This is a genomic window from Hydrogenophaga sp. FG152 (assembly GCF_057809615.1).
Genome location: NZ_JBMDKH010000013.1, coordinates 55,501 through 165,729, shown reverse-complemented (window position 1 = coordinate 165,729; position 110,229 = coordinate 55,501). Strand labels below are relative to the sequence as shown.

At 67.8% G+C, this 110,229-nt stretch carries 107 protein-coding genes and 1 riboswitch (2 of these 108 cut by a window edge); of the genes, 43 read left to right on the top strand and 64 right to left on the bottom strand.

From position 1 onward, the window contains the following. The 4 genes in view from ACODTB_RS16710 to ACODTB_RS16695 are tightly spaced (at most 33 nt apart) and all read right to left on the bottom strand, a layout consistent with a single transcriptional unit that may run on beyond the window. Positions 1 to 744 carry the 5' portion of an acyl-CoA dehydrogenase family protein gene (locus ACODTB_RS16710; RefSeq protein WP_291121164.1) on the bottom strand. Its footprint begins 513 nt before the window's first position, so only the first 744 of its 1,257 coding nucleotides appear in the window; the start codon lies at positions 742 to 744; its stop codon lies off the left edge, out of view. 33 nt (positions 745 to 777) lie between these two features. Then, positions 778 to 2,019 (bottom strand): serine hydrolase domain-containing protein, encoded by a 1,242-nt coding sequence (locus tag ACODTB_RS16705; RefSeq protein ID WP_488929493.1) that lies wholly within the window; start codon positions 2,017 to 2,019, stop codon positions 778 to 780. A 21-nt stretch (positions 2,020 to 2,040) separates the two neighbouring features. Further along, complete coding sequence (locus ACODTB_RS16700) at positions 2,041 to 2,835, bottom strand: alpha/beta fold hydrolase (protein WP_291121159.1); 795 nt, start codon at positions 2,833 to 2,835, stop codon at positions 2,041 to 2,043. Continuing rightward, on the bottom strand, positions 2,832 to 3,884 hold the full coding sequence (locus ACODTB_RS16695) for a 2,5-dihydroxypyridine 5,6-dioxygenase NicX family protein (protein ID WP_291121157.1): 1,053 nt from the start codon (positions 3,882 to 3,884) through the stop codon (positions 2,832 to 2,834). The genes ACODTB_RS16700 and ACODTB_RS16695 overlap by 4 nt, the downstream gene beginning before the upstream one ends. Positions 3,885 to 3,970: 86 nt before the next feature. On the opposite strand from ACODTB_RS16695, the gene ACODTB_RS16690 reads away from it, so the two are divergent. The 5 genes from ACODTB_RS16690 to ACODTB_RS16670 all read left to right on the top strand — a co-directional run bounded on the left by ACODTB_RS16690 (position 3,971) and on the right by ACODTB_RS16670 (position 11,082). Continuing rightward, positions 3,971 to 4,492, top strand: a complete 522-nt coding sequence (locus tag ACODTB_RS16690; RefSeq protein ID WP_291121155.1) for a flavin reductase family protein — start codon at positions 3,971 to 3,973, stop codon at positions 4,490 to 4,492. 11 nt (positions 4,493 to 4,503) lie between these two features. Beyond that, positions 4,504 to 5,094, top strand: a complete 591-nt coding sequence (locus tag ACODTB_RS16685; protein ID WP_488929492.1) for a MarR family winged helix-turn-helix transcriptional regulator — start codon at positions 4,504 to 4,506, stop codon at positions 5,092 to 5,094. 57 nt (positions 5,095 to 5,151) lie between these two features. Further along, the gene (locus tag ACODTB_RS16680) at positions 5,152 to 6,057 is read left to right on the top strand and encodes a DMT family transporter (RefSeq protein ID WP_291121990.1); all 906 of its coding nucleotides are present in this window, start codon (positions 5,152 to 5,154) and stop codon (positions 6,055 to 6,057) included. 128 nt (positions 6,058 to 6,185) lie between these two features. After that, entirely contained in the window at positions 6,186 to 10,559 is a 4,374-nt protein-coding gene (locus ACODTB_RS16675; RefSeq protein ID WP_488929491.1) for a hypothetical protein, read from the top strand. Positions 10,560 to 10,659: 100 nt separating this feature from the next. Continuing rightward, positions 10,660 to 11,082: a hypothetical protein gene (locus ACODTB_RS16670; protein ID WP_291121986.1), complete on the top strand. Its 423-nt coding sequence runs from the start codon at positions 10,660 to 10,662 to the stop codon at positions 11,080 to 11,082. A gap of 7 nt (positions 11,083 to 11,089) precedes the next feature. Here the strand turns inward: ACODTB_RS16670 and ACODTB_RS16665 are convergent, their stop codons facing one another. After that, on the bottom strand, positions 11,090 to 12,007 hold the full coding sequence (locus ACODTB_RS16665) for a LysR family transcriptional regulator (protein WP_291121984.1): 918 nt from the start codon (positions 12,005 to 12,007) through the stop codon (positions 11,090 to 11,092). A gap of 101 nt (positions 12,008 to 12,108) precedes the next feature. Between ACODTB_RS16665 and ACODTB_RS16660 the strand changes: the two genes are divergently transcribed. Then, positions 12,109 to 12,753, top strand: coding sequence for an NAD(P)-dependent oxidoreductase (locus tag ACODTB_RS16660; protein WP_291121983.1), 645 nt, complete (start codon positions 12,109 to 12,111; stop codon positions 12,751 to 12,753). A 289-nt stretch (positions 12,754 to 13,042) separates the two neighbouring features. Here the strand turns inward: ACODTB_RS16660 and ACODTB_RS16655 are convergent, their stop codons facing one another. Beyond that, on the bottom strand, positions 13,043 to 15,121 hold the full coding sequence (locus ACODTB_RS16655; protein WP_291119268.1) for an acetoacetate--CoA ligase: 2,079 nt from the start codon (positions 15,119 to 15,121) through the stop codon (positions 13,043 to 13,045). 127 nt (positions 15,122 to 15,248) lie between these two features. On the opposite strand from ACODTB_RS16655, the gene ACODTB_RS16650 reads away from it, so the two are divergent. The 8 genes from ACODTB_RS16650 to fahA all read left to right on the top strand — a co-directional run bounded on the left by ACODTB_RS16650 (position 15,249) and on the right by fahA (position 22,611). After that, positions 15,249 to 16,289 (top strand): SMP-30/gluconolactonase/LRE family protein, encoded by a 1,041-nt coding sequence (locus tag ACODTB_RS16650; RefSeq protein WP_291119265.1) that lies wholly within the window; start codon positions 15,249 to 15,251, stop codon positions 16,287 to 16,289. A gap of 83 nt (positions 16,290 to 16,372) precedes the next feature. Continuing rightward, positions 16,373 to 17,083, top strand: coding sequence for a TetR/AcrR family transcriptional regulator (locus ACODTB_RS16645; RefSeq protein WP_488929490.1), 711 nt, complete (start codon positions 16,373 to 16,375; stop codon positions 17,081 to 17,083). Beyond that, positions 17,080 to 18,021 carry an ABC transporter substrate-binding protein gene (locus ACODTB_RS16640; protein ID WP_291119259.1) on the top strand — a complete coding sequence of 314 codons (942 nt, stop codon included), beginning with the start codon at positions 17,080 to 17,082 and terminating at the stop codon, positions 18,019 to 18,021. The genes ACODTB_RS16645 and ACODTB_RS16640 overlap by 4 nt, the downstream gene beginning before the upstream one ends. Before the next feature lie 35 nt (positions 18,022 to 18,056). Beyond that, a complete protein-coding gene (locus ACODTB_RS16635; RefSeq protein ID WP_291119256.1) occupies positions 18,057 to 18,824 on the top strand; it encodes an ABC transporter ATP-binding protein in 768 nt (255 codons plus the stop codon). A 3-nt stretch (positions 18,825 to 18,827) separates the two neighbouring features. Then, a complete protein-coding gene (locus tag ACODTB_RS16630; RefSeq protein WP_291119246.1) occupies positions 18,828 to 19,577 on the top strand; it encodes an ABC transporter permease in 750 nt (249 codons plus the stop codon). Beyond that, positions 19,574 to 20,350 (top strand): ABC transporter permease, encoded by a 777-nt coding sequence (locus ACODTB_RS16625; protein WP_291119243.1) that lies wholly within the window; start codon positions 19,574 to 19,576, stop codon positions 20,348 to 20,350. The genes ACODTB_RS16630 and ACODTB_RS16625 overlap by 4 nt, the downstream gene beginning before the upstream one ends. 29 nt (positions 20,351 to 20,379) lie before the next feature. Then, positions 20,380 to 21,186: a cyclase family protein gene (locus ACODTB_RS16620; RefSeq protein WP_291119240.1), complete on the top strand. Its 807-nt coding sequence runs from the start codon at positions 20,380 to 20,382 to the stop codon at positions 21,184 to 21,186. 102 nt (positions 21,187 to 21,288) lie between these two features. Then, complete coding sequence (fahA, locus tag ACODTB_RS16615) at positions 21,289 to 22,611, top strand: fumarylacetoacetase (RefSeq protein ID WP_291119237.1); 1,323 nt, start codon at positions 21,289 to 21,291, stop codon at positions 22,609 to 22,611. Between the two features lie 33 nt (positions 22,612 to 22,644). Here fahA and ACODTB_RS16610 read toward each other — a convergent pair whose 3' ends face one another. Next, positions 22,645 to 23,334, bottom strand: coding sequence for a TerC family protein (locus ACODTB_RS16610; RefSeq protein ID WP_291119234.1), 690 nt, complete (start codon positions 23,332 to 23,334; stop codon positions 22,645 to 22,647). Positions 23,335 to 23,543: 209 nt separating this feature from the next. On the opposite strand from ACODTB_RS16610, the gene ACODTB_RS16605 reads away from it, so the two are divergent. After that, a complete protein-coding gene (locus ACODTB_RS16605; RefSeq protein WP_488929489.1) occupies positions 23,544 to 24,845 on the top strand; it encodes a solute carrier family 23 protein in 1,302 nt (433 codons plus the stop codon). Positions 24,846 to 24,851: 6 nt separating this feature from the next. Here the strand turns inward: ACODTB_RS16605 and ACODTB_RS16600 are convergent, their stop codons facing one another. Next, the gene (locus ACODTB_RS16600; protein WP_291119231.1) at positions 24,852 to 26,132 is read right to left on the bottom strand and encodes an AsmA-like C-terminal region-containing protein; all 1,281 of its coding nucleotides are present in this window, start codon (positions 26,130 to 26,132) and stop codon (positions 24,852 to 24,854) included. A gap of 123 nt (positions 26,133 to 26,255) precedes the next feature. Between ACODTB_RS16600 and ACODTB_RS16595 the strand changes: the two genes are divergently transcribed. Beyond that, positions 26,256 to 26,678 carry a hotdog fold thioesterase gene (locus tag ACODTB_RS16595; protein WP_291119229.1) on the top strand — a complete coding sequence of 141 codons (423 nt, stop codon included), beginning with the start codon at positions 26,256 to 26,258 and terminating at the stop codon, positions 26,676 to 26,678. 12 nt (positions 26,679 to 26,690) lie between these two features. Here ACODTB_RS16595 and ACODTB_RS16590 read toward each other — a convergent pair whose 3' ends face one another. Continuing rightward, positions 26,691 to 27,053, bottom strand: a complete 363-nt coding sequence (locus ACODTB_RS16590) for a hypothetical protein (RefSeq protein ID WP_291119226.1) — start codon at positions 27,051 to 27,053, stop codon at positions 26,691 to 26,693. Continuing rightward, positions 27,050 to 27,616, bottom strand: a complete 567-nt coding sequence (locus tag ACODTB_RS16585; protein ID WP_291119221.1) for a cob(I)yrinic acid a,c-diamide adenosyltransferase — start codon at positions 27,614 to 27,616, stop codon at positions 27,050 to 27,052. Before ACODTB_RS16585 ends, ACODTB_RS16590 begins: the two co-directional genes overlap by 4 nt. A 200-nt stretch (positions 27,617 to 27,816) precedes the next feature. Between ACODTB_RS16585 and ACODTB_RS16580 the strand changes: the two genes are divergently transcribed. Together ACODTB_RS16580 and ACODTB_RS16575 are read left to right on the top strand one after the other, a co-directional pair. Further along, on the top strand, positions 27,817 to 28,044 hold the full coding sequence (locus tag ACODTB_RS16580) for a hypothetical protein (RefSeq protein ID WP_291119216.1): 228 nt from the start codon (positions 27,817 to 27,819) through the stop codon (positions 28,042 to 28,044). Positions 28,045 to 28,130: 86 nt separating this feature from the next. Beyond that, positions 28,131 to 29,555, top strand: coding sequence for an FAD-binding oxidoreductase (locus ACODTB_RS16575; protein ID WP_291119213.1), 1,425 nt, complete (start codon positions 28,131 to 28,133; stop codon positions 29,553 to 29,555). 103 nt (positions 29,556 to 29,658) lie between these two features. Here the strand turns inward: ACODTB_RS16575 and ACODTB_RS16570 are convergent, their stop codons facing one another. The 11 genes from ACODTB_RS16570 to mnmG all read right to left on the bottom strand — a co-directional run bounded on the left by ACODTB_RS16570 (position 29,659) and on the right by mnmG (position 41,421). Continuing rightward, positions 29,659 to 30,216 carry a hypothetical protein gene (locus ACODTB_RS16570; RefSeq protein WP_291119211.1) on the bottom strand — a complete coding sequence of 186 codons (558 nt, stop codon included), beginning with the start codon at positions 30,214 to 30,216 and terminating at the stop codon, positions 29,659 to 29,661. Positions 30,217 to 30,441: 225 nt separating this feature from the next. Further along, positions 30,442 to 32,286 (bottom strand): sensor histidine kinase, encoded by a 1,845-nt coding sequence (locus ACODTB_RS16565; protein ID WP_291119208.1) that lies wholly within the window; start codon positions 32,284 to 32,286, stop codon positions 30,442 to 30,444. A gap of 10 nt (positions 32,287 to 32,296) precedes the next feature. Further along, entirely contained in the window at positions 32,297 to 32,959 is a 663-nt protein-coding gene (locus ACODTB_RS16560) for a response regulator transcription factor (RefSeq protein WP_291119205.1), read from the bottom strand. A 254-nt stretch (positions 32,960 to 33,213) separates the two neighbouring features. Further along, entirely contained in the window at positions 33,214 to 34,023 is an 810-nt protein-coding gene (locus tag ACODTB_RS16555) for a YbaY family lipoprotein (protein ID WP_488929488.1), read from the bottom strand. Positions 34,024 to 34,116: 93 nt separating this feature from the next. After that, positions 34,117 to 35,673 carry a methyl-accepting chemotaxis protein gene (locus tag ACODTB_RS16550; protein WP_291119199.1) on the bottom strand — a complete coding sequence of 519 codons (1,557 nt, stop codon included), beginning with the start codon at positions 35,671 to 35,673 and terminating at the stop codon, positions 34,117 to 34,119. A 157-nt stretch (positions 35,674 to 35,830) separates the two neighbouring features. Further along, positions 35,831 to 36,757 (bottom strand): ParB/RepB/Spo0J family partition protein, encoded by a 927-nt coding sequence (locus ACODTB_RS16545; protein WP_291119197.1) that lies wholly within the window; start codon positions 36,755 to 36,757, stop codon positions 35,831 to 35,833. Positions 36,758 to 36,777: 20 nt separating this feature from the next. Continuing rightward, positions 36,778 to 37,317 (bottom strand): RBBP9/YdeN family alpha/beta hydrolase, encoded by a 540-nt coding sequence (locus ACODTB_RS16540; RefSeq protein WP_291119193.1) that lies wholly within the window; start codon positions 37,315 to 37,317, stop codon positions 36,778 to 36,780. Between the two features lie 16 nt (positions 37,318 to 37,333). Then, positions 37,334 to 38,104 (bottom strand): ParA family protein, encoded by a 771-nt coding sequence (locus tag ACODTB_RS16535; protein WP_291119191.1) that lies wholly within the window; start codon positions 38,102 to 38,104, stop codon positions 37,334 to 37,336. Positions 38,105 to 38,115: 11 nt separating this feature from the next. Next, a complete protein-coding gene (locus tag ACODTB_RS16530) occupies positions 38,116 to 38,730 on the bottom strand; it encodes a LysE family transporter (RefSeq protein ID WP_291119189.1) in 615 nt (204 codons plus the stop codon). A gap of 61 nt (positions 38,731 to 38,791) precedes the next feature. Further along, the gene (gene rsmG, locus ACODTB_RS16525; protein ID WP_291119182.1) at positions 38,792 to 39,457 is read right to left on the bottom strand and encodes a 16S rRNA (guanine(527)-N(7))-methyltransferase RsmG; all 666 of its coding nucleotides are present in this window, start codon (positions 39,455 to 39,457) and stop codon (positions 38,792 to 38,794) included. After that, on the bottom strand, positions 39,454 to 41,421 hold the full coding sequence (gene mnmG, locus ACODTB_RS16520; protein WP_291119175.1) for a tRNA uridine-5-carboxymethylaminomethyl(34) synthesis enzyme MnmG: 1,968 nt from the start codon (positions 41,419 to 41,421) through the stop codon (positions 39,454 to 39,456). The genes rsmG and mnmG overlap by 4 nt, the downstream gene beginning before the upstream one ends. A 137-nt stretch (positions 41,422 to 41,558) precedes the next feature. Between mnmG and ACODTB_RS16515 the strand changes: the two genes are divergently transcribed. Beyond that, the gene (locus ACODTB_RS16515; protein WP_291119171.1) at positions 41,559 to 42,146 is read left to right on the top strand and encodes an NADPH-dependent FMN reductase; all 588 of its coding nucleotides are present in this window, start codon (positions 41,559 to 41,561) and stop codon (positions 42,144 to 42,146) included. A gap of 10 nt (positions 42,147 to 42,156) precedes the next feature. Here the strand turns inward: ACODTB_RS16515 and ACODTB_RS16510 are convergent, their stop codons facing one another. The 3 genes from ACODTB_RS16510 to mprF all read right to left on the bottom strand — a co-directional run bounded on the left by ACODTB_RS16510 (position 42,157) and on the right by mprF (position 47,307). Further along, positions 42,157 to 43,185: a hypothetical protein gene (locus ACODTB_RS16510; protein ID WP_291119169.1), complete on the bottom strand. Its 1,029-nt coding sequence runs from the start codon at positions 43,183 to 43,185 to the stop codon at positions 42,157 to 42,159. A 142-nt stretch (positions 43,186 to 43,327) separates the two neighbouring features. Next, entirely contained in the window at positions 43,328 to 44,719 is a 1,392-nt protein-coding gene (locus ACODTB_RS16505) for an AcvB/VirJ family lysyl-phosphatidylglycerol hydrolase (protein ID WP_291119166.1), read from the bottom strand. Next, positions 44,716 to 47,307, bottom strand: coding sequence for a bifunctional lysylphosphatidylglycerol flippase/synthetase MprF (gene mprF, locus ACODTB_RS16500; RefSeq protein WP_488929487.1), 2,592 nt, complete (start codon positions 47,305 to 47,307; stop codon positions 44,716 to 44,718). Before mprF ends, ACODTB_RS16505 begins: the two co-directional genes overlap by 4 nt. 180 nt (positions 47,308 to 47,487) lie before the next feature. On the opposite strand from mprF, the gene ACODTB_RS16495 reads away from it, so the two are divergent. The 6 genes from ACODTB_RS16495 (at position 47,488) to ACODTB_RS16470 (ending at position 53,123) form a co-directional block, all read left to right on the top strand. After that, entirely contained in the window at positions 47,488 to 48,774 is a 1,287-nt protein-coding gene (locus tag ACODTB_RS16495; RefSeq protein ID WP_291116495.1) for a hypothetical protein, read from the top strand. 39 nt (positions 48,775 to 48,813) lie between these two features. Then, the gene (locus ACODTB_RS16490; protein WP_291116500.1) at positions 48,814 to 49,080 is read left to right on the top strand and encodes a YkgJ family cysteine cluster protein; all 267 of its coding nucleotides are present in this window, start codon (positions 48,814 to 48,816) and stop codon (positions 49,078 to 49,080) included. A gap of 172 nt (positions 49,081 to 49,252) precedes the next feature. Continuing rightward, positions 49,253 to 49,702, top strand: a complete 450-nt coding sequence (locus ACODTB_RS16485; protein WP_291116492.1) for a CesT family type III secretion system chaperone — start codon at positions 49,253 to 49,255, stop codon at positions 49,700 to 49,702. Next, positions 49,695 to 51,512 carry an OTU domain-containing protein gene (locus ACODTB_RS16480; RefSeq protein ID WP_291116488.1) on the top strand — a complete coding sequence of 606 codons (1,818 nt, stop codon included), beginning with the start codon at positions 49,695 to 49,697 and terminating at the stop codon, positions 51,510 to 51,512. Before ACODTB_RS16485 ends, ACODTB_RS16480 begins: the two co-directional genes overlap by 8 nt. 95 nt (positions 51,513 to 51,607) lie before the next feature. Next, on the top strand, positions 51,608 to 52,378 hold the full coding sequence (locus tag ACODTB_RS16475; RefSeq protein ID WP_291116485.1) for a class II aldolase/adducin family protein: 771 nt from the start codon (positions 51,608 to 51,610) through the stop codon (positions 52,376 to 52,378). Positions 52,379 to 52,790: 412 nt separating this feature from the next. Next, positions 52,791 to 53,123, top strand: coding sequence for a hypothetical protein (locus ACODTB_RS16470; RefSeq protein WP_488929486.1), 333 nt, complete (start codon positions 52,791 to 52,793; stop codon positions 53,121 to 53,123). On the opposite strand, the gene ACODTB_RS16465 is transcribed toward ACODTB_RS16470, so the two are convergent. The 15 genes from ACODTB_RS16465 to ACODTB_RS16395 all read right to left on the bottom strand — a co-directional run bounded on the left by ACODTB_RS16465 (position 53,107) and on the right by ACODTB_RS16395 (position 68,708). Next, positions 53,107 to 53,862 carry a BUD32 family EKC/KEOPS complex subunit gene (locus tag ACODTB_RS16465; protein ID WP_291116479.1) on the bottom strand — a complete coding sequence of 252 codons (756 nt, stop codon included), beginning with the start codon at positions 53,860 to 53,862 and terminating at the stop codon, positions 53,107 to 53,109. The two genes, ACODTB_RS16470 and ACODTB_RS16465, sit on opposite strands and share 17 nt — an antisense overlap. A 34-nt stretch (positions 53,863 to 53,896) precedes the next feature. Next, a complete protein-coding gene (gene glnT, locus ACODTB_RS16460) occupies positions 53,897 to 55,231 on the bottom strand; it encodes a type III glutamate--ammonia ligase (RefSeq protein ID WP_366833419.1) in 1,335 nt (444 codons plus the stop codon). Positions 55,232 to 55,236: 5 nt separating this feature from the next. Beyond that, positions 55,237 to 56,547 carry a 4-aminobutyrate--2-oxoglutarate transaminase gene (gene gabT, locus ACODTB_RS16455; RefSeq protein ID WP_291116473.1) on the bottom strand — a complete coding sequence of 437 codons (1,311 nt, stop codon included), beginning with the start codon at positions 56,545 to 56,547 and terminating at the stop codon, positions 55,237 to 55,239. Between the two features lie 11 nt (positions 56,548 to 56,558). Next, positions 56,559 to 58,028, bottom strand: coding sequence for an aldehyde dehydrogenase (locus ACODTB_RS16450; protein WP_291116470.1), 1,470 nt, complete (start codon positions 58,026 to 58,028; stop codon positions 56,559 to 56,561). Between the two features lie 123 nt (positions 58,029 to 58,151). Beyond that, entirely contained in the window at positions 58,152 to 58,805 is a 654-nt protein-coding gene (locus ACODTB_RS16445; protein WP_291116467.1) for a hypothetical protein, read from the bottom strand. Positions 58,806 to 58,833: 28 nt separating this feature from the next. Beyond that, on the bottom strand, positions 58,834 to 59,295 hold the full coding sequence (locus tag ACODTB_RS16440; RefSeq protein WP_291116464.1) for a type III secretion system chaperone family protein: 462 nt from the start codon (positions 59,293 to 59,295) through the stop codon (positions 58,834 to 58,836). An 88-nt stretch (positions 59,296 to 59,383) separates the two neighbouring features. Next, complete coding sequence (locus ACODTB_RS16435) at positions 59,384 to 60,001, bottom strand: hypothetical protein (protein ID WP_291116461.1); 618 nt, start codon at positions 59,999 to 60,001, stop codon at positions 59,384 to 59,386. A 7-nt stretch (positions 60,002 to 60,008) separates the two neighbouring features. Further along, positions 60,009 to 60,428, bottom strand: a complete 420-nt coding sequence (locus tag ACODTB_RS16430) for a type III secretion system chaperone family protein (protein WP_291116458.1) — start codon at positions 60,426 to 60,428, stop codon at positions 60,009 to 60,011. A gap of 116 nt (positions 60,429 to 60,544) precedes the next feature. Continuing rightward, complete coding sequence (locus ACODTB_RS16425) at positions 60,545 to 61,381, bottom strand: ABC transporter permease (RefSeq protein ID WP_291116454.1); 837 nt, start codon at positions 61,379 to 61,381, stop codon at positions 60,545 to 60,547. Positions 61,382 to 61,392: 11 nt separating this feature from the next. After that, complete coding sequence (locus ACODTB_RS16420; RefSeq protein ID WP_291116451.1) at positions 61,393 to 62,301, bottom strand: ABC transporter permease; 909 nt, start codon at positions 62,299 to 62,301, stop codon at positions 61,393 to 61,395. A 135-nt stretch (positions 62,302 to 62,436) separates the two neighbouring features. Next, positions 62,437 to 63,531 carry an ABC transporter ATP-binding protein gene (locus ACODTB_RS16415; protein ID WP_291116448.1) on the bottom strand — a complete coding sequence of 365 codons (1,095 nt, stop codon included), beginning with the start codon at positions 63,529 to 63,531 and terminating at the stop codon, positions 62,437 to 62,439. Between the two features lie 98 nt (positions 63,532 to 63,629). Then, positions 63,630 to 64,799, bottom strand: coding sequence for an extracellular solute-binding protein (locus ACODTB_RS16410; protein WP_291116446.1), 1,170 nt, complete (start codon positions 64,797 to 64,799; stop codon positions 63,630 to 63,632). Between the two features lie 146 nt (positions 64,800 to 64,945). After that, positions 64,946 to 66,385: an aspartate aminotransferase family protein gene (locus tag ACODTB_RS16405; protein ID WP_488929485.1), complete on the bottom strand. Its 1,440-nt coding sequence runs from the start codon at positions 66,383 to 66,385 to the stop codon at positions 64,946 to 64,948. A gap of 21 nt (positions 66,386 to 66,406) precedes the next feature. Next, positions 66,407 to 67,774, bottom strand: a complete 1,368-nt coding sequence (locus tag ACODTB_RS16400) for a glutamine synthetase family protein (protein WP_291116441.1) — start codon at positions 67,772 to 67,774, stop codon at positions 66,407 to 66,409. A 142-nt stretch (positions 67,775 to 67,916) separates the two neighbouring features. Beyond that, positions 67,917 to 68,708, bottom strand: a complete 792-nt coding sequence (locus tag ACODTB_RS16395) for a gamma-glutamyl-gamma-aminobutyrate hydrolase family protein (RefSeq protein ID WP_291116438.1) — start codon at positions 68,706 to 68,708, stop codon at positions 67,917 to 67,919. 201 nt (positions 68,709 to 68,909) lie between these two features. On the opposite strand from ACODTB_RS16395, the gene pdxR reads away from it, so the two are divergent. Beyond that, a complete protein-coding gene (pdxR, locus tag ACODTB_RS16390; protein ID WP_291116435.1) occupies positions 68,910 to 70,406 on the top strand; it encodes a MocR-like pyridoxine biosynthesis transcription factor PdxR in 1,497 nt (498 codons plus the stop codon). 1 nt (position 70,407) lies between these two features. On the opposite strand, the gene ACODTB_RS16385 is transcribed toward pdxR, so the two are convergent. Continuing rightward, the gene (locus ACODTB_RS16385; protein ID WP_488929484.1) at positions 70,408 to 71,709 is read right to left on the bottom strand and encodes an NAD(P)/FAD-dependent oxidoreductase; all 1,302 of its coding nucleotides are present in this window, start codon (positions 71,707 to 71,709) and stop codon (positions 70,408 to 70,410) included. Continuing rightward, complete coding sequence (gene speB, locus ACODTB_RS16380; protein WP_291116429.1) at positions 71,709 to 72,641, bottom strand: agmatinase; 933 nt, start codon at positions 72,639 to 72,641, stop codon at positions 71,709 to 71,711. Before speB ends, ACODTB_RS16385 begins: the two co-directional genes overlap by 1 nt. A 148-nt stretch (positions 72,642 to 72,789) precedes the next feature. Between speB and ACODTB_RS16375 the strand changes: the two genes are divergently transcribed. The 3 genes from ACODTB_RS16375 to gstA all read left to right on the top strand — a co-directional run bounded on the left by ACODTB_RS16375 (position 72,790) and on the right by gstA (position 75,901). Next, on the top strand, positions 72,790 to 73,476 hold the full coding sequence (locus ACODTB_RS16375; protein WP_291116426.1) for a response regulator transcription factor: 687 nt from the start codon (positions 72,790 to 72,792) through the stop codon (positions 73,474 to 73,476). After that, a complete protein-coding gene (locus ACODTB_RS16370) occupies positions 73,473 to 75,227 on the top strand; it encodes an ATP-binding response regulator (RefSeq protein WP_291116423.1) in 1,755 nt (584 codons plus the stop codon). The genes ACODTB_RS16375 and ACODTB_RS16370 overlap by 4 nt, the downstream gene beginning before the upstream one ends. A 68-nt stretch (positions 75,228 to 75,295) precedes the next feature. Next, complete coding sequence (gstA, locus tag ACODTB_RS16365; protein WP_291116420.1) at positions 75,296 to 75,901, top strand: glutathione transferase GstA; 606 nt, start codon at positions 75,296 to 75,298, stop codon at positions 75,899 to 75,901. Positions 75,902 to 75,999: 98 nt separating this feature from the next. Here gstA and ACODTB_RS16360 read toward each other — a convergent pair whose 3' ends face one another. Continuing rightward, positions 76,000 to 77,220, bottom strand: a complete 1,221-nt coding sequence (locus ACODTB_RS16360) for a YbfB/YjiJ family MFS transporter (protein WP_488929483.1) — start codon at positions 77,218 to 77,220, stop codon at positions 76,000 to 76,002. A 118-nt stretch (positions 77,221 to 77,338) separates the two neighbouring features. Between ACODTB_RS16360 and ACODTB_RS16355 the strand changes: the two genes are divergently transcribed. Beyond that, a complete protein-coding gene (locus ACODTB_RS16355; protein ID WP_291116414.1) occupies positions 77,339 to 78,691 on the top strand; it encodes a transaminase in 1,353 nt (450 codons plus the stop codon). Here ACODTB_RS16355 and ACODTB_RS16350 read toward each other — a convergent pair. Continuing rightward, a complete protein-coding gene (locus ACODTB_RS16350) occupies positions 78,688 to 79,290 on the bottom strand; it encodes a hemerythrin domain-containing protein (RefSeq protein WP_291116411.1) in 603 nt (200 codons plus the stop codon). The genes ACODTB_RS16355 and ACODTB_RS16350 overlap by 4 nt on opposite strands. 87 nt (positions 79,291 to 79,377) lie before the next feature. Continuing rightward, the gene (locus tag ACODTB_RS16345; protein ID WP_291116408.1) at positions 79,378 to 81,702 is read right to left on the bottom strand and encodes a heavy metal translocating P-type ATPase; all 2,325 of its coding nucleotides are present in this window, start codon (positions 81,700 to 81,702) and stop codon (positions 79,378 to 79,380) included. A gap of 141 nt (positions 81,703 to 81,843) precedes the next feature. Between ACODTB_RS16345 and ACODTB_RS16340 the strand changes: the two genes are divergently transcribed. From ACODTB_RS16340 to minE, 6 genes are all read left to right on the top strand, one after another. Beyond that, positions 81,844 to 82,041, top strand: a complete 198-nt coding sequence (locus ACODTB_RS16340; protein ID WP_291116405.1) for a cation transporter — start codon at positions 81,844 to 81,846, stop codon at positions 82,039 to 82,041. Between the two features lie 4 nt (positions 82,042 to 82,045). Then, on the top strand, positions 82,046 to 82,600 hold the full coding sequence (gene cueR, locus ACODTB_RS16335; protein WP_366833409.1) for a Cu(I)-responsive transcriptional regulator: 555 nt from the start codon (positions 82,046 to 82,048) through the stop codon (positions 82,598 to 82,600). A 64-nt stretch (positions 82,601 to 82,664) separates the two neighbouring features. Next, on the top strand, positions 82,665 to 83,270 hold the full coding sequence (locus tag ACODTB_RS16330; RefSeq protein ID WP_291116403.1) for a Spy/CpxP family protein refolding chaperone: 606 nt from the start codon (positions 82,665 to 82,667) through the stop codon (positions 83,268 to 83,270). A 410-nt stretch (positions 83,271 to 83,680) separates the two neighbouring features. Next, on the top strand, positions 83,681 to 84,448 hold the full coding sequence (gene minC / locus ACODTB_RS16325; protein ID WP_291116400.1) for a septum site-determining protein MinC: 768 nt from the start codon (positions 83,681 to 83,683) through the stop codon (positions 84,446 to 84,448). A gap of 35 nt (positions 84,449 to 84,483) precedes the next feature. Further along, entirely contained in the window at positions 84,484 to 85,299 is an 816-nt protein-coding gene (gene minD / locus ACODTB_RS16320) for a septum site-determining protein MinD (protein WP_291116397.1), read from the top strand. A 3-nt stretch (positions 85,300 to 85,302) separates the two neighbouring features. Continuing rightward, positions 85,303 to 85,563: a cell division topological specificity factor MinE gene (minE, locus tag ACODTB_RS16315; protein ID WP_204735402.1), complete on the top strand. Its 261-nt coding sequence runs from the start codon at positions 85,303 to 85,305 to the stop codon at positions 85,561 to 85,563. 293 nt (positions 85,564 to 85,856) lie between these two features. On the opposite strand, the gene ACODTB_RS16310 is transcribed toward minE, so the two are convergent. The 11 genes from ACODTB_RS16310 to ACODTB_RS16260 form a co-directional block, all read right to left on the bottom strand. Continuing rightward, positions 85,857 to 88,145 (bottom strand): penicillin-binding protein 1A, encoded by a 2,289-nt coding sequence (locus ACODTB_RS16310; RefSeq protein WP_291116392.1) that lies wholly within the window; start codon positions 88,143 to 88,145, stop codon positions 85,857 to 85,859. Between the two features lie 128 nt (positions 88,146 to 88,273). Beyond that, positions 88,274 to 88,363: riboswitch (glycine riboswitch) on the bottom strand. 29 nt (positions 88,364 to 88,392) lie between these two features. Further along, positions 88,393 to 89,184, bottom strand: coding sequence for a type I methionyl aminopeptidase (map, locus tag ACODTB_RS16305; protein ID WP_291116390.1), 792 nt, complete (start codon positions 89,182 to 89,184; stop codon positions 88,393 to 88,395). After that, the gene (locus ACODTB_RS16300; RefSeq protein ID WP_291116387.1) at positions 89,184 to 89,438 is read right to left on the bottom strand and encodes a ParD-like family protein; all 255 of its coding nucleotides are present in this window, start codon (positions 89,436 to 89,438) and stop codon (positions 89,184 to 89,186) included. Before ACODTB_RS16300 ends, map begins: the two co-directional genes overlap by 1 nt. Positions 89,439 to 89,494: 56 nt before the next feature. Further along, positions 89,495 to 90,097 carry a hypothetical protein gene (locus ACODTB_RS16295; RefSeq protein ID WP_291116383.1) on the bottom strand — a complete coding sequence of 201 codons (603 nt, stop codon included), beginning with the start codon at positions 90,095 to 90,097 and terminating at the stop codon, positions 89,495 to 89,497. Positions 90,098 to 90,180: 83 nt separating this feature from the next. Then, the gene (locus ACODTB_RS16290; protein ID WP_291116380.1) at positions 90,181 to 91,365 is read right to left on the bottom strand and encodes a calcium:cation antiporter; all 1,185 of its coding nucleotides are present in this window, start codon (positions 91,363 to 91,365) and stop codon (positions 90,181 to 90,183) included. A gap of 167 nt (positions 91,366 to 91,532) precedes the next feature. Continuing rightward, the gene (locus tag ACODTB_RS16285) at positions 91,533 to 91,841 is read right to left on the bottom strand and encodes a hypothetical protein (protein WP_291116377.1); all 309 of its coding nucleotides are present in this window, start codon (positions 91,839 to 91,841) and stop codon (positions 91,533 to 91,535) included. Positions 91,842 to 91,972: 131 nt separating this feature from the next. Continuing rightward, positions 91,973 to 93,766: an ATP-binding response regulator gene (locus ACODTB_RS16280; protein ID WP_291116374.1), complete on the bottom strand. Its 1,794-nt coding sequence runs from the start codon at positions 93,764 to 93,766 to the stop codon at positions 91,973 to 91,975. Positions 93,767 to 93,773: 7 nt separating this feature from the next. Then, positions 93,774 to 94,370, bottom strand: a complete 597-nt coding sequence (locus ACODTB_RS16275) for a response regulator (protein ID WP_291116371.1) — start codon at positions 94,368 to 94,370, stop codon at positions 93,774 to 93,776. Positions 94,371 to 94,462: 92 nt separating this feature from the next. Next, positions 94,463 to 94,855, bottom strand: coding sequence for a GFA family protein (locus tag ACODTB_RS16270; RefSeq protein WP_291116368.1), 393 nt, complete (start codon positions 94,853 to 94,855; stop codon positions 94,463 to 94,465). A 78-nt stretch (positions 94,856 to 94,933) separates the two neighbouring features. Next, positions 94,934 to 95,839 carry a spore coat protein U domain-containing protein gene (locus ACODTB_RS16265; protein ID WP_291116365.1) on the bottom strand — a complete coding sequence of 302 codons (906 nt, stop codon included), beginning with the start codon at positions 95,837 to 95,839 and terminating at the stop codon, positions 94,934 to 94,936. Then, positions 95,836 to 96,714 carry a fimbria/pilus outer membrane usher protein gene (locus ACODTB_RS16260; protein ID WP_488929482.1) on the bottom strand — a complete coding sequence of 293 codons (879 nt, stop codon included), beginning with the start codon at positions 96,712 to 96,714 and terminating at the stop codon, positions 95,836 to 95,838. The genes ACODTB_RS16265 and ACODTB_RS16260 overlap by 4 nt, the downstream gene beginning before the upstream one ends. A gap of 194 nt (positions 96,715 to 96,908) precedes the next feature. Here ACODTB_RS16260 and ACODTB_RS16255 point away from each other — a divergent pair, with 194 nt between their 5' ends. The 4 genes from ACODTB_RS16255 (at position 96,909) to infA (ending at position 100,476) form a co-directional block, all read left to right on the top strand. Beyond that, entirely contained in the window at positions 96,909 to 99,281 is a 2,373-nt protein-coding gene (locus ACODTB_RS16255) for a hypothetical protein (RefSeq protein ID WP_488929481.1), read from the top strand. Between the two features lie 19 nt (positions 99,282 to 99,300). Then, positions 99,301 to 99,570 (top strand): response regulator, encoded by a 270-nt coding sequence (locus tag ACODTB_RS16250; RefSeq protein WP_291116348.1) that lies wholly within the window; start codon positions 99,301 to 99,303, stop codon positions 99,568 to 99,570. A gap of 404 nt (positions 99,571 to 99,974) precedes the next feature. Further along, positions 99,975 to 100,193: a hypothetical protein gene (locus ACODTB_RS16245; RefSeq protein WP_444687778.1), complete on the top strand. Its 219-nt coding sequence runs from the start codon at positions 99,975 to 99,977 to the stop codon at positions 100,191 to 100,193. A gap of 28 nt (positions 100,194 to 100,221) precedes the next feature. Next, complete coding sequence (gene infA / locus ACODTB_RS16240; RefSeq protein WP_056265133.1) at positions 100,222 to 100,476, top strand: translation initiation factor IF-1; 255 nt, start codon at positions 100,222 to 100,224, stop codon at positions 100,474 to 100,476. 13 nt (positions 100,477 to 100,489) lie between these two features. Here the strand turns inward: infA and ACODTB_RS16235 are convergent, their stop codons facing one another. Next, on the bottom strand, positions 100,490 to 101,518 hold the full coding sequence (locus tag ACODTB_RS16235) for a patatin-like phospholipase family protein (protein WP_291111640.1): 1,029 nt from the start codon (positions 101,516 to 101,518) through the stop codon (positions 100,490 to 100,492). A 5-nt stretch (positions 101,519 to 101,523) separates the two neighbouring features. Then, positions 101,524 to 102,621: a 3-deoxy-7-phosphoheptulonate synthase gene (locus ACODTB_RS16230; protein ID WP_291111642.1), complete on the bottom strand. Its 1,098-nt coding sequence runs from the start codon at positions 102,619 to 102,621 to the stop codon at positions 101,524 to 101,526. Positions 102,622 to 102,792: 171 nt separating this feature from the next. Here ACODTB_RS16230 and ACODTB_RS16225 point away from each other — a divergent pair, with 171 nt between their 5' ends. Beyond that, positions 102,793 to 103,290, top strand: coding sequence for a hypothetical protein (locus ACODTB_RS16225; protein ID WP_291111644.1), 498 nt, complete (start codon positions 102,793 to 102,795; stop codon positions 103,288 to 103,290). Here the strand turns inward: ACODTB_RS16225 and ACODTB_RS16220 are convergent. The 3 genes from ACODTB_RS16220 to ACODTB_RS16210 all read right to left on the bottom strand — a co-directional run bounded on the left by ACODTB_RS16220 (position 103,271) and on the right by ACODTB_RS16210 (position 104,964). Continuing rightward, entirely contained in the window at positions 103,271 to 103,915 is a 645-nt protein-coding gene (locus tag ACODTB_RS16220) for a 3'-5' exonuclease (protein ID WP_291111646.1), read from the bottom strand. The genes ACODTB_RS16225 and ACODTB_RS16220 overlap by 20 nt on opposite strands. Before the next feature lie 86 nt (positions 103,916 to 104,001). Continuing rightward, a complete protein-coding gene (locus ACODTB_RS16215) occupies positions 104,002 to 104,367 on the bottom strand; it encodes a DUF4148 domain-containing protein (RefSeq protein WP_291111648.1) in 366 nt (121 codons plus the stop codon). A 120-nt stretch (positions 104,368 to 104,487) separates the two neighbouring features. Beyond that, the gene (locus ACODTB_RS16210) at positions 104,488 to 104,964 is read right to left on the bottom strand and encodes a MarR family winged helix-turn-helix transcriptional regulator (protein ID WP_291111650.1); all 477 of its coding nucleotides are present in this window, start codon (positions 104,962 to 104,964) and stop codon (positions 104,488 to 104,490) included. 112 nt (positions 104,965 to 105,076) lie between these two features. Between ACODTB_RS16210 and ACODTB_RS16205 the strand changes: the two genes are divergently transcribed. Beyond that, positions 105,077 to 106,801, top strand: coding sequence for a tannase/feruloyl esterase family alpha/beta hydrolase (locus ACODTB_RS16205; RefSeq protein WP_291111652.1), 1,725 nt, complete (start codon positions 105,077 to 105,079; stop codon positions 106,799 to 106,801). A gap of 4 nt (positions 106,802 to 106,805) precedes the next feature. On the opposite strand, the gene ACODTB_RS16200 is transcribed toward ACODTB_RS16205, so the two are convergent. The 4 genes from ACODTB_RS16200 to ACODTB_RS16185 all read right to left on the bottom strand — a co-directional run bounded on the left by ACODTB_RS16200 (position 106,806) and on the right by ACODTB_RS16185 (position 110,069). Next, the gene (locus tag ACODTB_RS16200; protein ID WP_291111654.1) at positions 106,806 to 107,225 is read right to left on the bottom strand and encodes a PaaI family thioesterase; all 420 of its coding nucleotides are present in this window, start codon (positions 107,223 to 107,225) and stop codon (positions 106,806 to 106,808) included. 38 nt (positions 107,226 to 107,263) lie between these two features. Then, a complete protein-coding gene (locus tag ACODTB_RS16195; RefSeq protein ID WP_291111656.1) occupies positions 107,264 to 108,649 on the bottom strand; it encodes an MATE family efflux transporter in 1,386 nt (461 codons plus the stop codon). 13 nt (positions 108,650 to 108,662) lie between these two features. Continuing rightward, positions 108,663 to 109,370 (bottom strand): SDR family oxidoreductase, encoded by a 708-nt coding sequence (locus ACODTB_RS16190; RefSeq protein ID WP_291111658.1) that lies wholly within the window; start codon positions 109,368 to 109,370, stop codon positions 108,663 to 108,665. 99 nt (positions 109,371 to 109,469) lie between these two features. Further along, positions 109,470 to 110,069, bottom strand: a complete 600-nt coding sequence (locus tag ACODTB_RS16185; RefSeq protein WP_291111660.1) for a TetR/AcrR family transcriptional regulator — start codon at positions 110,067 to 110,069, stop codon at positions 109,470 to 109,472. 139 nt (positions 110,070 to 110,208) lie between these two features. On the opposite strand from ACODTB_RS16185, the gene ACODTB_RS16180 reads away from it, so the two are divergent. Next, positions 110,209 to 110,229, top strand: the 5' end (the start) of a protein-coding gene (locus tag ACODTB_RS16180) for a LysR family transcriptional regulator (protein WP_291111662.1). It continues 939 nt past the right edge of the window; 21 of the gene's 960 nt are visible here — the first part of the coding sequence; the start codon lies at positions 110,209 to 110,211; the stop codon falls past the right edge of the window.

Here is a 110,229-nt window from a genome sequence, read left to right as displayed (position 1 = left end):
GCTCACGAACACGTCCTTGAACGCGAGGTTGCGGCTGACGGTGCCGCGCATGCCCAGTGGGTCCCATTCGCCGCTGATGGAAAAACCCGCGCTGGTGGCGGGCACGCTGATGTAGAGCGTGTCGCGCGCGTCAGGGTGGTCGTCGCCCTTGTCTTCGGTGCAGAGGATGCCGTAGTAGTCGGCCGCGCCCGAGAGGCTGGCGAAGATCTTGCGGCCGTTGACCAGCCAGCCGCCCTCGACCTTCTTCGCGGTGGTGCCGAAGGGCGCGCGGCCGGCGGCGGCGGCGCTGCCTTCGCTGAAAGGCTGCGCATACACGGCGCCCTCGTTCACGATGCGCTGGAAGTGCAGCTCGCGCCGCGCCAGGTGTTCGGCGCGCTGCGCCTCGGTCATGGCGATGCCGTCGGCCAGCACGCCGGTCCACATGGTGCTGCAGATGTGCATGTTCCAGGTGAGCGCGGTGGCGCCGCAGAAGCGGCCGATCTCGGCCGCCACCATCATGTAGGTGGCGTAGTCGGCGCCCAGGCCGCCGTGCGCGGTGGGCACGCACAGCCGGAGGAAGCCTGCCTCGCGCAGGTCGTCGTAGTTGGCGAACGGGAAACTGGCCTCGCGGTCCCATTGCGGCGCGCGCGCGGCGAAGCGGTCGCGGCCCAGCGCGTGGGCGCGCTGCAGGAGCTCGCGCTGCAGCGGGGTGAAGGGCAGGTCGCCCACGGCGGGGGTGAAGCTCAGGGAGGGGAAGGCGTCCATGGGTGTGTCCCTTGAAAACGAGGGGAAGAAAGATCAGTCGATGCGCCCGCCCAGCGAGGCCAGCACGCCGCGCCAGAGCGCGTCGGTTTCGGCCCGGGCGTTGTCGTCCCCGCCACCGCCCGGATGCTCCCAGGCCGAGGTGACGACCATCACGAGGCCGCTGGCGGGTTGCACGAACAGGTGCTGCCCGTGCACGCCGCGCATGAGGAAGGTGCGCTCCTTGAAGGGCAGCAGCCAGAACTGGTAGCCGTAGCCGTAATATGGGATGGTGCGGCCGGGCCGCAGCGCATGGCTCTGCCGGTACTCGTCGGTGGCGTCCATCAGGTAATCGCGCGGCACCACCTGGTGCTCACCCACGCGGCCGTTGTCGGCCAGCAGCACGCCCAGGCGGCCCCAATCGCGCAGCGAGGCGCTGAAGAAGGCGAAGGCGCCTTCCTGCCCGTCGCCGCCGGTGCGCCAGAACGCCTCGTGCTCGGCGCCCATGGGCTGCCACAGCCAGGCCTGGGTCAGCGCGGCCAGGCCCTGGCCGGTGGCGCCGCGCAACACGTAACCCAGCACCTCGGTCTCGCTGCTGGCATAGGCGAAATGCTCGCCGGGCGGCGCGTTGCGCTGCGTGATGGTCTGCAACACCTCCATGGCCCCGCGGGGCGACTGCATGAAGGCCACGGCCAGGCGCGTCACGTCGTCGTTGCCGTCGTAGCGCTCGCTGAACTGCAGGCCCGAGGTCATGGTGAGCAGGTGCCGCAGGCGCGTGGCGCCGTAGGGCGTGCCCGCCAGCGCGGGGGCGTACTTCTCCGCCGGGTCGTCCAGCGAGGCGATGAGGCCCTTGGCCTGGGCGATGCCCACCAGCAGCGAGGTCACGCTCTTGGCCATGGAGAAGGACAGGAAGCGCGCGCCGGGTTCGCGGCCGTAGCGGTAGCGCTCCGCCACGATCTGCCCGTCCTTGATGATGAGCAGGCCGGTGGCGCGCTGGTGCTCCAGGTAGTCGTCCAGCGAGTAGCTGTGCTCACGGTGGCGGTAGTGCACGGCCGGCGGTGCGGCCATGGCGGGCAGCGGCCGCGCATGCGATGCCGGCGCCACCCGGGCCACGTGCACGCCCGGCACGCGGTCCAGCGCCGACCAGGACCCGACGCGGTAGGGGTTGTTGCCCCAGGTGGTGGCGTTGCCCACCGGATACCCCTGGGCCTTGCCCAGCAGCGCCTCGTCGGGCTCGGCCCCGGCCCCCAGCGCGGCCAGCACCAGAGCGGTGGCCAGCGCAAGGTGGATTCGCCGCATGGACCGCCTTGGACGCGCCGCTCAGTGCAGCGCGCGCGTCTGCGCCAGGAAGTCGAGCAGCAGCGCGTCGAAGTCGTCGGGCGCCTCCAGGTTCATCAGGTGGCCGATGCCTTTGAGTTCGGCGTAGCGCGCGTCGGGAATGGCCTCGGCCATTTGTTTCATCACCGCGGGCGCGGCCACGCGGTCGAACTCGCCGCCGATCAGCAGCGTGGGCACGCGAATGTCGCCCAGGGCGGCCTGTCGGTCGAAGGTGACCAGGCAGTCCAGCGCGCGGCGGTAGGTGGCGGCCGGCACGCCAGCCATGCAGTGCTCGGCCAGGCGCAGGCCCTCGGGCAGGGAGCCGGGGCCGACCATCTGCGGCACCAGCCGCTGCGCCACCTCCGCCATGCTCTGGCCCGCGTCCAGCGGTGCGGTGCGCTGCGCAATGAACTGCTGCGCCCAGGCGTCGGCGCTGCGGCCGTCGGTGCGCTTGCCGAAGGCGGCCGAGGTGCCGCAGAGCACCAGCCGGCTCACACGCTCGGGCCGGCGCGCCACCACCTCCTGCGCCACCATGCCGCCCATGCTGTGGCCCAGCAGCACCACGTGTTCGCATTGCAGCGCGTCGACGAGGTCGATGCAGCTCTGCGCCAGGCCCTTGAAGGTGTAGGGCTCGATGGGCGCGCTGTGGCCGTAGCCCGGCATGTCCCAGGCCACCGCGCGGTAACCGGCGGCGGCCAGCGTTTCCACCTGCGGCGCGAACGCCACGTGGCCGCCACCGATGCCGTGCAGCATCAGCACGGTGGGCCCGCTGCCCAGGGTCGTGAAGCGCGGAATCATGCGGCCACCACCCGGCCAGCCTCGACCACCACGCTGCCATCGAGCGCCACCGTGCAGCCGCGCAGAGGGAAGTCGAAGTGGCCGCGCGTGTGGCGCCCGGCCACTTCGTTGGCGCCGGTGCTGTAGAGGAAGTTGCCTGCGAAGGCGCGCAGCTCGGTGCCGTTGAAGTCGCGCTTGTCGTAGAGCGCCATGCTGTCCCAGCGCGCGGCTTCGTTGAGGCCGTACCCGATATGGCTCACCGCGTAGGCTTCCTTCTCGTTCCAGGCCGCGTAGTGGCTGCGCAGCAGCTCGGCGTCCACACCGCTGCCCTCGATGCGCGTCACGTGGTCGTTCTCGATCGTGAGCACGATGGCGCGCTCGATGTAGCGCTTGAAGGTGAGGTTCACGTCGCCCTCGGCCAGCACCAGCGTGCCGTTGACGCTGCCGGCCGCCGGAAAGGCCAGCACCATGCCCCCGGGCCAATGCGTGAGCGTGCCGGCGCGCGTGGTGCTGCCCCAGTTGCCGCCCACCACCGCGCCCTGCAGCGAGATGGTGAGGTCGGTGCCGGCGGCGGAGCTCACGCGCAAGGCCTTGGCGCCGCGCACCCGTTTCACATGGTCCTTCACACGCGCCTCGGTCGCGTCGTCGGGCAGCAGCCGCACCAGCGCCTCGGGGTGTTCGTTGCTCACGTACACAACGCGCGGCTGGATGAGGCCATTGCCTTTCAGGATGGCGGGCAGCTCGGGCGCGTGCATCAGGCCCTCGACCGTGCAGTCCACCACCAGCGTGCTGCCCGACAGCGCGGCGATCACCGGCGCCAGTTGCTGCAGGGCTGGGCTGGCGCCGGTGGAGCGCGAGACCGGCTCGCCGGTGCTGAACACCGAGGGCAGCGTGAGCGTGAAGCTGCGCGCCCCCAGGCGGGCCGCCGCGAGCCGCGCCAGTTCCATCAGCACGGGCCGGCTCTGGGTTTCGCCGAGAATGGCCACCGTATCGCCGGTTTGCACCGCGCAGCGGCGCAGCACGGTTTCGAAGGCATCGATCCAGGCGGGTTCGGTCCGCTCCTGCAGCATGGGCTTTCCTTGTCTTGGGCCGGACCGCGTCAGGGTCTTGCAGCCGGCGTTGCCATTATTCATGAATTTTCATATAAATTCCAACCATGTCCCCAGCCCGCTCCGCCGGCCAACAGGCCCGGCCCCCTGACTTTTCGGCGCACGAGTTCCGCGCCTCGCTGGGCATGTTCGCCACCGGGGTGACCATCGTGACCGCGCGCACCGACGGAGGCGATCTCGTGGGCCTGACGGCCAACTCCTTCAACTCGGTCTCGCTGTCGCCGCCGCTGGTGCTCTGGAGCCTGGCGCGCGCGGCGGGCTCCATGGCCGCGTTCTCGAATGGCCGGCACTACGCGATCAACGTGCTGGCGGCCGACCAGCAGGCGCTGGCCGAGCGCTTCGCCGCGCGCGACACCGACCGCTGGGCCGGCGTGGGTTTCACCAGCGGGGCCAGCGGCGCGCCGCTGCTCGATGGCGCCGCCGCGAGCTTCGAGTGCTTCAACCGCAGCCAGTACGCCGAAGGCGACCACGTGATCTTCGTGGGCGAGGTGGAGCGCTGCCGACATCGGCCCGAGGCCTCGCCGCTGCTCTTTCACGGCGGGCGCTTCTACACCGAACACCCCTTGTGAACACCCGCTCCGTGAACGAACACGTTCCGCCGCCGGGCCGCCCCAAGGCGGAACAGCCCCCCCGGGGGGCAGCGACCCGCGCAGCGGTGGAGCGTGGGGGCCCGCATGCGCCGCCGGGCCGCCCCAAGGCGGAACAACCCCCTCGGGGGGCAGCGACCCGCGCAGCGGTGGAGCGTGGGGGTGCACGCTTCACGGACGACTACCTGGGCTACCTGCTCGGGCAGGCCAACCATGCGCTGTTCAAGGACTTCGATGCCGTGGTGCGCGACGCCGGCCTGAGCAGCATCGAATGGCGCGCATTGGCCACGCTCACCGGCCGTCCACCCATGCCGGTGGGCCAGCTGGCGTTCGAGGTGTTGAGCCAGCAACCCACGGTGACCAAACTCGTGCAGCGCCTGGCCGCCCAGGGTTGGGTGGCGCTGCGCGACGACCCGGACGACCAGCGCCGCACGCTGGTGAACATCACCCCCGCGGGGCAGAAGAAGGTGGCGCCGCTGATCGCGCGGGCGCGCGAGCACGAAGCGGCGGTGCTCGGCACCCTGAGCGCGGCCGAGGTGCGCCGGCTCAAGGACCAGCTGCGCCGGCTCGCGCAGCCCGGCTGACCCCACACGAAGCCCACGCGACAGCCGGGACATCGGCGCGCGCCGACAATCGCCGGCATGACTTCACCGGCTGACCGCAAGACCCACCTCGACTCCCTCGCCATCACCCTGCTCGTGGTGTGCTGCGCCTTCTGGGGTTTCCAGCAGATCCTGATCAAGGACACCGTGGCCGAGGTGCCGCCGCTGTGGCAGGCCTCGCTGCGTTTCTGGGGCGCGGCCGTGCTCATCTGGGCCTGGTGCCAGGCGCGTGGTGTGCCGCTGTTCGCGCGCGACGGCACGCTCAAGGCCGGCCTGCTGGCGGGTTCGCTGTTCGCCGGCGAGTTCGCCTTCATCTACCTCGGGCTGCTGCACACCAGCGCTTCGCGCCTGACCGTGTTCCTCTACACCAGTCCCTTCGTGGTGGCGTTGCTGCTGCCGCGCGTGGTGCCAGGCGAGCGGCTGCGGCGCATCCAGTGGGTGGGCCTGGTGATCGCCTTCGCTGCCGTGGCGCTGGCTTTCAGCGAAGGTTTCATGCACGGCTCGCCGGTGGCCGGCGCGTGGCTGGGCGATGCGATGGCGCTGGCCGCGGGCACGCTCTGGGGCCTAACCACGCTCACCATCCGCGCCACGAAGCTCTCGGGCGCGAGCGCGGAGAAAACCCTGTTCTACCAGGTGGCGGTGACGGCGGTGGTCGCGCCTTTCATCTCGCTCGCGCTGGGCGAGGTGTGGTCGCTCGACTACTCGGCGCGCGCCTGGGGTTCGCTGGGCATCCAGACCGTGGTCGGCGCCTTCGCGAGCTACCTCACCTGGATGTGGCTGCTGCGGCACTACCCCGCCACGCAGATGTCCACCTTCACCTTTCTCACCCCGGTGTTCGCACTGGTGTTCGGCGTGGTGCTGCTCAACGAGCCGCTCACGCCCCAGCTGGTGGTGGCGCTGGCGGGCGTGGCGCTGGGCATCGTGCTGGTGAGCCGGCGCGGCTGAGCACGCCTGCGCATTCGCGCGGTGGGAACCCGGGAAATCCCGGGGCGGTTTGACCGAACCCGGCCAGTGACCTTCCTCACTACCTAGTTTCAGCGCCTTCATTGCTGAAACGGAACCGGGGGGTCATTTTGAGCATCAATCTGTCATCAACCGATAACCGCGTGTTTCCCGCCATGGGCGACGACGGTGCGGAGCCATCCGATGAGGAGTCGCTGCTTCTGGTCGGCGATGCCGTTTTGTGCACCGAACCCGACGCCCGATTCGACGACGTCCGCAGTGAGCATCGCTCCGTGAACAACTCCTTGTCCACGGCGATCTCCCCCTTCAGTCAGACCTCCCGCTTTCTCTTTCCGTCCCCCTTCTCCCTTGAGAGAAGCAAGACCAACGAGCCGTCACCCGAAATCCAACGGCAGGTGGCGGCCATTCTGCAGGATTTCGACGCCGGCCCGCCAGAACCCGCCCCCACCGACCTCCTGTCCGCCCAGCACGTCTACCCGGTGTGGTGCGTCCTGTTGTTCGCGACCGTCGGACCCGGCTACGGCACAAGCATCGACTTCCAGACCGGCGCCGAGCACCCGAACGCCGGGCTTCACTACCTGCCGGCGATGATCGCCGGCCTGGGCCAGGCGGGCGACTCCAAGATCACCTGGGACGGTGTCCGCGGCGGATTGGTGAGCCATCGGCAGGAGCTGGAGGACTGCCACGTCTACCTGAATGCGGTGTCCGGCCTGCAGGCCCTGGCCGCGCTGGAAACGCAACGAGCGCCGGACCGCGCCTTGGTCGAGAAGGCCCGGGCCCGATTGCAGGAGCTGGTGCACACCCACACCGCCACCTTCCATCGTTGCCTGGAGCCAGGCTACCTCGTCCCTCGCTGCATGATCGCTGGCGTGCGAGACGTCGGGTTGGGGGGACTGTCTCTTCTCAAGACCGTCCCGACGGCGGCGATCAGCGGGATGTCCACCAGCAGCGAGCCGCTCGCGGGCCCCGCCAAAGGTCTGGCCACCACCCTGCCCTATCTCTCCGCGTCCCTCACGATACTCACGGGCGTTTTCCATCTGGCGCACGCGATCCTGGAGGGCCTGGACGCACGAAGAAGCCGCAAAGCACTGGCGAAGGCCGAGCAGTTCGACAAAAACGTGTTTGTGGCGCATGGAGCACATTGCCCCGAGCTGGCCGAGCTGATGGCGCACCGCCATCAGTGGCGTGAGCTGGCGCGGCTCGATACCGATCTGCTCGACCTGCATGGCTGGGTCCGTGGCATCTATGGGGGTACCAGCCTGGGAAGTGCCGTGGCCAGCGTTGCCCTGACCGCGCTGGGCGGTGCCGCCCTGTTTGGCGCCGCAGGCATGGGCATCCCTGGTCTTGTCGGCATCTTCCTCGCGGGCGCCTACATGATGTGGTACGGGATTCGCGCCAACATCAAGAACGAGCACCAGAAACGCCATGAAAAGACCTGCCGCACCATCGCCGCGCTTCATGAGCGAAGCGCCGACAAGATGCCCGGCCTGTCCAGACCACCCCTCGGCCGCCCGATCCAGGCGATCGCGCACGATCTCGTCCGCCGGCTTCTGACGCCGGACACCCAGCAGCAGACCCGGCAGATGCTGATCGACCTGGGGCTTTCCCCGGCAGAAGTCGATGCGGCCATCGAAGGCGACAGCGAACCGCTCATCCCGCGCATCGAGCGATTGGCCTCGCAGGCAACCCTGTCCTCGGAAACCGAGGCCCTGCGCCGTTTCCATGCGTGCTCGGACAAGCCTGCCTCGAAACAGCTCACCGTGTGGGAGCGATGGGGGGACCTGGGGCACAAGCCGGCGGACATCACGGCGCCTTGCCATCTCGCCAAGCCAAGCTGGACACAGTACCTCGCACCCGGCGCCGACATGGGCGATCTTCGCAAGTCCTCGCTGACCCCGCGGCTCATCCGCCATCACTGGCACGATGCCGGCTTCCAGCCGATGCTGCGTCGGCAGCTGTGCGCGGATGGGCTCTACGTGATGAAGACACCCGACGATGCCTGGGACCTGCTGGACATCCATCGCTACGGTATGCACCGGGAAGCGATGGCGCGCGCCGACATCGCCGGATGGATCCATGCCGGCCAATGGCGCAACCTCGAGGGGTGTCTGCGCGATGACCTGGCCACGCTCCCCCATCAGAAAGTGCTTCAGGACGACTACGGGATCTTGCCCAGGCACACGGGAAACCTCCTGGCCGTGCTGCAGCAATGGGCCGCGAACGTGCCCCTGCAAACCGACACCCTCCCTTCGTTCATCGCCATCTACAAGGCCAGCGACGCGACGGGCAAACGCTCGCTCCTGCCCCAAGTTCAAGCCCTGGTGAATGCCTCCGCCCAGAGCATGCCAAAAGAAGAGGAGGTGACCTTGCGCACCGCGCTTGGCATCGCGGCCGATGGCAACGTCGATGAGCAGAACGCGGATGCCGTGCTGCTGTCGCTCCAGAAGTTCCTGACGGTGTCCGAGAAGCTCCGCGGCCAGACCCTGTCCAAGGTGGTGGCATCGCTCCACGCCTATCCCACCAGCAACCGCTTTCCCAAGGCCCTGTGTCGTCTCGCGGCCCTGCGTGAGCTGCGCATGCGATGCGAAATGCAGGGCTGCAAACTGGACCGGCCAGACGTCGAGCATGCTCTGAGGCAGGCCAAGGCACTGTCGGCCGAGAAGCTTCACACCCGCGCGGTCGGTGCTGGCGAGGGCGGTGGTGTGTTCGGTTTCGGGGGCTATCGCCTGAACAAGCAAGGCGTCTTCATCCGGTCCCTCTTCGAACAATGCATGAGCAGCAAGCCGAGCGCCGCTCCCAAGCAAGAAGAGAACAGCATGAGCAGCAAGCCAGGCGCCTCCCCCAAACAGAAAGAGAACATTCAGGCCGTGCAGCAGCAAAGCGCCCTGTTTCTGCAAGACCATTTTTCAACACTCGTGCTCGCTTGCAAGGCCAGCAAGCCCGCTGAAAAAGGCGCGTTCTTGCCCGAGGTTCGAGCCCTGGTCGATGCCGCTGCTCAAGGCATGCCCGAAGACGAGCGTGCAGACTTGCGTGCCGCCATCGGCGTTCCGGCCGAGAAGGACATCGATGCGGGAAATGTGGATGCCGTGCTGCAGGCGCTGCAGAAATTTCTGACCGTGTCCGAGAAGCTCCAGGCCCAGACCCTCTCCAAGGTGGTGGCCTCACTCCACACCTATCCCACCGACCGCAGCATGCCCAAGGCCCTGTGCCGGCTCGCCGCCTTGCGCGAGCTTCGCCAGCGATGCGAAACGAAAGGCCGCTCCCTCGCCGAGCCGGAGGTGCTGCACGCTTTGGTGTTGGCCAAGGAACTGTCGACCGAGAAGCTGCATGGCCACGGCTTCCTGGGTTTGGGGCGGTGGCGCCTGAACAAGAAAGGTGCGTTCCTCCACCACCTGTTCGAGAGGTGCCTGGGTGGCCATCCACCCCAGGTTGCCATGTCGTCGACTTCGCTCCAGCAGTTGTGGCGCCGGTCGGACGAGCCGATCTACCGTGCCGCGCTGTTGCAGAGCGCGAACCGGATGATGGGGCGCGCGCCCACCGCACCTGTCCCCGCCGATGCGCAGGCGTTTGCCGAGCGCTTCGCCCACTACAGCACGCCCGGAGCACTGCAGAAGGCGCTTCTCAGCAAAGACTCCAAGCAGCGCAAGGCGGCCCTGGACTGCCTGGAGGAGATGCTCACCGCTGCCGAAAAGCGCGTCGGGGATTCGTTGGGTGGAGAGGACTGCGTCATGCACCTGAAAGCGTACTTCCGCCTGGAGAAACTCAAGCACGGTCTGAACCCACCCTCGCGTGAGCTGGGCGCCATATCCGCGGAGCGGCTCAAGACCTACCGCGCCGCTCTCGCCTGGCGCAAGGGAAGAATGCCGTCCTGGCTCAGAAAGATCGCACCGGCCTGGCTGGTGGCCCGGGTCACGAAAGCGCAGAACAAGAACACCAAGGCGATCCAGGCCGAACTCCAACAATTGAGGAACGGCCAGAAAGCGCGAGGCCATTCGCCCTGGTCGTCCAAATTCCTGACTCAACACAACGCCAGCGCCACCGAGCTGCAGAAAATGCAGGCGCTCTATCCCGGTATCGAGGCGGCCACCTACAAAGATCTGGTCACAAGGCTCCGGACGTTGGGCCAAATGAGCGTGCCTCAGCTTCGGGAGTCGATTCTTCAGAACCCGGAGCGGGCCTGGCACTGGATTCAGGTCGAGTTCAGATCCCGCGGCCTGCCGCCGCCCACCGACAAGCCCCATGCGCTGAACTTGCTGAGAGAGGCTGCGGAGAAGGGCGGGCCTGATCTGTTGATGGCGCTGTCGGCCCTGAAACGCAGCGCCAGCAGGCGGCAGGCGGAAGACGTGGCCCTACAGCGCTGGCGCGATCCCGACCGCAGGATCGCCGCCGAAGAGGACGGGGGCGACAGTCAAGGTCTCACCCGCAGCAACAGCGCCACCCTCGTCCCGAGACACCGGATCAGCCTGCTGATCTCCAACGAGTGAGAGTCCGCACGGTGTAAGTCAATCGTCAGTTCCGAGGATCAGCATCTGGCGGGCCCACGGCCTGCGGCATCCCCTCACGACCGTCGGCCAGGAGACCCCCATGCTGCCTAAGGCCATTGTGTTGCTGTCGCTGGTCGCGCTCATCTTCCCCATGGTGTTCTTCACCTTCGCGTCGCCGCCGCTGCTCATCCTGAAACACGACACCCCGCAGGACGCGCGTTTTGTCCGGGGGCTGTTCAATTACTACTACACGGTGGTCGTGATCGCCGCCAGCGTCGGGGCTGTGGGGCAGATGGCGGTGGGCCGCGTCGTGGTGGGGTTGGCCATGGGCGGCGTGGCGGCTTTTGTCTTCGCGGTGCGCCGCTGGGTCGTCCCGCGCATGGATGCGCTGCGCGAAAGGATCGCCAGTGGCGACGCCTCCGCGATCCCGGGTTTCCGGCGCCTGCACCTCGCGGGCATCCTGCTCAACCTCGTGCAGGTGGGCGTGGTCGCCTGGGGCATGGCGAAACTCGCCGCGCTGTAAGCAAAGCTCAGCCCGGCCGGGCCGCGAAGTGCTGCTGCAGGGCCTGCAGCGCATGGCGCACCTTGGCCGGTTGTTCACCGCGCCGGGGCGTGACCGCGAACACCGCCGCCGGTTCCAGCCGCCAGTCCGGCAGCACGGGCGCAAGCCGCCCTTCGGCCAGGGCCTGGCGCACGTCGTCGGCCATGCCCACGTACAGACCCCACCCCGCCAGCGCCATGGCCTGCAGCGCGGTCACCTGCGAGGCCAGAAGGCGCGCTTCGACGCGCACCTCTTCGCGTTCGCCCTGCAGACCCTGAAAGCTCAGCGTGTCCACCGCCGTGCCGCGCGGCGGCAGGCCCAGCCAGTCGTGCCCGGCGAGTTCGCCCGGATGGCGCGGCCAGCCGCGCTCCGCCAGGTAACGCGGCGCGGCGCAGAGCTGGCGCTGGAGTTCCCCCAGGCGGCGCGCGACCAGGGAAGAATCGGTGAAGCGGCCCACGCGCAGCGCGAGGTCCACCCGCTCGCCGATGAGGTCGATGGGCGTGTCGTCCAGCAGCAGGTGCAGCCGCAGCCGGGGGTGGCGGCGCAGGGGTTCGAGCGCGCTGGCCAGCAGCTCGCCGAAGCCGATAGGCGCGGCCAGGCGCAGCTCGCCCTCGGGTTCGTCGCGCAGGCGCTCCAGCGCCTGGTCGGCGCTGCGGGCCTGGGCGACCATGGCGGCGCAGGCGGGGTAATAGCGCTCACCGGCCTCGGTGAGCGTGAGGCGGCGGGTGGAGCGGTGCAGCAGCACCAGGCCCAGGGCCTCTTCGAGCAGGCGCAGCTGCTGGCTCACGGCCGAGGGCGTGCTGCCCAGGCGGCGAGCGGCGGCGCTCAGCGACCCGCTGTCCACGATCTCCGCGAACAGCGCCATGCGTTTGAGTTTGTCGGTCCAGGCGGTGGTTTCGCTGCTCATTGTTTAGATTTCCTACAAGAAGAAAGCTGATTTTGCCGCCTACCGCTCGTTTCTTGTAGCCATGACACTAGATCCATCCCAACCTTTTCAGGAGTCTCGTCATGAAGATCGCCCTCATCGGTGCCACCGGTTTCGTCGGCAGCGCCGTGCTCACCGAACTGCTCTCGCGCGGCCACAGCGTGACCGCCCTTGCCCGCCACCCCGAGAAGCTGACCGCCCAAGCCGGGCTGCAGGTGGTGAAGGCCGACGTGACCGACGCCGCGCAGGTGGCCCGGGCCGTGGCCGGGCACGACGCCATCGTGAGCGCCTACAACCCCGGCTGGAAAGAGGCCGAGATCAAACGCCTGTTCGGCCTGGGTTACGACGGCATCCTGGCCGGCGCGAAGCAGGCTGGTGTGCAGCGCGTGCTGGCCGTCGGCGGTGCGGGCAGCCTGGAGATCGCGCCCGGCCTGCAGCTGGTCGACACGCCCGAGTTCCCGGCCGAATGGAAGCAGGGCGCGCTGGCCGCGCGCGACCTCCTCACGCGCCTGCGCGGCGAGACCGGCCTGGCCTGGAGCTTCCTCTCGCCGCCGATCCTGCTCGCACCGGGCGAGCGCACCGGCAAGTACCGCACCGGCGGCGACCAGCCGCTGCCGGGTTCGGGCGATCAGCCGTCCGGCATTTCGGTGGCCGATCTGGCGGTGGCGATCGTGGACGAAATCGAAAGCCCGAAGCACACCCGCCAGCGCTTCACTGTGGCGAACTGAAAGCTCACTCCGACTAGAACGGGGGAGGCCACCGGGTGCCCGGCTCCGCGGCTGTCCCCCGGGGCGGCTTCGCCGCCCCTCCTCCTTTACGCCGCTGCGCCGGACACCCGGTGACCTCCCCCTTGGTGGCACACAAACGGTTGAACACCTGCACGCCGCCGCTCGCGAGTGCCGGGCGCTCTGCGCAGCGGGGTAAAGGAGGAGAACCGGCGAAGCCGGTTCGGGGGACACCCGCGGAGCAGAGCGCCCGGTGCTCGCGAGCCAGCGAGGTGCAGGCGCGAGACTGCAGTTACGCCCGCGACGCCGCGAACGTCACATACCAGTCCAGGCAGCCCGGGTTGGCCATGGCCTCGCGGTTGATGACCTTCTCCAGCGGCTGGCCGAGCAGCAGCTTCTTGATCGGCAGTTCCTGTTTCTTGCCGGAGAGCGTGCGCGGAATCTCCGCCACCTGAAACACGCCGTTGGGCACGAAGCGCGGCGACAGCGCGGTCTTGATGCTGTCGTTGATGCGCGCCTTGAGCGCATCGTCGAGCACGGTGCCTTCGCGCAGCACCACGAACAGCGGCATGTAACTCTCGCGCCCGAGGTACTCGAGATCCACCACCATGGAGTCCATGACCTCGGGCAGGGCCTCGACCGCGCTGTAGAGCTCGCTCGTGCCCATGCGCAGGCCGTGGCGGTTGATGGTGGCGTCGGAGCGGCCGTAGATCACGCAGGAGCCGTCGGCACCGATGCGCAGCCAGTCGCCGTGCCGCCAGACCGCGCCGGCCTCGGGGCCGAGGTCGCCACCCCCGGGCTTGCGGCCCTGGCCCGGCGGGTAGGTGTCGAAATAACTGCCGATCAGGCGCTGGTGGTCCACGTCGCCCACGAAGTACAGCGGCATCGACGGGATCGGTTGCGCACACACCAGCTCGCCCACCTCGTCGATCACCGGCTGGCCCTGCTCGTTCCACGCTTCGACCGCACAGCCCAGCAGCCGGCACTGCATGCGCCCGGGCGTCTGCGGCAGCTCGCGGTTGCCGCCAATGAAGGCGCCCGCGAAGTCGGTGCCGCCCGAAATGTTGCACCACCAGATGTCCTGCTGCGCGCCGCTCTTCGCGATGCGGCGGAACTGCTCGGTGCCCCAGCGCTGTGCGTCTTCCGAGAGCGGCGAACCGGTGGTGCCTAGCGCGCGCACGGCGGACAGATTGCCACACGCGGCCAGGTCGACGCCGGCCTTGATGCAGTTGGCGAAGAAGGCCGCGCCCGCGCCGAAGAAGGTCACGCCCAGCTCGGCGGCGAAGCGCCAGAGCGTGGTCCAGTCGGGCTTGTCCTTGCTGCCGCCGGGGTTGCCGTCGTAGATCACGCAAGTGGTGCCATTGAGCAGGCCGCTGGTCTGCGCGTTCCACATCACCCAGCCGGTGGAGCTGTACCAGTGGAAGCGCTCGCCCCAGCTGTTGGGGTGGTAGCTGCAGCCCACGTCGTTGTGCAGGATCTTGAGCGCCATGCCCACGATCACCGTGCCGCCATGGCCGTGCACGATGGGCTTGGGCAGGCCGGTGGTGCCGCTGGAGTAGACGATCCACAGCGGGTGGTCGAAGGGCAGCCACACCGGCTCGAACGCGGCGGTGGCAGCGTCGTCGCGCGCGATCGCGGCCGCGAAGCTGGCGCAGGGCGCGGCGGCCCGCAGCGCGTCGGCCTGCGCCGCTTCGCCCTCGGCCAGGTTGGTGTGCAGCACCACGTGGCGCACGGTGGGCAAGGCCGCTCGCAGCTCGGCCACCACGGCCAGGCGGTCGTGGTCGCGGCCGGCGTAGCTCACGCCGTCGCAGGCGATCAGCACCACCGGCTCGATCTGGCGGAAGCGGTCGAGCACGGCGTGGGTGCCCATGTCGGGCGCGCAGATGCTCCACACGCCGCCGATGGACACGGTGGCGAGAAAAGCCACCATGGCCTCTGGAATGTTGGGCAGGTAGGCCGCCACGCGGTCGCCCGGCTGGACGCCCTGGGCCTGCAGGTGCTGCGCGAGCGAGGCGACCTGGCGCCGCAGCTCGGGCCAGCTCAATTCGGCGTGCCGGCCCTTCTCGTTGCGGCTCACCACGGCGGCAAAGCCCGCCTCGTGCGCCGGCCGCACGTGGCGGAACACCTGCTGCGCGTAGTTCATGCGCGCGCCGGGAAACCAGGGCGCGCCAGGCATCACGTTCCTCGCCAGCACGGCCGTGTGCGGCGTGGGCGACTGCAGCTCGAAGTAGTCCCAGATGCTTTGCCAGAAGCCATCGAGGTCGGTGATGGACCAGCGCCAGAGCGCGCCGTAGTCGTCGAAACGCAGGCCGCGGTGCTCAGCGAGCCATTGCTGGTAGAGGCGGATCTGGGGCACGTGGGGCGCGGTCATGCGCCGAGCTTAGACCGGGCCCGCGCCCGGTACGACTAGGGTTTGTACGGTTGTACAAGAATCGGCGCCGCCCGTTCAATGCCCCTTCGCCGGCCGCAGCCCGCGGCCCGCCCCACCGGGACATCCCATGGCTTCAACGAACAACCCGCTGGACGGCTTCGAGGTCGACCGCGCCGCCATCCGCACCATCGGCCAGGACCTGCAGCGGCCCGAGTGCATCCTGGCCGAGCGCGACGGCACGCTGTGGGCGGCCGACGCGCGCGGCGGCGTCACGCGCATCGGCGCCGATGGGCAGCAGCGCTTCATCGGCCAGCGCGCCGACCAGCGCTTCGCCAGCGCCGCGCAGGCTTCGCTGCACGACGTGGAGGCCAAGTACACGCAGGGCACCTTGCCCAACGGCCTGGCATTCGCGGCCAACGGCGACGTGCTGATTGCCAACTTCGGCACCGACCGGCTGGAGGTGATGGCGCGCGACGGACAGACGCGCACGCTGCACGACACCATCGACGGCGAGGCGATCGGCAAGGTCAACTTCGTGCTGCGCGACTCGAAGAACCGCATCTGGCTCACCGTCTCCACGCGCGTGAACCCCTGGACCGTAGCGGCCAGCAGCCGCGTGCGCGACGGCTACATCGCGGTGGTGGACGAACGCGGCCTGCGCGTGGTGGCCGACGGCTTGCACTTCACCAACGAGATCCGTTTCGACGCAACCGAGGAATGGCTCTACATCGTCGAGACCACCGGGCCGCACATCAGCCGCATGCGCGTGGTGGAGTCGGCCCAGGGCGTCGCCCTGACCGACCGCGAGGTGTTCGGACCCTCCCACCTGGGTGGCTTCCCCGACGGCATCGCGTTCGACGCCTTCGGCAACCTCTGGTGCACGCTGGTGATGACGGACCAGCTGATCGCACTCACGCCGCAGGGCGAGCGGCGCCTGCTGCTCGACGACGGCAACCCCGAGGCCTCGAAGGTGCTGCTGGACCACATGAACGACGGCACGCTCACCGCCGAGGACATGCTGCGCGCGCGCGGCACGCTGGCGCCCTGGATGGCCAGCGTCACCTTCGGCGGGCCCGACCTGCGCACGGTCTACATCGGCAGCCTCATGGGCACCACCATCCCCTTCTTCACCTCGCCCGTGCCCGGCCTGCCCATGGTGCACTGGTAGCACATCGGCGACCGCCTTCCGCACGACCCGGCCCAGGGTTTGTACGGGTGTACAACATTTTTGAACACATGTTCAATACCACCATGCCGTCCCGCAAGCCTGAGCCTGCCCGTCGCCAGAAGAGTGCCGCGCCCCGCCCCGACCGCCAGCAGGCCATCCTGCTCGCGGCCGAGAAGCTGTTCGCGCAGCGCGGCTACCACGCGGTGACGATCCGCCAGATCGCCGAAGAGGCCGGCGTCCCGCTGGCGCTGGTGGCCTATTACTACGGCCCCAAGCAGGACCTGTTCCACGCGGTGTTCGCGCACTGGAGCCACACCATCGAGGAGCGACTGGCCGCGCTGGACGCGGTGTCCAAGGACCCCGCCGATCCGAACACCCTCACGCGCATCGTCGAAGCTTTCGTGTTCCCGGTGATCCGCATGCGCTCCAGCCCCGAAGGCCAGTACTACGCGCAGCTCGTGGGCCGCGAGCTGGCCTACAACAGCGAAGAAGCCGACCGCGTGCTGCACGACTTCTTCGACCCGATGGCCAACCGGTTCATCGACGCGTTGCACGAGGTGCTGCCGCATGGCACACGCGCCGAAGCCGCCTGGGGCTACCAGTTCGCGCTGGGCTCGCTGCTGCATCACCTGGTGGACGACCGCATCGCGCGGCTGTCAGCCCACATCAACACACCGAGCGACCCCGCTGCCGCCGAACGGCTGGTGCGCTTCATCGTGGGCGGCCTGCGCGCGGCCCTGCCCGAATCGTCCAAGAAGAGTTCGATCACCCCACCCAAAAGGAGACAGACATGAAACGTCGCACCGCCCTGGCCGCCCTGGCCTCCGTTCCCGCCGCCATGAGCCTGCCGGCTTTCGCGCAGAGCCCGACCAAGATCGTGTTCGGCTACACCGCCGTGACCGACTTCGCCTCGGTGTTCGTCGCCGCGGAAAACGGCTACTTCAAGAAGCGCCTGCTCGACGTGGAACTCAAGTTCATCCCGATCAACTCCACCATCCCGGCGGCGGTGCAGGCCGACTCGCTGCAGATCGGCGGCCCCACGCCCAGCGTGTACCTGCAGTCGGTGGACGGCGGCCTGGACCACGTGGTGGTCGCCGGTGCCGGCGTGACCTCCAAGACCATCACCGGTTTCGGCCTGGTGGCCAAGGCCGGCAGCGGCATCCGCAAGGCCCAGGACTGCGTGGGCAAGAAGATCGGCGTGCCCGGCCTGGGCGCCTTCCTGCACGTGACCTTCCGCGCCTGGCTCAAGAGCCAGGGCGTGGACTACACCAAGGTGAACTTCGTCGAAGCCTCGTTCCCGCAGCACGGCGACCTGCTGCGCGGCGGTTCGGTGGACGCCGTGGTGAGCGCCGACCCCTTCATGAGCCGCATCACCGACTCCGGCGTGGGTTACGTGGCCTCGTACTACTCGACCTTCCTGCCCGAGAACCAGCCCACCATCATCCACGTCGCGCGCCGCGACTGGGTGGCCAAGAACCCGGCGGCCGCGCGCGGCTTCCGCGAGGCCGTGCAGGAGGCCGCGGCCTTCATGAACCAGCCGAAGAACGACGGTGCCGTGCGCGCGGCCATCGGCAAGTACATCAAGCTGCCGCCCGAGGTGATCGCCAAGGTGCAGATCTCGCCCCCCATGGCGGTGGTGACCGAGAAGCAGCTCAGCTACTGGGTTGACCTCATGAAGGACCAGGGCATGCTCAAGACGGTGCCCGACGTGGCGCGCCTGATCGCCAAGTGAGGCACGCCACGCCCCACGCCAGCGCCGCTTCGACCATGACCGATACCGTTCTGCACTTCGACCGCGTCGCCATCGAACTCGGTGGCCGGCAAATCCTCTCACCCACCGAACTGACGGTGAAGCGCGGCGAGTTCGTGTGCGTGATCGGTCCCTCGGGTTGCGGCAAGACCACGCTGCTGCGTGCCGCCGCCGGCTTCGTGACGCCCAGCCAGGGCAGCGTGCGCCGCCAGGGCGCGCCCATCACCGGCCCGAGCCGCGAGGTCGCCTTCGTGTTCCAGGACTACGGGCGCGCCCTGCTGCCCTGGCGCACGGTGCAGGCCAACGTGAGCCTGGCGCTGGAGGCGGCGAACGTGCCGGCGGCCGAACGGCCCGCGCGCATCGACCACGTGCTGAAAACCGTGGGCCTGGCCGCGCACGGGCACAAGTTCCCGGCGCAGCTCTCGGGCGGCATGCAGCAGCGCGTGCAGATCGCGCGCTGCCTGGCCCAGCAGCCCGACGTGATGCTGATGGACGAGCCCTTCGGCGCGCTCGACGCCATGACGCGCGAGACCCTGCAGGACGAGCTGGCGCGCCTGGTGCGTGAAGAGGGTCTGACGGTGATGTTCGTCACCCACGACCTGGAGGAAGCGCTGTACCTGGGCGACCGCGTGATCGCGCTGCGCAGCAACCCCACCCCAGAGCTGCCCAGCCTGGCCGCGCTGATCGACGTGCCGCTGCCGCAGCCGCGCGACCAGCTCAGCACCAAGGAGCACCCCGAGTTCCTGCGCCTGCGCCGCGAGCTCTATCACTACCTCGGGCACTGAACGATGAAGCTGAAGTCCCTTGCGTTCCCGGCTCTGCTGCTGGGCGCGCTGGAAATCTGGGCCCGCACCACGGGCCGGGGCAGCGATGCCATCGCCCCGCCCAGCGCCGCGCTGCGCGCCTTCGGCGGCGCGATCACCGACGGCTCGCTGCTGGAGGCCACGGCCTTCACCCTGGGCACGGCCGCGCTGGGCCTGCTGATCGGCGCGCTAGGCGGCCTGCTGCTGGGCACGCTGCTGGGCCTGTCGCGCCGCGCCGCGCAGCTCGGTTTCCTGAGCGTGGAAGTCGCGCGCCCCATTCCGTCGGTGGCGCTGATCCCACTGGCCATGCTGGTGTTCGGTTTCGGCCTGCGCATGGAGCTCAGCGTGGTCGCCTTTGCCTGCCTGTGGCCCATGCTGGTGCTCACGCAGGCCGCGGTGCAACAGGTCGAGCCCCGCCTGCTGGAGGTGGCGCGCGCACTGGAGCTCACGCCACGACAGCGTTTCGCCTGGATCATCGGCCCGGCCATCGTGCCGCGCCTGTTCGTGGCGCTGCGCCTGGGTGTGGCGATCGCCCTGGTGGTCGCCGTCACGGTGGAGATCGCGGCCAACCCGCACGGCATGGGCTACGCGATGATGATCGCGCAACAAAGCCTGGACCCGGCGCTGATGCTGGCCTGGCTGGCCTGGATCGGTGTCGTAGGCTACGTCATCAACGTCGGCGCGCTCGCGCTGCAGCGCCGCGTGGCGCGCGCCATGGGGGAGCAGGCCGCATGATCAAAACCACCCGCACCCTCTCGGCCCTGGGCAGTGCCTCGGGCTCGGCCCTCGTGCTCGGGGCCTTCATCGCCCTGTGGTGGGCCGCCAGCACCAGCGGCTGGGTCAATCGCGCCTTCCTGCCCACGCCGCAGGCCACGCTGCAAAGCCTGGTGCAGGGCCTGGCCGGCGGCGACCTGGCGGCCTACACCTGGGCCACGCTCAGCCGCATGTTCAGTGGCTGGGTGCTGGCCAGCGCGCTGGGCATCGCCCTGGGCGCGCTGATCGGCAGCTCGCGGCGCGCCAGCGAATGGATCGGCCCGACCCTGGAGTTCATCCGCCCGCTGCCCGCCTCGGCCGTGATGCCGCTGGCCATCGCGCTGTTCGGTCTGTCGGGCGGCATGGTGCTGGCCGTGGTCGCCTTCGGCGCCATGTGGCCGGTGCTGCTGGCCACGCTGCATGGCCTGGCCAACGTGCACAAGCAGCTGCGCGAGGTTTCGCGCTCGCTGGAACTCAGCCACCTGGCCTTCGTGCTCAAGATCGGCCTGCCCAATGCGATGCCCGACATCCTGGCCGGCATGCGGCTGTCGATGACGGTCTCGCTCATCGTCTCGGTGGTGGGCGAGATGATCGCCTCGCAACCCGGCCTGGGCCAGGCCATCCTGCTGGCCGCGCGCTCGTTCCAGGCCAGCGAACTGTTCGCCGGCATCGTGCTGCTGGGCGCCATGGGCTTTGCGAGCAACGTACTGCTCGCCGTGGCCGAACGCTCGCTGCTGCGCTGGCAGCGCCCCTGAATCCCACCTCGCTCCCTTGGAGAACCACCATGCCCCGCAAATTCATCGACCTGTCCATCTACCTGGAGAACGACGTGGTGAGCGACCCGCCCGCGTTCGCCCCCAAGATCCAGTACTTCACGCACGACAACACCTTCGAGCAGATCGAGCCCTTCTTCCCCGGGCTGAAGAAGGAAGACCTGCCCGACGGTGAAGGCTGGGCCGTGGAGCTGGTGCAGCTCTCCACGCACAACGGCACGCACCTCGATGCGCCCTACCACTTCCACTCCACCATGGACAAGGCGCTGGGCGAGAAGAAGCCCGCGATCGCCATCCACGACGTGCCGCTGGAATGGTGCTTCCAGCCCGGCGTGAAGCTGGACTTCCGCCACTTCGCCGACGGTTACGTGGTCACGGCCGCCGACGTGGAAGCCGAGTTGAAGCGCATCAACCACACCCTCAAGCCGCTGGAGATCGTGGTGGTCAACACACGCGCCGGCTCGCGCTACGGCCACAACGACTTCGTCTCGGCCGGCTGCGGCATGGGCTACGAAGCCACCATGTATTTGCTGGAGCGCGGCGTGCGCCTGACCGGCACCGACGCCTGGAGCTGGGACGCCCCCTTCGTGCACACCGCGCAGAAGTACGGCGAGACGAAAGACGCCTCGCTGATCTGGGAAGGCCACAAGGCGGGGCGCGACATCGGTTACTGCCACATCGAGAAGATGCACAACCTGGAGGCCCTGCCGCCCACCGGCTTCTTCATCTCCTGCTTCCCGCACAAGATCCGTGGCGCGTCCGCTGGCTGGACGCGCGCGGTCGCCATCTTCGACGACGCACTTCAGGCCACCGCATAGCCCCCACGCTCCGCCGCTGCGCGGGTCGCTGCCCCCCGAGGAGGCTGATCCGGCTTGGGGCGGCCCGGCGCCGGATCGTCTTTCTTCAGCACAGGAACCCTCATGGAACTCAACCACACCCACGACGCGAACACCCGCAGCTGGCTCGAATCGGCCAACGCCCCGGGCACCGATTTCCCGATCCAGAACCTGCCCTTCGGCGTTTTCCGCCGCAAGGGTTCGGGCGAAGCCTTCCGGGGCGGCGTGGCCATCGGCGACCAGGTGATCGACCTGGCGGCCATCGCGCGCGACAACGCGGTGTCCGGCCCGGCCGCACAGGCTGTCAACGCCTGCACCGGCGACGCGCTCAACGACTTCCTGGCCCTGGGCCCGGGCGCCTGGCGCGCGCTGCGCCACGCGCTGTTCGACCTGCTCAAGACCGGCGCCAACGGCCCCGGCGTGAACGCGCTGCGCGCCAGCCTGGTGCCGCAGGCCGAGGTGGAGATGCGCGTGCCCACGCGCATCGGCGACTACACCGACTTCTACACATCCATCCACCACGCGCGCAACGTGGGCCGCGTGATGCGCCCGGACGACCCACTCACGCCCAACTTCCAGTGGCTGCCGATCGCGTACCACGGCCGCGCCTCCAGCGTGGTGGTCAGCGGCACGGCGTTTCGCCGCCCCATGGGCCAGGCCATGGCACCGGGTGCCGCCGCGCCGGTCTATGGCGCCTGCAAGCGCCTGGACTACGAGCTGGAGATGGGCTTCTACATCGGCCCGGGCAACGCCATGGGCCAGCCGATTCCGCTGGCCGAGGCCGAGCAGCACATCTTCGGCATGTGCCTGCTCAACGACTGGTCGGCGCGCGACCACCAGTTCTGGGAAATGGCGCCGCTCGGCCCCTTCCTGGGCAAGAATTTCTGCACCACGGTCTCGCCCTGGATCGTGACGCTGGAAGCGCTCGCGCCCTACCGCGTGCCCTTCGCGCACCCTGCCGACGAGCCGCAGCCACTGGCCTACCTGGACAGCACGGCCAACAGCGAGCGCGGCGGCGTGGATGTGCAGCTCGAAGTGCGGCTGGAGTCGCGCGAGCACCGCGAGCGCGGCATCGCGCCCGACCGCCTCTCGGCCACCAGCTTTCGCCACCAGTACTGGACCATCGCGCAGATGGTCGCGCAGCACAGCGTGGGCGGCTGCAACCTGCAGCCGGGCGACCTGCTGGGCACGGGCACCATCTCGGGCCCCACGCACGCAGAAGCCGGCGCCATCGTGGAACTCAGCGTGGGCGGCACGAAGGACGTGCCGCTGCCGGGCATCGGCGCGCAGCGCCGCTTCCTGGAAGACGGCGACACGGTGATCCTGCGCGGCTGGTGCGAGAAGCCGGGCGCGGCGCGCATCGGCTTCGGCGAGAGCCGTGGCGAGGTGCTGCCCGCGATCGGCTGAGAGACGCGCGGGGCCAGGGCGCCTGCGCCCCGCTCAGGCCTCGGCCTTGCGCGTGGTGCGGGCCTGCATGAACTTGCCCAGCCCCACCACCAGCAGCGCACCCGTGGCCGCCGCGACGTAGTGCAGCCAGGGGTGGGCCATGGTGTAGCCCTGCATCAGGTGGTCGTTGACGACGGTTTCGCCGCCGACCCAGCCGATCAGGGCGGCGCCCAGGGTCACGATGACCGGAAAGCGCCCCATGAGCTGGATCATCAGCGTGGAGCCGAAGACCACCAATGGAATGCTGATCGCCAGGCCCAGGATCAGCAGCACCATGTTGCCCTGCGCGGTCGCGGCCACGGCGATCACGTTGTCCAGGCTCATCACCAGGTCGGCGATCAGGATGGTGCGGATGGCGGCCATCATGGTGCCCGTGCCCTTGTGGTGCCCGTCTTCACCATCTTCGTCGCCGCTGAGCAGCTGGTAGCCGATCCACAGCAGCAGCACGCCGCCGATGACCTGCAGGAACGACAGCTCCAGCAGCTTGGCCGCCACCACCGTGAGCACGATGCGCAGCACCACGGCCGCGCCCGAGCCGAACAGGATGGCTTTTCTTTGCTGCTCGGCCGGCAGCGAGCGCGCCGCCAGCGCGATGACGACGGCGTTGTCGCCCGACAGGATGATGTTGATCCAGATGATCTTCACCAGACCGACCCAGAAGTCGGCGGTGCTGAGGAATTCCATGGTGTCTCCAGCGTTTCAGGTTTGAAGGGTGAAGGCACTTTAGGAGCGAAAAACGGCCTCCTTCATGCGGGGTTCTGCGTAAACTTTGCGCGCCCAGGGGCCGAAACTTAAGCGTGTTAAGTCTGCTGCGGCTCGGTGGCTTTGCGGGCACAATGCCTGCGGCGCGAGGGGCGCCTTTTTTCACAACACGACAACGAGGAGACCGTGCCATGGGCATGTTCAACTGGACGGAGAAATCGGCTTCCACGCTCAACCACGGCGGCGTGATCGCGCCCGATGAGCGCCTGCCCTGGCCGCAGACGGCGGTGATGGGCGTGCAGCACCTGATCGCCATGTTCGGCGCCACGGTGCTCGCCCCCATCCTGATGGGCTTCGACCCCAACGTCGCCATCCTCATGAGCGGCATCGGCACGCTGATCTTCTTCCTCATCACCGGCGGCAAGGTGCCCAGCTACCTGGGTTCGAGCTTCGCTTTCATCGGCGTGGTGATCGCCGCCAGCGGCTACGCAGGCCCGGGCCCCAACGCCAACATCGGCGTGGCGCTGGGCGGCATCATCGCCTGCGGCCTGGTCTACACCCTCATCGGCGCCATCGTGCAGGCCGTGGGCACGGGCTGGATCGAGCGCTTCATGCCGCCGGTGGTCACCGGCGCGGTGGTCGCGGTGATCGGTCTGAACCTGGCCGGCATCCCCATCAAGAACATGGCGCCCACCGGCTTCGACGCCTGGATGCAGGGCATCACCTTCGTCTGCGTCGCGCTGGTGGCCGTGTTCACCAGCGGCATGGTCCAGCGCCTGCTGATCCTCATGGGCCTGATCATCGCCAGCCTCATCTACGCCGTGCTCACGAACGGGCTGGGCATGGGCAAGCCGCTGGACCTCTCCGGCATCGCCAACGCCGCCTGGTTCGGCATGCCCAACTTCAGCGCGCCCGTGTTCCAGATGAACGCCATGCTGCTGATCGCGCCGGTGGCCATCATCCTGGTGGCGGAGAACCTGGGCCACATCAAGGCCGTGACCGCCATGACCGGCCGCAACCTGGACCAGTACATGGGCCGCGCCTTCATCGGCGACGGCGTGGCCACCATGGTGGCCGGCAGCGCGGGCGGCACCGGCGTGACGACCTACGCCGAGAACATCGGCGTGATGGCCGCGACCAAGATCTACTCCACCGCGATCTTCCTGGTGGCCGGCCTGATGGCCGTGCTGCTGGGCTTCAGCCCGAAGTTCGGCGCGCTGATCCAGGCCATTCCGCTGGCCGTCATGGGCGGCGTGTCCATCGTGGTGTTCGGCCTGATCGCCATCGCCGGCGCCAAGATCTGGGTCGACAACAAGGTCGATTTCTCCGACAACAAGAACCTGCTGGTGGCCGCGATCACGCTGATCCTGGGCACGGGCGACTACACGCTGAAGTTCGGCGGCTTCGCGCTGGGGGGCATCGGAACGGCCACCTTCGGCGCGATCATCCTGTACGCGTTGCTCAACCGCGGCCGGGCCACGCCCAAGGCCTGAGCCTCTTCACCGGCGCGTGCGCTCGGGGGCGGCCTTGTCCGCCCCCACCTTCGGCGGCCCGCTGACCGCGCCACCGATCCTGGACCCGATGGCGGTGCCGATGCCCGGCAGGATCGCCGTGCCGACCGCCGCTCCGGCCAGGGCGCCCCAGGAAATCTCCACCGCCGGCTCGCGCGTGGGCCCCTTGGCGGCGAAGGGCACGCTCACGATGCCGCCACCGATCGACAGCTCCCCTTGTGCGTCGATCTGCTGGCGGTGCAGCGTGGCCTTGCCCGTGGCGCTGTAGCTGCCCGCCACCGCCTTCACCTCGGTGAACTCCGTCCGCATGCCTTGCTCGGTGTTGCGCGTGGCCATGACGCCGCTGAGGCTGTCCAGCGGCGTCTGGCCCTCGCGGTCTTGACCCAGGGACTTGATGGCCTTGTCCAGGTCGATGCGCAGCATGCGGGCGCGCTCCACGTCGAGCACGCTGCGCGTGCGCAGCGAGCGGAACAGCTCAACCGCCGTGTCGCCTTCGGCGCTCAGTGCCGTTCGACCCGAGGCAAGGCCACCAATGAACGAACGCCGGTGAAAGGCGTCCATCAGCGCCGCCACGTCCACGCGCCGGGGCGCAAGTTCCCCTTGCAGCACCATGCGGCCCTCGGCCGAGGTGGCCAGCCGCGCCTGGCCGTTCGCCGATCCGCCACCTGCCTGCACACGCAGCTGGTAGCGGTCCGCATCGCCTTCGGCTCGGCCGTCGCGCGTGGCGTCCAGCGAGACCGGTGGATTCGCGTCTGGCCGGCGGATCTGCAGGCGGCCCGGCCGGCGGTCCTCGTCCAGCTCGATCTCGCCCTCGTACACCACCGGCACCTCGCTGTAGGAGATGTAGGTCACGTCGCTGAACACGATCGAGCGCAGGACCAGCGCGCCCGCCTGGCTGTCGGTGGTCTTGCCCCGGTAGGCGGCCAGCGCCTTGCGCGGCACCACGGCGCCCTCCACCTCCAGGCGGTCGATGACCAGTTGCTTGCGCCACAAGGGCATGAGCCGGGGGCGGATCGCGATGCGCCGCACCTCGATGGCTTCGGCTTGTTCGGTGCGGGCGTCCAGCACCTCGACTTCCGGCACGCCGAGCACGCGCCAGCGCACCGAGCCCACCACGAGCTTCTGGCCCAGGCGGGCCTCGAACTCGGCCTCCAGCCGCCGCGCCAGCTCGTCGTCGCTGGGCAGCCACGCCCACACGGCCAGGCAGGCGAACACCAACAGCGCCACCAGGGCGGCTGCGGCCAGGGCCCAGCGGCGTGCGAGTGTCATGAAAGGGGTTGCTCCACCCTGGATGGTGCGGGCGCGCGCCGCCGCCGTCTGTAGGCATTCGCCGCCTTCTGCATCGGAACCGGCCGTCTCCTATAGTGACGCCACCATCACAGGAGCCCGACCTTGCCCATCTGGAAAAAACCCCTCTCCGTCGCCGAACTCACCGCCATCCACAAGGACACCGCCGTGCAACACCTTGGCGTGGAGTTCCTGGAGGTCGGCGACGACTTCATCCGCGCCCGCGTGCCGGTGGACACCCGCACCAAACAACCTTATGGCCTGCTGCACGGCGGCGTGAGCGTGGTGCTGGCGGAGACACTGGGCTCGTGCGGCGCGGCCTACAGCTGCCCCGAAGGCCACCGCGCGGTAGGCCTGGACATCAACGCCAACCACCTCAAGGGCGCCACCAGCGGCTGGGTGACCGGCGTCACGCGGCCGGTGCACATCGGCCGCACCACGCAGGTCTGGCAGATCGACCTGACGAACGAGGCGGGCGAACTCACCTGCGTCTCGCGCATCACGATGGCGGTGCTGGGGCCGCGCTGACCGGTCGGCGGCTCAGCCGCGTTCGCAGCGCCCCTGCGCCGTGGCCTGGCCCCGGAAATCGCTGGCCCAGGTCTGGGCGGCGGTGTCGATCTGGATGCGCTCGTTGTCGACCGCGGTGAGGATCACGGTCTCCTGCACCGAGAAGGTGTAGACCGGCACGCCGTCGATGTGCACCGCGCGCACGCGCTTCTTGTCGTAACCGATGCGCACGGTGCGCGTCCACGTGGTGCGCGCGGGCAGGTAGACCGCTTCGCAGACCAGCGTCACCTCTGCGGTCTTGTCCGCATTTTTGTTCTTGCCTTGCGCCACGGCTGGTGCCGCCACCATGGCGGCGGCCGTCATCATGCCCAGCGCCAACAGCCCCGCGCCTTTCATGGTGCGTCGGCCTTGGCCAGACGCTCGCTCTTCCAATAGACGTCGTCACCGCCGTTCATGCGATTGAGCACGCGCGCGAGCACGAACATCAGGTCGCTCAGGCGGTTGAGGTACTGGCGCGGCGTTTCCTTCAGCTCTTCGGCTTGGCCCAGCGCGACCACGGCGCGTTCGGCGCGGCGCGCCACCGTGCGGCACACATGGGCCTGGCTGGCCGCTCGGTTGCCGGCGGGCAGGATGAACTCCTGCAGGCGCGGCAAGGCCTCGTTGTGCGTGGCCAGCGCCTCGTCGAGCGCGAGCACGGCCTCGGGCTTGAGCAGTTCAAACCCCGGGATGGAAAGCTCACCGCCCAGGTTGAACAACTGGTGCTGGATCTCCACCAGCAGCTGGCGCACGCCCTCGGGCATCTCCTCGCACAGCAGCACGCCGATGTGCGAGTTGAGCTCGTCCACGTCGCCCATGGCGTGCACGCGCAGGCTGTCTTTGGAAACGCGGGTGTTGTCGCCCAGCCCGGTGGTGCCGGCGTCGCCGGTGCGGGTGGCGATCTGGGTGAGTCGGTTGCCCATGAAATGCCTCTTGTTGGCCGATGTGAGACAGCGATTGTCCCCGAGGTCGGGCATCCGGCCGGAACCCGTAACCGGATGAGGGGAAATGTGTCTGAGGCAAGGGTGTTTGGCAGAGCGCAACGGCACGCAAAAGCGCTTGGCCCGGGCCGGTGATGCGGGCGTAATGCGACTTCGTTCCTCGTTTCAAAGGAGTCACACCGATGTCCCGCTTTCGTCTCCAGTCCCCGCTCTCCATCTCGGATTTCGAGAAACGCAGCGTGCAGCTGATGGCCGCCTGCGCCCTGGGGCTGGCCGGTCTCTCCAGCGTGCAGGTCGCACCACCCACGCGCCACGCCCTCTCCGCCTTCACCCCGTCCTCGCGCCAGGCCGACACACCGCGTCCCGTGCGCCTGAACGCCGCCACCGCCCTCTTGCCCGCTCGCCGCTGAGGGCGGAACGCGCGGGCCGCACACGGCGGCCCCCAAGGCTTAAACTGACCGGCTGCACACCCCCACTGCTGCCGGAGACAAGCCCCATGAACGCCCCCACTGCCCTGAGCCACCTCACCCCCGAAGTCCACCAGCGCGCCGTCCCGGCCGAGTTCCTCACGGCCCTGCAGGCGCGATTCGGCGCGCAGTGCTCCACCGCCCTGGTGGTGCGCGAGCAGCACGGGCGCGACGAGTCGGTATACGAGGTGCCGCCGCCGGTCGCCGTGGTGTTCGCCCAGAGCACGCAGGACGTGGCCGATGCCGTGAAGCTGGCCGCCCAGCACCGCGTGCCGGTGATCCCCTTCGGCGTGGGCTCCTCGCTCGAAGGCCACCTGCTGGCCGTGCAAGGGGGCATCAGCATCGACGTGAGCCGCATGAACAGCGTGCTGTCCATCAACGCCGAAGACCTGACGGTGACCGTGCAGCCCGGCGTGACGCGCAAGGCGCTCAACGAGGCGGTGAAAAGCGAAGGCCTGTTCTTCCCAATCGACCCGGGCGCCGATGCCTCCATCGGCGGCATGTCGGCCACGCGTGCCTCGGGCACGAACGCGGTGCGCTACGGCACCATGCGCGAGAACGTGCTGGCGCTCGAAGTCGTCACCGCGCGCGGCGAGGTCATCCGCACCGGCACGCGCGCCAGGAAGAGCAGCGCCGGCTACGACCTCACGCGCCTGATGGTGGGCAGCGAAGGCACGCTGGGTGTGATGACCGAGATCACGCTCAAGCTCTACCCGCTGCCCGAAGCCATCTCGGCCGCGACCTGCTCCTTCCCCACCATCGAAGCCGCGGTGCGCACCGTGATCCAGGTGATCCAGCTCGGCGTGCCGATCGCGCGCTGCGAACTCATCGACCACAACACCGTGCGCATGGTCAACACGCACAGCAAGCTCGGCCTGCGCGAAGAGAACATGCTGCTGATGGAATTCCACGGCTCGCCCGCGAGCGTGAAGGAACAGGCCGAGACGGTGCAGGAGATCGCCAGCGAGTTCGGCGGCAACGCCTTCGAATGGGCCGACACGCCCGAGGAGCGCACGCGCCTGTGGACGGCGCGGCACAATGCCTACTTCGCCGCGATCCAGAGCAAGCCGGGCTGCCGCGCGATCTCCACCGACACCTGTGTGCCCATCAGCCGCCTGGCCGACTGCCTGCTGGACTCGGTGACCGAGGCCGACGCGGCCGGCCTGCCCTACTTCCTCGTCGGCCACGTGGGCGACGGCAACTTCCACTTCGGCTACCTGATCGACCCCAACAAGCCCGAAGAGCACACGCTGGCCGAGGAGCTCAACCACAAGCTGGTGGCGCGCGCGCTGAGCCTGGAAGGCACCTGCACCGGCGAACACGGCGTGGGCCTGCACAAGATGGACTTCCTGGTGTCCGAGGCCGGCACCGGCGCGGTCGACATGATGCGCACCATCAAGCGCGCGCTCGACCCGGACAACATCATGAACCCGGGGAAGATCTTCGCGCTTTGATCGCGCCAAGCCGGCAGCGGTTTTAAGGAACCGAATCCGGCTTTGTCGGCGAAACAGGTGCGGCCATCAAAACGAGGGCTGCGTCGTGCCCCAGCTGGGAAGCCTAAATGGCTTGCATCTGAATGAGCCGGTCAACCACCTGTGCATAGAACTTCTGCAGGACCTCTTCTGTCTGCGTCGATCCAAACTCCTTTCCCACGGAAAACTTGGCGGTCCATAGCGCATCGCCTTGGCGGTGGTCAACCAGGCTGACTTCGACCTGCATCTTTGAAGTGCAAATGAGATTGAGCGAACCGCACTCAACCGTGAAGCCTGCAGGCTTGATGCGCAGTTGGCCATCGGCCCCATCGACTTTTTCGGCAAGCACGCGGACATTTCGATTGGCGAGCGCCGGCACCAGAAACCTGTTGAGGCCGTTTTCGAGGTGCATCAGCAGGACCGGCATATCCTCCTGCTTCTGAGCGATGTGCCGACTCCAATCCAGATGCTTCGCTTGGATGTTCGCATCGGTCACGCTGGTGTATCGGCCCGAGAGCGAGGCCTTCTTTTCATAGTTGACGGTCAGCGCATTCATGCGCGTGAAATGGCCGCGTTGCTCCTCCTTCAAGATGTGGCTTGCGCACCCCATCAGCCCCGTTGCGATGGCGAGGAGTGCAAGCATCCTCAAGGTTCTAGCGGTGGTATCCATTGACTTCATTCCCTTGTATGAAAGAGGATGGGCCGAATGCTTGGTTGGGTCGGCTCGAACGGGTTCAGCGCGGCAGCGGAGGACTGGGCCTCTCTGTTCGCTGCGTCGCGATTCTGGTGCGCTGAATCGCTTTTGCCCATCCAAGAAAACTTGGATTCGCACGAACCGTTTGGCCGCCGTGCGCCCGGCCCGCGCACCTCAGAGACCACCGTCCGCGATCGACACCCCCACCGCCGTCCCCTTGCCCGACACGCTTGTGAGCGTGGTCGACTGCCCCAGCAAGGTCGCCATGCGCTTGACGCTGTACAGCCCAATGCCCATGCCTTCGGGCACGCGCTCCAGCTCGCCGCCGCGCTGGAATGCCTCGAAGCACTGGGCCGCATCGGCCTCGCTCATGCCGATGCCGGTGTCGATCACCATGAGCCACAGGCGCCCCCGCCGGCGACGGCAGCCGATGAGGATGCGGCCGCCTTCGTCCGTGTAGCGCAAGGCGTTGGACAGCAGGTTGCGGGCGATGCGCTGCAGCATCAACACGTCGGTGCGAACAAGCCGGTGCACCGGCAGGTAGCGCAGGGTGATGTGGTGCGCCCGCGTCCACTGGCGAAACTCCTGCACCACGGGTTCGAGCACGGCATGCAGGCTGACCACCTTGAGGTCCAGTACGGGTTGCTCGTTCGAGCTCATCTGGCGCATGCTGACCACGAAGTCGTTGACGGTTCTCATGGCTTCGTCAATGCCTTGCAGAAGCCCCTCCTGATTGCGCAGTGGTGCATCCCGCAAAGCTTGCACGTACAGGTTCACGCTCTGCAGTGGTTGCAGAAGGTCGTGTTGCGCGGCGGCATAGAGCAGGCTGCGGTCTTGCGCCCGCGAGACGCTGGCGCGCAGCAGGTTGCGCCTGCGCAGAATCTGCGCACTGACCGCGCAACCCAACAAGGCCGCCACCAGGGAGCCCTGCACGAAGTTGGAGATCAGGGTGACATGGATGGGCAGTTCCATCAGCCGATAGAGCACATACAGCAGGCCCGAGAACGCATAGACCCCCCACACGGCCAGAAACAGCAAGCGATGCATCTCCGCGCGCCGGATGGCGTGGCGCAAGGCCAGGACCATCATGGCGAAGGCGTAGAGAGTTCCGCCCATCACCAGCATCCGGCGGGAGGTGTAGGGCCAGAGGCACGCCACCAGCGGCACGACCATCAGCCAGAGCCATGCGCCCAGGCGCAGCAAACGGTCCGCCATGGGGTCCTCGGCGCGCGTGTCCAGGAACACCCGGGCGTGCAAGGCGCTCAGTCCAAGCAGGCCGACGTAGCCGGCCCAGCCCAGCCACCCGGTCTGCCAGCGATCCAGCCACGGCAGCAGATGGTGCATCGCGCCGGAGACCCACATGGCCCCCAGCATCTCGCAGGCTGCCATGGCCAGGAACAGAGGCAGTGAGCGGTCCGCCGCCACCGGGATCAGCGTCAGCACGTACAGCACCACCACCAGGGGCACGGCCAACATCATGCCGATGCCCAGGTGCAGCTTTCCCTGCGTCAGTACGAAGGCGTCGTCCTGCATTGCGAACAAGGGAAAGCGCATGAGGTTGTAGCCATCGAGCCGCAGCATCAGGCGCACCTCCTGCCGCCCCTGCAAGTGGAGCCGCCAGGCTGGGTAGAGCAGACCGGAGGAGATGGCGAAGGCGCGAAGACGCTCCAGCTGCGCATGCTCCACCCACTGCCCGCGGTCGTCCTGCAGCCACAACCGCACCTCATCCTGGGTCGGCAGTTCGTAGGTGAGCACCCACGATCGGGGCTTGGCGTCGGGGTTGTTCAGTGTGAGCTGCGCCCAATAGGGGTAAGGCAAGCCATGGCCAAAGGCGTGGTTGGCGTGCGGCAGGCGGGCCGCCTGACCCGATGCGACCCGTGCAGCGATCTGTTCGGGACCGTATTCGCCCCGGGCGTCGGCCACGGCCTGCAGCGCCGACCACAGCGGCACTCGGTCCGTGGCGGGGTCCAGCGCCATCGCGGCCGCACTGGTCCAAGCCCCGAACAGTAGGGCCGCCATAAGCAGCTGTCTAACCCAGCATGCCATGCGCTTGGGCCCATGCCATGTATTGCATGGAGGCCTGCGTCCGGTTCTGCACGCCCAGACGTTGAAAGATGGTGTTCAGATGGGTGCTGACGGTCTGCTCACCAATCTTGAGGCGCAACGCGATCTCCCGGTTGCGGTAGCCACTGGCCACCTCGGCCAGCACCGCACGTTGGCGCTCCGTGAGCAGATCGACGGGGTGATGTGGCACCTCCCCCGAGCTGGCCGGCACCGACAGAGCCGGACCGCACGGCGCTGCCGATCCTGGCAGGAATGGCTGGAGCTTCTGGATGAAGCTCTGTGGCAGCGCCGACTTTGAGATGAAGGCCTGCGCACCCAGATCGAGCGCGGCCTGCTCGGTGGATTTGTCGTCGCTGGCGCTGAAGACGACGATGGCGATGCCCGGCGCCACCTCCCGCAGGGCGCGCAAGGTGGCCAACCCCCGGGAATCCGGCAGATTGAGATCGGCGATGACCAAGCCGGGCGGCTCGCGCCGCCGCAGCAAGCGGTTCTTCGCCTGCATCAGCGAGCCCACGGTCACGACGCCACAGTCCGCGTGGGCCTGCGGGTGCAGCACCGCCAGACTGGCCGTGATCGAACGGATCATCAGCGGGTGGTCTTCGACGATGAGGATGTCGAAATGGCTCATCGCGCGGGAGAACTCAGGAATAACGAACCCATGTTGGATGTCCTCCCTCGGTTCTTGAATTGTTCGTATGGGCCCCACCTGAAAGAGGGCCTGGGCTCAAGAACGCTCAGCCGAGCAATCTATTTCGGCACGCGCGCCACAACGCACATGACGCACGAGTTCGCGTCATGGGTCATTGAATGGCTCTGTTCAGGGAACGAATCGACGCACCGACACCCCGATGCGCGTACCCCCGGGGGTTCGATCGGAAGGCGTCAGGGCGCCGGGCGCGCCTCCAGCACCGCCACTTGCGCGCCCAGCCTGTCCAGCAGGCGCAGGCGCGGGCCCTGCATGGCCCACTGTTCGGTGGTGGCCAGCGCGAACATGAAGGCGCGTTCGCGTTCCATGTCGGCCGCACAGGTCTGCAGTTCGCGGCGTGGGCCGCGCAGCATCTGCAGGGCCTGGCCGTTCAGGGTGTAGGTGCCGATGAGTTCGTTGCAGCCTCCCGAGCCGGTCACGCGGCGGCCCTCGCTGTTCAAGACGAAGTGCGGCGCCTTGGCCGGGTCCTGCGCGGGCAAGGGCTGGCCGTCGAGCGACACCAGCACCCAGCGCACGTTCTCGATTCGGGGCGCGGCGGGCTGCGCGCGGGTATCGACCGGGCGCAGCAGCACGTCGGCATGGGTCGTGCCCGAGTGGCCGAGGACGAGGTAGGCGCTGTCGGTGACGTACAAGGCCTTGCCATCCACCAGGATCTCGGCGCGCACCGAGTAGCTGCCCTTCTCCTGCACCCGCCGTTGCTCCACCGGCAGGCTGAAGCGCAGCGGCTGCGGGCCGCTGGCGGGGCCGGCGAAGTGGGCCAGCGTGACGGAGCCGCCATCGGCGCGGGACACGTCGGCCACCGACACGTCAAGCACCGCGTTGGGCGGCAGGGCGATCGTCCCTTCGAAGCGGGCCGTGCCGGTCACGGTGTAGGACGGCGGGTTGGTGACGGGCGTGCCGCAGGCCGTGAGCAGCAGGCCCGTGGCCAGGGCGCCCAGCAGGGGACGGCGGGACACGCGTTGGCTGGAGAGGTTCGACATCGTCATCGGGAGGCTCCTGAAAAATGGGATGGTGTGTGGGACAGCCACCCCATTGTGCTCAGAAGTGCCCGCCACACCTGTGAAAGCCTGCAACCGGGCTCAGGCCGCCGCGCCCAGCCGGAACACCGCCACCGCCCGAACCAGGTCTTCGGCCTGCTGCCGCAGGCTGGTGGCCGAGGCGGACATCTGCTCGACCAGCGCGGCGTTCTGCTGGGTGGTCTGGTCCATCTGCAGGACGGCCTCGCCCACCTGGGACACCCCGGCGCTCTGCTCGGCGCTGGCGCTGCTGATCTCGCCCACCAGGTCGGAGACGCGGCGGATGCTGCCCACCACCTCCTGCATGGTGGTGCCGGCCTTGTCGGCCAGGGTGACGCCGCGTTCCACACGCTCCACACTCTCGCCGATCAGGTCCTTGATTTCTTTCGCGGCCTGCCCGGAGCGCTGCGCGAGGTTGCGCACCTCGCCAGCCACCACCGCGAAGCCCCGGCCCTGCTCACCGGCGCGCGCGGCTTCCACTGCCGCGTTGAGCGCCAGAATGTTGGTCTGGAAGGCAATGCCGTCGATCACCGCGATGATGTCGGCAATCTTGCGCGAGCTGTTCTCGATGCCCTTCATGGTGTCGACCACCTGGTTCACCACCTCGCCGCCCTGCTGGGCCACGCTGGAGGCGCCCTGCGCGAGCTGGTTGGCGGTGCGCGCGTGTTCCGCGTTCTGGGTCACGGTGCTGCCCAGCTGCTCCATCGATGCCGAGGTCTGTTCGAGGGCGCTGGCCTGGCTTTCGGTGCGGCGCGAGAGGTCGCTGTTGCCCGAGGCGATTTCCGCGCTGCCGTTGGAGACGGCCTCGGCCCCCTGACGCACGGCGTGCACGGACGTGGCCAGCCGTTCGGTCATGGTGCGCAGCTTGGCCAGGGCGCTGTGCGTGTCGCCTTCGCGCACCCGCATGGACACGCCGAGGTCGCCAGACGCCACCGCGTCGGCGATGCGCTTGAGTTCATCGGGGTCGGCGCCGAGGGAGTGCACCACCTTGCGCAGGTAGATCGCCAGCCCGGCCAGCCCCAGGGCAACGACCACCACGGAGACCACCACGATGTTGCGGTCGAGCTTCGAGAGGCTCTCGATCTCGTCGATGCGGAAGGCCAGGCGCTCGCCCTGGCGCTTCTTCTCCTGGGCCAAGGGCTTCAACAGGGCATTGCGCGCGGGGATGGTGTGGTCCACCAGGTAGGCGAAGGCTTCGTCCTTCTTGCCTTCCTGGATGAGCTTCACGTTGGCCTCGCCGATGCGCCAGAACTCGGTCATGAGGGCCGGCAGGGGCGCGAAGGCCTGTCGCCCGGCCTCGTCGATCATGCCCTCGCCGAACATCTTGAGCGCTTCAAGCAGCAGGCGTTTCTTCTCGCCGATGTCCGCCAGCGTGGCGTCGAGTTCCTGGGGGTTGCGCGAGAGGATCGCATGGCGCACCTGCAGCGAGGTGCGGGTGACATTGAGCTCCAGCTCGGCAATGATCTGCAGCTGGGGCACGTTGGTTTGGTTGATGCGTTCGGCAGCCTCCACCACCCGGCCCATCATGATCCAGACCGTGGCCGCGACGGCCAGCAGCAGCACGACGAGCGTGGCATTGATGAGCAGCAGCCGCTGCCCCAGATTCAAGCGTTGCGACATGGGTACCCTCCTCAGGTGGCCCAAGTCGAGTGGCAACTTTCAGAGCAAGGCACAACGCCGCAAAACCGGGCCAGCTCAGGTTATGCGTCTGTCAAGTGGCGCAATGCGGGGAAAAGCCGGGAGAAACAGGCCTGTTTCTCCGCCGCAGGCGGCGCCGTCAGTGGGCAGCCGTGCCGCGCAGGCGGTCGATGATGCCGTTGAGGGCCTCCAGCGAGCCGAACTGGATCACCACTTCGCCCATGTCCTCGAAGCGGCCGTGGCGCTTCACGCGCTTCTTGACCCGCACCTCGACATCCGCCGTCAGCAGATCGGCCAGCTCTTCTTCCACCCGGCGGATGTCGCGCGATTTCTCTTTCTTGAGCTTTTGCGGCGCCAGCGCAAATTCGGCGCCCAGCTTCTTCACCAGGCCCTCGGCCTCGCGCACCGACATCTTCCTGGCCGCGATCTGGTTGCCGGCGGTGATCTGGTGCGCCTTGTCCAGGGCCAGCAGCGCGCGCGCGTGGCCCATGTCGAGGTCGCCCGCCATCAACATGGTCTGCACCGGCTCGGCCAGCTGCAGCAGGCGCAGCAGGTTGCTCGCGGCGCTGCGCGAGCGCCCTACGGCCTGGGCCGCCTGTTCGTGAGTGAGCCCAAACTCTTTCACCAGCCGTTGCAGGCCGTGGGCCTCTTCCAGCGGGTTGAGGTCTTCGCGCTGGATGTTCTCGATCAGCGCCATGGCGGCGGCGGACTCGTTGGGCACGTCGCGCACCAGCACCGGCACGCTGTCCAGGCCGGCCAGCTTGGAGGCGCGGAAGCGCCGTTCGCCCGCGATGATCTCGTACTTGCCGGCGTTCGGGCCGTCGGCCAGCTGGCGCACGAGGATGGGCTGCATCACGCCCTGGACCTTGATCGACTCCGCCAGCTCGTACAGCGCGCCCTCGTCCATGCGGGTGCGCGGCTGGTACATGCCCGCCACCAGCTCGGTCACGGGCAGGCTGTTGGGCGCACCCTCGGCGGCGGTCGGCGCGGCGGCGCCCTCTTCCACCTTGGGCCCCAGCAGGGCTTCGAGTCCGCGGCCGAGGCCCTTGGGTTTCTTGGTGACCATGGGTCTTCTTCTTTCAAAAATCAGAGGTTCATGAGTTCGGCCAGCACGGCATGGCCGGTCGGCCAGTCGCCCAGACCGGACTCTGCGTTGATGTGGCCGGCTTCGCCCAGGTCGACGAAGCGCGAGCCCCAGGCCATGGCAAACGCCTGGGCCCGCTCGAAGCTGCAGTACGGGTCGTTTCGGCTGCCCACCAGCACGCTGGGGAACGGCAGGCGCTGCATGGCAATCGGTGACCAGCTGGGCAGCACGGGGCGCATTTCATCCCGCTCGGCGTCGCCGGGCGCCACCAGCAGCGCGGCCTTCACGCGATCGGTGTTCTTCGAGTGCGAGGCCCAGGCCGCCGTGTGCAGGCAGCCCAGGCTGTGCGCCACGAGCACCGCCGGCTCATCGCAGCCCAGCAGCACCTCTTCCAGGCGCGCGATCCAGTCGCCGCGCTTGGGGCGCATCCAGTCGTGCTGCTCCACCCGGTGGTAGCCGTGGCTGGCCTCCCAGCGGCTCTGCCAATGGTCGGGGCCGCTGTTCTGCCAGCCGGGGAGGATGAGGATGTTCTGAGGTTTCACGTGAAACAAAAGCCCTTTAGAGCTTGCCGATGCGCGCAACCATCTCCTGCGCAAACGCCACGAAGGCCTGGCTGCCCCGGGCCGCCGGGTCGAAGACCACGCCGGGCAGGCCGTAACTGGGTGCCTCGGCCAGGCGCACGTTGCGCGGGATCACCGTGTCGAACACCTTGTCGCCAAAGTGGGCCTTGAGCTGGTCGCTCACCTGCTGCTGCAGGGTGATGCGGGGGTCGAACATGACGCGCAGCAGGCCGATGATGGCCAGGTCCTTGTTCAGGTTGGCGTGCACCTGCTTGATGGTGTTGACCAGATCGGTCAGGCCTTCGAGCGCGAAGTACTCGCATTGCATGGGCACGATCACACCGTGCGCCGCGCACAGGCCGTTGAGGGTGAGCATGGACAGGCTGGGCGGGCAGTCGATCAACACGAAGTCGTAGGCATCCCCCACCTCGGCCAGGGCGGTTTTCAGGCGCTTCTCGCGCCGCTCCACCTCCACCAGCTCGACCTCGGCCCCGGCCAGCTCGCGGTTGGCCCCGAGCACGTGGTAACCGCATTTCTCCGAATACACCGCCGCCTCGGCCACCGAGGCCGACTCCAGCAGCACGTCGTACACCGAGAGCGTCATCTGCCGCTTGTCCACGCCCGAGCCCATGGTGGCGTTGCCCTGGGGGTCCAGGTCCACCATCAGCACCCGCTGGCCCACCTTGGCCAGGCCGGCGGCCAGGTTGACGGTGGTGGTGGTCTTGCCCACCCCGCCCTTCTGGTTCGCCACACAAAAGATTTTCGCCATGATGCTGCTTCTTATTTGGAGAGGGCCAGCTTGATGCCGAAGCCGATGAGGAAGACCCCCGCCAGCTTCTCCAGCGTGCGGCCGATGACCGGGTTGGCGCGCAGCCGCGCGGCCAGGAAGTGGGTGAGCAGCACGGCCACCAGACCATAGAGGAAGGTGAGAACGGCCACGGTGACGGCCATGGCACCGAAGGTGATCAGGCCCTGGTGGCGGGCCGGGTCCACGAACAGCGGGAAGAAAGCCATGTAGAACACGATGGCCTTGGGGTTGAGCAGGGTGATGACGGCCGCCTGCTGGAAGTACTGGCGCGGGCGGATGTTGAGCACCGGGGCGTCGCCGGGTTTGGCGGTCAGCATCTTCCAGCCCAGCCAAGCCAGGTAGGCCGCGCCCAGCCACTGCACCGCACTGAAAGCCGCCGGGTAGGCGGCCAGCAAGGCGGCCACACCGGCCACGGCCAGCCACATCAGCACCTGGTCACCGGCGATCACACCGAAGGTGGCGGCCAGCCCGCCGCTCACGCCACCCTTGCCGGTGGAGGTGATGAGCGCCAGGTTCCCGGGTCCGGGAATGAGCAAAAAGAGGACGATGGCGGCCACGAAAGCGCCGTAATCTGCGATGCCGAACATGGAGGAACCCCGAGAAGTGGAGGGTCGAGTTTAAGCGCCCGCCACCCGCCGGCTGTGATGTTCAGGCAACAGCGCCGGGGGTTGGGCGCATCCAGACGATGCAGCGCTCGGCATCGAGGCCCGGCACCTGGAGTTGTTCCACGTGAAACACGTCCACCACGGCCTTCAAGGCACCTAGTTCATCCGCCGGGTGCTTGCCCTTCATGGCCATCCAGACGCCACCCTCGACCAGGGCGCTGCGCGACCAGTTCGTGAAGTCCACCAGAGAGGCAAACGCCCGCGAGCACACGACCTCGTAGCCTTGCCCCGAGAGCGCGTTCAGGCTTTCCACCCGCGCATGCAGGCCACGCAGGTTGGACAGCTTGAGCGTGGCCGCCGCCTGCTGGATGAAGGCCGCCTTCTTGGCCACCGTGTCCACACAGGTCACCTGGATCTGCGGACAGGCGATGGCGATCACCACGCCGGGCAGCCCACCGCCCGAACCCACGTCCAGCAGCTGCAACGCCCTGCCCTGCGTCTGCCGCAGCAACGGGCCGATGGCGGCCAGGCTGTCGAGCAGGTGGTGCGTCATCATCTCGGCCGGGTCGCGCACGGCCGTGAGGTTGTAGACCTTGTTCCATTTCTGGAGCAGGCCCAGGTAGTCCAGCAGCAGATCGACCTGACGGGCATCGAGGCCGAGCTGGAGCGACTGCAGCCCGGCCTGCAGGGTGGCGCGCAGATCGCTCATGCGGCGGCGTCGGCAGGCAGGGTGGCAAAGCCCTTGAAGCCACCCTTCTTCAGGTGGATCAACAACAGGGAGATGCTCGCCGGTGTGATGCCCGAAATGCGGGACGCCTGGCCCAGGGTCTCGGGCCGGTGCTTGGCCAGCTTCTGCCGTGCCTCGAACGACAGCGCCGTCACCTGCAGGTAGTCGAGGTCGGCCGGCAACTTCAGGCCCTCGTAGTGGGCAGCACGCTCCACCTCGTTCTTCTGGCGGTCGATGTAACCCGAGTACTTGGCCGCGATCTCCAGTTGCTCCACCACCGGTTCGAGCAGTTCAGCCAGTGTTTCACGTGAAACCTCGGGGCCCGCGAGCTTGCCGCCGTCCATGCCCACGAGGTCGGCATAGGCCACCCCGGGTCGGCGCAGCAGGTCGAACAGGTTGTGCTCGTGCTCGATCGCCTTGCCCAGCACCCGCTCGCTCTCTTCCGCCGGCAGGTTGCGCGGATTCACCCAGGTCGCCTTCAGCCGCTCTGTTTCACGTGAAACCGCGTCGCGCTTGCGGCAGAAGGCGTCCCATTGCGCGTCGCCCACCAAGCCCAGGCGGCGGCCGGCCTCGGTCAGGCGCATGTCGGCGTTGTCCTCGCGCAGCTGCAGGCGGAACTCGGCGCGGCTGGTGAACATGCGGTAGGGCTCGGTCACGCCCTGGGTAACGAGGTCGTCCACCAGCACGCCCAGGTAGGCTTCGTCGCGGCGCGGCAGCCAGGCTGCTTCGCCCCGGCATTGCAGCGCGGCATTCAGCCCGGCGAACAGGCCCTGTGCCGCCGCCTCTTCGTAGCCCGTGGTGCCGTTGATCTGGCCGGCAAAGAACAGGCCCTGGATCTGCCTGGTCTCGAAGCTGTTCTTGAGCGAGCGCGGGTCGAAGTAGTCGTACTCGATGGCGTAGCCCGGGCGCAGGATGTGCGCGTTTTCCAGTCCCGGCATGCTGCGCACCAGCGCGTACTGGATGTCGAACGGCAGGCTGGTCGAGATGCCGTTGGGGTAGACCTCGTGCGTGGTCAGGCCCTCGGGCTCCAGGAAGATCTGGTGGCTGTCCTTGTCCGCGAAGCGGTTGATCTTGTCTTCCACGCTCGGGCAGTAACGCGGGCCCACGCCCTCGATCTTGCCGGTGAACATGGGGCTGCGGTCGAAGCCGGAGCGGATGATGTCGTGCGTGCGCTCGTTGGTGTGCGTGATCCAGCAGGGCACCTGCTGCGGGTGCATGGCCGTGCTGCCCATGAAGCTGAACACCGGCACCGGGCGGTCCGGATTCATGCCGCCAGGCACGCCGTCACCGGGCTGCTCGGTGCATTTGGAATAGTCGATGCTGCGCCCGTCCAGGCGCGGCGGCGTGCCGGTCTTCAAGCGGCCTTGCGGCAGCTGCAGCTCTTTCAGACGGGCCGAGAGCGACACCGCCGGCGGGTCGCCCGCGCGGCCGGCCGCGTAGTTGTTCAGGCCCACATGGATCTTGCCGTCCAGGAAGGTGCCGGCCGTCAGCACCACCGTGCGGCCCCGGAAGCGGATGCCCACTTGCGTCACGGCCCCCGTCACACGGTCCCCTTCGACCATCAGGTCGTCCACCGCCTGCTGGAACAGCCAGAGGTTGGGCTGGTTCTCCAGCGTGCGGCGGATCGCGGCCTTGTAGAGCACGCGGTCGGCCTGGGCACGCGTGGCGCGCACCGCCGGGCCCTTGGAGCTGTTGAGAATGCGGAACTGGATCCCGCCCTCGTCCGTGGCCAACGCCATCGCGCCGCCCAGCGCATCCACCTCTTTCACCAGATGGCCCTTGCCGATGCCACCGATCGACGGATTGCAGCTCATCTGGCCCAAGGTCTCGATGTTGTGCGTGAGCAGCAGCGTGGCACAGCCCATGCGCGCGGCGGCCAGCGCGGCCTCGGTGCCGGCGTGCCCGCCGCCAACGACGATGACATCGAATTCCTGTGGGTACAACATGGTGCTTCTTCCGGGGAAATGCAGGCCCGGCGCGCCCGGGCAACCTGCGATTGTCCCACCGTTGGGGATTTCCTGCCCCCTGCAGCCTCTCACGGAACGCAGGAATGCTGCGTGGCGGCGGTGCCAGAATCCCGGCCATGAGCACCCTTCCACCCCTTCTCGTCTTCGCGGGCAGCACCCGCGCCCAGTCCCACAACCGCCGCCTGGCCCAGGTCGCCGCCGACCTCGCGCGCGCCGCTGGTGCCCCGGTGACCCACCTCGAACTGGCCGACTTCGACCTGCCGATGTACAACGCCGACCTGGAGGCGCGCGGCACGCCGGCCGCCGCGGTCCGCCTCAAGGAGATCTTTTACGCCCACCCGGCGTGGGTAATCTGCTCACCCGAGTACAACGGCAGCTACACCGGCCTGCTCAAGAACACCATCGACTGGGTCTCCAGCCCCGTCAAGGGCGACCCGGCTTGGGGCGACGGCCTCAAGCCCTTCGCGGGCAAGGTGGTGGGCCTGCTGAGCGCCTCACCCGGCGGCCTGGGTGGCGTGAGAAGCCTATCCCACCTATCTCCACTGCTATTGAATTTGCAGTGCTGGCTGACCCCGCGCCAGTTCGCGCTGGCGCGTGCGGGCGAGGCCTTCGACGCCAGCGGGCAGCTGGCCGAACCAGCGCGCCAGGGTGTCAAGGGTGTCGTCGATCAGGCACTGTGGGCGGCGCAGCGTTTGGCCCCTTGATACGTCGGCCTTAGCGGTACACGTCGAGAAACGCCTCCCACGCTGTGCGCACCGAGTGGCCACTGCGCGCAATCGCCGGGTCAAGCACCGCCCTCATCTGCTGCAGAGGAATCCCATCTCCGGCGCTGACGCCCTGCTCAATCTGCCGAAGCAGATTGCTGAATGCAGGATGGCTTTGCTCCGCGTCCTGATGCAGGCTCGCGGCGACTTGCCGTGCCGCAGTGAGATACAAAGCCGACACAACCTCCGGGTACCCTGCCTGCCCCATCTGCTCGCGGCACTCGGCAAGAAGGACCAAGGGGTTGTTGGGGTAGCGCACCTTCTGGAGCACAGGGAAGGTTTCGACGATCTGCAACAACTGCTCGTTCAGCGCCTGATCGCGAGGCAGCCTTTGGGCGATTGCAGTCAACCCACCGAGACAGTGGTTCCAGACCGACTCCACGACCTCGGTGGGCTCCAGGCCACGCACGTGGGGTGCGAACTCTCCGATCAACCGGGCTTGCTCGTGTGCTGGCAGGCCCGATGCGCAAACGCCATCGAGCCATTGCCAAAGCACCTGCTTCTTCTCGTTCTTCTTCAAATCATCCAGCGAAGCAACGATCCGGCCGCGCGCACGCCGCAGGTCATCCATCTGCACAGCCACCGCGTTCTCATCGAAATCGTCGACCTGCTGCAGACGGGTCTGGAGATCGGTGTGGTCGTCCACCGTGAATGTCGCCTCGCTCATCATGGGCGTGAAGCCCAGCCGCGTGGTGTCCCACCAATCCTGCAGCACTTGCCGGTCCGCTGCGTTGAACCGTTGCCTCGCCACGGGTTGCACACTGGTTGCAAACTGCCACCGCGCCGCGAACTCGCGCCGTTCCAGTTCGTGCTCCACATGCCCCAGCACCGTGCCGAGCTGACTCCCCATGGGGTAGCTGGGGGGGAGCAGTCCCAGCCGCACGGCAAGGTCTCGCACAGCATTGCCTGAGTGATTGGAGGATAAAAATTCCAGAGACATGGATTCGATGCGCAAGCTCTGGAGAGAGATCGAGTTCAAGAAGGCACACACTTTCTGAAGGGTCACAAAAAAACGCGCACACGCGCGTCGCGATGGACGCGCTGCACGCGATCCAACCCGTCGAAGTGCGTGCATGATCGAAACGGTTCGCCTAGCCACGCGAACCGCGAGCGCCCGGCAGTCAGCGCGTGCGCCGAAGGATCTCGTCGGCCAGCTTCTGGTACTCACCGTTGAAATGGTGGTCGCCCGGCAGCGGCACCGGCGTCACCTGTGTCGTGGGCACGCGCGGGCAGACCGTGTCGCGGTCGTTGGTGCCGAAGACGCACAGGGTGTCGCCGGCGGTGAGCTTCTGCAGCTCGGGCTTGAGCGGCAGGCCGCCGCTGTCGCGCTTGACCCAGTTGCTCAGGCGGAACTCGAACGACGCTTTCTCGCCTGGCCCGATCAGCACCGTGTGCGCCACCAGCCCACGCGAGCTCGGGGGCAGGCGCGGCACCGCGAAGGGCAGCACGTCCGCGCCCTGCGAATAGCCGACCAGCAGCGCCCGGCTCTTCTTCCATTGCACGGCGAAACTGCGCAGCACGCGGTCCAGGTCTTTGGCCAGACCCTCGGGCGTGCGCGCCGACCAGAAGTAGCGCAGCGAGTCCAGCCCCACCACCGGCACGCCCGCCGCCGCGAACTTCGCGGCCAGCTCCTTGTCGATGCCCGCCCAGCCGCCGTCGCCCGAGAGCAGCACGGCGAAGGTGTCCGAGGTGCCGCTGGAGGGCACGGGCACCAAAGGAAGGTCGGCCACGCCGGTGTCGGGCGCGAGCGCCACCGCAGCGGGCAACCGGCTGAGCTTGCGCTGCGCGTCGAGCAGCGCCGGCGTGGTGTCGGCACCCGCCACGCCCACCAGCTCGGCGCCGTGCACCTGCCCCACGAAGGCCTGCACGTCGGCGGTGGCACAGGCAGTGTTCGCGCCGCCCTGCAGCACGGTCCAGGGCGCGCGCAACTGCGGCGACGGCAACAGCGTGAGGGCGGTCCGATCGGCACGGCGTGAGAAGTGAACACCCTCGCCCTTGCACAGCGGCCGCCGCACCGCCAGCGCGGGGCAGAAGGCCATCGAGATCGCGCCACCAAAGGTATCCACAGGTGCCTGCGCGAGCATCGCGTAGGCCAGCGTGCCGCCCTGCCCTTCGCCCACCAGCAGCGGAGGAAAGTAGGCCGGCAGGCGCGCATAGCCCTGCAAAAAGTGCGAGAGGTTTTCCAGATCGCCATCGGGCAGCAGGCAGTCACCGCCGTCCTTGGTCAGTGCGGCCAGCAGGCGCGGCGTGTGGATGCCGGCCACCAGCGCGCCCTGCCCCGCCAGGGCCTGCGCCTGGGCGGCCAGCGCGGGCGTCCAGCCGCCCTCGCCCGAGAGGAACAGCACGAAGGACTTGGCCTCGCCCGGTGGCCGGTACAGCGACAGGTTCTTGAAGTTGCCGTGCGAAAGCGTTTCGACCGGGGCCACAGGCGTCGAGGCCTGCGCGCGCGCCGTCGCCGGTGACGCGAGCACCGCCAGCAGACAGGCCGTGATGATCGAGGTCTTCATCTTCATTTGGAGATCACCTTGCGCAGGCCACCCGCGATCAGCGCGGCCACGTCGGCCAGGATGAAAAACGGCGCGAAGCCGCCCGGCGAGGCCAGGTAGCGCGGCTCCCAGACCGGGTCGAATTTTTCCTTGAACGCGCGCAGGCCCTGGAAGTTGTAGAAGTTTTCGCCGTGGTTGAACAGCAGCCGGCCCAGGCGGTGCCAGTTGGGCGCCAGCGGGTGCTGCGCCATGCCCGAGAGCGGGACCATGCCCAGGTTGAAGCGCTGGTAACCCTGCGCCTGGAAGTGCAGGATGGTCTGCGCGAACAGAAAATCCATCGCGCTGCGCGGCGCGTCGGGCATTTGGCGCATCAGGTCCACGCTCGCCTCCAGTTTCTGGTCGGTGCGCAACAGCGTGGCGAAGGCCACGATGCGCTCGCCCTGCCGCACCACCGCCACCGGCTGTCGCAGCACGTAGTCGCGCCGGAACGCGCCCAGCGAGAACGCCTTCTCCGCCGTGTGGTGCTCGCTCAGCCACGCATCCGAGATCAGCTGGAGCTGGCTGAAGACCTCCACGGCCTGCTCCGGCATCAACACCTCGAAACTCAGGCCATCGCGCTGCGCGCGTGCCACGCCGTGGCGCAGGTTCGCACGCGCCTTGCCCTGCAGCGTGAACGTGGGCAGGTCCACCAGCGCGCATTCGCCGAGCTTGTGCACGCGCAGGCCCGCGTCGAGGTACACCGGCAGCCCCTCGGGCCGCACCTGGTAGAACGCCGCGCGCCCGCCCGACTCGCGCGCCTGTTCCACGAAGCGCCACACCAGCTCGGCCCACTCGTTCACCGGCCCCACCGGGTCGTACAGCGCCACCCACGAACGGCCCCGTCGACCGAACATGATGAACGCCCGCTGCGTGTCCGACACCATCAGGCTCTTGTCTCCCATCATCACCAGCCCCGCCCCCGCCGAGGGCTGGGCCCGCACGATGCGCGCCGCCTGCTCCAGCGCACCGCTGTCGGGCTTGACCAGCACCGCCTGCGGCCGGCGCAACAACTGGCTCAGCGCCACCGCCAGCGTGAGCAGGCACACCGCCACCAGCGCGCGCAGCGAACGCGGCGCGTAGCCGTCGAACTCGAACTGCCACCAGACCTGGTTCACATAGTCCACATCGCGGTACACGAAGAACAGCAGCGCCGTGACCGCCATCACCACCGCCGCCACCGCGGCCAGCCAACCCCAGGTGAAGGCCTGCGAGAACAGCGCCGCGCGCCGGTTGAACTGCTTGCGCGAGAGCGCCAGCGCGCCTGCCAGCACCAGCAGCAGCACCGCTTCCGACACCGCAATGCCTTTGGGCAGGCACAGCACGAGGCTGACCAGCGCCAGGCCCAAGCCGGCCCACCACGACGCGTCCAGCCGCAGGAACATGCCGCGCGCCACGAACAGCAGCGCCAGCCCCGCGATGCTGCCCAGGAAGTGCGCCGCCTCCACCACGGGCAACGGCATGTGGCGCGAGAGCAGCTCGGTCGCGTCCTCGGTGGCCGGCGTCACGCCCGAGACCAGCAACACCACGCCCACCACCCAGGTGAAGGCCGACAACAACAGGGGCGAGAGGCTCGCCGCCGCCTTCACCACCGGCGTGGCCGCGCCGCGCTGCCACTCCGCGCCCGCCAGCATCGCCACGGCCAACGCCAGCGGCAGCAGGTGGTAGACCACGCGGAACATCACCAGGGCGGCGGCCAGCTGCTCGGCCGGCACATGGTGGCCCAGCGCCAACAGCATCACCGCTTCGAACACCCCCAGGCCGGCCGGCACGTGGCTGATCACGCCCAGCGCGATCGCCAGCGCGAAGAAGCCCACGAAGGCCGGAAAGGCAATGGCCCCGGCCGGCAGCAGAAACCACAAAGCGGCCGCGGCGGCCACCACGTCCACGGCCGAAATCAACAACTGCTGCAGCGCCAGCGACGCACTCGGCAGGCGCAGCACCACGCCCCGGAACACCGTCTCGCCCCCGCGCCGGCAAAACCCGATGAACGCGCCCGCCGCCAGCAGCACCGCCACGGCCAGCCCACGCAACAGGCCCGGCGGCGTGCCGAACACCGACTGCACCGTGCCCGCGCCCCACACCAGCGCACCCGCGCCCACCACCACGATGCCGATGCCGAACCCGAAGGCGTTGAACACGATGGCGCGCGAGACCAGGCCCGCCTCCAGCCCCGCCGCCCCATACAGCCGCATGCGCACCGCGCCGCCCGTGAGCACGCCCAGGCCGATGGTGTTGGACAGCGCATAGGCGATGAATGCGGTCTTCGCCACCACGCGCTGCGGCAGCTGGGCGCCCGCATAGGCCAGGGCCGTGCGGTCGTAGAACGTGAGCGCGAAATAACTCGCCGCGGTCGCCAGCACCGACAACGCGAGCGCCGTGGCCGGCGTGGCGCGCACCGCGTCCACGATCTCGCCGTAGCTCAACTCGGTCATGAGCTTGTGGCCGGCCTGCACCAGCAGGGCGCCCAGTAACACGGCCAGCGCCGCGTACACCCACAGGCGCCACTGGCTCAGTCGGGAGACCAGCGTCTCGGGGTGGGTGGTGGTCAGGGGCTCGAGAGGGTTCCGTTGCTGCATGCCGAGGTGCAAAGCCAGTGAAGAACCAGTGTAAGCCGCGCCTTGTCCACCGCTTCGCGTCAATGCACCAGCGAACTCCGTGGTCGACCCACACCACTGCTTTTTGTCGCTCGATGGCTCACCCAGCGAGAGGCCATCTCCCTGGAAACAATTCCCGGCCATTCATTCCATACAGACTCCATGATCAGCTTCCCACCCAACCAGAGCCCATTCAGTTTCCCCGATGAAGTGTTGGACACGCTACAAACAATCCCGTCTGAAAAGAAGGCACCGGATACCCAACCGATCCAGCTGAAAGGGGTGGAAAACATTTCGAAACTTGTTTTTGAGCATTTTTCAGACCCCGAGAAGCTTGATGATTGGGCGAACACCAAATGTTCGCTCATTCGAGAATGCTTGGAGAAGACGGATGGATTTGGCAACATCCTGCACCGCTATCGCCAACAACGACTTCAAATCACCCGCGACGCCGAGAAGGATTGGGGAGACGAGAACCGCGTCAACACGGATCGGGTGTTGAAAGCCATTGAGCAACTGCCAGCCTCCCAGCAACGACAGCCACTGGTGGCTTTGGTGAAGAAATACGCCACATGGCTTAGCGATCGCACTTGGCCAGCCAAGCACGATCTGACATCTGAGCAATTCAAAAAGATGGCTTTTCTCGTCGCGACCTCATTTCCCCGGGAAAAAACCATGTGGGAATGTCTGGCGTCGTTGACCCGCCGCCTACCTCGTCCATCCATCGGAGCAGCCCTTGACCACCTTCTCCCGCCATTGATCCAGGACAATGGCTGGTCACCGCAGCACAGGCAGATGGTTCTACCCGCGCTGATAAAAGCAGTTCCGAAGAACAACCCTCCGGAGAAACACTGGGACTGCATATTGACCGCATACGACAATCTGCCCCTGGATCGACGCGAACCATCGCTGAACGAATTGATGCTGCGTCTGCCCAGCATGAACGATGATCTGGCATCCCGAGTCATCGGCAGGTGTCTCAAGACGGTTCAAGTTCCAGCCAATAGCGAGCCGCAGAAAGCCTTGAATCTTCTATTTCACATCATGGCCCAATGCGTTGAACGCAAGGACAAGGCCAGCTTTCTCGACGGCTGCTCCATCTCCATGGCCATACCGTATTCACCGGAGTCGCTCATGAAGAAGTTGGAGGAGAAGAATTCATCCGCGCGCGACTTCCTTCAATCCATGCGGCCTGACGTCAAGAAAACCATGAAAGCGCATGCCATTTTTCTGCGAAAAATGGCATTGGAAGGCATTGAATCCAGCAGCGTGGAATTGCTGGCGAAAGTTGGCCGGCACTATATGGCCCTCTACCCGCCAGCGGAATGGATGTCCGTGCTGGATACGTTCCACAAAGAATTGCCGACCTCTCAATCCAAGGCTTTTCTTTTCAACTACATGGAAAAGCTGAAAAATTTCATCAAGGCAGGAGAGGTGAAGACGCCATAAGAGCGGGCGCGAGACAATCGGCCGATGTCCATCGCTTCCATGGCCCAGGTATGTCGGCCGGGCTGCGCCGCCTGCTGCACGGCGCCGTCCATCAGCAGCCCCCTGCCCGGCCTGCCCCATGGCAAGCCGGCGGGCGTGCCTTGCCCGCACCTCGACGCCGCGCTGCGCTGCCGCCTGTTCGGCCGGCCCGAGCGCCCGGCCGTCTGCGGCTCGCTGCAACCGCACGCCGACATGTGCGGCGGCACCCGGGAACACGCGATGCAGTGGCTGGGTGAGCTGGAGCGGTTGACCGAGCCCGCGCGCTGAAGCGGACCTCGTTCCCCATGGCGCTCGATGCACGGAAAGCATCGCACGCCTCGAACCACCGGGGGGGACCGTCCACTCAGACCTTCGTGCCCGCAGGTGGCGCGCCAGGCGCATACACGCCTGCCGTGCCCCAGCCTGCCGCGCACCGCAGCGTCAATGCCCACCCGTCACGATGAAACACGAATCACCCCCGCCCCCTCCGCACGGCCGCGATGCCTTCGCCTCCCTCATCAACGCCACCTGCGAACGGGTGGGCGTGGCGCCCGCCCACGCATGGCTCAATCTGGATGTCAAGAACCACCAATGCGCCACCTTCCAGGTGGACGGCGTCGAATGCATCGTGAGCCACCGCTCGATCGATCCCGATGCCCTGTTCATCCACTGCGTGTTCGGGCAGGTGCCCGAGGCGCGCAGCGCCGAAGCGCTGCTGGCCCTGCTCCAGCTGAACATGGCCATGTACGGCGGCGGTTCGCCCACGTTTGGCGCGGACACGGCACGCAACCTGCTGCTCTGCGTGGAGGAGCGCCTGCAAGACATGCGCGCGGAAGATCTCGGACAACGCCTGGAACACCTGGCGATGCAGGCCCTCGGTTGGAGGAAAGCTTGGCTGACTCATGCGTAACCATCTGAACACCTCCCAGGTCGGACGCGCGAATCTCATGGAGATACCGCCCCTGACCGTGCTACCCAACTCCCTGATGAGCATCGGCGAGCTGGCACTGACGGCCACCTGGATGGCCGTGCGCGATAGCCTCGCCACCATCGGCGCCTGCGCGGTGGGATTTGGCGCCACCGTGGGTGCTCGCGAAATTTGCCAGCGCCTGCCAGGCGCGCACCACGCGTTTGCGGCGCTGGACGTCGTCTCGGGGGGCGCGACGGCGTTCGTCTTCGGTGCCGGCGCGTCAGTCGAGCGATGGCGTCCGACGAGGGTGTGGATCGGCGGCGCGGCCGCCGTCGTCTGCGTCGCCCTCACCTTGGCCGCCCTCTACTGCGATGCGGACGCGAACGCCCAAAAAGGGGTGGCCACCAGTTACTTTGGCACGGTCGTGTACAGCCTGACGCGCGAGCTCCTGCAAAACCAGAGCAACCGCCTTTTCCCCGAGGTTCGCCTGGATCCGCGACGCGCCCTGCGCTGGGACGGCGGGCGAGACACCCAAAAGCACTTAGCGCGATTGGGCATCGGCATGGTGACGTACGCGACCACCAGCATCGTCTTGAGCCGCTGGGTGACGCTGCGCGGCATCCTCAGCTCGAACTTCAGCGCCATGGATCAGGAACTGGGCTTGTTCTCGATGGAGTCGTGGTTCGTCTTCGCGCTTCGCGGTGCCAACGAAGGCCTGGATGCCGCCATCGGCTTCGTGCTGCTGGCTGTCTTCTTTCGCGAAGGCCTCCGGCGCGGCCGAGGCTGGGCCAGCAACCACACCGACCCGCTGAAAACGGTGCTGCCGCGGGCCGGCTCCCGCATCAGCACTAACCTGGCCGTCAACGCGATCCAGTCGCTGATTCCGGACAAGGGCTGGTACCTCCCGGCATTGCAGGGACCCACGGCGGCCCGCGGCGCCTTGCTCAACCTGAAACAGGGCCGATGGCAGCCGGCCGACGGACATCTCACACGCGGCGACGGCAATTGCCTGCTGCATGCTGCCGGCGGCGAGATCAACCACGGTGAGTGGGTTTGCGCAGATCCCTGGGCCCTCAGGGCAGACCTGTGCGAGGAAATCCGCAGGCTCGCAGACAGCGAGGACGACAACCGGGTGGCGCAGGGACGTGCCTTCGTGGAACACCACCTGCAGCAGGCGGTTGCCCATCTGAACGCCCAGGCCCATGTGCCCGGGTTCGAACCGGTGCAGGATGGCAGCCGCCTGCTTCGGACCCTACCCGTGGGGCTGCAAACGGCACTCGGTCCGTGCACCACGCACGATCAGCGCGTCCGGGTCGCTGGCCAATGGCTGGCCGATGACACGCAACGGGGCGCCCTCCTCGACGGCGTGGCCGCCTTCTACGCTGGGGACGACACGTATTTGCCGACCCTGGTGCTGCCCTGTCTGGCCCGCACCTTGCAGCAGCCTTTGGCCTTGCACGTGGGCGACACCGATCTCATGTACGACGCCGATGGCAACGTCGTCGACCAACCCGCCGAGGGAACGGTTCACATCCGACACACCGTTTCGCATCGAGGCGAGACTGGCGATCACTTCGAGCGCGTCCAGGCGTCCACGGCACGTCGAGAAGATGGGTGGGAAGACGAGGACACCCTGAATCAAGCCATGCGGCGCGACACATTGGGGGCCACCTTCGACCAGGAAATGTCCATCACCGCCCCACTGAATGGAAATCGGCAAAGCGCTGGCCCTCGAGACCGAACGCCGACACACGTTCAGGCGCCCGTCATCGAATTTCCGACCGAAGAAGAAAGCAAGAAAAAGAACTGACGCGCGGGCCCGTCGTGGCGGGGCACCATGCACAGGTGACAGCGGCCATGCGGGGCTCGCGATAGCATGGCCGCCCTGCCCCACGGAGCGTTCGCATGCACATCCCTTCCCTCAAAGAAGTCGTCAGCGCCGAAGAATGGGCGCTGCGCTGCGACCTCGCCGCCTGCTACCGCCTTGTCGCCGCCTACGGCTGGAGCGACCTGGTCTTCACCCACATCAGCGCCAAGCTGCCCGACAGCGTGAGCGGGGGCGAACACCAGTTCCTTATCAACCCCTATGGCCTCATGTTCGACGAGATCACGGCCAGCAGCCTGGTCAAGGTCGACATGGCCTGCAACAAGCTGCACGACTCGCCCTTTCCGGTGAACCCGGCCGGCTTCGTGATCCACAGCGCCGTGCACGAGGCGCGGCCCGAAGCCGGCTGCGTGCTGCACACCCACACGCGCGCCGGTGTGGGCGTGAGCGCGCAGAAGGCCGGCATCCTGCCCATCAGCCAGCAGAGCACTTTCGTGCTGGCCTCGCTGGCGTACCACGACTACGAAGGCGTGGCCTTCCGCCCCGAGGAGAAGCCGCGCCTGCAGGCCGACCTGGGCCAGGCCAACTACCTCGTGCTGCGCAACCACGGCCTGCTCACCGTGGGCCGCACCATCGCTGACGCGTTTCTCGCCATGTACACCTTCGAGAACACCTGCCGCATCCAGGTCGACGCGCTGGCTGGCGGTGGTGAACTCACGCAGGTCGATCCCCGCATCCTTGCCGGCATGGCCGACGTGATGCGCATCGCCACCGCTGGCCAGGGTTCTCAACTCTCGTGGCCAGCGCTGCTGCGCAAGGTGGAAAGGCTGGACCCGGGTTACCGGACCTGAGGCTCGCTGGTCTTTGTGGCCGCTTGCAACCACTTCGTGCGCCTGTAACGCCCGTTCGAACCCCAGGCCGTGCCCGCCCACTGCTCCTGTGCGGCGGGCGTCGCCGCGTTCCAGAACCGAGACGGCACATGAACAGCTCCATCAACTCCACACTGGCCAACAGCGTCTGGTACGACGACCTGGACATGAGCATGAGCTTGCCGCAAAGCGACGTCCAGGAGGCCTGGCGACCGTTTCAGGATGCCTTGGCCGGCCTGGAGGTCGTCCAGCAAAGAAACCGCAGCAAGCTGGCTCCGGTGAAATCCTACGAGACCACGGTGCACGCAATGATCCGCCCGTGGCCCGAACTGTACGAGGTCCTGATCTTTGCCTGGGGGGGGGCGCATTTCCGTCATCTCCAGGCGCTTACGAAGTGGCGCAGGGCATCGAACGGGCCAAAGAGCAGTGTCTTCTATTCCTGTCGAATCAAGCCTTCAATGACCAGGTTCGCCATGACCTGGTTGAACTGCTCGACAACACATTCCAGGGTCACTACAAGAAGGCACTGCAGAGCGCGGAAGCAGCCTGCCCGGGCGATTACCTCGGTGTCAAACAGCGCATGCACAACCACCTGATGTGGCTGCAAAACAGAATCGCCCTGTTCGTGGAGCACCTGCCTGACAAGCAATCGGGCATTGTGACCGTGGGCGGAAAGACGTACTTGCCCTGCATATCGGAGCTGGAAAGATTTATCCAGGACGCCTGACCGACACAAACGCCGCCATGCCTTCCAGCACGGTGCGCAAGCGCATCAGCTCGCGCGACGTGTCCAGCCGCTTTGACCACGCCGCGATGCGCGACACCCGCTGCAGGCGCGGCAACAAGTGGGCAATGAAGGCACGCAGGGCAGGCCCGCCCGTGCCGCCCCGCTCATAGGCCTGCAGCACGGCCCGCACCGCGCCAGGCCCCAGCGGTTGCAGGTAACGCGCCAGCGAGAGCAGCAACTGCAGCACGTCGTACACCTGCACGGTCTCCAGCGCCATGCCCGGGCGCAGGCGTTCCTCGAAGTCCAGCCGCGCGAAGCGCTGGCCGTCCCAGGTGGTGTTGCGCAACTGGGCGCCGCCATGCCACTGGCCGCGCGCGTGAAAGGCCGCCAGGTCGGCGCTGGCCGCACACATCAGCGGCAGGCGCTCGGCCTCGCCCATGCGGTGCAGCTGAAGGTCCACCGTCTCGCCTATGTCGCCGGTGGTCAGCGAAAACCCGTCGAAGGCCAGCACCGGCGGCACGTGTTCGCCCGCTGCCGCCAAGGCCACGAGGCGCTCGTGTTCGTAGGCCAGCAATGCCCGTGCATCGGTCTGCCGCACCGCGCGCCAGGGCACGGGCACATCCACGAAATGCGCGAACACCCAGATGCCCAGCGACTTGCCCCAGCTGCGCAGCGGCCGGTCGGCGGTCTTGGTCCAGGTCTTGGCGGGCGAAGGGGGGATCGGTTCGGGCAGGCTCACAAGGGCGCGATTATCCCGAAACCGGCCGCACCGGCTAGGGCGCGTCGGCGTAGCGCTGCCGCTCCCAGTCGGTCACCTGCTGGCTCCAGGCGGCCCATTCATCGTGCTTGAGGGCCAGGAACTGGGCGCAGAAGGCCGGTCCGACGGCCTCGCGCAGGGCCGCGTCCGCCGCCAGGGCATCGAGCGCGGCCAGCAGGTCGCGCGGCAGGCGCGCCGGCAAGCCGTCGCCCAGGGCATAGCGCTCGTACAGGTCGTCCTCGCAAGGCGCCACGGACGGCAACGCCTGGTCGACCCCTGAAAGGCCGGCGGCCAAGGTGGCGGCAATGGCCACGTAGACGTTGCACGACGGGTCGGGCAGGCGCCACTCCATGCGCCCGGCCACCCCACGCACGAGGCAGGTGCGGTTGTTGTCGCCCAGGGCCTTCCACACCGGCGACCAGGTGGTGCCCGAGGCGCTGCGGCTCGCGGCCAGCCGCTTGTAGCTGTTGACGGTGGGCGCGCACAGCGCGGCCAGCGCGTCGGCGTGGTGCAACAGGCCGGCGGCGAAGCGATGACCCGTTTCGCTCAGGCCCAGCACGCCGGCCGGGTCGGCCATCACGGGCCGGCCTTGCTCGTCCGTCAGGCTCAGGTGGAAATGCAGGCCGCTGCCCGGCGCGTGGGCCAGCGGTTTGGGCATGGTGGAGAACACCATGCCGTGCCGCCGAGCCACCGCCTGCGCGGCGAGTTTGAAGAGCTGGTAACGGTCGGCGGCGGCGAGCGCGTCGTCGTGGCGGTAGTTGATCTCGTACTGCCCGTTCGCGTCCTCGTGGTCGATCTGTTCCAGCTGGAAGCCCAGCGCATCCAGCGTCTGGCGCATCTCGTCCAGAAAGCCGTGGTTGCGGTCGATGGCCTGCAGGTCGTAGGACGGTTTGGCAAGCCGGTCCTCACCGTCGGCCACGCGCCACTGGCCCTGCGCATCGCGCTGGAGCAGGAAGAACTCGGGCTCGATGCCGACCCACAGCGTCCAGCCGCGCTCGGCCTTCAGGCGCGCCACCTGACGCTGCAGCACCTGGCGCGGGCAGGTGTCCAGCGGCTCGCCGCCGGCATAGCCGTCGCACACCGCGTGCGCCACGCCGGGCATGAAGGGCAAAGGCCGCAGGCTCTCGGGCCGCACCCGGCCCATGTACTCGCTGCGCGCGCCCATGCGCGGCAGGCCGGCGCCCGCGATGCTGGGGCCGGAGAAACCGGCGCCCTGGTCCACGGCCTGCGCCAGGCGCTCCAGCGGGACGAGCTTGCCCTTGGGCGCACCCAGCAGGTCGGTGAAGGTGGCCAGCACCGAGTGGATGCCCTGCGCGCGCAGGACCGCGATGCGCTCGTCCAGCGTGGCCACGAGGCTCAAGCGAACACCTCGGCCAGCGCGGCATCGAACGCGGCCAGACCCTCGGCGAACACGCTGTCCTCGATGGTGAGCGGGAACAGGAAACGGATCACGTTGCCGTACACGCCGCAGGTGAGCAGCAGCAGGCCGCGCTTCAGGGCCGCCATCTGCACCTTCTTCGTGGTGTCGGCATCGGGCGCGCCGGTGGCGGCATCGATGAACTCGCAGGCGACCATGGCGCCCAGGCCGCGCACGTCGCCGATGCGCGTCTTGTATTGCGCGCGCCTCGAGATCAGGTGGGCGATGAGCTGGTCACCCAGCTTCTGGGCGCGCGCGGGCAGCTGCTCTTCTGCCATCACGTCGAGCACAGCGAGCGAGGCCGCGATGGCCAGCGGGTTGCCCGCGTAGGTGCCGCCCAGGCCGCCGGGCGCGGGGCCGTCCATGACCGCGGCCTTGCCGCTCACCGCCGACAGCGTGGTGCCACCGGCCATGCTCTTGGCCATGGTCATGAGGTCGGGGCTCACGCCGAAGTGCTCCATGGCGAACATGCGGCCGGTGCGCGCAAAGCCGGTCTGCACCTCATCGGCGATCAGCAGGATGCCGTGCTGGTCGCACAGCGCGCGCAGCCACTGCACCGCCTCCTTCTGGATCACGTTGAACCCGCCTTCGCCCTGCACCGGCTCGAACACGATGGCCGCCACGCGCGTGGGCTCGATGTCGCATTTGAAGAGCTGTTCCATCGCGTGCTTCGACTCGTCGAGCGAAGCCCCCTGTGCCGGGAAGGGCACGTGGTAGATCTCGGGCGGGAACGGGCCAAAGCCCGCCTTGTAGGGCTGCACCTTGCCGGTGAGCGCCACCGAGAACAGGGTGCGGCCGTGGAAGGCGCCACCGAAAGCGATGACGCCGGTGCGCCCGGTGGACGAGCGCGCGATCTTCATCGCGTTCTCGATCGCCTCGGCACCGGTGGAGAAGAAGGCCGTCTTCACCGGTCCGTCGATCGGCACCAGCGCGTTGATGCGCTCGGCCAGGGCCACGTACTCGGTGTAGGGCACCACCTGGTAGCAGCTGTGTGTGAAGCGCTGCAGCTGCGCGGCGATGGCGGCCTGCACCTTGGGGTGCACGTGGCCGGTGTTGAGCACCGCGATGCCGCCGGCGAAGTCGATGAAGCGGCGGCCCTCGATGTCCCAGAACTCGGCGTTCTTCGCCTTCTCGATGAAGAAGTCGCCGAACACGCCCACGCCGCGCGGCGTGGCGGCCTGGCGGCGCGCGTGCCAGGCGGCGTTGGTGTGCGGTGCGTTCAGGTTCTCGGCTTTCTGCGGTGCGTTCATGGGAGGTCTCCTCAGAGGGGGCTGTCGATCCGGATCCAGGTGGTTTTCGTCTCGGTGTACTTGTCGAAGGCGTGCAGCGACTTGTCGCGGCCCACGCCGCTTTGCTTGAAGCCGCCGAAGGGCACGGTGATGTCGTCCTCGTCGTACTGGTTCACGTGCACCGTGCCCGCGCGCAGCGCGCGCGCCACGCCGTGCGCCTTGTTGATGTCGCGCGTCCACACCGCCGCCTGTAGGCCATAGATGTTGCTGTTGGCCTGCTTCACCACGTCGGCCGCGTCGGTGAACGACAGCACCGAAAGCACCGGGCCGAAGATTTCCTCGCGCGCGATGGTCATGGTATTGGTCACGCCGTCGAAGATGGTGGGCTGCACGTACAGACCGCCCTTCACCGGTTCGACCGCCTCGCCGCCGGCCAGCAGCTTCGCGCCCTCCTGCCGGCCGCTCTCGATGTAGCGCAACACGGTGTCGAGCTGGGTCCTGTCGACGATGGCGCCCATCACCGTGCTTTTCTCCAGCGGGTTGCCCGGCTGGTACTGCGGCACCAGTTTCAGGGCCTTCTCCAGGAAGGCGTCCTTGATCGAGGCCTCGACGAACAGACGCGAAGGCGCGTTGCAGCTCTCGCCCTGGTTGAAGAAGATGCTGCCCACCGCGGCCTCCACCGCCTTGTCGAGGTCGGGGCAGTCGGCGAACACGATGTTGGGCGACTTGCCACCCAGCTCGGTCCAGGCGCGCTTCAAGTTGCTCTGCCCGGCCATCACGTGGATCTGCTTGCCCACGCGCGTGCTGCCCGTGAAGGCAATGCAGTCCACGTCCATGTGCAGCGCCAGCGGGCTGCCGGCTTCGGCGCCGTAGCCGGGCACCACGTTGAACACGCCGGGCGGGATGCCGGCCGCCAGCGCCAGCTCGGCCAGGCGCAGCGCCGTGAGGGGCGATTTCTCGCTCGGCTTGAGCACCACCGAGTTGCCGGCCGCGAGTGCGGGCGCGATCTTCCAGGCCGCCATGATCATGGGGTAGTTCCAGGGCACGATCACCCCCACCACGCCCACGGGCTCGCGCGTGATCAGCGCCAGCGCGGTGCTGGGCGTGGGCGCGATCTCGTCGTACACCTTGTCCACCGCCTCGCCGTACCAGCGGATGCAGTTGGCCGCGCTGTTCACGTCCACGCTGCGCGCGTACTTCACGGGCTTGCCCATGTCCAGGGTTTCGGTGAGCGCGAGTTCGTCGGCGTGGGCGATCAGTTGCTCGGCAAACTTGATCATGACTCGCTTGCGCTGCGCGGGTGCCATGCCGCTCCAGCGGCGGTCCTCGAAGGCCGCGCGAGCGGCGGCCACGGCGGCGTCGATGTCGGCCTCGCCGCAGCGCGCCACGGCGGTGAGCAGGCGGCCGTCCACCGGCGAAATGCAGTCAAAGGTCTGGCCGTCGCGCGCGGCGATGCGTTCGCCGTTGATGAAAGCGCGGCCGTCGAAGGAGAGGTCGGTCATGGAGCGGGTTCCGGGGTAGCAGGGCCAGAGATTGGCCCCATGCTACGCCCGAAACCCGTCAAGCAGCGTGTCCACTTTTCCTGGCGGGCGGCAATCCAGTGGCGGCGCCCTCCGCCACCTGGCCTATGGGTTCGCCCGGGCCACCCGGTCGATGGGAGCGTTCGCCTGCTGTGCCGTGTCGGGTTGACCCGTCACACCGTCGTAGATGGCTTTGCCAATGGTGCCAACACCGGACACCACGCTGGCCACAGCAGCCACCCATGCAGACAGGGGCCCAAGTGCCAATCCCAACCCAAAAGCGGCGAACCCTTTCATCGCTTCGTCGCCTTTCGCCGAATTGTTCCGGCCCTCCTGCGCTCCGACTAGAGGGCTCACGAGAATGGCGATGCCCCCAATCAAGGCCAAACCGGGCCATAGCGGGATGATCGCAACCCCAATCGCGGCCAATACCAAGCCACCGATCATCTTCAATCCACCAATGAACCCTCGCCACAATGGACCGCCGGACGGCGTAAAAGAAAAGAACTCCTTGATCTTTCCCCACAGGCTCTTCGTGGTTTCTTTGAGTGCGGCCAGTCTTCCTGAGGGCGCCGGCGGTTGCTCGATCCCTCCTCGGGAGGCGGCCACCCGCTCGCCTCCTCCGGGTCCGGGTCCGGGTCTTTCAAGGTTGTTGGCACGGAACTCGATGTGAGCGTCATCTTCTCCCACGGGGTTCAGGTCGACGCGCCCAGCAGGCGCGCTGGCGGACACGTTGTTGCTCAAGTCAAGGTTAGGCATGCAATGCTCCAAAAAAACAAACAATCACTCACGCTCGAATCATTCGCGAAGATGCCGCGCTTCGATCCCCCTTTGCAATTTCGTCGCAAAGCTGCTGCCACATCGTCTTGGCCTGAGCCACAGCATCTTTGAGAGACGTCAACAACTCACGCCCTGTGGCCTCGTCGTCAAGCATTACCTGAACCGTCAGCACGACGTGGTTGTCTCTGGGATTCAAGCCAAAGACGAACAAGCCACCGATACCGCTGATGTAGTTGTTGACCAGCAAAGCCGTCAGCATGGCCGTTGGGTGCTTATGCGATCTTGGCAATGCCTGCAGATCCATCCGAAGCTGCAAGCGCCTGGGATCAAACGCTTCGTCATAAACCAACAGAAGATCGACGCCATCGATACAGAGTCGCCCGTCTTCAATGAGCCGAAGAGGCTCTTGCAAACCTGCCAGGTCGCAGAATTCATGGATGATCCTGCGGTAGTGTTCTGAACCCGCCATCTACGCCCCCGCCACCAAATACGATTTCAGTGAAGCCGGGGGAGCGGAAGTTCATCGAAACCGCCACCAGCAGGCGCTGGATTGCCGCTCAAATGCACGGCAGACAGCTCTTTTTGAACGATGTGCCGGGACAAGGGAACGCGCTGCAAGGATCCCCCTGTCGTGCCTCGCCCTTGCCCACCCGGACACTGCACGTGACGCACATCGAACAGCAGCAGACCACCGCCCCCAGAATACCTCCCGTCAGAAGACTCCCCGCAGCGATGCCACCGTAGTAGGTCATGCAACGGGCCTTCCGAACCACCGGAACATCCGTTTCCTGACAACAGCAATACGCGGTGCAGCAATCCTTGAAATCGTCGGTGGCCCGCCTCTTGATCTGCGCATTCCCAATGGGCTGGTTGTTCGCGATAACGACCGGAATCTGCTTTGACACGCCGCCAATGTCCTCATGCACTGCCGATCGGTTGAAACCCGGCCCGACGCCTGAAGGACGGATCACGACCGGCAACACATAGTGGCTCCCGATGTCATGCAGGTTGTTCTGAATCTGTTCTCGGGAAAGCGCATCGGGTTCTGAAACATGGCGCCGACCCTCCAATGGGTCCACGTCCACGCTGAAGCTCACATGATCGGGACGGATCACGCCAAGGGCGGCGGACAGATCGAGATTCACCGGAGGATGGGCCTGGATGTTGTTGTTCATGGCGTTGTCAGTTGATTGAGGTGTTGCGACGGAGGTCTTCCATGGTGTCCGTCCAGTGCCGGAACAGAACGCCCAGCATGTCAAAGGCGGTCCGCAGTTCGGAAGCCGTCGTGGTGGGCGACGCCGCGATCCGGGTGGTCAGCACGGACTCTTCCGAGCCGGGCTCCAAGCTGAACACGGTCGCGTCCAACCCCCAGTCGTGATTGGCCATGAGCATGGACCGATGACATCCGGAGCGGATGTGGACGGGAATCTCCCCCATCTCGACGCGAACCAGGATGTGATGGGCGCTGATGCGGGGCTCGAAGTGAATGGCCACACGACGCCCATCCACGGTGAGCAGGCCATCGCGCAAGAGATCGTCGGGATCGAGCCGCTCCTGCTCACAGAAGCGCCGAATGAGGCTCTGGTAATCCTCGGTGTTCATGGTTTCCTATGGGGTGAATGCGGATCAGAGGCAAGTGAAGGGCATTCGGCGAAAGTTCAGCCAGCGATGAAAAAGGCCACCCGAAGGTGGCCTTTGAACGTTGAACACGAGCTCGCTCAGCTCTTGAGCGCCGCCGCAATCTCCCGCTCGCGCCGCCGCGTGGCGCGCGCCACCCAGATCGCGTAGCTCACGATCACGATGGTCACCGTGACGATCAGCAGCGTGGCCGCGGCGTAGATGGTCGGGTTGATGCCGCGCCGCGCGTAACCGAAGATCACCTGCGGCAGCGTGTTCACGCCCGGGCCGGAGAGGAACTCGGAAATCACCACGTCGTCGAACGACAGCGTGAAGGCCAGCAGGAAGGCCGCGAGCAGTGCCTGGAAGATGTTGGGCAGCGTGATCAGGAAGAACACCTGGTGCGGCCGGGCGCCGAGGTCCATGGCGGCGTCCTCGATCGAGCGGTCCATCTCCAGCAGCCGCGACTGGATCACCACCACACCATAGGCCATGCCCAGCAGCGTGTGGCCCAGGATGATGGTGAGCATGCCGCGCTGCGGCCAGCCGAACAGGTTTTGCGCGCCCACGGCCAGCAGCAGCAGCGACAGGCCGATGATCACCTCGGGCATCACCAGCGGCGCGTTCACCATGCCGCTGAAGATGGTGCGGCCGAGGAAGCGGCGGTAGCGCACCAGCACGAAGGCCGCGAAGGTGGCCAGCACCGCCGACAGCAGGCCGGTGATGGCCGCCACCTTGAGCGAGAGCCAGAAGCCTTCGACGATCTTGGTGTCGCGCGTGAGCGCCTCGTACCAGCGCAGCGAGAAGCCGGTGAAGCGCGCGTCCTGCCGGGTGCTGTTGAACGAGAACACGATCATGAACACCAGCGGCAGGTACAGGAACGCGTAGACCAGCGTGAGCCAGGCCTTGCCGAAGTGTCTTTCAAGCAGTTGTTTCATGGTCCGGCTCCTCAGCGCTTGTCGGCGGGATCGCTGCTGTAGTGGTAGTACAGCGCCAGCGGGATCACGATCAGCGCGATCATCACCACCGCCAGCGCGGTCGCGCGCGGCCAGTCGTTGGCGGTGAACATCTCGTCCCACACCACGCGCCCGATCATGAGGTTCTCCGGGCCGCCCAGCAGCGAGGGGATCACGAACTCGCCCACGCAGGGGATGAAGACCAGCATGAAGCCCGCGATGATGCCGGCCTTGGACAGCGGCACCGTGATCAGCCAGAAGGCCTTGAACGGCGAGGTGCCCAGGTCGTAGGCGGCCTCCAGCAGGCGGAAGTCCATCTTCACCAGGTTGGCGTAGAGCGGCAGGATCATGAACGGCAGGTACACGTAGGTCATGCCGATCAGCATCGACACGTTGGTGTACAGCATGGGAATGGGCTCGCTGGTCAGGCCAACCGCCATCAGCAGCCGGTTGAGCACGCCCTGGTCGGCCAGGATGCCCTTCCAGGCATAGACGCGCAGGAGGAACGAGGTCCAGAACGGCAGCATCACCATCAGCAGCAGGGCCGGCCGGATGCTGGCGGGCGAGCGCGCGATGAAGTAGGCGAAGGGGTAGCCGATGGCCAGGCACAGCACGGCCGTGCACAGCGCGTACCAGATCGATCGCAGGTAGGCGTCGATGTAGAGCGTGCGGAACAGCGGGGCACCCTCTTCCGTGCGGAAGATCGCGAGGTAGTTCTCGTACTTCAGGCTCAGGATGCCGCTCACCGGGTCCCAGATGGGCTTGAACGGGCTGATGTCACCGCCCATGTCCACGAAGCTGATGTACAGCAGGATCAGGAAGGGCAGGAAGAAGAACAGGATCAGCCAGCCATAAGGCACGCCGATCACGAAGCGCTTGCCGGGGATAGGAACAGAAGCCATTTTTGGAATCCCGCCGTTATGTAGGTTTACCAAACACGTTGAAACCAGGGGTGCGGAGGACCCGGCTTCGCCGGGCCTCTCGCGCCGTCCCCCCTTCCAGGGGGGAAGCCGCGAAGCGGCGCAGGGGGGTCATCCCTAATCCCTGAGCACCACGCCGGCGCGGTCGTCCCACCAGAAGTACACGTCGTCTTCCCAGGTGATGTCGGAGAGGTCGTGGCGAGAGGTGTTGGCCTCGGTGATCTTGACCTTGCTGCCGTCGGTGGCCAGCACGATGTAGGTGTTGTACGAGCCGAAGTAGGCGATTTCCTTGACCTTGCCGGTGAACAGGTTGGGGACGGCGCCGTCCGGTCGCTGCTTGCCGATCTCGATCTTCTCGGGCCGCACCGCGATCGCCACCGGCATGTTGAGCGTGCCGCTCACGCCATGGCCGACGTGGATTTCCCCGATGCCGGTGGTGGCCGCGCAGCGGTCGGTCTCGTCCACGGTGAGCCGGCCTTCGAACAGGTTGACGTTGCCGATGAAGTCCGCCACGAAGCGGTTGCTCGGGTGCTCGTAGATCTCTTCGGGCGTGCCCACCTGCAGCACGCGGCCCTTGCTCATGATGGCGATGCGGCTGGCCATGGTCATGGCCTCTTCCTGGTCGTGCGTGACCATCACCACCGTCACGCCCACCTTCTCGATGATGTTGACGAGCTCGAACTGCGTCTGCTCGCGCAGCTTCTTGTCCAGCGCGCCCAGCGGTTCGTCGAGCAGCAGCATCTTGGGCCGCTTGGCCAGGCTGCGCGCCAGCGCGACGCGCTGCTGCTGGCCGCCGGAGAGCTGGTGCGGCTTGCGCCTGGCGTAGGGCGTGAGCTGCACCAGGGCCAGCATCTCGTCGGTGCGCTGCTGGATCTCGGCCTTGGGCAGGCCTTCTCGCTTGAGGCCGAAGGCCACGTTCTCCCAGATGTCCAGGTGCGGGAACAGCGCGTAGGACTGGAACATCATGTTGACCGGGCGGTCGTAGGGCGGCATGGCCGCCACGTCCTGGCCGCCGAGCAGGATGCGCCCGGAGGTGGGCTTCTCGAAGCCCGCGAGCATGCGCAGCAGGGTGGACTTGCCACAGCCCGAGCTGCCCAGCAGCGCGAAGATCTCGCCCTTGCCGATCGATAGCGACACCTCGTCGACCGCGACCGCTTCATCGAAGCGTTTGACCAGTTTCTCGGTCACCAGAAAACCCGTTGTGTCTGCCATGTGGATGTCCGTTTCTTCTTCGCTGGACCAACAAAAAAAGAGCCGCTCAACCGGGGAGGATGAGCGGCCCTTCTACCTGAGTAAGGGAACGGTGGTGCTTACTTGCCGCGTTTGAAGGCGTTGTAGGTTTCGTTGACGACGCCGGAGACGTCGTTGGAGAAGCCGCCGGTGGCGATCAGGCGGGCCGTGTCTTCCGGACCCAGGAAGATCGTCTTGTTGCCTTTGACCTCGTCCTTGATGTCGGCCAGCGCGGCCTTGTTGCCGGTGGGGTAGTTCAGTTCGTTGGCCATGGCCGCGGCGTTGGCGGCGCGCAGGTAGAAGTCCATGAAGACGTGCGCGTTGTTCACGTGCTTGGCGTCCTTGGGGATCGCCATGGTGTCGATGAACACCAGACCGCCGCCGGTGGGCAGCAGGGGCACGATCTCGTCCTTGCCACCGGTTTCCTTCACGCGGCCGGCAGCGATGTTGATGTCGCCGGACCAGCCGATGAAGGCGCAGGCCTTGCCGCCGGCGATGTCGTCGATCATGGTGCTGGAGAACAGGCGCACGTCCTTGCGCACCTTCTTGAGCATCTCACCGGCGAGTTTGAAGTCTTCCGGGTTCTCGCTGTACGCAGGCTTGCCGACGTAGTGCAGCGCGACCGGCAGGATCTCGCTGGGCGAGTCCAGGTAGGCGATGCCGCAGGACTTGAGCTTGCTGGAGTACTCGGGCTTGAAGACCAGGTCCCAGGCGTTCTCGGGCATGGGCATGCCGCCCAGCGCCTTCTCGACCTTCTGCTTGTTGATGCCCACGGTGGTGAAGCCCCAGGCCCACGGCACCAGGTGCTTGTTGTCCGGGTCCACGCCAGCGATCTTCGCCATGAAGTCGGCGTCGAGGTTGCCGTAGTTCTTGAGCTTGCTCTTGTCGATCGGCTGGTACAGGCCGCCGTCGATCTGCTTCTTGGCGAAGCCGGCGGTGGGGATCACGATGTCGTAGCCCGAGTTGCCGGCCACCAGCTTGGCGTGCAGCGCTTCGTTGTTCTCGAAGGTGTCGTAGTTCACCTTGACGCCGTATTCCTTCTCGAAGTCGGCGATCAGGGTTTCGGTGATGTAGTCGGGCCAGTTGTAGACGTTGAGGACCTTCTCATCGTCCAGCACCGGGCCGGCCGGCGCGGCAGGGGCCGCCGCCACGGGCGCCGGTGCCGCAGGAGCGGCCACCGGCTCCTCTTTCTTGCCACAGGCGGCCAGCAGGATCGCCGACATCGCCAGAACCAGGACTTGCTTTTTCATGGTGTTGCTCACTCCAGGGAGGTTATTGACCGAAAGAACTCAACCGGGCAGGGCTGTCATGCCTGAACGTGCTAGCAATATTCAGACCCGGCACCGGACAGCGCCGCCAGACACGGGGTCGGCAGAATATCCGGAAAACATTCTAGTCAAGCCAGCTGGCCCTCGGCACGCAACTCTTCCAGGGTCGCGTCCAGGCAGCGGTGGATGAGGTCCATCATCTCGTCGACCTGGGCGCGCGTCATCACCAGCGGCGGGGCGATGATCATGCGGTCGCCCACGGCGCGCATGATCAGGCCGTTCCTGAAGCAGTGCGCGCGGCACTTCATGCCCACACCCAAGGCCTCGTCGAACATCTGCTTCTTGGCCTTGTCCTTCACCAGCACCAGACCGCCGACGAAACCGCAGGTCTGGGCCGCGCCCACCAGCGGATGCTGCTCCAGCGCATCGAAGCGTTCGGCCAGGTAGGGGCCGGTGTCGTCCTTCACGCGCTCGACCAGCTTCTCGCGCTCCATGAGCTCGATGTTGGCCAGCGCCACCGCGCAGGCCACCGGGTGCCCGCTGTAGGTGTAGCCGTGGTTGAACTCGCCGCCCTTCTCGATCAGCACCTTCGCCACCCGATCACCCACCATCACGCCGCCCAGCGGGATGTAGCCGCTGGTCACGCCCTTGGCGAAGGTGATCAGGTCGGGCCGGTAGCCGAATTTCTCGTAGGCGAACCAGTGACCCAGGCGGCCGAAGGCGCAGATCACCTCGTCGGAGATCAGCAGGATGCCGTGCTTGTCGACGATGCGCTGGATCTCGGGCCAGTAAGTCTCCGGCGGGATGATCACGCCGCCGGCGCCCTGCACCGGCTCGGCGATGAAGGCCGCCACCTTGTCGGCGCCGATGGAGAGGATCTTCTCTTCCAGCCAGCGCGCCGCGCGCAGGCCGAAGTCGGCCTCGGTCTCGCCGGGGTTGGCGTTCTCGAAGAAGTGCGGCTGCTCGATGTGCACGATGTCGGGGATGGGCAGGTCGCCCTGGGCGTGCATGCCGCTCATGCCGCCCAGCGACGCGCCGGCCATGGTGCTGCCGTGGTAGGCGTTGTGGCGGCTGATGATGACCTTGCGCTGCGGCTGGCCCAGCAGGTCCCAGTAGCGGCGCACCATGCGCACGTTGGTGTCGTTGCTCTCGCTGCCGCTGGAGCTGAAGAACACGTGCTCGAACTTGCGCCCGCCCACCTGCGGCGCGAGCTGCGCCAGCTTGGTCGCCAGCTGCACCGCCGGCACGTTGGTGGTCTGGAAGAAGGTGTTGTAGAACGGCAGCGTCATGGTCTGCTGGTAACCGGCGTCGGCCAGCTCCTTGCGGCCGTAGCCGGCGTTGACGCACCACAGGCCGCTCATGGCGTCGAGGATCTTCGCGCCCTCGGAATCCCAGATGTAGATGTTGTCGGCACGCGTGATCACGCGCGAGCCGCGCGTGGCCAAGTCACCGTGGTCGGTGAAGGGGTGGATGAAGTGCGCGCTGTCCAGCGCCTGGATGGCCTTGGTGTCCTGCTGCTCGGCGCGGCGGACCAGCGCGGGCGGGGCGATGAGGGTCGAGGTGTTCATGCGGGGTCTCTTCTTTCAAACTCAGACGTGCAGCAACAGGTGTTCGCGTTCCCAGGGCGAGATCACCTTCATGAACTCGTCGAACTCCAGCTCCTTGATCTCGGTGTAGATGGTGATGAACTCTTTGCCCAGCACGTCGTGCAGATCGGTCTCGCGGCGCAGCCAGTCCAGCGCCTCGCCCAGGCTGCGCGGCAGCGAGTAGGGCGAGAGGTAGGCATCGCCCTTCATCTCGGGCTTGGGCTTGATCTTGTTCTTCAGGCCCAGGTAGCCGCAGGCCAGCGTCATGGCCATCGCCACGTACGGGTTGGCGTCGGCGCCGATCACGCGGTTCTCCACGCGCCGCGCCTCGGGGCTGGAGATCGGCGAGCGGATGCCCACCGTGCGGTTGTCGTGGCCCCACTCGATGTTGATCGGCGCGGCCGTGTGGCGCGAGAGGCGCCGGTAGCTGTTCACGTAGGGCGCGACCAGCACCATGGCCGCCGGGATGTAGCGCTGCAGGCCTCCGATGTAGTGGTAGAAGGCCTCGGAGGGCGTGCCGTCGTCGTTGCTGAAGATGTTCTTGCCGGAGGCCTTGTTCAGGATGCTCTGGTGCACGTGCATGGCCGAGCCGGGCTCGCCCGCGATCGGCTTGGCCATGAAGGTGGCGTACATGTCGTGCCGCAGCGCCGACTCGCGCACCGTGCGCTTGAAGAAGAACACCTCGTCGGCCAGGCCCAGCGGGTGGGCGTGGAAGAAGTTGATCTCCATCTGCCCCGCGCCGGCCTCGTGGATCAGCGTGTCCACGTTGAGCTTCATCTTGTCGCAGTAGTCGTAGATCTCCTCGAACAGCGGGTCGAACTCGTTGACCGCGTCGATGCTGTACGACTGGCGCGAGGTCTCGGCGCGGCCGCTGCGCCCGATGGGGGCCTTGAGCAGCGTGTTCGGGTCGGTGTTGCGCGCCGTCAGGTAGAACTCCAGTTCGGGCGCGACCACCGGGTCCAGGCCCTCGGCGTCGAACAGGTCGCACACGTGGCGCAGCACGCTGCGCGGCGCGAACGGCACCAGCTTGCCGGCGTGGTCGAAGCAGTCGTGGATCACCTGTGCCGTCGGGTCGGTGGCCCAGGGCACGATGCGCGCGGTGGTCGGGTCCGGGCGCAGCTGCATGTCGCGGTCGGTCGGCTCGATCACGTCGTAGTACGGCCCGCTGGCCGGAAACTCCCCGGTCACCCCCATGGCCACGATGCCCTGGGGCAGTCGCATGCCCCGGTCCTCGGTGAACTTCTCACGCGGCAGGATCTTGCCGCGCGCCACGCCAGTCAGGTCGGGCACCAGGCACTCGACTTCGGTCACGCGGTTCTGGTTGAGCCAGTTCTCCAGATCGTTGAAGCTCATCTTTTGGGGGGCTGTCATGTGCCATCTCCTGGGGTTGGTGTTGTGCGTGATTCCAGAGGCATCGAGGGTCCGGCTCCGCCGGCCCGAGATGCCGTCCCCCCTCCCAGCGCCGAAGGCGCGCCAGAGAGGGGGGAAGCCGCGCAGCGGCGCAGGGGGGTGTTCATGCTCTCGCCAGGTCGGCGTGTTGCAGGCGCAGGTTCATGCGCTGGCGGCAGGCACGGCCGAAGGCCTCGAAGATCGCGGCGTAGAAAGGGGTTTCCCAGCAGCGCCACTCGGGGTGGAACTGCACGGCGTAGGCGAAGGTTCGCGCGCCGCGCACACCGAAGGCCTCCACCAGGCCGTCGGGCGCGTGCGCCAGGGCGTCGAGCCCGGCGGCCAGGCGGTTGATGCCCTGGCCGTGCAGCGAGTTGACCTGCGTCTCAGGGCCGCCGGCCCATTCCTCGAACACGCTGCCCGGCGCGAAGCGGATGGCGTGGCGCGGCGCGTACTGCTCGTCGGGCGGCGCGGTCTTGGGTTCGCGGTGGTCCATCATGCCGGGCACCTCGTGCACGCGCTGGTGCAGCGTGCCGCCCAGGGCCACGTTGATCTCCTGGAAACCGCGGCAGATGCCCAGCAGCGGCACGCCCTCGTGCACACAGGCCTTCACCAGCGCCAGCGTGAGCAGGTCGCGGTCGGCGTCCAGCGGCAGGCTGGGGTCGGCCACGTCCTCGTCGAAATGGGAGGGGTGCACGTTGGAGGGTGAGCCGGTCAGCATCACGCCGTCCACCAGGGCCAGCAGTTCGCTGATCTGGCCGGTGTCGGCCAGCGGGAACATCACCGGCTGGGCATCCGCCCCGACCTTGACGGCCCGGGCGTATTTGTCACCCAGCAACAGAAAGGGCATCTGATGCCCGTGATCGCCCATCAGGCGGTGGTCGGCAGGCAGCCAGACCATGCAAGGTGGCTTGTTCATGAAGACTCCAGACAATGGCATTCATTGTGGGGGGCCAATTGGATTGGAACGAGGGCCATTTGGCCCCATGTTATGGTGCCAATGGCTCCCCCCTGCGCCGCTGACGCGGCTTCCCCCCGGAGGGGGGACCGCACCTGTGGCCCGGCCAAGCCGGTTCCACGGTACGCCTGGAGGGGGATTTCGCTCCGGATAAGGCTTTGCATGCTGTCTGAATTTCTTCTGGCCGAAATGAGCCGCCTGGGCTCGCAGGACGCCCTGCCCTTGCACCGGCAGCTCTACGAGGCGCTGCGCCGCGCCATGCTCGACGGCAAGCTGGGCGCGGGCGAGCGCCTGCCCTCCAGCCGCGACCTGGCCCAGGACCTGCGCCTCTCGCGCAACACCGTGGTGGCCGCGATCAACCAGCTCAGCGTCGAGGGCTACCTCGCCAGCCGCGTGGGCAGCGGCACCTTCGTCAACGACAACGTGCCGCGCACCACGCCGGGGCGCTCGGCGCGCCCGGGGCCGGGCCGAGCGGCCGCCACGGTGCGAGCCGCCCGCCTGTCCACGCGCGGTCAGGCGCTGTCCAGCACCTTCTGCGCCACCGAGCTGGAGGTGCAGCCCTTCACGCCCGGCATCGCCGACTTCAGCGCCTTCCCGCTCACGCTCTGGCAGCGCCTGCAGAACAAGCACTGGCGCATGACCTACCCGGACATGCTGGACTACAACGACTCGGGCGGCTACGCGCCGCTGCGCCGCGCCGTGGCCGACTACCTGCGCGTGTTCCGCAGCGTGCACCTGGAGGCCGACCAGGTCGTCATCACCAGCGGCACCCAGCAGTCGCTCGAGCTCTGCGCGCGCCTGCTGGCCGACCACGGCGACACGGTGTGGGTGGAAGACCCGGCCTACTGGGGCGCGGTGAAGGCCTTCATGGCCACCGGCCTCGCCCTGCATCCGGTGGCGGTGGACGAACAGGGCATCAACCCCAGCACCGCCGACAACGCGCGCCCGCCGCGCCTGATCTACGTCACGCCCTCGCACCAGTACCCCACCGGGGCGGTGATGTCGCTGCCCCGGCGCCACCAGCTGCTGGCCACCGCGCGCGCACACGATGCCTGGGTGCTGGAAGACGACTACGACAGCGAGTACCGCTTCAGCGGCCCGCCGATCTCCAGCCTGGAAGGCCTGGACACCGACGGCCGCGTGTTCTACATGGGCACCTTCTCCAAGGTGCTCTACCCGGGGCTGAAGATCGGCTACCTCGTGGTGCCCAAGCCGCTGGTGGCGGCCTTCAAGCAGGCCCACTACGACCTCAACCGCCCGGGCCAGATGCCGGTGCAGGCCGCGCTGGCCGAGTTCATCGAAATGGGCCACTTCGCCAGCGCGCTGCGCCGCGCGCGCCAGAACTACGGCGAGCGCCGCCAGTGCCTGCTCGAAGCCCTGAAACCGGTGCTGCGCGACGACCTGCCCGACGGCCCCAGCATCAGCGGCGCCGAGCAGGGCCTGCACCTGTGCCTGCGCCTGCCGCCCGAGGTGGACGACCGGGCGCTGGCGCAGCGCATCGCGCAGCACGGCCTCACGGTGCGGCCGCTCTCGGCCTACTGCCTGCAGCGCAAGGACCTGCGCGGCCTGGTGATCGGGTACGGTTACGCGCCGCTGGCGGAAATCGAGGGCTGCGGGCCGGTGCTGGCCCGCACCGTGCTGCAGGCCCTGGGGGCCTGATTCAGAACACGTCGCGCAGGCGGTGCCACAACATGCCCAGCGCCAGGCTGGGTGTGCGCAGCAGCGCGCCGCCGGGAAAGCGGCGGTGCTTCAGGCGCGCGTACACGTCGAAACGCGCCGCCTGCCCGGCCACGGCCTCGGCCACCAGCCGGCCGGCCAGACCGGTGAGCGCCACGCCGTGGCCGCTGAAGCCCTGCAGGTAATACAGGTTGTCGCCCAGGCGGCCGAAGTCGGGCGCGCGGTTCATGCTGATGTCCACGAAGCCACCCCACAGGTGCTCGATCGGCACCTCGCGCAGCGCGGGAAACACCTCGCCCATGCGTTGGCGCATCAGGGTTTCCAGGTTCACCGGTGTGCGCGTGGTGTAGCTCACGCGCCCGCCAAACAGCATGCGGTGGTCGGCGCTGAAGCGGAAGTAGTCGAGCACGAAGTTGTTGTCGCACACGGCCGCGTTGCGCGGGATCAGGCGCGCGCACAGCTCGGGGTCCAGCGGTGCCGTGCCCAGGATGTAGGTGCCCACCGGCATGATGCGCGGCGCGATCTCGGGCGCCACGCGCGGGCCGTATTCGGGCAGCATGCAGTTGCCCGCGAGCACGCCGAAACGCGCCTTCACCTGGCCGCGCGCGGTGCTGGCCACCAGCGTGGCGCCGCGCTGCAGGCCGGTCACCGGCGAGTGCTCGAAAAGGCGCACGCCTGCGGCCTGCGCGGCGCGCGCCAGGCCCAGCGCGTACTTCAGCGGGTGCAGGTGGCCCGAGCGCTGCTCGCGCGCGGCCGCCACGTAGCGCGGGCTGTTGATCAGGCGCGGCAGGTCGGCGCCCTCGGCCCAGTCCACCGCGAGACCGCGCCGCTTCAGGCCTTCCATTTCCTCGTGCAGCTCCTGCGCCTTGCGCGCCGAATCGGCCACGTAGACATAACCGTTGACCCGGTCGCACTCGATGCCGTGCTCGGCGATGCGCGCGTCGATCAGGTCCAGCGCCTCCAGCGACATGTCCCAGGCGCGCCTGGCGTCTTCGGCGCCGAGCTGCTGCTCGAACGGGCCCTGCCCGCTCGCATAACCCACGATCGCCTGACCCCCGTTGCGCCCGCTCGCGCCGCTGCCGATGCGATCGGCCTCCAGCACCACCACCGAAAAACCGCGCTGCGCCAGTTCCAGCGCCGCGCTCAGGCCGGAGAAGCCGGCGCCGACCACCACCACGTCGGCCTCGACCGTCTCAGCCAGCGGCGGCAAGGCCTCGGGCCGCTGCACGCTGGCTTCGTAGTAACTCTTCTGGTTGAGCTGGGTGTCCGAGCCGATGAGGGACATCAGGCACCTCCCAGCCGCTTCGCGACCTGGCCGCTGAGGTAGGTCCAGACGAACGTTGCCGCCGCGTTGGTGGTCAGCTCGGCGTGGTCGTAGGCCGGGGCCACCTCCACGCAGTCCATGCCGATCCAGTTCAGGTCGGCCAGCGATTCCAGGAAGGTGAGCACCTGCGAGCTCGTCAGGCCGCCCGGCTCGGGCGTGCCGGTGCCGGGCGCGAAGGCCGGGTCCAGGCAGTCGATGTCCAGCGTGAGGTAACAGGGGCGTCGGCCGATGCGCGCGCGGATCGCGTCGATGGCGGGTTGCAGGCCCGCGCCGTCCAGCCCGCGCAGCGCACGCGCCGTGAAGATCTGGCCGCCCTGGTCGGCGACGTACTCGCGCGCGGCGCGCTCACCGCTGGAGCGGATGCCGATCTGCACCGTGTGCGCCGGGCTCGCCAGCCCTTCCTGCAGCGCCTCATAGGTCCAGGTGCCGTGGCCGGACGGCTCGCCGAAGTGGTCGACCCAGGTGTCGCAGTGGGCGTCGAAGTGCACCAGCGCCAGCGGTTCGCCGCCGTGCCGCGCTTTGGCAGCGCGCAGCAGCGAGAGCGTGACGGAGTGGTCGCCCCCCAGGAACACGCAATGGTGCTTCGCCATCAGCGCCGCCGCCTGTTCCTCGATATGGCGGCGCACCTCGGGCAGCGGCGAGGCGTTGGGCAGGCGCAGGTCGAGCGCGTCGCCCAGGTGCGCCAGGGGCGAGACGTCGAACACCGGGTGGATGCCGTCGCACAGCATCAGGCTGGCCGCGCGGATCGCCTGCGGGCCGAAGCGCGCGCCCGGCCGGTTGGTCACCACCCCGTCGAAAGGCACGCCCGCGACGGCAAAAGGCTGGTCGGCCAGCGGGGCGCAGGCGAGGAAGCGGTTGGTGTTGTTGGCGTAGGCGAACTGACCCATGGCCATGAAAACGTCCTCGGTGAACAGGGTGCCAGAAGATACCCCCCGCCGGTACCGCCCATGAGTCCAATTGACCGGCGGCGTCGGTGTCCACCGGCCGGGGTGACTTTCGTCACTTCCGCGATGCGCCCCCAGCGCCTAACATGCCCGCACCATGCATGCCCTGGTTGCCCCACCCGCCCACGCCGCGCCCGACCCGCACGGCGCCACCGGCTTGCTGGTGGTGGACGACCACGACCTGCTGCGCCTGGGCCTGCTCACCTTGGTGCAGGCCCACGCCACCGACAGCGGGCGCCAGATCAAGGTGCTGGAATCGCGCACCCTGCAGGAGGCGATGGAGCTGTACGGCCGCTACCGGCAGCGCATCGGCCTGGTGCTGCTGGACCTGCACCTGCCCGACGCCCACGGCCTCTCGGGCCTGACCGCCTTCGTCAAGGCCTTCCCCGAGGCGCCGGTGGTGGTGCTTTCAGGCGTGAACGACCCCGGCCTGATGCGCCACGCCCTCTCGCGCGGCGCGCGCGCCTACCTCGCCAAGTCGGGCGACCTCAAGGAGGTCATCGGCTACATCCGCTCGCTGGGCCTGTTCGGCCCCACGCCGGCGCCCGGACCCGCCGCGCCCACCGAGCCGGTGCTGCGCAGCGTGCGCAACGCCGACGGCGAATCGCTGCAGCTCACCGAACGCCAGGTGCAGGTGCTGGAATGGGTGCTGGCAGGGCAGTCCAACCGCGACATCGCCGAGCGCGCCCACCTCAGCGAAGGCACGGTGAAGAACCACGTCTCGGCGCTGCTGCTGCTGTTCGGCGTCAGGTCGCGCGCCCAATTGATCAGCCTGTTGCGGTGACGGAACCGGACACCGGCGACCTGACGCAGCAGCGCGTGCTGCGCGAGCAGGTCGCCGCGCTGTACGCCACTGCGCTGAGTTCCACCATCGCCGACGCGGTGCTCGCCTGGGCCCTGTGCGCGCTGTTCTGGTGGCAGCTGCGCGACCCCCTGGTCTTCGTGTGGCTGGGTCTGCACACCATCCAGGTGCTGCGCTACCCGCTCATCCACGCCTACTTCCGCGATCCCCAGGCCGCCGCGCGCAGTGCGTTCTGGGCCCGGCGGCAGTGGCGCGAGCTGCTGTACTACAGCGCCACCTGGGGCCTGGCGCCCTGGCTGTTCATGCCAGCCGACGACATGCCCATGACCACGTTGCTCATGCTCATCATGCTCGGCCTCATCAGCGGCGGCGTGCCGTCGGTGGCGCCACGCTGGGCCTCGGTGCTGGCCTTCGTGCTGCCCATGATGGCCGGCCTGATCTCCGCCCTGCTCTGGCGCGGCGACACCACGCACCTCTTCCTGGCCGCCTGCGCCGGCATCTACACCGGCGCCATGCTGCACTTCGCGCGCCGCCAGCACCTGCTGCTCACCGCCTCGCTGCAGATGCGCTTCGAGAAAGAGGCGCTGGCCGAGCAGCTCGCCGGGCAGATGGCCGCCACCCAGCGCGCCAGCGAGGAGAAGACGCGCTTCTTCGCCGCCGCCAGCCACGACCTGCGCCAGCCGCTGCACGCCATCGCCCTCTTCGGCGCCGTGCTCGACAAGGAACTGCAGGGCCAGCCCACGCACACCCACGCGCAGCGCCTCATGGGCGCGGTGCATTCGCTGGGCACCTCGCTGGACACCATGCTCGACGTCTCGCGGCTCGACGCCGGCGTGATCGAGGCCGATGTGCAGGACGTGCCGCTCAGCACCGTGCTGCAGGCCCTGCACCCCTCGCTCGCCTCGCGCGCGGAAGAGCGCGAACTGCAGCTGCGCCTGCGCGCCACGCCAGTGTGGGTGCGCACCGACCCGCACCTGCTGCAGCGCCTGCTGGGCAACCTGATCGAGAACGCCATCAAGTACACCGCGCACGGCGGCGTGCTGGTGGTGGCGCGGCCGCGCGGCGCGCAGGTCTGGATCGACGTGGTGGACACCGGCATCGGCATCGCGCCCGAGCACGCCGACCGCGTGTTCGACGAGTTCTACCAGGTCGACAACCCGGGGCGCGACCGCACGCGCGGCCTGGGCATCGGCCTGTCCATCGTGCGCCGGCTCTCGCAGTTGCTGGACCACCCGGTGCGCCTGCGCTCCTGGCCCGGCCATGGCACGCGCTTTCGCGTCACCGTGCCCCGCGCCAAACCCACGCCCGAACCCACCCTCTACCGCCGGCCAGCCACCCTGGCGGCCAGCCAGGCGCTGCCACGCCGCGTGCTGCTGGTCGACGACGAGGCCGACATCACCGATGCGCTGAGTGCCTTCCTTCAGACCTGGGGCGTGGCCTCGGAGACCGCGCGCGACGAGGACGGCGCCGCGCTCGCCCTGCAGGCCGCCGCCGCGCGGCAAGAGCCCTTCGACGCCCTGCTCTGCGACTACCGCCTGGCCGAGGGCGCCGACGGCCTGGCCGCTTCGCAGCGCCTGCGCGCGCGTTTCGGCCAGGCGCTGCCCGTGCTGCTGATCACCGGCGAGACCGCGCCCGATCGCCTGCAGCGCGTGCGCGACTCGGGCGTACCCGTGCTGTTCAAGCCGGTCGATCCCGAGCGGCTGCTGCAGGCCCTGGCCCTTCTTCGCCGTTGAGCCCGGCCCCGGTATAGCATCTGCCCCGGCGCCGCCATCCGGCGGCACCTTCCTGAGGACGATCACACATGAAGCTCTACTACTCCCCCGGCGCCTGCTCGCTCTCCCCGCACATCGCTCTGCACGAAGCCGGCCTGGCCTTCGAGGCCGTGCCCGCGCCCACCAAGACCCACCAGCTGCCCGACGGCACCGACTACTACACCATCAACCCGCTGGGCTATGTGCCGCTGCTCGAACTCGACGGCGGCGAGCGCCTGCGTGAAGGCCCGGCCATCGTGCAGTACATCGCCGACCAGGTGCCGCAGAAGAACCTCGCCCCGGCCAACGGCACGCTGGCGCGCTACCAGATGCAATCCTGGCTGAACTTCATCGGCACCGAAGTGCACAAGAGCTTCTCGCCGTTGTTCAACCCAGCCACGCCCGACGAGGTGAAGACCGCCACCAAGGACAAGCTGGGCCAGCGCCTGAAGTGGGTCGACAGCCAGCTCGCCGGCAAGCAGTACCTGATGGGCAACGACTTCAGCGTGGCCGACGGTTACCTGTTCACCGTCACCAACTGGGCGCCGCGCGTGGGTGTGGACATCACCGGCCTGGCCAACCTCACGGCCTACCGCGCCCGCGTGGGTGCCCGGCCGGCCGTGCAGGCCGCGATGAAGGCAGAAGGCCTGATTTAAGAAAACACCCCCGCGCCGCCTGCGGCGTCACCCCCTCCAGGGGGCGTGCCTGGCGGCCCGGCAAAGCCGGTTCCGCGGGCACTCTGGACGGCGCCTTCTCACATCAGCGCTTTTTGCTTCATCGCCAGCGCCGCGCCCAGCCAGAGCGCGACGGCCGAGAACACCAGGCCGCGCGCCAGGCCGCCGGGGCCGTCGGCGATGAAACCCACCACCGTGGGGCCGACGATCTGGCCGACCGCGAACACGATGGTGAAGGCGCTGATGCCCGCAGCCCACTGCGCGGGCGGCAGGTTGTGCCGCACCAGCGCGGTGGTCGAGGCCACCACCGACAGGAACACCCCGCCGAACACCAGGCCCGAGGCCAGCACCAGCGGCCAGCTGCTGGTGAGCGCCGGCACGATGGCCGCCACGCCCAGCAAAGCGTTGAGCCGCGCCAGCGCCTGGCCGTTGCGGTGGCGGTCCAGCAGGCCGGCCCAGATGCGCGACGAAGCCACCACCGCCACGCCGAGCAGGGCATAGAACAGCGTGATCGAGCCGGACGACCCACCCTGCTCGCGCAGCAAGGCGATCACGAAGGTCATGTAGCCGATGTAGCCCACGCCGAACCCCGTGTAACCCGCGAGCGAGAAAACGAAGTCGCGCGCTCGGAACACGCGCCCGTGGCCCGCCTGTGTGCCGGCCGACGGCGCGGCATGCGCCGCCAGCACGCGCGCAGGCCAGGCCATGAGCGCGGTGGCCAGCAGGCAGACCAGCGCCAACCCCCACCAGGCCCAGGCCCAGGCATGCGGCGGCGCCGCCGCCGCCAGCACGGGCGGCACGCCCAGCGCCGAGACCACGATGCCCAGTCCCGTTCCGCCGTAGTACAGGCCCAGCAGAAAGCCGCTGCGCCCCGGCTGGCGCGCGCCCAGCCGCGCAGCCAGCAGACCGCCCACGATGAACACCACCGCACTCGCCACGCCCGCCAGCAGGCGCTGCGCAAGCAGCGGCGCGGCGGCCGTGAAGAAGCCGCTCAGACCCATGAACAGCGAGGCCAGCAGCGAGCCCGACAGCAGCAGGCCGGTGGGTGAGAAGCGCCGCATCAGCCAGGGCGTGGCCAGCGCGCCGATCAGGTAGCCCAGCGCGTTGAAGGTGTTCATCGCGCCGGCCAGCGTGTAGCTCCAGCCCAGGTCCTCGCGCATCGGCGGCAGCAGCAGGCCGTAGGCGAAGCGCGTGATGCCCAGCGACACCGCCGCACCGAGCGAGAGCGCCAGCGCAAGCCGCACGTAGGGTGTGGTATCGGGCACATCGGTGAGGGAGACGGGTTCGGTGCGTGGGTTCATGGCTGGGCCATTGTGGTTCAAGCGGTGCCCAACGGCGCCGGTGCCAATTCGGCGCGCAACGAAATGTCCACTGCCACGCAGCGGCCCACACACGCGCCACCGCGCTTAAGCTGGCACCATGCCCGACCCTCGACACATCGCCGCGCTCCAGCAAGCCGAACGCGAACGTTTCATCGCCACGCACCCGCAATCCCTGGCACTCGCCCAGGCCGCGCGGGCCCACTACCTGTTCGGCGTGCCCCTGCACTGGATGCGCGACTGGCCCAGCCCCGCCGCGCTGTTCGTGAGCGAGGCGCAAGGCGCCTCGCTCACCTGCGTGGACGGCCTGCGGCACACCGACTTCTGCCTCGGCGACACCGGCGCCATGTTCGGCCACAGCCCGGCACCGCTGGCCCAGGCCATCGCACAGCAGGCCGCGCAAGGCCTCACCTGCATGCTGCCGGCGGCCAACGCGGTGGCGGTGGGCGAAGGTCTCGCGCGCGTGTTCGGCCTGCCGATGTGGCAGCTGGCGCTGACCGCCAGCGATGCCAACCGCTTCGTGCTGCGCTGGGCGCGCGCGATCACTCAGCGGCCGCAGCTGCTGGTGTTCGACGGCTGCTACCACGGCGCGGTGGACGACACCCTGGTGGACCTCGACCCCGCGACCGGGCGCACGCTGCCGCGCCCCTCGGTGCTCGGCCAGGTCCACAACCACGCGGCCTTCACGCGCGTCGTGCCCTTCAACGACCTGCCCGCGCTCGAGGCCGCGCTGGCCCAGGGCGATGCGGCCTGCCTGCTGGCCGAGCCCGCGCTCACCAACTTCGGTCTGGTGCCACCCGCGCCCGGCTTCTGGGACGCGGCGCGCGACCTGTGCCGCCGGCACGGCGCGCTGTTCGTGTGCGACGAAACCCACACCATCTCCACCGCGCTGGGCGGCTACGCGCGGGCCCACGCGCTGGAACCTGATTTCCTGGTGGTCGGCAAGGCGGTGGCCGGCGGCCTGCCCTGCGCGGTCTATGGCTTCACCGCCGAGATGGCCGACCGGATGGCCCACGCCAAGGACGCCGCGCCCGAAGGCCACAGCGGCATCGGCACCACGCTCTCGGGCAATGCGCTCACCCTCGCCGCGCTGCAGGCCGCGCTCACCCACCTGCATACCGACGCCAGCTACACCCCCATGCTGGCGCTGGCCGAACGGCTCGAAGCCGGCCTGCGCGATCGCATCGCCCGGGCCGCCAAACCCTGGACGGTGACGCGCCTGGGTGCGCGCATGGAACTGCAGTTCATGCCGCACACCCCGCGCGACGCGCAGGACGTGCGCGACCACGCCCAAGCCGGACTCGAAGCCCTCACCCACCTCTTCATGCTCAACCGGGGCGTGCTGCTCACGCCTTTCCACAGCATGATGCTGGTCTCGCCCGCCACCACGGCTCAGGACGTGGACCAACTGCTGCAGGTCTTCGACGCGCTGCTGAACGCGCTCGCGGCCTAAGCCTCACCCAGCCCCAGCGGCGCGGGCGCGCGCAGCACGATGCGGGTGAACAGCCGGTCGAACTGCGGGTCGCGCGGCCTGCGCGGGTTCAATGGGTCGGTGTGCCGGGTGAAGGCCTCGTCCAGCACGGTCCAGTCCGCCTCGGTCAACACCTTCTCGGCCGCCGGCAGCAGGGCGGTTTCTTCCAGCCGCATGTGATCCAGATAAAACGCCACGTAGCGCTGCGCCTCGGCTTCAAACGCCGGGCGGTGCAGGTCACCCATGTACTCCCAGGCCATCAGCAGGTGCATCAGTTCGCGCACCCTCATCTCGCCGCTCATGTGGTCGCGCTCGAGCTGTTCGATGGTTGGCATCAGCTGCGGCGCCGCGCGCGCCAGGCGCGGGAACAGCAGGTTGGACTCCTTGGGGTGGTGGTTCTTCTCGGGGAAGGCGTCGATGTAGAACAGCATCGCGCGCAGCACGTCGAAGTAACGCTCGGGGCCGCCCGCGCCGGACGCATCGGGGCCGAGCCGCACCATCTGCGACAGCGTGGTCAGCATCGCACTCAGGCTGGCGTGCTCGTCAAGGATCACGCGCACGGCGTCGTGTGTCGTCGTCATGGGAAGTCTCCTCCTCCTGCAGGAGCCCCGAGCATCGCGCGGCGGCCGCGCGCGCGCCTTGACGTGCATCAAGCCTTGAGCGCGGGCTCAGCGCTGCGGCGGCTTCCAGCGCTTGAGCAGCAGCGCGTTGCTGACCACGCTCACTGAGCTCAGGGCCATGGCCGCGCCCGCCACCACCGGGCTGAGAAAGCCCAGTGCGGCCAGCGGGATGCCGGCCACGTTGTAGGCGAAGGCCCAGAACAGGTTCTGCCGGATCTTGCGCACCGTGCGGCGCGAGATGTCCAGCGCCGCCGCCACCAGCAGCGGGTCGCCGCGCATGAGCGTGATGCCGGCCGCGTGCATGGCCACATCGGCACTGGCGCCCTGGCTGTGGCTCATGGCCATGCCCACGTCGGCGGCGGCCAGCGCGGGCGCGTCGTTCACGCCATCGCCCACCATGGCCACGGTGTGCAGGCGGTCGCCCACCACGGCCGCGCGCAACTTGCGCACCACCGTCGCCTTGTCGCCCGGCAGCACCTCGGCGATCACCTCGTCGTGGTCCGCGCGCAGGCCCAGCCGCGAGGCCATGGCCAAGGCTGCGCCGCGGTTGTCGCCCGAGACCATGAACAGCCGCATGCCCTGCGACCGCAGGCCGGCGATCGCCTCGGCCGCGCCGGCCTTGGGCTCGTCGCCGAAGGCCAGCAGGGCCAGGGGTGCCCAGGTGGCGGCCGAGGCCGCATCACCCGGCGTCTGGCTGGCCAGCACCGACACCGTCGCACCCTCGGCCTGCAAGGCCTTGGCGCGCTCGTCCAGCGGGCCCAGCTTCGCGCCGAGCTCACCCATCCAGCGCAGGCTGCCCAGGGCCAGCAGCGCGCCGTTGACGCGGCCCTGGCTGCCCCGGCCCGAGACCGTCTGCACGTCCTGCGCGGCGTCCGATGCCACCTCGATGGACCTGGAGGCCGCGGCCTCCAGCACCGCGCGCGCCAGCGGGTGCGCGCTCTGCGCCTGCAGCGCCGCCGCCACCTGCAGCACGGCGATCTCGTCCACGCCCGGTGCGGCTTCGATCACCGTCAGGCGCGGGTGGCCTTCGGTCAGCGTGCCCGTCTTGTCAAAAGCCACCGTGTCCACCTTGTGCGCAATCTCCAGCGCCTGCGCGTCCTTGATCAGGATGCCATGCTGCGCAGCCACACCGGTGCCGGCCATGATGGCCGCCGGTGTGGCCAGACCCAGTGCACAGGGGCAGGCGATCACCAGCACCGCCACCGCGTGCAGCAAGGCCTCTTCCATCGGTGCACCGGTCCCCAGCCAGCCCAGCAGCGTGACCAGCGCGATCACCAGAACCACCGGCACGAACACGGCCGCCACCTGGTCCACCATGCGCTGCACCGGTGCCTTGGCGGCTTGAGCGTCCTGCACCAGGCCGATGATCTGGGCCAGCACGCTTTGCGCGCCGACCGCGCGCACCCGCACGTCCACCGCGCCCTCGCCGTTGAGCGAGCCCCCGGTCACGCCGTCGCCCACGTCCTTGGACACCGGCAGGGACTCGCCGGTCAGCATGGATTCGTCGGCCTGGGTGTGGCCCTGGACCACCGTGCCGTCGGCCGCGAAGCGCTCACCCGGCAACACGCGGATCACATCGCCAGGCAACAGTTCGTCCACCGCCACGTCGGTGGTCTCGGTGCGGCGGATGCCATCGGGCAACAGATGGGCTCGCTCGGGTCGCAGCGCGTGCAGCGCACGGATGGCGGTGGTGGTCTGGCGCTTGGCGCGCGCCTCCAGCCACTTGCCCAGCAGCACCAGCGTGATCACCACCGCCGAGGCCTCGTAGTACAGGTGCGGCACCTCGCCCGCTTCGGCGCGCCACCACAGCCAGGTCGACAGCGCCCAGCCCGCCGTGGTGCCGATCGCCACCAGCAGTTCCATGTTGCCAGTGCGCGCCCTGAGCGCGTGCCAGCCGGCGCGGTAGAAACGCGCGCCCAGCACGAACTGCACCGGCGTGGCCAGCAGGAACTGGATCCAGGCCGGCAGCATCCAGTGCTGGCCGAACAGGTCTCCCACCATGGGCAGCACCAGTGGCGTCGAGAGCAGCACACCCATCAGCACCGGCAGCAGGTCGCGCGGCACGCCCATCACGCGCTCGGTGTCCTCCTCGTCCAGGGCATCCAGCGTGCGCGGCTCGTAACCCGCGTCGCGCACGGCGCGCTTGATGCGCGCCAGCGATTCGGCCTCGTCCACGCCACTGAGCGTGACGCGCGCCGACTCGGTGGCCAGGTTCACGGTGGCGTCGCTCACGCCCGGTTGCTTGCGCAAGGCCTTCTCGACCCGCGTCACGCACGAGGCGCAGGTCATGCCGCCCACACCCAGATCGATCTGGGTCAGTGGATAGGTCGAGAAGGTGGCACCAGCGTTGGAGGAGGCAGCGATCGTGTTCATGGAGTCAGCATAAGCTTTACCACCATGGGAAGGTCAACCGCGCTTGTAGCGAACTGTGACAGCGCAGCCACCGCTTGACCTTGACACCATGTCAAGGATCACAATGGCTTCATGTTCCATCCACCATTGAAGAAAGACACCATGAAACAAGTCCTCGATGTGCACGGCATGACCTGCGGCCACTGCGAAAAGTCCGTGACCGCCGCCATCAAGCTGCTCGATCCCCAGGCCGAAGTCCACATCGACCGCGGCCAGAACCGCGTCGAGGTGAACAGCACACAGTCGCGCGAAGCCCTGGCCGAAGCGATCCGCGAAGAAGGCTACCAAGTGGCGGCCTGACCCCATGGCCACCGACCGCCTTCTGCACGCGCTGGCTCCCACTGGCGAGCAAGACCCGGGCGACGCGCTGATCCATTGGCCGGTCAGCATCGGCAAGGCCGCGCAACTCAGCGGCATCTCGCCCAAGATGCTGCGCCACTACGAAAGCCTGGGCCTGCTCACGCCCGTGCCCCGCACCGACAGCAACTACCGCCAGTACAGCCTGGCTGACGTGCACACGCTGCGCTTCATCCGCCGCGCGCGCGACATGGGCTTCGGCCTGGATGCCATCACCGAACTCGTGAGCCTCTGGCACAACCGCCGGCGCAGCAGCGCCAGCGTCAAGCGCATCACACAGAAACACCTGAACGAACTGGCCCAGCGCATCGAAGCCCTGCAGGCCATGCAGCGCACGCTGGACCAGCTGCTGCACCTGTGCCCTGGCGACGACCGACCCGACTGTCCCATCCTCGACGACCTGAGCCACCCCGCTTGCACAGTTGCTGCAAAAAGCAGCACAAAACTTTACAAACCCGCCACATCGGCGGCACGGGGTGGAAACACGCGCGCCAGACACTGAAACCACTCCGCAGCCCGACACCTGTCCTGTGGAGATCCATCCTCAACAGACACCAGGAGTCCTCATGAAATCGCTTCCGAAACGCGCGCTGATCGCCACCACCCTGGCCACCGCCCTGGTGGGCACCTTTGCCACCGCCCTGGTGCAGGCCTCGGCCCTGCACCCCACGGCCCTGGCGGCCGACACCGTCACCGTCGTGGCCCAGGCCGACACGGCGGCCAAGCCGGCCGTCAAACCCACCGCCGAGCAGCGCGACCAGAAACGCGCCGAACACCACGCCCAGATGCAGAAGCACATGGCCGAGCGCCAAGCGGCCCTCAAGGCCGAGCTCAAGCTCACCCCCGAACAGGAACCGGCCTGGAATGCGTTCATTGCCCGCACGCAGCCTCAGGCTGGCGCCATGCCGCGCCAAGGCACCCGGGAAGACTGGTCCAAGCTGACCACGCCGCAGCGCCTGGACAAGATGCAGGCCCTGAAAGCCGAGCGCGATGCCGCGATGGCCAAACGCGTCGACGCGATCAAGAGCTTCTATGCGGTTTTGAACGCCGATCAACAAAAAGTGTTTGATTCAAAACACCTGGGCGGCTTCCAGCGTGCCGGCATGCACCGCGGCCATCGGGGTGAACACCGGCACCACGGCGAGCAACCGAGCGTGAAAAAGCCGGCCTGACCAGGCACCCGGACCGAGCCGGGTTCCCGTTCCACTATTCTTCTAAATCTTTAAATACAAAATAGCAGTAGTAGTAGAGGGCGCTGTCCAGTGTGGAAAAGCGCCCTTTTTCTTGCTGGATCAAGGACTTGGCTCACTCAGAAGCCTGTGTGAAGGGCGCGGTTCCTTGAAGCTCGAAACGGGGATAACCAGGCAGTTACCCACTTCTCTGTGGATAACTAGCGCGTTGTTAAAAAATTATTCACAGGTTTGTGCAAAACCCGCTCATCGGTTGCTGAAACATGCCCTGACACCTGCACACCTTCCCGGGCCGAAACCCGTCAACCCGGCTGGTAAGATGCGCCGCTTCACAGCCAGACCTGCCGACCCGGCGTTCCTGCGGCTGGCCCGTTTTTGGATCTGTTTCGCCCATGTCTGTCGCCCTCGCAGGAAACGCGCCCGCCACCTTCGAAATCAAGAGTGCCCACCTGCCTTTGGTGGCCCTGATGCTCAAGTCGTCCAACCTGGATCTCCTGGCGCAGGAGTTCGCCCAGCGTTTTGGCGACATGCCCGACTTCTTCGACCACGATCCAGTGGTCATCGACCTGCACCCTTTGAACGTGGCCGAGGCCCATGCCCTGCCCGACTTCGGCGCGCTGCAGACCCTGCTGCGCCAGCACCGCCTCACACCCCTGGCCGTGCGCGGCGGCACCATCGAACAGACCGCGCTGGCCGTCGCCGCCGGCCTCACGCCCGCGCCCGACGCCACCGTGCAACGGGCCGCCCCGTCGGCGGCGCCGACCGAGACCGCCTCGCCGGAACCCGTGGCCGCGCCCCAGCCGATGCCCGTGCCCGGTGCCCTGGTGATCGACAAGCCCCTGCGCTCGGGCCAGCAGGTCTATGCACGCGGCCGCGATCTGGTGGTCATGGCCATGGTCAACCCGGGTGCCGAGGTGATCGCCGACGGCAACATCCACGTGTACGCGCCGCTGCGTGGCAAGGCCATCGCCGGTGCGCGCGGCTACGGGGAGGCGCGCATCTTCGCGCTGTCCATGGCGCCAGAACTCATTTCCATCGCCGGCATCTACCGCACCAGCGAAGTGGCCCTGCCCGAATCGGTCCAGGGCAAGACCGCGCAGGTGCGCCTGGTGCCCGGCCCCGATGGCGACAAACTCGTGATCGACGCCATCGGCGCCTGAGTCTCACCCCTTATTCGAATCGAAGGACTTTCACCATGACCAAGATTGTTGTCGTCACCTCCGGCAAGGGCGGCGTGGGCAAGACCACCACCAGCGCCAGCTTCGCCTCGGGCCTGGCCCTGCGCGGCCACAAGACCGCCGTCATCGATTTCGACGTGGGCCTGCGCAACCTGGACCTCATCATGGGCTGCGAGCGCCGCGTGGTGTACGACCTGATCAACGTCATCCAGGGCGAGGCCAACCTGAACCAGGCCCTGATCAAGGACAAGCAGTGCGACAACCTGTTCGTGCTGGCCGCCAGCCAGACGCGCGACAAGGACGCCCTGAGCCAGGAAGGCGTGCACAAGGTGCTGACCGACCTGTCGGCCATGGGCTTCGAGTACATCATCTGCGACTCGCCCGCCGGCATCGAGACCGGTGCGCTCATGGCCATGCACTACGCCGATGAGGCGCTGGTGGTGACCAACCCCGAGGTCTCCAGCGTGCGCGACTCCGACCGCATCCTGGGCATGCTGGGCAGCAAGACGCAGCGTGCCATCGAGGGCAAGGAGCCGATCAAGGAACACCTGCTGATCACGCGCTACAACCCGGGCCGCGTGGCCGATGGCCAGATGCTCTCGCTCAGCGACATCCAGGACATCCTGCGCATCAAGCTGATCGGCGTGATCCCGGAAAGCGAAAGCGTGCTGACCGCCTCCAACCAGGGCATGCCGGCCATCCACCTCAAGGGCACGGACGTGGCCGAGGCCTACAGCGACGTGATCGACCGTTTCCTCGGCGCCGACAAACCGCTGCGCTTCATCGAAGCCGAAAAAGTGGGCTTCTTCAAGCGCCTGTTCGGAGGGAAGTAAGGCATGTCGATCCTGTCTTTCCTGCTGGGTGAAAAGAAGAAAACCGCCAGCGTCGCCAAGGAGCGCCTGCAGATCATCCTGGCGCACGAGCGCAGCGGGCGCAGCGCTTCCGAGCCCGACTACCTGCCTGCGCTGCAGCGCGAGCTGGTCGCGGTGATCGGCAAGTACATCAAGATCAACCCGGACGACATCAAGGTCCAGCTCGACCGCCAGGACAACCTGGACGTGCTCGAGGTCAAGATCGAGTTGCCCGACCGCAAGTGATCGGTGGCGGGCTGCGCCCGCCTCTGCAGTTCGTACCTTCGATGCCCCATCTCGGGCCGTCTTCCACCCGCTCTATGCCGCCGGTGTGCGGAACATCCACCAGTTCCTAGACTCCAAGTCTTGGGGTGGCGCCGGCTTGCCGGCGTGATGCGGTGCAAGAGCCGCACCCATCCCGGGTTTCGCGGCGCTGCTATGTTCTTGCTGGAATGGTGCAAGGACGCGGTTTCCAGCTTGTCTGGCTTCTCCTCTGGGCCTGTTTGTGGGGCAAATCGGGGCCGAGCAACGCCGCTTTTTCATTCCCCCGGGGCCGGGATGCCGCTGCGGCATTCGAACAGGCTCTGGATGAAGGTGTGGGGCTCGACAGTGCAGGGTCCATCCAGGGATTCCGGGTAGACATAGTCATCGCCCCATGGCACCAGGTCCGGCGGCATGCGGCGCTCCTGCGCGGGCCGCTTGGCGACGGCGACCTTCATGTACTCCGTCCAGACGGGCAATGCCAGGCTTCCCCCGGTGGCGTTGCCCAGGCTGCGCGACTGGTCGTACCCGATCCACACCACCGAAGCGACGCCCGATGAATAACCGGCGAACCAGGCATCGCGCGCGTCGTTGGACGTGCCGGTCTTGCCGGCCGTGTCCTCGCGCCCGAGTGCGCTCGCGCGCCGCCCCGTGCCGTGCCGCACCACGTCACGCAACATGCTGTCCATCACAAAGGCATTGCGTGGGGAGATCACCTGGCCGCGGGGCGACACCGGCGGCGCTTCGTAGAGCACCGCACCGCCGCGCTCGCTGACCTTGAGCACCAGGCGGGACTCGACCCGCTCTCCTTCGTTGGCGAACACCGCGTAGGCCTCGGTGAGCTGCAGCGGGGTCACCGCGCCCGCGCCCAGCGCCAGCGGCAGGATCGGGGGATTGAGCTCGGCCGCGAAACCGAAACGGGTGGCGAACTGCTGCACATATTCCGCGCCGGCAGCGTCCATGAGGTTGACCGCCACCACGTTCTTCGAACGTGCCAGGGCCCGCCGGGCCGTGATGAAACCTTCGTACTGGTTGCCGTAGTTGCGCGGCCGCCAGGCTTTGCGGCCACGCGCCGATGGCGTGACCAGCCGCTGCGTGTCGTCGACCAGGGTGCCGGGGAAATAACCCTTTTCCAGCGCAGCGGAAAACACGAAGGGCTTGAAGGTCGATCCCGGCTGGCGCACCGCCTGCACCGCGTGGTCGAACTGGTTGAACGCGAAGTCGAAGCCACCGGCCAGCGCCAGGATCTCACCCGACCTCGCATCGATGGACACCAGCGCGCCCTGCATCTGCGGCAGCTGTGTCAGCCGCCAGCGCCCGGCCGTGTCGGCCACGACACGAACGACGGCGCCCGGTTCGATGCGCCTGTGCGCGGGTGCGTCGGGCTTGAGCAGCGCGCTGCTGCCCGGGCTCAGCGTGTGGCGTGCAATGCGAACCACGGTGCCGTCGCGCAGGACGGCCGTGATGCCGGCGGAGGCGGAGGCTTCCAGCACGGTGGCCACGCGCAAGGCACCACTGTCCCGGTAGGGCGCGAGGGCCCGGCGGATGCCGGCCAGGTCGTCGGCCTGCACGGCTTGCTTCAGATGGCCTTCCGGCCCCGCAGGGCCGCGCTGGTGTTGTGCATTCAACAGGCCGGCGCGCAAGGCATGGGTGGCGGCGCGCTGCTCGGCCACGCGGATGGTGGTGGTCACATCCAGGCCCCGCGAGTAGGCCTCGTCCCCATAGCGCTCCACCAGCATCTTGCGAACCTGTTCGACCGCGTAGGCCGATGCCGGGTCGGTCGACGGGTGGTTCAGCGCCAGGGTCAAGGGCTCGGCGCGGGCCTGCTCATAGGCCTGCTCATCGAGGTAGCCCAACTCGCGCATGCGCTTGAGAATGTGCTGCTGGCGAACGGTGGCGCGCTCGCGGTTGGCGACCGGGTTGTAGGCGGAGGGCGCCTTGGGCAAGCCGGCCAGCATGGCCGCCTCGGCGACGCTGAGCTGGTCGAGCGTCTTGTCGAAGTAGACCGATGCGGCCGCCGCGAAACCGTAGGCCCGTTCGCCCAGGTAGATCTGGTTCATGTACAGCTCCAGAATCTTGTTCTTGCTGTAGACCGACTCGAGCTTGTAGGCCAGCATGATCTCCATGATCTTGCGCCGGTAGGTCTTCTCCCGGCTCAGGAAGAAGACCCGCGCGACCTGCATGGAGATGGTGCTGCCACCTTGCGCATGCCCACCGGCCACAAGGTTGCCGAGCGCCGCGCGCACGAGGCCCGCGTAGTCCACCGCCCCGTGTTCATGGAACCGCGCATCCTCGATGGCCAGCAAGGCCTGCTGCATGCGCAACGGGATGCGCTCGATCGGCACGAACTCCCGCCGTTCTTCGCCGTACTCGGCGAGCAGGCTGCCGTCCCTGGCGTGGATGCGCATGGGCAGCATCGGTTCGTAGTGGGCCAGGTGACCGACCTCGGGCAGCTGCTGCCACAGGCGGTGCAAGGCATGAGCGGCGCCGAGGGCAACGCCGACGCACAGGCCAAGGGCCAGCGCGGCGAAGAACCGGACCGCGAAGGGGGTTCGAAAGGGGAACATGGGCAAGGCTCGGGTGAAAGCGCCTCTCCCCCTGTCCTTTTACCTGAGAGTTTCGACTGCGTCGGCAGTCTGCCCCTTCGGTGTGCCGGTGCGCGCGCGGTGCGGCTCGGCCTCTCTCCAGTCGGCGAAATGTGTCTGCGGTCCGGTGGCCTGAGCGATCATGGGAGTTTGCGCCTTCGGCGGAGGCGTGACCCGCCTCGCTCTCCCGCAGAGCGTCGCAGTCTATCAGAGGGTCAAAACCCGGGCGTCACACCGGTGCGTGGGCACCCGTGCCACCTGGCCAGGGCGTGAGCACCTCGTGCCCCTCGGGCGTGACGGCCACCATGTGTTCCCACTGGGCGGACAGGGAGCGGTCTTTGGTCACGACGGTCCACCCATCGGCCAGGGTCCGGGTCTCGCGCTGGCCCGCGTTGAGCATGGGTTCGATGGTGAAGACCATCCCCGGCTCCAGCCTGAGCCCCTCGCCGCGCCGGCCATGGTGAAGCACGTTCGGTTCTTCGTGGTAGATCCGGCCAATGCCATGCCCGCAGTACTCGCGCACCACGCTGAAGTGCTCTCGATGGGCGACGGACTGGATGGCATGGCCAATGTCCCCCAGCGTCGCGCCTGGCCTGACCTGCCGGATGCCGGCCAGCAGGGCTTCATAGGTGGTCTCCACCAGACGCCGGGCCAGCACGTTGGGTGTGCCGACGAAGTACATGCGGCTGGTGTCGCCGAACCAGCCATCCTTGTTGACGGCCACATCGATGTTGATGATGTCGCCCTTCTTCAGCAGCTTGTCGGGCGAGGGGATGCCGTGGCAGACCACCTGATTGACGGAGGTGAGGATCGTTTTGGGATACCCGTGGTACCCCAGGTTGGCCGGGGTGGCGCCCTGGACATTCACGATGTGGTCGTGGCAGATCCGGTCCAGCGTCTCCGTGCTGACCCCGGGGACGACGTGGGGCTCGATCATGCCGAGCACCTCCGCGGCCAGCCTGCCGGCGCGCCGCGCCATCTCAATGTCCTCGGCCGACTTGATGGTGATGCCGCGAGCCACTAGCGCTGGCCCGCTGGGGCTGTGCGGGCCTTGCCCGCTGGGGTCGCGGCCGCCACGGTGATGTCCAGGCCCCCCGAGAGCTCCGCCCGCACCAGCAGCTGACAGATCTCCCGGTGGTCCAGCTCCGGGTGAAGCTCGGTCAGCATGCCGACCCGCATCCAGTGTTCGGCCTGCGCATTGATGGACCTGCTCAGCGCACTCCCCGCCACGCGCAGGTTCTCGTGCATCAGGTCCGAAATCTTGACGATCCCCATTCACCACCTCTATATGAAACGTATATGAATTATATACGTCTCACGGTGGGCAGTGGCTAGTTGGTGTTGGCCGGCGGGGCGGGGGGCGCGGCGGCCGGTGGGGGGTCCACCGGATCCAGCAGGCCCTTGGGCGGGTTGCGCTTCATTTCACCGGCCAGCGTCAGCTGCTCGGGACTCATGCATTCATCGGCCAGCCGTTTGCCCAGTTGCTGGCTCATGAGCATGGACTTGTTGCCCAGCTGCAGCCACATGGCGCCCCGCTTCGGGTCTTCGAGACGGATGGCACCGGTGCGGCTTTCCACCGGGTGCATGTAGTACCGCGCGTTGCGCATGTTCTTCACCTGCACGATGAAGAACCCCTGCCGCTTGGCGGGCACGATTTCCACAGCCGAGCCGAGTTCGCAGGGGATGTTGCCGAGGTACACGCGCTGCGCGACCACGAGATCGGCTTCGGTGAGGTTCACGCTGGAATCCTCTTCGATCGGCGTCACTTCTTCCACGGCCTTGGCCGCGGAGCGCGCCAGCGGCGCGCGTTTGGTCGTGGTGGTGGGTTTGGCCGCCGGCTTGGCGGCAGGCTTCGCGGGGGTCTGTTGCGCCATCACCGGGATGGGCGCAAACGCCACGGCGCTCAGGGAGAAGACGAGGGCAAGGATTTTCATGGGCCCTAGTCTGCCCGCATGACCGCTGAAATGCTGTTCGCAGATGTTTCGACCGCATCCACCGTGGGCGGCCCATGGCGCGGCTAGGGAAAGAACAACAGCACGGCAAACACGGCAAACAGCGCGAGGTGCATGTAACCCTGCAGCGCCGAGGTGCGCTGGCCGTTGAAGGTGAGCATGCTCAGCACGGCGGTGGCCGCAAACAGCGCCGTGTCCACGTGGGAGATGCCCATGACGACCTGCTTGTCGTACAACAAGCCAATGGCCAGCACCGCGGGCACCGTGAGCCCCACGGTGGAGACAAAGGCACCCAGACACAGGTTGACAGCCCGTTGCATCTCATTGCCCAGCGCCGCGCGCACGGCGGTCAGGGACTCGGGGGTGAACACGATCAGGGCGATGAGCACGCCACTCACAGCCACGGGCGCGCCCGCGGCCGCAATGCCGTAGTCGAGCACGACGGCCAGGTGGTGGCCCAGCAGAACGATCGGAACAATCATGGCCAGCAGCAGCAGCGAATGCACCCAGACATCCTTCCTGCTTTGCTGGACGGAACCCTCCGCCTTTTCGGTCCCGGTCGGCGCCCTGGAGGTCCGTTCCATGCGGCGCACCACCATCGCCCCGGGAGGGGGCTGAACGAAGAGGCGCTTGAGACTGCCGATCTGTTTCCACAGGAAGGCCGCGTACAGCAGCGCGGTGAGGACACCGATGCCCATCGCCTGCTCAGGCCCGAATTCACCCGCCGTGCTGGTGAACTTGGGCAACACCAGGGCCACCGTGGTCAACAGGGCAATCATCGACAGGTAGGCCGTGGCCCCTTGCGCATTGAACTCCTGTTCGCCATGCCGGGCAGCACCCACCGTCAGGCAGATCCCCATCACGAGGTTCAGGATGATCATCAACACGGCAAAAATGGAATCGCGCCCGATCGTGGGGGCTTCCCCCGGCCCCAGCAGCACCGAGGCAATCAGGATGACCTCGATGGCCACGATGGACAGCGTCAGGATGAGCGTGCCGTACGGCTCGCCCAGCTTGTGCGCCAGGTAGTCCGCCTCATGCACGACACCAAACGACGCCGCCACGATGGTGACCAGCAGCACGGCGAAACTCAGGCTGGCGACACCGGGTGTGAGTGGCGCGGCCAGCCAGGAGGATCCGTAAAAAGAGAACAAGCCCACCACGGCCCACGCGCCGAGCAGAAGTGCCCAGGTGGCCGCAGAGATGAGCCGCGCGCGTGCGGCGGGGGGGTGGAGGGAGGCGTTGACCATGGCGACCACTTTCACAAGCAGTGCGGGGGCCGTCCCTCGCGGTTGAATCCATGCCGATGGGGTCGTCCTCATCCGGCCTCACGCCTGGCGCGTGAGCCGAGCGATTATAGGTTTCAAGTGTGTGACCGCCTTGCCCCCCAGGGCGATCGGCGGCCCGGTGTCTCACGTCACCTGCATTGCTCGTCAAACGTGCCCGTCATGGTGGACACCACCTCGGGGCGGATGCCAAGCCAGGTCTCGACCTTCATGTTCGTGGCCTTGGCTTCGCATTGGAGCCGCGCCTGCTCGGGAGGCTTGGCCGGCATCAGCTTGATCAAACCCGACAGGGCATCGCAATACTGCTTGAAGTTCTTCACGCGCAATGCGTTGTCTCTCTGGGTGCGGAGCTTGTCGTACTCGGCACACTGCGGATCGGGTGCCGCGATGGACACGGCGGCGAGCAAGGACAGGGTCAGGCCAAGAAGGAGTTTGCGCATGGGAACGGGTCCCTGACGGGACGTGGTTGGGTCGGAAGGGGCGAGGGTCAACAGACGATCGCGAGTATTCATCGCGAGCCTCCCTGGCGTGAAGTGACCCCGGTCACATGGCGGCGGGTGAGAACGGCTGATCAGCGCGCCAGTGCGTCCAGCAGCTGTTGCGCCTGCACAGGTTTGTGCAGGAAGGGCACACCGCTGGCCCGGATGTCGGTGATGCGTTGCGGCGAGGTCTCGCCAGTCACCAGCAAGGTGCGCAGGTGGGGTGAGGTGTTGCGCAGGGCCAGGAGGTAGTCCAGGCCGTTGCGTTCTCCCGGGAGCCGGAAGTCGGAAACGACGGCTTCGATCGGGTGTCGCTGCAGCAGGTGCTGCGCCTGCGCCAGGTCGCTGGCGGGATACACCGCGCAACCGTGCGCGGATAGCACCAAGGCCATGGCCTCACGGCTGGCCGGCTCGTCGTCAATGACAAGCACATGGCGCGGCAGGGCGTTCGCGGCGTGAACCGGGGGAACAAGGCCCGTGTCTGCGGGGCTAGCCGGGTGGAGACTGCGCCTGTCGGCCTGTTTCACCCACACCCGAAAGCGTGTGCCTCGCGACGGCATTGATGAGAGCGCCATGGGATGTTCCAGCAGGCTCGAGAGCCGTTTGACGATGGACAGGCCGATGCCCAGACCGGATGCGCGGTCGCGTTGTGGATTGGCCAGCTGGTAGAACTCGTCGAACACCCGTTGTTGATGTTCTGTGGCAATGCCGATGCCGGTGTCGACCACCTCGAAGCGGACCCAGCCGGCCCGCCCTGCGGGGACCCCCGACCTTGCCGCGACGAGCACACCACCGGTGCGCGTGTATTTGATGGCGTTGTCGATCAGATTGCCGAGCAGGCGCGTGAGCAGCTGCACGTCGCTCACGACGACCAGATCGCCCGGCGCCCGGAACCGAAGCTGCAGGTCGCGCTCCTGGGCGCTGCCGCAGAACATGTGGTTCAGCGACAGAAACAGCTCGTGCACGCGCACGGGCTCCAGCGAGGGTTGCACGGCGCCCGCATCCAGCCGGGAGATGTCGAGCATGGAGTCCAGCGACTGGTTCAGCATGCGCACCGAGTGGCTCAACCGCGTGACGGTCTGTGCGCTGTCCGGATCGAGCTGAGACCGCTCCAGCACCGAAGTGAACAGCGAGACGGCATGAAGCGGTTGGCGCAGATCGTGGCTGGCGGACGCGAGAAAGCGGCTCTTTTCCCGGTTGGCGTTTTCGACCAGTTCCACCTGCTGGGCCAGGCGGCGGGCGAGGTCTTCCTTTTCAAAGCGCACCGTCAGCGACTGCTCGAGCAGGTCCGCCTGCTGGAATGTCCACTTGAGCGTCATCACCAGAAAGAGGGTCATGCAGAAGGCCAGCACCGAACCGACCAGGCCACCGTGCCAGAGGCAGGCGGAGATCATGCCGGCCGCCGCCGGGATGCTGAAGGCGGCGATGGTCTGGCGGTGGGTAGAGACGATCGCGGAGCCAAGCGATATCGCACCCATGATGAACACGGAGATGAGAATCAGAGGGTCCACGTTCTGGTGCGCATTGAGCAGCCAGGGTGCGGCCCCCCACATGGCGCCCAGCAGAAGGATGTCCCGGACGCGGCCTTGCAGGATGCCGGGCAACTCGTGGTCCTGCAGAGGACCACGGGCTTCCAGCTTCCTGCGCTGCACGTAGCTCGTGAAGATGACGATGTAGAACAGACCGAGCCAGATCAGGGGAAGCAGGGACGTCCCGTTCAGGTAGAACAGGATCGCCAGCGGCGTCGCGAAAGGGATGGGCGAGAGGATGCGCACCGGCCCGGTCTTTTGCAGCAGGAGCGCGAGTTGGATGCGCTGCACGGCCAGTGGCGACCGGGCTTGCACGCCCAGCGCCTGGTGGATGCTCGTCAGCAGCTTTTCGATCACACCAGGCTCAGGAAAACAGCCCGATCAGCTCGGCGCGTGAGCGGACGTTGAAGACGAGAAAAATCGTCGAAACGCAATTCTTCACCGAGCCCAGCACCAGCCCGGTTTCGGCGGCGATCGCCTGGTTGTCGAGGCCGCTGAGCAGCAGCTCCAGGACCTGGACCTGGCGGTCGGTCAACCGGACGCCAGGCCTCAGGTTCTGGCTGCGGGCCGCCGCGCCGCGCTTCCCCGGGCGATGGCTTGCCGTGGCGGCGCTTTCAATCGCCGCGAGCATGCCCTTCAATCCATCGGTATCGCCCGTCTTGCAGAAGTAGCCCCAGGCACCATGCGCCAAGGCTTCTTCGCGGACGCGGTGATCGTGCGTGCCCGACACGACCACGATCGGCAGCTGCGGATAGCGCTGCCGCAGGAGCTTGAGGCCGGTCAGGCCGCGGGTGTCGCCCAGGTTGAGATCGAGCAACAGCAGAAAGACCTCCTCGGCGCGCTGCTTCAGAAACAGCAGGGCCTGCTCCAGGCTGTGCGCATCGGCCACATGGAAACGGTCCGCGAAGTGCTGAACGATCAGCTGGCGCAAACCCATCCGCACCAGTTCGTGGTCATCCACGGCCAGTATCGTTTTGCATCGCTGGTTTTCTGACATCGCCAGATGTTAGCCGCGGCAGCATCGTGGCCGCAGAGGGCGCAAGGATCCGCCGTTCAGGCCTCGGGGCGCCCCGTTTCCTCCTCGTCGCGCTCATACCGCCTGGCGAGTGGGAACGGTGGCAGCCAGGACTCGCGGCGCACGGTCCAGAGCTCGTAGGTGGGCACGAATTGGTCGGGTGCGTCGAGGGTGCCCAGGTTGACTTCGATTTCGTCGCCACTGCGCCCATACACCGACGAGCCACAGCGAGGACAGAAGAACCTCCCGGCGTAGTCGCGCGTTTCGCCTTCGACGGTCACGGCGTTCTGCGGAAAGATCGCGGAGGCGTGGAAGAGCGCGCCGTGGTGTTTCCGGCAGTCGAGACAGTGGCACAGGCCGACCCGGTGGGGGCGGCCGGTGGCTTCCATTCGAACGTTGCCGCACAGGCAACCACCCGTGAATCGGTCCATGCTGTGCCTCCTGGGATCGCACCGGCATTTTCACCCTGCACGCGGTGTCTGAAAACGTTTTTCAACGTGAGCCACGTCTCAGTAGGTGATGAACACGGTGTGAGCCTGGACAGCCGAGCACGTGGGCCCGGTGCAGGTGCCTGCCTGACCTGCCTGCATGCTGCCGGTGAGCGTGACGGCCTGGCCGGTGTTGCCGTTGCCGCTGCCCGAAGCGGGCGAGGGGGTGATGGTGTACCGCAGACCTTGAAGCACGGCGGGGTTCGGGCTCACAGAGACGGTCCACGGCAGGCCTGAGCTGCAGCGCAGCATGAAACTCGTGGTCGAGGTCTGCGCTGTGGCGCTGAACGCGGTGTAGTTGAAAGCCAGGTCGCCCGGGTAGGTGTTGAACACGCACTGGTTGTTCACGCCCACGGTCATCACCACCGGGTCACTGGGGCTGAGCGCGCCCGCGTCGCTGTTGGGGTACTGCGCGAAGACGTTGAAGGTGTCGCTGTAAACACCGGCGGCCGGCGATGCCGGGTTGCCTCCCGCTCCCACGCGCACGCGGATGCAATAGGTCAGTGTGGTTGAGGCTGTCAGCGCCGCGCCAAAGTTCAGCGTGCCGGTGGCGACATTGGAGGAGCCTGTCGCGGGGGCGCGCCAGTCGGTGCTGTTGTTGCAGGTGCCGCCGCGACGAAGCGAGTATTCCAGGTAGTTGGACGTGCTGTTCAAGCGCACGCGCCGAAAAGGCTGGCTGCCCGTTGCATTGTTGCCATCGGTGGCCTTGAGTCGGTAGCTCAGGGTGTTCGCGTCACCCGACGACCGGGTGCAGGTGAGCGCGGCGGAGCCGGTCACGTCGCGTGGGGAAGGCGTGTCGTAGAGCAGGCCGCTGCTGGTGGCCGTGACCGTGCAGCTGTAGGCGGCGTGCACCGGCGGGCACACGGCCAGCAGCAGCCCGCACAGACACAGGCACCCGACGAAATGGAGGAGGCGCAAGCGGGTCATGGGGTCACACCTTCGCAAACCAATGGGGCGGGGCGCGCGACGTCATCCGGGATGGTGGGCGTAAGCACCAGCGGCATCAGGCAGCTCATGCCCTTCCAGTGCAGGCGCAGTTGGTGCTCGCGTTGCAGGCCGGTCAGGAAGGCCTGACCGCGCCGGCCCACGGGGAAGCGCCGCTCATCGCCAGACACCTCGATCTCGGCGCCCGTGGGCGCGGGCCGTCCGTCCGGTAGCTGGATGGTGAGCAGCGCGGCCTGGCCGCTGCGCACCGCGAAGCCGATCGTGACCGCGCTGCGCCGGCGCGGCACCACCACCTGCTCCAGGCTGTCGATCTCGGCGCTCAGCGGCACGTCAGACGGATTCAGGCGCACCTGGTTCGTGCTGTAGGGCTGAAGCCCGGTCACCAGGGCCACGCCACCGCCGTCGGTGCGCGCGCGCTCGCGACCCTGGAAGCTCACGCCCACGTCCGCAAGCCCCGGCACCTTCACGAGCGCAAAGCTGTCCTGCACGGGGCGGGTGGCAAACGCGCGCCCATCCATCACCACCAGGCCGCCCTGGGTGCCCAGGCGCAGGGTCTGCTGTGCGGACGAGCTGCTCACGTCCGCGGTGAACAGGTTGCTGGGACTTTGCAGGTACAGCCCGCCCTCGGCCACGGCCGACCCACTGCGGCTGCCGCCGAGGGCACGCCAGCCCAGACCCGCATCGCCGCGCAGGCCCTGGCTCGCGGTGGTGTAGGCGTCGGTCTGCCCGCCGCGGTGCATCAGGTGGGTCGAGGTGTTGAACTGCCGGTCCAGGGGCCACATCAGGGAAATGGCGAGCAAGGTGCCCGAACTGGCGCCCTGCACGCGCGTGAGCACCGTGCTGAGCGAGCCCTGCAAGCCCAGCCAAGCACGGCCGCGCGTCCGGCCGCACCGCCTTCTATTTCAAAGGCGCGGTCAAGGGCGACTACCTGCTCACCGCCGCCTATGACTCCGACAAGACCACCAAGGACCGGCTGTTCCGCGACATCCGGCCCGACGAGTACTACCCCATCTACGGCGACGATTCCACCCGGGGCTACGACGCCCAGAGCGTGGGCAAGCTCTACGTGCGCATCGACAAGGAGCGCTCCTACCTGCTCTACGGTGACTTCACCTCCAGCGCCAGCCCGGAGGTGCGCAAGCTCAGCCAGGTCAACCGCTCGCTCAACGGCGTCAAGCACCACTACGAAACAGAGCGCGTGCGCGTCACCAGCCACGCCGCCCAGACCGCCAGCAAACAGCAGGTCGAGGAAGTGCCGGCCAACGGCCTGTCCTTCTACTTCCTCAGTGGCATTGGCGACATCGTGCCCAACAGCGAGCAGGTTGAATTGCTGGTGCGCAGCCGCACGCAGCCGCAGCTGGTGCTCTCTGCGCGCAAGCTCGTGCGCAACACCGACTACACGCTCGAGCCCCTCACCCGGCGCCTGATGCTCGCCGCGCCCCTGCCCTCTGTGGACGCTGATCTCAACCCCCAGTCCCTGCGCGTCAGCTACGAAGTCAACCAGGGCGGCCCCGAGTACCTCAACGCCGGCGTGGACGCCCAGTTCAAACTCGGCGAACGCGTGCAGGTCGGCGTGGCCGCCGCCAAGGACGACAACCCCGAAAACCACCGCCGGAGCCTGCAGGCCGTGACCGTGCTCGGCCGTGTGGGCGACAACACCGTGGTCGCCGCCGAGGTCGTGCGCACCGAGTCCGACGCCGTCGGCACCGGAGGTGCCCAGCGTGTGGAAGTGCGCTACGCCGATGGCGACCTCAAGCTCAGCGCTGAAGCCAGCCGCACCGATGCCACCTTCGAAAACCCCGGCGCCACCACCAGCGCGGGCCGCACCGAAGGCACCGCGCGCGCCGAGTACCCCATCAACGACACCACCCGCCTGCGCGCCGAAGCCACCTACAGCCGCAACGACAACCTGCCCGACGCCACGCCTTCGCGCAACGTCGCCGTGGCCGTGCACAAGAAGCTCAGCGACAACGTCGCCATCGAAGCCGGCGTGCGCGACGGCAACACCGCCAGCACCCGATCCGGCAGCTTCGACTACGGCGCAGCCCCCGGCACCGCCACCCCCGGCATGGCGGGCATGGGCGGCGCGGCCTCCAACCTCAGCCCGGCCACCGCCACGCCCGACGCCGTGGACACCACCACCGCCCGCGTGCGCCTCACCGCCCGCCCGCCCATCCTGCCCGCTGCCGAAGTGTTTGGTGAAGTCGAACAAGACCTGCACGACACCGACCGCCGCCTCCTCGCGGTGGGTGGCTCCTATGCGGTGGGTGCCAACGCGCGCGTCTATGGCCGCCGCGAATTCAATTCCGGCCTCTACGACAACGGCACCGACACCAACCGCATCACCAGCATCGTCGGCGTCGACGGCGCCTACATGGAAGGCGGGCGCGTCTTCAACGAATACCGCATGGGCACGCGCGGCACCAGCAACGGCACCGGCCTGCGCAACACCTACGCCATCACCGAGCACCTGCAACTCAGCGGCTCGGCCGAACATTCCAAACAGCTCAGTGGCACCGGCGACGACGCCACCGCCCTTGCCCTCGGGCTGGACTACAGCAGCGGCCCGTGGCGCGGCAGCAGCGCCCTGGAATGGCGCGAAGCCGGCGACGCCAGCTCCTGGCTGCTCAATCTCGCCGGCGCCTACCGTCTGGACAACGACTGGTCCGTGCTAGCCCGCACCGTGCTCACCCAGACCGGTGATGACAAAGCCGGCACGCGCCGCCTCTCGCGCATGCAGGTGGGCCTCGCCTGGCGCCCGGCCCACACCGACGTCGTCAACGGCCTGCTGCGCTACGAGCGCCGCCAGGAAACCATCACCGCCGGCAACACGGGCGGCAGCGCCTACAGCCTGTACGGCACCCAGGGCGCCGCCCTGCCCGGCGACTACAACACCCACCTCGTGGCCGGCGTGATCAACGTCAACCCCCGGCGCGGTGAAGTCATCACCGGCCGCTACGCCGCGCGCATCAACCGCGTGGCCGACGACATCGCCACCAGCAGCACCTTCACCCAGCTGCTGCACGCCCGCTACACCCGCGACCTCACCCCCGACTGGGACCTGGGCGTGCAGCTCGGCCTGCTGCGCTCGCGCGGTGGCGCCCGCCAGTCCCTGCTCGGCCTCGAGCTCGGCTACCAGGTCTCCCCCGGCCTGTGGGTCTCGGGTGGTTACAACTGGCGCGGCCTGCGCGACGACGAGCTCGCCGGCACCAACTACACCCGCATCTACGGCTATGGGAAAGTTCTGCAACCAACCACCGGCAACGCGCAATTCAACGTTGGACCCGGTAAACAGGCCTATATCGAGCCCTCGATCAACACCGGCGGCGGGCTGGAAAAGTCAACCGGACCGGCAGCACCCCCGCGTTTTCCAAGAACATCGAAGGCGCCGGCGCCGTGCAAAAGCTGGGCACGGACACCCTGATCCTGACCGGAAGCTGGAAATGACGTCCAGCCCGATCGACCTGATCCTGACCGACTTTCATCTGGACGCCGGGCTGTCTGGCTATGAATTGATCAAACGGGTCCGCAAGCGGGCCGGGGCACAAATCCCGTCCATTCTGCTGACCGGGGATGTGGAGATCCGGCATGGCCCGGAAAGCACCGCCACTGCCGTTGTCATCGCCTACAAGCCCTTGCCCTACGAAAAACTGGCGAATCTCATTCAGGAGACCATTTCCTCGTTTGGGGCCCAGGCGTCAGGCGGCGTCTGAAGGCAGCCAGCGCGGCTGGCCCTTTTGTGTTACATTACGCAGTCGCCTTGAGCGACCAGCCGCATCCCGACATCACTGCCAGGATGCAACCGCCCCCGGCAGAGGGGCTGCTGGTCCAGCCCCTCCAAGGTGCCGCCACACCGCTTTCTCACAGCACCGTGGCCTTCCTCCTCCCTGCTGTTGCCGATGCCTCTGCCGTGGCTCGTGCGCCGGTTCCGGCTTGACGCATCCGCGCCACGCCGAGACCGGATGAACCGGTGGGGCACCCCGGCGCATGGGGCTGCCACCTGTTATTTTTTTCGGGCATCCACGGCGCCACGGTACCGACCGCGCGTCCCCGCCCACTGATGTTTTTGATGATTCACACGAACGACACAACGATTGCGAGACTGTCTCCCCTCACCATGGGCAAATACCGCATCGCGGCTTTGCCCCGCCTTCTGCCGGATGGCCTTTTTGCAGCGCAGGTCTCCATTGCCAGCGGCCATGGCAGCGCGTCCACCGACCGGGTGATCCGGTTCGACAGCGCCTTTCCCACACACGACGCGGCGGCCGATTACGCCCTTGCGCAAGGCATTGACTGGGTGCACGACTCGGTCCGCCTTTCCGCTCGCCCGAACTGACCGATACACTTCAAGCAAAGGAAACACCATGGCCAAAGAAGAACTGATCGACATGATGGGCATCGTCAACGAGGTGCTGCCCGACACGCGCTTTCGCGTCACGCTGGACAACGGTCATCAATTGATCGCTTATTCGGCCGGCAAGATGAAGAAGAACCACATCCGCATCCTGGCGGGTGACCGGGTGTCACTGGAGCTCTCGCCCTACGACCTGACCAAGGGCCGCATCAACTTCCGTCACATCGAAGGCCGCGGCCCGATGGTGCCGCGCAAGCCGCGCTGATCCTTCGTTTTTCTCAGTAAAACAGGGCCTGCAGGTCGACGCTGCTGCGCCGGCCCACGTCGGCGTGGTGCGCCGACAGCCAGGCGCTGGCGTGCTCGCGGCCCAGCGCGAACAGCATTTCAAAGAAGCGCATGTTCGCCGCGGCCTTGCTCTCGGTGCTCAGCTCGCGCATGACCTCGCTGGCCTCGATCACGTGAAAGTGCGTGCTGGCCAGGCGCCGGTCGAGCTCTCCCCGGCGCCACCAGGCGCTGTGGGCCGCGCGCTCGCGCAGGTGGGCAAACATGCGCATCTCGCGCAGGAAGGTGGCGTTGAACGCCAGTTCCATCATGCGGCTCTTGATGTCCGCTGCCGACTGCGGCGTGGCGCTGTGCTTGAGCGGGGCCAGCATCACCAGCACGATGTCGCGTGCGCGGCACTCGTGGAACAGCGGGAAGACCGCCGGATTGGCCGCGTAACCCCCATCCCAGTAAGGCTCTCCATCGATCACCACGCTGCGGTGCATGGTGGGCAGGCAGGCCGACGCCAGCACCGCGTCGGGCGTGAGCTCCGCTGAGCGGAACAGCCGCAACTTGCCGGTGTTGGCGTTGGTCGCCGCCACGAACAGCTTGACCGGGCTGCGCCCGCGCAGGCGCTCGAAATCAACTTGGCTCGACAGGATCTTGCGCAAGGGGTTGAGGTCGAACGGGTTGAGCTGCTCAGGCGAGAAGTAGTGGGTCCACTGCAGCATGAGTTGCATGGCCGGCGCCAGCCGCATGTCCTTGCCATCGGCCGTGGGCACGGCCACCTCGAACGGCATGCTGGCCGCCACGGCGCTCCAGAAGCCCCTGAGCGCGGTGCGTGCGCCCTCCGCTCCCCCAGCCATCAGGCCTTGCGCGAGCAGCACCGCGTTCATCGCGCCGGCGCTGGTGCCGCTCACGCCATCGAAGCGCAGGCGCCCGTCCTCCAGCAGGGCATCGAGCACACCCCAGGTGAAGGCGCCGTGCGCGCCGCCGCCCTGCAGGGCCAGGTTGACGGTGGGCGGACCGCGCCAGCGCAAGGCCATGGGGCCTACCCCCGCGTGCGCCGGGCTCGCACGGCGCCCGCCAGGCCTTCGAGCACCGGCACGGTCTGCTCGAACGAGATGCAGGCATCGGTCACGCTCACGCCCGCCTGCAGGGGCTGGCCGGGCACGATGTCCTGCCGGCCTTCGTGCAGGTGGCTCTCGATCATCACACCCACGATGCGGTGCTCGCCCGCGCCGATCTGCGCGGCGACATCGGCGGCCACGTCGATCTGCCGGCGGTGCTGCTTGCTGCTGTTGGCGTGCGACACATCGACCATCACCTGTTCGCGCAGGCCGGCTTTCTGCAGCAGACCGCAGGCGGCGGCGACGTCCGCGGCGCTGTAGTTGGGCTGCGCGCCGCCGCGCAGGATCACGTGGCAGTCGTCGTTGCCACGCGTCTCGAAGATCGCGGCCTGCCCCATCTTGGTCATGCCCATGAAGGCGTGCGCGGCGCGCGCGGCCTGGATCGCGTCGGACGCGACCTTGACGCCGCCGTCCGTGCCGTTCTTGAACCCCACCGGGCAGCTCAGCCCGCTGGCGAGCTGCCGGTGGCTCTGGCTCTCGGTGGTGCGCGCGCCGATCGCGCCCCAGCTCACGAGATCGCTGATGAACTGCGGGCTGAGCAGGTCCAGGAACTCGGTGCCCACCGGCAGGCCCAGCGCGAGCACCTCCAGCAGCAGCGCGCGTGCCATCTCCAGCCCTTCGTTGATGGCGAAGCTGCCATCGAGGTGCGGGTCGTTGATGTAGCCCTTCCAGCCCACCGTGGTGCGCGGCTTCTCGAAGTACACGCGCATCACCACCAGCAGGTCCTCCTGCAGGGCGTCGGCTTGGGCCTTGAGGCGCTCGGCGTATTCGATGGCCTGGGCGTGGTCGTGGATGGAGCACGGGCCGACGACGACCACGAGGCGGTCGTCCTGCCCATGCAGCACGCGCGATATCGCGGCGCGGCTGCTTTCCACCAGGGCTTGCGCGGGATCGGGTGCGGGCAGCCATTCCTGCAGCAGCGCCGGCGTGATGAGGGGGCGCACCGCGCCGATGCGCAGGTCGTCGATGCGGGTGGTGTCGTGGGTGGACAGGACGGTGTGCGGGGTGTGGGTTTTCATGGCAGGTCGAAATGTCGGGCTGATGACAAAGAAGCGGCCCGAGGTCCGTGGAGCCGCAAAAAAGTCACGTTCGGTGGATTCTGGGGCATGGGCGGTTTCAGGCGCCGAAGCGCTTGGTCGACATAGACAGAGACAGGCCCACCGTGTGGGCGATGGAAGATGGACAGGACGATGAAGACCCTTTACCTCGGACTCGTGGCAGTGTGCCTGGGCAGCGGCCCGGCCCTGGCGCAGACGACCGCGCCCAGCGACCCGCCCGCGATGGTGCTGGAGCCTTTCAAGAACGAGGTGTGGATCAACGTGGGCGGCTTCTCGCGCCACTTTGCCCGCCACAACGGCTACAACGAGAACAACCTGGGCCTGGGCGCCGAGTACCGCACCAGCACCGAGCTGTCCTACATGGCCGGCGCTTACGACAACAGCGTGCACAGGACCACGTCGTACGTGGCCATGAACTGGCAGCCCTGGTCCCTGGGGCCGATCAAGCTCGGGGGCACGCTGGGGATCATGAACGGCTATCCCTCGCTCGCCAGGGGCGGCACCTTCTTCGCCGCCCTGCCCATGGCCACCTGGGAAGGTGAGCGCTACGGCGTCAACGTCGGCATCATCCCCTCGATGGGCAAGATCGACGGCGCGGTGATCGTGCAGTTCAAGCTGCGCGTGGTTTGAGGGCCTGCGCATCCGGGCGCTGTGTGTGCGTCTGGATGAAGCGGGGCAGGGCGGCGCGCGTGCAGCGCTGCAGGGCCATCAGAAAACCGTGATCGGGCTCGTTCACGCCATGGCGTGCGCGCAGGTCGTGCTGGATGCGGCCCAGCAGCTCGGCCGCCATCTCGGCATCGGCCAAGGCCCGGTGCGCCTGGCCGGTGCGCGGCAGCCGGAAAAAATCCACCAGTGAACCCAGCTTGTGGCTCGGCGCCTCGGGGTAGAGCCGGCGCGAGAGCAGCACCGTGCAGGCAAAGGGTTGTGGGGCGTTGGCGCCTGCGCGCTCGAGCTCGGCTGTCCAGAAGCGGCGGTCGAACGCCGCGTTGTGCGCCACCATGGGCACTTGGCCCACGAAACGCGCGGCCTCGCGCATCACGGTGTCGGCCGGTGGCGCGGTCTCGACCATGGCGTTGGTGATGCCGGTCAGCTGCGTGATGAAAGACGGGATGCGCACGCCCGCGTTCATCAGGCTCTGGTAGCGGTCCACCACGCGCCCCTGTTCGGTGATGACGATGGCCACCTCGGTGGCGCGGTCGCCCATGGTGGGCGAGATGCCGGTGGTTTCGAAGTCGATGACAGCAATGCGGGACATGGGGCTGAACTGTAGCGCGGCGCGCACCCCACGCGCCGAAGCCCCGACATCGCTGAAAGACGCCGGGGCTCCGGTGGGCGGACCGTTCAGCGCTGGACCACGACGAGGGTCTGCATCATGTAGCGGTGCGGCGCCTGTTCGCGGTAGGTGATGCCGGTCTGGCCGTCGGCCACCAGCTCGCCCCGCGCCCAGGCGGTGCGCAGCTCGGCCTGCACGTCGGCGCGGGTCTTCATCGATGTCATGGGCATGGTGGTGTAGCGGCCAGGGTTCAGGTCGCGGTAGGTGGCACCGGTCTGGCCATCGGCGATCAGCGTGCCGTTGCGCTGCGCTTCGGCGAGTTCGGCGCGGACCTGGTCGCGCGTCTTGGGCGACGCAGCGTCGGCGGCCAGCGCCATGCCGGTGCAGGCGGTGGAGAGGGCCAGGGCGATGAGGGAGAGGCGGGCGAATTTCATGGGAGGCTCCTTGGGGTTGTGCCGACGGTGCCGGCGTTGGCTTGCCCACTGAATACGCCGTGGCGCCGCCATCGGATTCAGCCCATTTCCATTTGCGCCACCCGAGGGGCGGCGGCCCCTTCAACGGGGTCGGCGCGAAGCGACCTTGTGCAGCAATTCGAGCAGCAGCGCGCGCTCGCCGGCGCTGAGATGGTCGTAGGTCGCGCGCTCGCCCTCGATCACGCTCTCGGCGGCCGTCCGCGCGGTCTTCGCGCCTTTCGGTGTCGTGCTCACTCGCTGCGTGCGGCGGTCGGTGTCGCTGCGCTCGCGCACGATCAGCCCACGCCGCTCCAGACGCTCCAGCCAGGTGGTGAGGTTGGGCGGTGTCACGGCCAGGGCGCGCGCGAGCTGCCGCGCACTCACGCCCGGGTTGTGGTGCACCAGCGCAAGGATGGTGAACTCCACCGGCCGCAGGTCGTGGGGCTTGCCGATGCGCTGCTGGAACACGTCGAGCGTGCTGAGCTGGGCCTGGGCGATCTGGTAACCCAGGATGCCCAGCAGCCCGGCTTCAGACAGGTGACCTGCGGGCGTTTCGTCGGGGGAGGGGCGTTGCGGCATGCCGGCGATTGTCCCGCAAGGCCCGACCTAGGGAATGCACGGATGTGGGCAAATAGATAGTTTAGTAACTTAACTATTGGCATCCACACACCACAACGAGGAGACATTTCCCATGCCAGCATCCCTCTCACGCCTGCCGCTGCTCGCGGTGATCACCCTGGCCGCCTGCGGCGGCGGCTCGGACAACCCGGCACCGACCCCGCCGCCATCGGCCCCACCGCCCATTCCGCAACTGGGCCAGGCCGCGCCTGCCGCCCTGGTGGGCAGCTGCGCCGACCTCGCGTTGCGCCTGGCCGGCCTGGCCAACACGACCCTCACCGCGAGCACGGACGTGGCCGCAGGCGCGCTCACCGTGGGCGGCCAGCCGGTGCCGGCACACTGCCGCGTCACGGGCAAGATGTTCGAGCGCACCAGCGCCGTGGACGGCAACACCTACGCGATCTCGTTCGAGGTGCGCCTGCCGCTGGCGTGGAACGGCCGCTTCTTCCACCAAGGCAATGGCGGCATCGATGGCAGCGTGGTCACGGCCACGGGGGCCGAGGGCGGCGGCCCGTTGACCCATGCCCTGCACAAGGGCTTTGCGGTGCTCAGCTCCGATGCCGGCCACGCTGCCGCCATGGGCCCCTTCTTCGGCATCGACCCACAGGCCCGGCTGGACTACGGCTACCAGGCTGCCGCGAAGCTCACCCCCATGGCCAAGAACCTGCTGGCCGGCGCCTATGGCAAAGGCCCCGACCGCTCCTACTTCGGCGGTTGCAGCAACGGCGGCCGCCATGTGTTCAACGCCTTTGCCCGCATGCCCGAGCAGTACGACGGTTACCTGGCCGGCGCGCCGGGCTACAACCTGCCCAAATCGGCGGTGGCCAACATCTTCGGCGGCCAGCGCTACGCCAGCGTGGCCACGGATCCGGCCGACATCTCCACCGGCTTCACGAACGCCGAACGCGCCACCGTCGCCGCCGCGGTGCTGGCCAAGTGCGACGCGCTGGACGGGGCCACCGACGGCCTGATCCAGGACGTCAAGGCCTGCCAGAGCAACTTCTCGCTGGCCGCCGATGTGCCCACCTGCCCGGGCGCGCGAGACGGCAGCTGCCTGAGCAGTGCGCAGAAGACCGCGATCGCGCCGATCTTCAGCGGCGCCACCACCAGCACCGGCGCTCCGGTGTATTCGAGCTTTCCGTACGACGCTGGCATCGGCTCCGGTGGCATTCCGTTCTGGGAGTTCACCGCACCGGTGGCGCTGGATTCGGGTGCGGTGGGCGTGATCTTCGCGGTGCCGCCCGCCGATCCGCTCACGTTCAACGGGCCGAGCTTTGCGTTGACGGGCAGCATCGACGCCATGTTCGCGTCGATCAGCGCGACCAACGCGACCTACACCGAATCGGCCATGAGCTTCATGACACCACCGAACCCGACCCAACTCTCCAGGGTGCGCGACCGGGGCGCCAAGATCATGGTCTACCACGGGGTGAGCGACCCGATCTTCTCGTCCGACGACAGCGTGAGCTGGGTCAAGGGCGTGGCCACGAACCACGCCGATGCCAATGCCTTCGCGCGGCTGTACCTCGTGCCGGGCATGGGCCACTGCTCGGGAGGCCCGGCCACCGACCAGTTCGACATGCTCGCCTCGCTGGTCGACTGGGTCGAGCGGGGGGTGGTGCCCGACCGGGTCACCGCCTCGGCGCGCGGCGCCGGCAACCTCGGTGGCGTGAACGCCGAGACGCCGGCGGGATGGGCCGCGAACCGCACCCGACCGCTGTGCCCCTGGCCGCAGGTCGCGCGCTACAACGGCAGCGGCAGCCTGGACAGCGCCAGCAGCTTCAGCTGCAGGCCCTGAGCCTTCACCCCGCCTTGGGGTACAGCACCATCTGCGTGCAGCGGAACAGGGCAATCGTCCTGCCCGTTTCGCGGTGCGTGACCACCGCGTCCCACACCTGCGTGGTGCGGCCCAGGTGGGCGGGCCTGGCCACGCAGTCGACGGTGCCCTCCAGCGCCGTGCCCAGGTGGTTGCTCTTGAGCTCGATGGTGGTGAAGCCGTTGGCCTCCTTGGGCAGGTTGGCCACGCAGCCGTAGCCGCAGGCCGTGTCGGCCAGCGTGACCACGCTGCCCGCGTGCAGGAAGCCGTTGGGTGCCATGGTGTGGGGCTGCACAGCGAGCTCGGCGCGCACCTCCTGCGGGCTCACCTGCGTGAAGACCAGGCCGAGATGGCCCGGCAGTTTGCCCACGCCGCGTTGGTTGAACTGTTGGGTGAGATCGGTCATGCGGGTCTCCTGCTTTTTGGAATGATGGTGAGAGGGGCTCAGCGCGTCCAGCTGCCCAGCCGGATCGCGATCGCCAGGGTGGAACCATAAACGACCAGGCTGAGCGCGACCACCGCGAACAGGCCGCTGGCCGAGGTCTGGAACACGTGCACGCAGAGCCAGCCGCCCACCGCGAGGATCAGCAGGCGGCCCATGCTGCCCGCCAGCGGCCAGAACATGCGGCCCGCGCCCTGCGAAGCGAAGAACAGCGCCAGGCCCAGGCCGAAGAAGCCGTAGCAGCCGCCGACGATGTTCAGGTAGCTGGCGCCGAAGGCCCGCACCGCGGCGTCCTGCGTGAAGAGGTTCATCCACAGTCCGGGGGCGATCGCGGTCGCCACGCCGATGGCGCCCGTGATGGCCGCCACCACCGCGCCACCGGCCCAGGCCACGCGCACCGCGCGCGGGGCCTGCCCCGCGCCCATGTTGGTCGCGACCATCGCGGTCAGCGCGGTGCCGAAGCCGAACGCGATCGGCACCAGGATGTACTCGAGCCGCGCCGCCACGCCATAGCCCGCGAGCGCGGCCGTGCCGTAGTGGCCCACGAAGGCCGTGGCCACCGCGATGGAGGCGTTGCTGATCACCGGGCTCAGCGAGGCCGGCAGGCCCACGCGCAGAATCTCGCGCCACAGCGAGCGCTGCGGCCACCACGGTGTGCGCCCGAGGTGCACCGCGCCGTCGCGGCGCAGCAGCCAGGCCACCATCACCACGGCCGACAGCGCGTTCACCGTGAGCGTGCTCAGGGCCGCGCCGGCCACGCCGATGCCCGGCACCGGGCCCCAGCCGAACACCAGCAGCGGGCTCAGGCCCAGGTGCATCAGCGCGGTGGCCACCAGCAGCAGCGAAGGCAGCAGCATGTTGCCCGCGCCCCGCACCACGGCGGCCAGCACGTTGGTGAACCAGATCACCGCGGCGCCCGCGAACAGCGCGTTCGAATACGCCAGCGCCGCCTCCAGCGCGGGTCCGCGCCCACCCATGGCGGCGAAGATGCCGCGCCCGCCGCCAAGCAGGGCGCCCATGAACAGCACCGCCAGCAGCGCGGCGATCAACAAGGCCTGCTGCGCCAGCCGGCTCGCGTCCTCGCGCCGGCCCGCGCCCAGCGCGCGCGCCACGGCGGCGGTGGCCGCGCCGCCGATGCCACCGGCCGACATCTGCAGCATCAGCATCGACAAAGGGAACACCAGCGCGATGCCGGCGAGCGCGTCCGCCCCCACCAACCCGAGGATGTAGCCGTCGTAGCCGATCACGATGGTCATGGCGAACAGGCCCATCACGTTGGGCGTGGCCAGCCGGAACAGCGTGGGCAGCAGCGGCGCGTGCAGCATCTGCTGCACGCGGGTCTGGGCGGGGTCGGTGCGCGCGGCGTCGACGGGCAGGACAGCGCTCATGGGGGCGCTCCGCTCAGGCGCGCGCATCGCGCAGGTAGATGCCGGGTTCGGCCGAGAGGCCGCGCTTGACCTGTTGCGTGAGCTCGTCGCCCAGCACCTCCTCGGCACCGGCTTCCAGCGCATCGAAGGCGCGGCGCACGATGGCCTCGGGCGTGGACTTGGGCATCTCGATGCCGCGCGTGAGGTCGGTGTCCACGAAACCCATGTGCAGGCCCAGCACCTGCGTGCCTTGTGCGCGCAGGTCGTGGCGCAGCCCGTTCGTGAGCGCCCAGGCGGCGGACTTGCTCGCGCCGTAGACCGACAGCATGGGCGAGTTGATCCAACTCGCGATCGACAGCACATTGAGCAGCGCGCCGCCGCCGTTGGCCGCGAGCACCGGCGCAAAGGCCTGGCTCACGCGCAGCAGGCCGAAGAAGTTGGTCTCCAGGTGCGCGCGAGCCGAGGCCTCGCCGCCTTCGGCGAGGAAGCCACCGAACGAGGCGATGCCGGCATTGTTGACCACCAGCGTCACGTCGCTCGCGTGGTGCGCCGCAGCGGCCACCGCCGCCGGGTCGGTCACGTCCAGCGCGATCGGCTCCACGCCCGGCAGCGTCACGCTGGCCGGATTGCGCGTCCCGGCGTAGACCTTGCGTGCGCCGCGCGCCAGCGCCTCGCGTGCGAAGGCCAGGCCGATGCCCCGGTTGGCGCCGGTGATGAGAACGGTGGCGTTGTGAAGCTGCATGGTGAAAGTCCAGTCAATGAAGGAAGGGAGGCAAGGTGAATATGACGATCGTCATATTTGTGGGCGAAAAAAAGCGGGGCACATGAAAGCCGGCCGGGTTCAGGTGGAAGGGGAAGACGAAGAAACGTCGTGCTGCGCCAGCAAGGCGCGGCGGTTGTCGGCCAGCAGGGCCTTGCCTTCGGCGTTGTCGCCCAGCGCGCGCGCCAGCTGCAGCGCGCCCACCAGCTGGCTGGCGATGGCAGCGGCCAGGCCGGGGACCGCACCCTCGGGCAGCGCGCGCTCGACCGCCGCCACCAGGCCGCGCACGCGCTCGGCGGCGGCGGCGCGCACATCGGGCGACTGGCGCGGCATCTCCGACACCAGGGCCGCCACCGCGCAGCCGTTTTCGGTGGCGCTCAGATGGCGCTCCGACAGGTAGCCGTCCACCAGCGCACGCAGGGGGCTCGCACCCTCGGCCTCGCGCGCGGCGTTGCCCTTGGCGATGCGCGCCGCGCTCTGCTGCCCGGCGTGCGCCAGGGCCTCGGCCAGCAGCGCGTCGCGCGAGGCGAAGTGGGCGTAGAAGCCGCCGTGGGTCAGGCCGGCCTCTTTCATGATGTCGGCCACGCCCACGCCCTGGAAACCCGCGCGGCGGATCGCCCGCGACGCGGTGTCGACGATGCGTTCGTGCGTGAGGGCCTTGCGGCTGGGCGCGATTTCCATGGTGGCGGGATTGTAGCCATCAATATGACGACCATCATATTTCACCCGATCAACGGCGCAACCGCGCCCGGCGCGGGGGCCCCCGTGCGATCATCCGGGGCATCACGATGCGTGATGGCAACCAGGCCCGGAGACCGTTTTGGAACTGCGACAACTGCGT

Excerpts from the sequence above, each read along its gene's own strand:
- ACODTB_RS16580 (WP_291119216.1), top strand. The coding sequence starts at position 27,817 with ATGTCCCGCTTTCGTCTCCAGTCCCCGCTCTCCATCTCGGATTTCGAG.
- ACODTB_RS16665 (WP_291121984.1), bottom strand. The coding sequence starts at position 12,007 with ATGAGCAGCGAAACCACCGCCTGGACCGACAAACTCAAACGCATGGCG.
- ACODTB_RS16605 (WP_488929489.1), top strand. The coding sequence starts at position 23,544 with ATGGGCATGTTCAACTGGACGGAGAAATCGGCTTCCACGCTCAACCAC.
- ACODTB_RS16680 (WP_291121990.1), top strand. The coding sequence starts at position 5,152 with ATGACTTCACCGGCTGACCGCAAGACCCACCTCGACTCCCTCGCCATC.
- speB (WP_291116429.1), bottom strand. The coding sequence starts at position 72,641 with ATGGCCATGGGTCAGTTCGCCTACGCCAACAACACCAACCGCTTCCTC.
- ACODTB_RS16485 (WP_291116492.1), top strand. The coding sequence starts at position 49,253 with ATGAAACACGAATCACCCCCGCCCCCTCCGCACGGCCGCGATGCCTTC.
- mnmG (WP_291119175.1), bottom strand. The coding sequence starts at position 41,421 with ATGTTGTACCCACAGGAATTCGATGTCATCGTCGTTGGCGGCGGGCAC.
- ACODTB_RS16185 (WP_291111660.1), bottom strand. The coding sequence starts at position 110,069 with ATGGAAATCGCGCCCAGCCGCAAGGCCCTCACGCACGAACGCATCGTC.
- gabT (WP_291116473.1), bottom strand. The coding sequence starts at position 56,547 with ATGAACGCACCGCAGAAAGCCGAGAACCTGAACGCACCGCACACCAAC.
- ACODTB_RS16340 (WP_291116405.1), top strand. The coding sequence starts at position 81,844 with ATGAAACAAGTCCTCGATGTGCACGGCATGACCTGCGGCCACTGCGAA.
- pdxR (WP_291116435.1), top strand. The coding sequence starts at position 68,910 with ATGCTGTCTGAATTTCTTCTGGCCGAAATGAGCCGCCTGGGCTCGCAG.
- ACODTB_RS16530 (WP_291119189.1), bottom strand. The coding sequence starts at position 38,730 with ATGTTCGGCATCGCAGATTACGGCGCTTTCGTGGCCGCCATCGTCCTC.
- ACODTB_RS16575 (WP_291119213.1), top strand. The coding sequence starts at position 28,131 with ATGAACGCCCCCACTGCCCTGAGCCACCTCACCCCCGAAGTCCACCAG.
- ACODTB_RS16495 (WP_291116495.1), top strand. The coding sequence starts at position 47,488 with ATGATCAGCTTCCCACCCAACCAGAGCCCATTCAGTTTCCCCGATGAA.
- ACODTB_RS16360 (WP_488929483.1), bottom strand. The coding sequence starts at position 77,220 with ATGAACCCACGCACCGAACCCGTCTCCCTCACCGATGTGCCCGATACC.
- ACODTB_RS16630 (WP_291119246.1), top strand. The coding sequence starts at position 18,828 with ATGAAGCTGAAGTCCCTTGCGTTCCCGGCTCTGCTGCTGGGCGCGCTG.
- ACODTB_RS16655 (WP_291119268.1), bottom strand. The coding sequence starts at position 15,121 with ATGACCGCGCCCCACGTGCCCCAGATCCGCCTCTACCAGCAATGGCTC.
- ACODTB_RS16650 (WP_291119265.1), top strand. The coding sequence starts at position 15,249 with ATGGCTTCAACGAACAACCCGCTGGACGGCTTCGAGGTCGACCGCGCC.
- ACODTB_RS16660 (WP_291121983.1), top strand. The coding sequence starts at position 12,109 with ATGAAGATCGCCCTCATCGGTGCCACCGGTTTCGTCGGCAGCGCCGTG.
- ACODTB_RS16545 (WP_291119197.1), bottom strand. The coding sequence starts at position 36,757 with ATGGTCACCAAGAAACCCAAGGGCCTCGGCCGCGGACTCGAAGCCCTG.
- ACODTB_RS16425 (WP_291116454.1), bottom strand. The coding sequence starts at position 61,381 with ATGAAACAACTGCTTGAAAGACACTTCGGCAAGGCCTGGCTCACGCTG.
- ACODTB_RS16215 (WP_291111648.1), bottom strand. The coding sequence starts at position 104,367 with ATGAAATTCGCCCGCCTCTCCCTCATCGCCCTGGCCCTCTCCACCGCC.
- ACODTB_RS16225 (WP_291111644.1), top strand. The coding sequence starts at position 102,793 with ATGAAGACCCTTTACCTCGGACTCGTGGCAGTGTGCCTGGGCAGCGGC.
- ACODTB_RS16670 (WP_291121986.1), top strand. The coding sequence starts at position 10,660 with ATGCTGCCTAAGGCCATTGTGTTGCTGTCGCTGGTCGCGCTCATCTTC.
- ACODTB_RS16570 (WP_291119211.1), bottom strand. The coding sequence starts at position 30,216 with ATGCTTGCACTCCTCGCCATCGCAACGGGGCTGATGGGGTGCGCAAGC.
- ACODTB_RS16250 (WP_291116348.1), top strand. The coding sequence starts at position 99,301 with ATGACGTCCAGCCCGATCGACCTGATCCTGACCGACTTTCATCTGGAC.
- ACODTB_RS16265 (WP_291116365.1), bottom strand. The coding sequence starts at position 95,839 with ATGACCCGCTTGCGCCTCCTCCATTTCGTCGGGTGCCTGTGTCTGTGC.
- ACODTB_RS16245 (WP_444687778.1), top strand. The coding sequence starts at position 99,975 with ATGGGCAAATACCGCATCGCGGCTTTGCCCCGCCTTCTGCCGGATGGC.
- ACODTB_RS16695 (WP_291121157.1), bottom strand. The coding sequence starts at position 3,884 with ATGCTGCAGGAGCGGACCGAACCCGCCTGGATCGATGCCTTCGAAACC.
- ACODTB_RS16550 (WP_291119199.1), bottom strand. The coding sequence starts at position 35,673 with ATGTCGCAACGCTTGAATCTGGGGCAGCGGCTGCTGCTCATCAATGCC.
- ACODTB_RS16600 (WP_291119231.1), bottom strand. The coding sequence starts at position 26,132 with ATGACACTCGCACGCCGCTGGGCCCTGGCCGCAGCCGCCCTGGTGGCG.
- rsmG (WP_291119182.1), bottom strand. The coding sequence starts at position 39,457 with ATGAGCGATCTGCGCGCCACCCTGCAGGCCGGGCTGCAGTCGCTCCAG.
- mprF (WP_488929487.1), bottom strand. The coding sequence starts at position 47,307 with ATGCAGCAACGGAACCCTCTCGAGCCCCTGACCACCACCCACCCCGAG.
- ACODTB_RS16475 (WP_291116485.1), top strand. The coding sequence starts at position 51,608 with ATGCACATCCCTTCCCTCAAAGAAGTCGTCAGCGCCGAAGAATGGGCG.
- ACODTB_RS16300 (WP_291116387.1), bottom strand. The coding sequence starts at position 89,438 with ATGGGGATCGTCAAGATTTCGGACCTGATGCACGAGAACCTGCGCGTG.
- minE (WP_204735402.1), top strand. The coding sequence starts at position 85,303 with ATGTCGATCCTGTCTTTCCTGCTGGGTGAAAAGAAGAAAACCGCCAGC.
- ACODTB_RS16430 (WP_291116458.1), bottom strand. The coding sequence starts at position 60,428 with ATGAACACCGAGGATTACCAGAGCCTCATTCGGCGCTTCTGTGAGCAG.
- ACODTB_RS16560 (WP_291119205.1), bottom strand. The coding sequence starts at position 32,959 with ATGAGCCATTTCGACATCCTCATCGTCGAAGACCACCCGCTGATGATC.
- ACODTB_RS16410 (WP_291116446.1), bottom strand. The coding sequence starts at position 64,799 with ATGAAAAAGCAAGTCCTGGTTCTGGCGATGTCGGCGATCCTGCTGGCC.
- cueR (WP_366833409.1), top strand. The coding sequence starts at position 82,046 with ATGGCCACCGACCGCCTTCTGCACGCGCTGGCTCCCACTGGCGAGCAA.
- ACODTB_RS16235 (WP_291111640.1), bottom strand. The coding sequence starts at position 101,518 with ATGGCCTTGCGCTGGCGCGGTCCGCCCACCGTCAACCTGGCCCTGCAG.
- ACODTB_RS16350 (WP_291116411.1), bottom strand. The coding sequence starts at position 79,290 with ATGACGACGACACACGACGCCGTGCGCGTGATCCTTGACGAGCACGCC.
- ACODTB_RS16405 (WP_488929485.1), bottom strand. The coding sequence starts at position 66,385 with ATGAACACCTCGACCCTCATCGCCCCGCCCGCGCTGGTCCGCCGCGCC.
- ACODTB_RS16375 (WP_291116426.1), top strand. The coding sequence starts at position 72,790 with ATGCATGCCCTGGTTGCCCCACCCGCCCACGCCGCGCCCGACCCGCAC.
- ACODTB_RS16705 (WP_488929493.1), bottom strand. The coding sequence starts at position 2,019 with ATGCGGCGAATCCACCTTGCGCTGGCCACCGCTCTGGTGCTGGCCGCG.
- ACODTB_RS16400 (WP_291116441.1), bottom strand. The coding sequence starts at position 67,774 with ATGACAGCCCCCCAAAAGATGAGCTTCAACGATCTGGAGAACTGGCTC.
- gstA (WP_291116420.1), top strand. The coding sequence starts at position 75,296 with ATGAAGCTCTACTACTCCCCCGGCGCCTGCTCGCTCTCCCCGCACATC.
- ACODTB_RS16220 (WP_291111646.1), bottom strand. The coding sequence starts at position 103,915 with ATGTCCCGCATTGCTGTCATCGACTTCGAAACCACCGGCATCTCGCCC.
- ACODTB_RS16285 (WP_291116377.1), bottom strand. The coding sequence starts at position 91,841 with ATGCGCAAACTCCTTCTTGGCCTGACCCTGTCCTTGCTCGCCGCCGTG.
- ACODTB_RS16190 (WP_291111658.1), bottom strand. The coding sequence starts at position 109,370 with ATGCAGCTTCACAACGCCACCGTTCTCATCACCGGCGCCAACCGGGGC.
- ACODTB_RS16585 (WP_291119221.1), bottom strand. The coding sequence starts at position 27,616 with ATGGGCAACCGACTCACCCAGATCGCCACCCGCACCGGCGACGCCGGC.
- ACODTB_RS16385 (WP_488929484.1), bottom strand. The coding sequence starts at position 71,709 with ATGTCCCTCATCGGCTCGGACACCCAGCTCAACCAGAAGAGTTACTAC.
- ACODTB_RS16310 (WP_291116392.1), bottom strand. The coding sequence starts at position 88,145 with ATGTTCCCCTTTCGAACCCCCTTCGCGGTCCGGTTCTTCGCCGCGCTG.
- ACODTB_RS16395 (WP_291116438.1), bottom strand. The coding sequence starts at position 68,708 with ATGAACAAGCCACCTTGCATGGTCTGGCTGCCTGCCGACCACCGCCTG.
- ACODTB_RS16210 (WP_291111650.1), bottom strand. The coding sequence starts at position 104,964 with ATGCCGCAACGCCCCTCCCCCGACGAAACGCCCGCAGGTCACCTGTCT.
- ACODTB_RS16515 (WP_291119171.1), top strand. The coding sequence starts at position 41,559 with ATGAGCACCCTTCCACCCCTTCTCGTCTTCGCGGGCAGCACCCGCGCC.
- ACODTB_RS16635 (WP_291119256.1), top strand. The coding sequence starts at position 18,057 with ATGACCGATACCGTTCTGCACTTCGACCGCGTCGCCATCGAACTCGGT.
- minD (WP_291116397.1), top strand. The coding sequence starts at position 84,484 with ATGACCAAGATTGTTGTCGTCACCTCCGGCAAGGGCGGCGTGGGCAAG.
- ACODTB_RS16645 (WP_488929490.1), top strand. The coding sequence starts at position 16,373 with ATGCCGTCCCGCAAGCCTGAGCCTGCCCGTCGCCAGAAGAGTGCCGCG.
- ACODTB_RS16620 (WP_291119240.1), top strand. The coding sequence starts at position 20,380 with ATGCCCCGCAAATTCATCGACCTGTCCATCTACCTGGAGAACGACGTG.
- ACODTB_RS16565 (WP_291119208.1), bottom strand. The coding sequence starts at position 32,286 with ATGGCGGCCCTACTGTTCGGGGCTTGGACCAGTGCGGCCGCGATGGCG.
- ACODTB_RS16555 (WP_488929488.1), bottom strand. The coding sequence starts at position 34,023 with ATGACGATGTCGAACCTCTCCAGCCAACGCGTGTCCCGCCGTCCCCTG.
- ACODTB_RS16690 (WP_291121155.1), top strand. The coding sequence starts at position 3,971 with ATGTCCCCAGCCCGCTCCGCCGGCCAACAGGCCCGGCCCCCTGACTTT.
- minC (WP_291116400.1), top strand. The coding sequence starts at position 83,681 with ATGTCTGTCGCCCTCGCAGGAAACGCGCCCGCCACCTTCGAAATCAAG.
- ACODTB_RS16700 (WP_291121159.1), bottom strand. The coding sequence starts at position 2,835 with ATGATTCCGCGCTTCACGACCCTGGGCAGCGGGCCCACCGTGCTGATG.
- ACODTB_RS16505 (WP_291119166.1), bottom strand. The coding sequence starts at position 44,719 with ATGAAGATGAAGACCTCGATCATCACGGCCTGTCTGCTGGCGGTGCTC.
- ACODTB_RS16445 (WP_291116467.1), bottom strand. The coding sequence starts at position 58,805 with ATGCCTAACCTTGACTTGAGCAACAACGTGTCCGCCAGCGCGCCTGCT.
- ACODTB_RS16205 (WP_291111652.1), top strand. The coding sequence starts at position 105,077 with ATGCCAGCATCCCTCTCACGCCTGCCGCTGCTCGCGGTGATCACCCTG.
- ACODTB_RS16435 (WP_291116461.1), bottom strand. The coding sequence starts at position 60,001 with ATGAACAACAACATCCAGGCCCATCCTCCGGTGAATCTCGATCTGTCC.
- ACODTB_RS16290 (WP_291116380.1), bottom strand. The coding sequence starts at position 91,365 with ATGGTCAACGCCTCCCTCCACCCCCCCGCCGCACGCGCGCGGCTCATC.
- ACODTB_RS16230 (WP_291111642.1), bottom strand. The coding sequence starts at position 102,621 with ATGAAAACCCACACCCCGCACACCGTCCTGTCCACCCACGACACCACC.
- ACODTB_RS16590 (WP_291119226.1), bottom strand. The coding sequence starts at position 27,053 with ATGAAAGGCGCGGGGCTGTTGGCGCTGGGCATGATGACGGCCGCCGCC.
- ACODTB_RS16535 (WP_291119191.1), bottom strand. The coding sequence starts at position 38,104 with ATGGCGAAAATCTTTTGTGTGGCGAACCAGAAGGGCGGGGTGGGCAAG.
- ACODTB_RS16330 (WP_291116403.1), top strand. The coding sequence starts at position 82,665 with ATGAAATCGCTTCCGAAACGCGCGCTGATCGCCACCACCCTGGCCACC.
- ACODTB_RS16345 (WP_291116408.1), bottom strand. The coding sequence starts at position 81,702 with ATGAACACGATCGCTGCCTCCTCCAACGCTGGTGCCACCTTCTCGACC.
- infA (WP_056265133.1), top strand. The coding sequence starts at position 100,222 with ATGGCCAAAGAAGAACTGATCGACATGATGGGCATCGTCAACGAGGTG.
- ACODTB_RS16440 (WP_291116464.1), bottom strand. The coding sequence starts at position 59,295 with ATGGCGGGTTCAGAACACTACCGCAGGATCATCCATGAATTCTGCGAC.
- ACODTB_RS16415 (WP_291116448.1), bottom strand. The coding sequence starts at position 63,531 with ATGGCAGACACAACGGGTTTTCTGGTGACCGAGAAACTGGTCAAACGC.
- ACODTB_RS16295 (WP_291116383.1), bottom strand. The coding sequence starts at position 90,097 with ATGAAAATCCTTGCCCTCGTCTTCTCCCTGAGCGCCGTGGCGTTTGCG.
- ACODTB_RS16355 (WP_291116414.1), top strand. The coding sequence starts at position 77,339 with ATGCCCGACCCTCGACACATCGCCGCGCTCCAGCAAGCCGAACGCGAA.
- ACODTB_RS16625 (WP_291119243.1), top strand. The coding sequence starts at position 19,574 with ATGATCAAAACCACCCGCACCCTCTCGGCCCTGGGCAGTGCCTCGGGC.
- ACODTB_RS16270 (WP_291116368.1), bottom strand. The coding sequence starts at position 94,855 with ATGGACCGATTCACGGGTGGTTGCCTGTGCGGCAACGTTCGAATGGAA.
- ACODTB_RS16610 (WP_291119234.1), bottom strand. The coding sequence starts at position 23,334 with ATGGAATTCCTCAGCACCGCCGACTTCTGGGTCGGTCTGGTGAAGATC.
- ACODTB_RS16640 (WP_291119259.1), top strand. The coding sequence starts at position 17,080 with ATGAAACGTCGCACCGCCCTGGCCGCCCTGGCCTCCGTTCCCGCCGCC.
- ACODTB_RS16450 (WP_291116470.1), bottom strand. The coding sequence starts at position 58,028 with ATGACCGACCTCTCCTTCGACGGCCGCGCTTTCATCAACGGCGAACGC.
- fahA (WP_291119237.1), top strand. The coding sequence starts at position 21,289 with ATGGAACTCAACCACACCCACGACGCGAACACCCGCAGCTGGCTCGAA.
- ACODTB_RS16200 (WP_291111654.1), bottom strand. The coding sequence starts at position 107,225 with ATGACCGATCTCACCCAACAGTTCAACCAACGCGGCGTGGGCAAACTG.
- ACODTB_RS16195 (WP_291111656.1), bottom strand. The coding sequence starts at position 108,649 with ATGAGCGCTGTCCTGCCCGTCGACGCCGCGCGCACCGACCCCGCCCAG.
- ACODTB_RS16420 (WP_291116451.1), bottom strand. The coding sequence starts at position 62,301 with ATGGCTTCTGTTCCTATCCCCGGCAAGCGCTTCGTGATCGGCGTGCCT.
- ACODTB_RS16480 (WP_291116488.1), top strand. The coding sequence starts at position 49,695 with ATGCGTAACCATCTGAACACCTCCCAGGTCGGACGCGCGAATCTCATG.
- ACODTB_RS16490 (WP_291116500.1), top strand. The coding sequence starts at position 48,814 with ATGGCCCAGGTATGTCGGCCGGGCTGCGCCGCCTGCTGCACGGCGCCG.